The sequence below is a fragment of the Ewingella americana ATCC 33852 genome (genome assembly GCF_000735345.1).
In the GTDB taxonomy this organism is placed as follows: Bacteria; Pseudomonadota; Gammaproteobacteria; order Enterobacterales; family Enterobacteriaceae; genus Ewingella; species Ewingella americana.
Genome location: NZ_JMPJ01000017.1, coordinates 1 through 115,343, shown reverse-complemented (window position 1 = coordinate 115,343; position 115,343 = coordinate 1). Strand labels below are relative to the sequence as shown.

The window sequence follows — 115,343 nt, the reverse complement described above, 5'->3', positions numbered from 1 at the left end:
ATTTTATTCGCCTTGGCACCATGCTGGAACGCGCCGACAGCACGGCTCGGCTGCTGGACGCCAAAAACCAGCTGCTCGACGCCGATGAAGACCCGGTGCGCGAATATTACCGAATGGACACCTTGCTGCGCGCAGTCAGCGCCCGCGAGGCTTTCCACACGCTTTATAAGCAGCAAATCAGCCGCGAGACCATTGCCGACCTGCTGATCCTGCGCCGCGAACTGCCGCGCTCGCTGCTGGCCTGCGTGGAGATCATGGCCGAACAGCTGGAGCTGATTGGCGGGCGCACCGGCAACTTGCCGCGCCGCTTGGTTCACACTCTGCACGCCGAACTGCGTTTCAGCACCCTCGACGACATTCTTGCGGTGGGCCTGCGCGAATGGCTGGCGCAATTCCTGAGCCAAACCAATGCCATTGCCGAAAGCATTCACCACACTTATCTGGAGGCACAATAATGAAGCTTAATGTCAGTCATCAGACGCATTACACCTATGCCCAGCAGGTGAAACGCAGCACCCAGTATCTGCGCCTCACCCCACAGGACTCCAGCCATCAGAAGATTTTGTCGTGGGATTTAACCCTGCCGGAGTTCGCCACCCGCACGCTGGACGCCTATGGCAACGTGCTGCACGTGCTGACGCTGGACCAGCCGCATCAGGCGATCACCATTGAAGCCAACGGCGTGGTGGAAATCGAAGATAACGTCGAGGATGACAACTGCGGGCATTTATCGCCGCTGGTCTTCCTGCGCACCAGCCCGCTGACGCAGGCCGACGGCGCGATCCGCGACTTTGCCAGCCGCTATTATCGCCCGCAGGCCCAGCATGAGAGCCTGCGCGCCTTGATGGGCGAACTGTTGATGAAAATGCCTTACAGCCCCGGCACCACCACGGTGAAAGACAGCGCCTCGCAGGCGTTTTCCGCCCAACAGGGAGTGTGTCAGGACCACACCCACGTGTTCCTCGCCTGCTGCCGCAGTTTGGGCATCCCGGCGCGCTACGTCAGTGGCTATCTCTACACCGAGGATTCCACCCACGTGGCCATGCACGCTTGGGCCGAGGCATGGCTCGACGGCCACTGGCAGAGCTTCGACGTGACCAACAACACCTGCCAGCCTAATCAGCATTTGAAACTCGCCATTGGTATCGATTATCTTGATGCGTGCCCGGTGCGTGGCGTCCGGTTAGGCGGAGGGTGCGAAGATATGCATACCGTCGCGGCGGTTCAAATGCTCGATATTCCCCAATGACCCTGACTTACTGAAAAGGTAGATTTCGATGACTTACTGTGTGGCCATGCGCTTGTCCTCTGGTCTGGTTTTTGTCTCAGATTCGCGCACCAATGCCGGGGTGGACCACATCTCCACCTTCCGCAAACTGCATGTTTTTCATCAAAGCGATGAGAGGATGCTGGTTATCCAAAGTGCCGGAAATTTGGCGACCACACAGAGCATCATCAGCCTGCTGCACCGCCGCTGTCTGGACCCCGACCGCGAGAATATGCTCAACGTGGAGTCGATGTACGACGCCGCCAGCCTGCTGGGGGAAACGGTGAGAGAAGTGATTGCCCGCGACAGCGGCGCCAATCAGGGCGGTATGACCGATTTCAGCTGTAACTTGCTGTTAGGCGGGCAGATTAAGGGCGAAGGGCTGCGGCTGTTCCACGTTTATCCGCAGGGCAATTTCATCGAAGCGACCCACGACACGCCCTATTTCCAAGTGGGAGAAAGCAAGTACGGCAAGCCGATTATCGACCGCGTGCTGACCTACACCACGCCGCTGGAGCAGGCAATGCAGTGCGCGCTGATTTCGATGGACTCGACCCTGCGCAGTAATCTTTCCGTGGGCCTGCCGCTGGACGTGATGATTTATCAAACCGATAGCTACAGTGCGGCACAACAGCATCGCATCACTGAAGAACATCCGTATTTCGACATGATCCGTAAAGGCTGGGGGGAAGGTCTACTGAGCATCTTCGCTCAGTTGCCGCCGCTGAAGCTGGATTAATAAAAAAAAGGATCGGCACTCGCCGATCCTTCTCTCACTGCCTCGCCGACGTTTACAGCGTCACGCCGCTTTTAAAAATCGCCAACTCGCGAAAATCATTCAGCTCGTTCTTGGTCTGCTGGCCGCTGGCAATCTTCACAATGAGATCCACAAAGCTGTCCAATAGCTGATCCATGCTTACGCCGTGGATCAACTGCCCGGCGTCGAAGTCGATCCAGTGCGGTTTTTTGGCCGCCAGTTCGCTATTGGTGGCCAGTTTTATCGTCGGCACAAAGCCGCCATAAGGCGTGCCGCGCCCGGTGCTAAACAACACCATGTGGCAGCCTGCCCCGGCCAGCGCGCTGGTGGCGACGGCGTCGTTGCCCGGCGCACTCAGCAGGTTCAAGCCGTGCGCGGTCAGACGTTCGCCATACTTCAACACGTCGACAATCGGGCTATGCCCGGCTTTCTGCGTACAGCCCAGCGACTTCTCCTCAAGGGTAGTGATACCCCCCGCCTTGTTGCCCGGCGACGGGTTTTCATAAATCGGCTGGTTGTGGGAAATGAAATATTGTTTGAAGTCATTCACCATGCTGACGGTTTTGTCGAAGGTGGCCTCGTCACGGCAGCGGCTCATCAGAATGCGCTCCGCGCCGAACATTTCCGGCACTTCGGTCAGCACCGTGGTGCCGCCGTTGGCAATGGTGTAATCCGAAAAACGCCCGAGCAGCGGGTTGGCGGTGATGCCCGACAGCCCGTCAGACCCGCCGCACTCTAAGCCGAATTTCAGCTCGCTCAGTTTGCCCGGCTGGCGTTGATCACTGCGCATCGCGGCGTAAAGCTCGTGCAAACGTGCGACGCCCGCCTCAACTTCATCATCGAATTTCTGCAACGCCATAAAGCGCACGCGAGCTTCATCGACTTCACCTAAGGTGTCGCGGAACACGTCCACCTGATTGTTTTCACAGCCTAAACCAATCACCAGCACCGCGCCCGCGTTGGGATGGCGCACCATGTTCTGCAACATGGTGCGGGTGTTGATATGGTCATCGCCGAGCTGCGAACAGCCCAGTTGATGTGTGAACAGGTAAACCCCGTCTATGCCTTCAGCCTGCTGGGTTTCTTTGAGGAAACGCTGCTGGATCTGCTTGGCGATGCCATTCACGCAGCCGACGGTTGGTATCAGCCACAGCTCGTTGCGAATGCCGACCTGACCGTTTTTGCGGCGGTAAATCTGCACCTCGCGATCGCCCTTTTGCTCAGGCACGGCGGCGAATTCCGGCTGGTACTGATACGCGTCGAGATCGCTGAGGTTGGTTTTGGCATTCTGCGAATGAATGTGTTCTCCGGCAGCGATGTCCACCAGCGCATGACCAATCGGCAAGCCGTATTTGATGATGTGCTCTCCGGCGGCAATCGGGCGCAACGCGAACTTATGGCCGCGCACCACCTCTTGCAGCAAGGCTGTGCCGGTTTCGGTGATTTCTCCGCAGGTGAGATCGCGCAGTGCCACGGCGACATTATCAGCAGGGTGAATAGTAATGGTGCTTTGCATAGTCGCCGTGTCAGTCATGCTGTGCGTCACTCTCAGTTAAGCTCAATCGCGAAGTAGCTTTTGGCGTTGTCGAAACAGATGTTTTTCACCATGTTACCGAGCAGCGCGATGTCGTTCGGCGCTTCGCCCTCTTCCACCCAGCGACCTATCATCTGGCACAGGATGCGGCGGAAGTATTCATGGCGCGTATAGGACAGGAAGCTGCGGCTGTCAGTCAGCATGCCGACGAAGCGGCTGAGCAGCCCCATGTTGGCGAGCTGGATCATCTGGCGCTGCATGCCGTCTTTTTGGTCGTTAAACCACCACGCGGAGCCAAATTGCACTTTGCCCGGAATGCCGTCGCCTTGGAAATTCACCGCCATGGTTGCCAGCACTTCGTTATCACGCGGGTTCAGGCAGTAAAGAATGGTTTTCGGCAAGCCGCCGTTCATCCCCTGCGCGCCCAGCAATTTCGACAGCGGCTCGGCCAGTGGCTGGTCATTAATAGAGTCAAAGCCGACATCGGCACCCAGTAGCTCAAACATGCGGGTGTTGTTATTGCGCAACGCGCCGATGTGGTACTGCTGCACCCAGTTGCGGCGCTGGTATTCAGAAGCGAGGAACAACAACACGCCGGTTTTGAACTGCGCGCTCTCTTCTTTGCTCGGCAGGCTGCCGCTCAGACGACGAGACAAAATGCCGTCCAGCGTGGCCGGGTCAGCTTCGGCATAGACCACCACGTCCAGCGCGTGGTCTGACACTTTGCAGCCGTGCGCCGCGAAGTGATCCATGCGTTTTTTCAGCGCGTCGCAGACATCGCTAAAACGCGAAATGGCGGTATCTGAAGTCTGCTCAAGGCGCTTGATGTAATCGTTGAAGCCAGCGGCATCAATGTTGAACGCCTTGTCCGGACGCCAGCTTGGCAGCACTTTGATGTCGAAATTGCCATCTTCGGCGACGGTTTTATGGTGCTCCAGTGAGTCAATCGGGTCATCGGTGGTGCCGACCATCTTCACATTCATCTGCTTCATGATGCCGCGCGCGCTGAAGCTCTTCTGTGCCAGCAGCTCATTGCCGCGCTCCCAAATTTCATCGGCAGTTTTCGGCGACAGCAGTTTGCCAATAATGCCGAACGGGCGGCGCAGCTCGAGGTGAGTCCAGATATAGAGCGGGTTGCCGAGGGTGTGAGGCACGGTGGCGGCCCAAGCATCAAACTTCTCGCGGTCGCTGGCGTCGCCGGTACACAGGCGCTCGGCCATGCCGTTGGTGCGCATGGCGCGCCACTTGTAGTGATCCCCCTTCAGCCAGATGTCGTAGAGGTTTTTAAACTGATAGTCCTGCGCAATCTGTTCCGGCGGCAGGTGACAGTGATAGTCAAAAATCGGCTGATCTTTCGCATAGTCGTGGTACAGGCGACGTGCGACTTCGGTATCGAGCAGGAAATCTTCAGTTAAAAACTGCGCCATCTTGGGGTTCCTCGCCTTGATGTGAATTTGAGTTATCTCTCTTTGATGCAAAGTTATCACACCAATTTAACTTATCGTCCAGCGCTATTTGTCGCGGCGCTCGCCTCTCTAATAAGCTGAGAAATAATAAAAAAATTCAAATATGATTGATATTTAAGGTTTTTATCAATTTATGTAGCCAGCGCACATTATCCACACTATTCAAATGTGGTTTTGTGATGTCATTCAAATTTTAAATCTGTATGACAAGTTATCGTAATTTTGCCCGAACAAATGTGCCGCCGAGATCCTGCCACCTCGACGGCACCGTTGTTTGGGCATTTTTTAGCGAACCGTTCGCTGGGCAAAGGAAAAAACTAAGAAAGCAATAAAGCCGAGGCCCGCCGTCAGGCGGAGCTATTCGCGCAGTGGCCGTATCGAGCCATCGCCGACTACATGGGTTGGAGAGAACGAAATGGGTAAGATTAAAGGGTTACGCTGGTACATGATCGCACTGGTGACCGTCGGTACTGTTCTGGGGTATTTAACACGTAATGCCATCGCCGTGGCGGCACCGACATTACAAGATCAACTGCATATCACCACTCAACAATATTCTTATATTATTGCTGCTTATTCAGCATGTTACACCATCATGCAACCCGTGGCGGGCTACGTGCTGGACGTGATGGGCACCAAAGTGGGCTACGCCATGTTTGCCATCATGTGGGCGCTGTTTTGTATGGCGACGGCGCTGGCCAGCAGCTGGGGCGGCTTGGCTATCGCCCGTGGCGCGGTAGGTATGGCTGAAGCGGCGATGATCCCGGCAGGCCTGAAAGCCAGCAGCGAGTGGTTCCCCGCCAAAGAGCGCTCCATCGCGGTGGGCTACTTCAACGTCGGCTCGTCCATCGGCGGCATGATTGCGCCACCACTGGTGGTGTGGGCAATTGTGATGCACAGCTGGCAGATGGCGTTTGTCATTACCGGCGTGCTGAGTCTGGTGTGGGCGGTGTGCTGGCTGGTGTTTTATAAGCACCCGAAAGACCAGAAGAAGCTGAGCGAGCCTGAGCGCGAATACATTTTGGGTGGTCAAGAAGCGCAGCATCAAACCTCAAACAGTAAGAAGATGTCGGCGTGGCAAATCCTTCGTAATCGCCAGTTCTGGGGCATCGCGCTGCCGCGTTTTCTGGCAGAACCGGCGTGGGGGACCTTCAACGCGTGGATCCCACTGTTTATGTTTAAAGCCTATGGCTTCGACCTCAAGCATATTGCGATGTTTGCCTGGATGCCAATGCTGTTCGCCGATTTGGGCTGCATCGTGGGGGGCTATCTGCCGCCGTTATTCCAGAAATACTTCAAGGTGAACCTAATTGTCTCGCGCAAACTGGTGGTGACCATGGGCGCGCTGCTGATGATTGGTCCGGGGATGATTGGCCTGTTCGCCAGCCCTTACGCGGCCATCGCCCTACTGTGCGTTGGCGGCTTTGCCCACCAGTCGCTGTCTGGCGCGCTGATCACCCTCTCCTCTGACGTGTTTGGCCGTAACGAAGTGGCGACCGCCAATGGTTTAACCGGCATGGCCGCGTGGACCGCCAGCACGCTGTTCGCCTTAGTGGTCGGCGCACTGGCTGACACCTTGGGCTTCAGCCCGCTGTTTGCCGCGCTGTCGGTATTTGACCTGCTTGGCGCGATTGTTATCTGGACCGTATTGCAAAATCGCTCGGCGGTTGAGCCTGTTGCCCAGCCGTTGCAGCCCGCGAAAGTCTAAAACTCGTCTCCGCCGGTATGTCTTGTGCAAGGCATACCGGTTTTCACTTGAGTTGCACGGTGCATCGCCCTGCACTTCCTCGTATACTGGTATAACAAGTTTGGAACGCTAGTCCCGCGCAATTCAATTTATCAAAGTGATGAAGAGTAAAATCATGGAACCCACTGAAACCAGACGTCTTTATCAACAACTGGCCGCGACGCTCAAAGAGAGAATTGAGGGTGGCGTTTATCCGGTCGGCGAGAAGTTGCCCGCCGAACGTCTGATTTCGGAAGAGATGAATGTCAGCCGCACCGTGGTGCGCGAAGCCATCATCATGCTGGAAGTAGAAGGCTACGTGGAGGTGCGCAAAGGCTCGGGCATTCACGTGATGTCCAACCAGCAGAAGCATCTGGTGGTAGCAGGCAGCGGCGGCACCGGCCTTGATTTCGGCGCGGCGGGCCCCTTTGAGCTGCTACAGGCGCGGCAGCTGATTGAGAGTAATATTGCCGAGTTCGCCGCCACGCAGGTGACCAAGCAGGACATCATCCGCTTGATGGAGATCCAAGAACAGGCGCGGCTCGAAGACCGTTTCCGCGATTCAGAGTGGGATTTGAAATTTCACATTCAGGTGGCGCAATCTACCCAAAACAGCGCCATGGCGATCATCGTCGAGAAGATGTGGAGCCAGCGTCGGCAGAACCCTTACTGGCGCAAGCTGCACGAGCATATTGATGAGAAGTCGATCGAAGGCTGGTGTGAAGATCACGACAAAATTTTGAAGGCGCTGATCCGCCGCGATCCGCACGCGGCCAAGCTGGCGATGTGGCAGCATCTGGAAAACACCAAGCAGATGCTGTTCCGCGCCACCAGCGATGACTTTGAATTCAACGTTGATCGCTATATGTACTCAGAAAACCCGGTGGTGCATCTCGATTCGCCGCCGCTGAATGTCCACACTCCCCTCGACAGCAAATAATCCCGCTTTTCTGGCAGGTCGATTTCTTGACCTGCTTTCATCACTTCTCCATGCAAAATCCTACCTATTTGTCAGAAAAATAAGCCTCTAGCTGTCAGCCATTGTCGAGTTGTGTCAGCGAGTGTAAAAGCGCGCCCCGTATGGCGTTGCGAACTTAAACCAATGCGCTCAAGCAGGTATATTTACCTGTCTCAACGGTGGTTGTTTTGTTACAGTTAGACGACTTTTATTACCTCTGCGCCGAGCGACAAAATGCGTTCACGGCGAGGAAACCCTCAAAACATCCACATAAAGATTAGGGAAAATAAAGGTTAGAAGGTTTTTTTTGCACTAAAGATGCGTTTGATTGCCTGTGATCAACCGGCCTTTTGTATCAATTCCTATACTGCATGTATCAATACTCACGGCGTTTTGGGCAAGAGTGGCCCCGGACGCAGCGCCAGGGAAAGGCGTACTTCTCGGTCTGAAAGTCTCGCGTAGAGCATGCTTGCTCCGCAGTCGATTCAGGCGGGTTAACTGAAAACGATGGAGTTTCGCAAAAGTACATGGAAATCATTAGTTCGCTTATCGATGCCTTATGGCAACAAGATTATGAAACCCTGGCCAATCCTTCGCTGGTCTGGACGCTTTATACCGTTCTATTTTTGATTATCTTCCTTGAAAACGGTTTGCTGCCCGCCGCCTTCCTGCCTGGCGACAGCTTGTTGATTTTAGTCGGCGTGTTGATTGCCAAAGACGCCATGAATTTCCCGCTCACCATTGTGCTGCTGACCACCGCCGCCAGCCTCGGCTGCTGGCTGAGTTATATTCAGGGCAAGTGGCTAGGCAACACGCGAATAGTACAAGGCTGGCTGGCGCATCTTCCGGTGCAGTACCACGAGCGGGCGCACAACCTGTTCCACCGCCACGGGCTTTCCGCACTGCTGGTGGGCCGCTTTCTGGCCTTCGTCAGAACCTTATTGCCAACCATCGCGGGCCTGTCAGGGCTGAGCAACGCGCGTTTCCAATTCTTCAATTGGATGAGCGGCCTGCTGTGGATCCTGATTTTGACCACCCTCGGCTACTTCTTAGGCAAGACGCCGCTGTTCTTGAAGTATGAAGATCAGCTGATGAACTGCCTGATGTTGCTGCCGGTGGTGCTGTTGGTCGGCGGCCTCGGCGGCTCACTGCTGCTGTTGTGGCGTAAAAAACAGGCCGATCGTTTGAAAAAGGGCAACAAGGCACCGTGAAAATCAAACCGATTAAACGCTCAATCCTGTGGCCTATCACCTTGCTTTCGCTGGTGTTGGTAGCAATTGTGATTGGATTTGCCGTCGCCCGCATGCCGCACAACACCAACGCGTTACAGATTCGCCCTGTGCGGGCTGGCGTATCGCTGCCGGACGGCTTTTATGTCTATCAAAGCCTCAACCAGCGCGGGATCCGCATTCAGAGCATTACCCCAGTGGATGATGGATTGATTGTCGAGCTGGATTCATTAGAACAGCGCGAACTGGCGGAACACGCCCTGATGGATATTTTGCCGCTGGGCTTCTCGATTCAACGCTGCGATCCACCGCAGCCGCAGCTTTGGGTGCATAAACTCACCCGCGATCAGCTTAAGCTCGGCTAATCCTTTGGCGCTTTCGGAATCCTCCCCTAAGCGCATCCATCATCTGCTGTTATACTTCATCTCACTGTATTGAAAAATTATCTGTGCCAAGACGGCGCATTTTTTCTGTCGACCCATTTCGATAAGACGTTTTTCAGTGCTTTACCAACGGAAGAAATGCTCCAGCGTTTCACAATGACTAAGGAAGACACCCTCATGAATCTGCGTTTATCCGCGCTGTTCGCTATACCGCTTTTTGCTTTTTCTGCCGCATCTTTCGCTGCTTCGCAGCCGCAGACTTGCGCCACTAAACAACAGCAAATCAAAACCCAACTTGATTACGCACATCAGCACAACAATAAAGACCAGATCGCTGGCCTGCAAAAAGCCTTGAGCGAGAACCAAGCGCACTGTACTGACGCCGGTCTCAAAGCTGAATACGAAAAGCATGTTGCTGAAAAACAGAAGAAAGTTGAAGAGCGTGCGCAAGAGCTGAAAGAAGCTCAGGCCACGGGCGACAGCAAAAAAATTGAGAAGAAACAGCACAAGCTGGATGAAGCTCAATCTGAACTGAAAGAAGCACAGGGCCAATAATTAGCCCATGCCAGACCGTTTTTCCCCGTTCATAGCGGAGAAACGGCGTTGTCTGACTTAGGCTTTTCCTTAAATACGGGGCTTTTTCCCTTAAATCAGGTGCCTAAGTTGCGATAACCCAGATATCCGCTATGTTAAAAGTTCGCATCAGTTAACGTATGGAGTGATATAAACATGGCTAAGAACACCACCTCAGAAAATCTGCGCGCGGAACTTAAATCGTTGGCTGATACCTTGGAAGAAGTTCTTCAATCTTCCACCGATAAGCCAAAAGCAGAGTTAGACAAGCTGCGCGGCAAGGCTGAAAGCCTGCTGAAAGACACCCGCTCTCGCCTGAGTGACACTGGCGACAAGCTGGCCCATCATTCGAAAGAAATCGCGGGTCGCGCTGACGACTACGTGCATGACAAACCTTGGACTGGCGTTGGTATTGGTGCTGCCGTCGGCGTAGTTATTGGCGTTCTGCTAGCCCGCCGTTAATTATGGCTGAACCGATAAAGACTCCGCCACAAGGACCGGGCAAAGGGATACTTGATACGGCGCAACGCATTGTCACCGTTTTGGTGGGCATGGTTGAAACGCGTGTCAGACTGGCCGTCATTGAGCTGGAAGAGGAAAAGGCCAATATTTTCCAACTCTTGCTGATGGCGGGCATCACCCTAATCTTTACCGCTTTCGGTTTAATGAGCCTGTTGGTTGTGCTGTTCTGGGCAATCGACCCGGCTTATCGACTTGTTGCAATGGGCACCACCACGGGCGTTTTACTGTTCTTGGCGGTGGTATTAGGTCTCTGGACGCTGTCGAAAGCTAAACGTTCAACTTTGTTGAGCATGACGCGCAAACAGCTGGATATTGACCGTTCATTGCTGGAAAAGGATGACCAATGAGCACACCTGACCGCGTTATCGAGAAAGTAAAACTGCTGCGTAAAATCGAGCGCCAACGCGCTGAGTTGTCTGCGGGCCGCCTCGAATGGCTCGAAGCAACCGCAAAAGTAGATCGCGGCTGGGTGAAGTTTATTGATATGCGTAAGTATCTGGTGCTGGGTTCCAGCGTTCTGGCAATTTACGGCATCCGACATCCAAGTAAAGTGGTTCGCTGGTCGCGTCGCGCCTTTGGTATTTGGGGCACCGTGCAGCTTTTCCGCCGTAACTTTATAAAGTCGTAGCGCTAACTTGTTGATTAAAATCGACTAACTCGTTTTTGAACAACCCACAATGCGCTCCCCCACGGGCCAGTCTGGAGTTTCTCCGACTGGCCCGTTTCTTTAAGTTCCCGTCTCGAAGTTCAATTTATTTGATAATAATAGACAGTTTTACTTGCTAACAACTGTTCAACTTTCCACTTACTATCCCAGCATCAACCAGACGCGGTAACGGATGGGGATAGTACCTGAACGTGCCGTTAATATTATTGTCGCCCAATTTGGGCAACATTTTTCGGAGTCGAAAATGACCAAAGTTAACAATACCGTCCTGCTTATCGCTCGTATCTTAATGCCGATTCTGTTCATCACTGCGGGCTGGGGCAAGATCACCAACTACGCAGGAACCGGTGCTTACATGAGCTCAATGGGTGTGCCATCTTTCCTGCTGCCACTGACCATTTTGCTTGAATTCGGCGGCGGCTTGGCCATTCTGTTCGGCTTCCTGACCCGCACCACGGCGTTCATCACTGCAATCTTCACCATCCTGACTGCACTGATTTTCCACACTGATTTCGCTGTTGCCGTAAACCAAATGATGTTCATGAAAAACCTGTCTATCGCCGGTGGCTTCTTCGCCCTGTTCGTAGCGGGTCCGGGCGCAATCAGCATCGACCGCCTGATCAAGAAAAACTGGTAACAGTTCGCACATGAGAATGTGCCGCTATACTCAATAGACGAATGGGCGATGTGATTATTCACCTCGCCCTTTTCATTTTTATCAGCACATCTCCCCTGCATCATTCGCGTTGTATCAATGCAGCAAACCAAGATTCAGCTCGAAATATCACGGGGAAGGAGGGATCATGGGACAACTCGTTGAAGGCAAATGGCATGACGTTTGGTATGACACTAAATCCACCGGCGGCCATTTTAAACGCATGGAATCACAGTTTCGCAATTGGGTAACCCCCAACGGCGAGGCCGGTCCGCACGGCAAAGGCGGATTCGCCGCCGAGCCGAATCGCTATCATCTTTATGTTTCACTCGCCTGTCCTTGGGCGCACCGCACCCTGCTGATGCGCGCGCTGAAAGGTCTGGATCAGCTGATCCCGGTCTCCGTGGTGCATCCGCTGATGCTGGAGAATGGCTGGACCTTCGCCACTGACTTCCCCGCTGCGACCGGCGATGACCTGTACCACCTGAATTTCGCCTATGAAATCTATCTGCGGGCGCAGAAGGACTATACCGGCCGCGTCACCGTGCCTATTCTGTGGGACAAAAAGCTGCAAACCATCGTCAGCAATGAATCGGCGGATATCATCCGCATGTTCAACAGCGCTTTTGATGCCCAAGGCGCGCGCGCCGGAGATTACTACCCGGAGAACCTGCGCACGGCCATTGATGAAGTGAATGAGTGGGTCTATCCGCTGATTAACAACGGCGTCTATAAAGCGGGCTTTGCCACCTCGCAGGAAGCTTATGACGAAGCGGTTAAAGGCGTGTTTGAAGGGTTGGACCGCGCCGAGGCGCTGCTGGAGAAACATCGCTATCTGACCGGCAACCAGCTGACCGAGGCCGATCTGCGCCTGTGGACCACGCTGGTGCGCTTCGATCCGGTCTACGTCACGCACTTCAAATGCGACCGTTATCGCATTAGTGATTACCCGAACCTCTACGGTTTCCTGCGCGACATCTACCAGATGCCGGGCATTGCTGAAACCGTGGACTTCGCGCACATCCGTAATCACTACTATCGCAGCCACGCGACCATCAATCCGCACGGGGTGATCTCCACCGGCCCGGCGCAGGATTTAGATGCCGAGCACGGCCGCGACCTGCGTTTTAGCTAAGCAGCATGCTCCCCTTCTGGCGAGGGGGAGCAAGCTTAGTTGGCGTCGCGGGTGCCGAGCAGCTTGGCTATTTCTCGCAGGAACCACGCCTTGGCTTCGCCCATGCTGTCACGACGCCACGCCATAATAATTTCCGCCTCGCGGTTGTACTCCGCGCTTACTACCCGCAGACGCCCCTCTTCGATATCTTTTTCCACCATCGGATAAGGCATAGTGGCGACACCCAAACCGGCCAGCAGCGCCTGACGCTTCTCTTCAATGGTGCTGACGGTTAAACGCTGCTGTTTATCCAGCAACTGCACGGTCAGGGTTGGGCGCTCGCGGGCGGTATCAGCCACCGCAATGCCGCGATACTTCACGCGGCTGACTTCCGACAGCGGCTCGGCTTCAAGATGAATCGGATGATCCGGCGCGGCGACATAGACACTCATCAGCTTGTAGAGCTTGCGGCTGTTGATTTCAGACGATGAACGGAAGTGCATATCCGGCGCGATAACAATGTCGGCGCGGCCCTGCTCAAGGCGCTCCCAGGCTCCGGCTAACACTTCGGTTATCAGCGACACCTCCGTGTTGGCTTTCAGCGCCAGCTTTTCAATTAACGGGAACAGCTGGGTGGCGGGAACCAGCGCTTCACAAACGATAGTGATTTGAGTTTCCCAACCGCGCGCCAGCGCTTCGGCGTCTACCGTAAGTTTATCAGCGGCTTCGAGCAAAACGCGGCCGCGTTCGAGCAGCATACGGCCAACGTTGGTGAATTTTGTCCGATGACCTGAACGGTCGAATAGCACCACGTCCAGTTCTTCCTCCAGCTTCTGCATGGTGTAGCTCAATGCAGAAGGCACGCGGCCTAGCTCATCAGCCGCTGCCGCAAAGCTGCCGCGACGGTCGATAGCATCCATGACCCTTAGTGCTTCCAGTGTGAGTGCGCGATCCTTAGCCATGTGGTTCTCTGTCAGGAAATTTGAATATACCGACCAGATTAACTGGCTAACAATCAGTCGTCCAGACGCTTACCATTTAAGTATGGAAATTTTTTAACTGAGCCAGACCGCAATGATTAAGAGCAGAACTGCAAAAGAGTGCGGCACAGCTGACTTTGGTTGGCTTCAGGCGCGCTATACCTTCTCATTTGGGCACTATTTTGACCCAAAACTTATGGGCTACGCCTCACTGCGCGTACTCAACCAGGAAGTGCTGGCGCCGGGTGCCAGCTTCCAGCCACGCACCTACCCGCAGGTGGACATCCTGAATTTAGTGCTGCAAGGCAGCGCGGAGTACCGCGACGCCGAGGGCAACAGCGTTCGCGTCAACGAGGGCGAAGCCGTGCTGCTCTCCACCCAGACCAACGTGGCCTACAGCGAGCTGAACCTGAGTTCAACCCAGCCGCTGACTCGCATGCAGCTGTGGCTGGACGCCTGCCCGCAGCATGAGAATCCGCTGATCCAGCAGATTAAGGTCGGCCAACAGCCGCACCTGCTGTTGGCATCGCCAGACGGCGAGCAAGGCAGCTTACAGCTGCGCCAGCAGGTGTGGATCCATCATATTGAACTGGGCGAAGGCGAGAGCATTAGCCTGCCGATACGCGGCACGCGGGCCTATCTGCAATCGATCCACGGTCGCATCGACGCCTTGGGCGGTGAGAGTCAGGAGAAGCAGAAGCTGGTGTGTGGCGACGGCGCGTTTATCCAAGGTGAGTCAGAAATCAGCCTGACCGCCAGCACCCCGCTGCGCGCTCTGCTCATTGACCTGCCGGTGTGACGCGATAAGCTTCACCTAGAAACACTATAAATGAAGAAGGCCCGTGCAACTTGCGTTACACGGGCCTTTTCGTATTGGAGGAGTTGACCGTTAAGCCGGGTTCTGTCGTGGACAGTCATTCATCTAGGCCAGCAATCGCTCACTGGCTCAAGCAGCCTACCCGGGTTCAGTACGGGCCGTACCATGTGAACCCCTATTTGGCCTTGCTCCGGGTGGAGTTTACCATGCCACGAACTGTTGCCAGCCGCGCGGTGCGCTCTTACCGCACCCTTTCACCCTTACCTGATCCCACTTGCGTGGGCCATCGGCGGTTTGCTCTCTGTTGCACTTGTCGTAAGCTCGCGCTTCCCAGGCGTTACCTGGCACCCTGCCCTATGGAGCCCGGACTTTCCTCCCCTTCATCTGTCTCCCCCGAAAGGGACGGCAACGAAGCGGCGACTGTCTGGTCAACTCCGGCGCGGATGATAGGCCATAATGGCCTACTTGTCACCCTCTTGCTGGTCGAGTGCGTATTTATACAACGCATTCTTCTTCACGCCGTGGATCTCGGCGGCCAGCGAGGCGGCCTTTTTCAGCGGTAACTCTTTTTGCAGCAGCGCAAGCGTGCGCAGCGCCTCAGCCGGTAGGGCTTCGGTATCCACTTTATGGCCTTCGACAATCAGTACCATTTCGCCACGCTTGCGGGTTTCATCTTCTTTTACCCAGTAGAGCAGCGCGCCGACGGCGTCGCCACGGATATTTTCCCAGGTTTTAGTGATTTCGCGCGCCAGCACGACGTAGCGATCTGGCCCCCAAACTTCCACCATATCTTGCAGGCTGTCGAGCAGGCGGTGAGTGGATTCATAGAAAATCAGGGTGCGAGGCTCTTCAATCAGTGCCTGAAGAGCATCTTTGCGTGATTTTGTTTTGGCGGGCAGAAAACCCTCGTAACAGAATTTATCCGAAGGCAAACCGGCGGCGCTCAGCGCTGCAATCGCGGCACAGGCACCCGGCAGTGGAACCACGCGAATACCGGCTTCGCGACAGCGGCGCACCAGATGGTAGCCGGGGTCGTTAATCAGCGGGGTTCCGGCATCGGAAACTAACGCAATGCTTTGACCATCCTGCAATTTTGCCAATAAATGCTCGGCTTTTTGCTGCTCATTATGGTCATGCAAAGGGTACATTTTGGCGCTAATGGCGAAGTGTTGCAGCAGTAATCCGGTATGGCGGGTATCCTCCGCCGCAATCAAATCTACGCTGCTGAGCACCGCCAATGCACGCTGGGTAATGTCCCCTAAATTGCCGATTGGTGTCGGTACGATGTACAGCGTTGATGCAGAAATATCTGCTTGATCGTGTTGATTCATTGTTTCATCCGGATTGCCGATTTAATATTGAGCATCTTGAAAAAAACATCACTGGAAACTGAATGCCTTCCTCAACTACTTTTCGTACCCGCACGGGACGTTTGATCCCTGCCGTTATCGTGGCGATGCTTCTCGCCAGTTGTTCGAGCCAGGCACCGCAAGCTCCGACTGAAACAGTTCAGGCGAAAGCGACGGGCAGCTCAGACTATTATCTACAGCAAGCCCAGCAAAGCGGTGATGATACCAAGGCTGACTGGCAATTACTTGCAGTTCGTGCCCTGTTGCGCGAAGGCAAAGTGCCTCAGGCAGCCGATCAACTGGCCAAATTGCCGCAAAACCTGACCGCCGTGCAGGCGCAGGAGCAGCAATTGGTTAGCGCCGAAGTGCAGGTCGCCCAGCAGAATTTCCAAGCTGCGGCCACCACGCTGAGCAAAATTGATCCTGCAAACCTGAACAGCGACCAGCAGGCGCGTTTCTATCAGGCGCAAATCGACGCCAGCCAAGGCCGCACCAGCCTCGGCCTGCTGCGTGCTTATATCGCGCAGGAGCCGCTGTTGCAGGGCAAACCGCACCTGAACAACATTGACGCCACGTGGGCCGCGCTGATTCAGATGACGCCGCAGGATGTTAGCAACATCACCATCAATGCGAATGAAAACACCCTGCAAGGCTGGCTGGACCTGCTCAGCGTTTGGCAGAGCAACAAGCAAGACCCAGACCTGCTGAAAGCCGGTATCAAGGACTGGCAGCGCCGTTACCCAGTGAACCCGGCGGCCAAGACTCTGCCGACTCAGCTCAACAGCGTGTTGAACTTCCAACCTTCTTCTACTGAGAAGATTGCCCTGTTCCTGCCGATGAGCGGCGCGGCGCAGGTGTATGGCAATGCCATTCAGCAAGGCTTCAACGCGGCAATGAACGGTTTGCCTTCTGCGCAGCCAGCGGCGCAGCAGCAGCCAGCAGCAGATCCAAACGCGGCACCGGCTCCAGCTCCGGCTGACCCGAATGCCGCCGTTAGCCCTTCTGCCCAGCAGGACGGCGCGGACCAAGAGCAGCAACCGGCAGTGACCCCGGCTGCAGCAGCTCCGGCGGCAGCTCCGGCGGCTCCGCAGCCAACCACGCCTGCTAACCCTAGTGCTCAGGTAAAAGTGTATGACACCAGCACCCAGCCAATCCCTGCCTTGCTGGCGCAGGCGCAGCAAGATGGCGCGACTATCGTCGTCGGCCCATTGCTGAAGGATCAGGTGAGCGGCTTGGCGGGAGATCAGACTCCGCTGAACGTTTTAGCGCTGAATCAGCCAGAAACTGAGAAAAGCAGCCCGAATATCTGTTACTTTGCGCTCTCTCCGGAAGACGAAGCTCAGGACGCCGCGCGCCACATGTGGCAGCAGCACCGTCAGGCACCGCTGTTGTTGGTGCCGCGTGGTAACTTCGGCGACCGCATCGCTCAGGCTTTTGCCGACGAGTGGCAGAAACAGGGTGGCCAGACCGTGCTGAAGCAGAGCCTCGGCTCGTATGCTGAACTGAAATCCACCATTCGTAGCGGTATTCGCCTGACCGGCACGCCGGTGTCGAGCAGCGCGCAAGCTGCGGCGGCCGCGCCTCAGGGCGTGACCATTGGCGGCATCACCATCCCTGCGCCACCAACCGATGACCAGATCACTCAGGCCACCGGCGGCGGCGCATCAGGTAATGTGGATTCGGTGTATATCGTGGCGACGCAGGATGAGTTAACCCTGATTAAGCCGATGATTGATTTGGCGGTCAGCGGACGCAACAAGCCAGCCGTCTATGCCAGCTCGCGCAGCTATCAGGCAGGCGCAGGCCCGGATTACCGTCTGGAGATGGAAGGCGTGCAGTTCAGCGACATCCCTCTGCTGGCGGGCACCAACCCAGCGTTGATGCAGCAGGCTACGGGTCAGTTTAAAAATGACTACTCGCTGGTGCGCCTCTACGCGATGGGTATTGATGCATGGGACTTGGCAAACCACTTCTCACAAATGCGTCAGATCCCTGGCTTCCAGATTAATGGTAACACCGGCCAGCTGAGTGCTAACCAAAACTGCGTTATCCATCGCAAATTGCCGTGGTTGCAGTACAGCCAAGGCGCGCTGGTGCCGGTTTCTTCTTAAATCAAAGATTTAAGACAAAGCTGAAATCGCTGAAGGGGTATCGGATTTACCCCGATTTTTAAGTACAAGGATGTACAGATGTTAGAAAAAAACGCGACAACGCGCGAACGTGGCGCAGACTATGAAGTCTTCGCCCGGCGTTATCTCGAAAAAGCTGGGTTAATTTTCGTCGAGGCCAACGCGGCTTGCCGACAAGGTGAAATTGACCTGATCATGCGCGACCAGCAGACCATCGTGTTTGTTGAGGTGCGCTACCGTCGCAACGCCCTGTTTGGCGGAGCCGCGGCCAGCGTGACGCATCAAAAACAGCGGCGTTTATTACAAGCCGCCTCTTTTTGGCTTGCACGAAGAAATGCGAGCTTTGACACATCATCTTGCCGTTTTGATGTTTTAGCCATCACGGGTAGCCAGATAGAATGGCTGCGTGATGCATTCAATGCGGATTAAGATTGTTTTGAGACTGACGCCTGCCATAGCGCAGCCGACATTTTACTGACTGGACTAAATCACGTGCTGGATAGAATCAAAGCCTGCTTTACTGAAAGTATTCAAACCCAGATTGCCGCCGCAGAAGCTCTGCCCGATGCGATTTCCCGCGCAGCCATGACGCTGGTGCAATCACTGCTTAACGGTAACAAGATACTGTGCTGCGGTAATGGTACTTCTGCTGCGAATGCCCAGCATTTTTCAGCCAGCTTAATTAATCGCTTTGAAACTGAACGTCCAAGCTTACCCGCAATCTCACTATGTGCGGATAACATTGTGCTGACGGCTATCGCTAACGATCGCCTGCATGAAGAAATCTACGCCAAACAGGTCCGCGCGCTGGGGCAAGCTGGAGACGTTTTACTGGCTATTTCCACCCGCGGTAACAGCCGTGATATTGTCAAAGCGGTTGAAGCAGCAGTGACCCGCGACATGACTATCGTCGCACTGACAGGGTATGACGGCGGTGAGTTGGCCGGTCTATTAGGGCCTCACGATGTTGAGATCCGTATTCCGTCCCATCGCAGCGCACGTATTCAGGAAATGCATATGCTCACAGTGAACTGCCTCTGTGACCTGATTGATAACACGCTGTTCCCTCACCAGGACGATTAAGGAGATCCAATGAAGGCGAGTCCTCTCTTTGCAGTATTGTTAAGCGCCCTACTATTACAAGGCTGCGTAGCGGCCGCCGTTGTCGGCGTCGCGGGCGTGGCAACAAAAACAACAACCGATCCACGTACTGTGGGCACTCAGGTGGATGACGGCACGCTGGAAGCTCGCGTGTCTAACGCCATTAGCAAAGATAAACAGCTTAAAGATGAAGCTCGCATTGTGGCAACCGCCTATCAGGGCAAAGTATTGCTAACCGGCCAGACGCCAACGCCAGACATGGCCGCGCGCGCGAAGCAAATCACCATGGGTGTTGACGGCGCGAGCGAAGTTTACAACGAAATTCGTACCGGCAAGCCAGTCTCTATGGGCACTGCATCAATGGACACTTGGATCACCACCAAAGTCCGTTCGCAGATCCTGACCAGCGACTCAGTGAAATCTTCCAATGTGAAAGTGACCACTGAAAACGGTGAAGTCTTCTTGTTGGGTCTGGTGACTCAGGAGGAAGGGAAATCGGCGGCAAGCATCGCGGCCGGTGTGAGCGGCGTGAAACACGTCACCACTGCCTTTACCTACGTTAAATAAAACACGCTTTAGCGCATAACATTCAGGCCCTTAACGGGCCTGAATTCTTTCTAGCTTTCAATAACTTGCCTTACAACTCGCCTTAAAGCACTTCGCCATTGCTACTAATCACTTTCTTGTACCAGTCAAAGCTCTGCTTACGCGAACGCGCCATGGTTCCGCTACCGTCATCGTTTTTATCGACATGGATAAAGCCGTAGCGCTTGCTGTATTCGCCGGTGGTGAAGGACACGCAGTCGATGCAGCCCCAAGGGGTGTAGCCCATCAGGTCAACGCCGTCTTCGAACACCGCCTTCTTCATCTGCTCGATATGCGCCTTCAGATAAGCGATACGGTAGTCGTCGTGGATCATGCCGTCTGCTGAAGCCTTGTCGATGGCACCAAAGCCGTTTTCGACAATAAATAGCGGCTTCTGGTAACGCTCGTAGAGCACACTCAACGAGTAGCGCAGGCCCACGGGGTCAATCTGCCAGCCCCAGTCGGACGCCTTGACGTGCGGGTTCGGCACGCTGCCGGCAAAGCCTGACAGGCCGTTGTCGTCGCTCGGGTTGTGCGCCGACACCGCGTTACTCATGTAATAGCTCAGGCCCATGTAATCCGCGCAGCCTTCGCGCAGGGCTTGTTCGTCGCCCTCTTCCATCTGGATGTTAAAGCCGCGACGCTCCCACTCTTTAAGAATGTAGGACGGGTAGTATCCGCGCATGTGTACATCGCCAAACAGGAAACGCTCGCGCATCGACTCCACCGAGTACATCACGTCGTCCGGGTGGCAAGAGAATGGATAGAGCGGCACCATGGCCACCATGCAGCCAATCTGCAAGTCAGGGTTGATGGCGTGACCCAGCTTGACCACTTTGGCACTGGCCACGAACTGGTGGTGCAGCACCTGATACATGGTCTCTTCTGGGTTTTCGTGCTCGGTGAACACTACGCCGGAGCAGCAATAACCGAACAGCGGATACTTCCAGTTGCGCTGGTTGTTGATCTCGTTGAAGGTCATCCAGTACTTCACTTTGTGCTTATAACGCTCAAGCACCACTTCACTGAACTTCACAAAGAAATCGACCACTTTGCGGTTTTTCCAGCCGCCGTACTCTTTTACCAGATGCCACGGCATCTCGAAGTGAGACAGGGTGATCACCGGCTCGATACCGTGCTTGAGCAGCTCGTCAAACATGTCGTCGTAGAATTGCAGGCCAGCTTCGTTTGGCTGCGCCTCATCGCCATTGGGGAAGATGCGGGTCCAGGCAATCGAGGTGCGGAAGCATTTGAAGCCCATCTCAGCAAATAGCGCGATGTCTTCTTTATAGTGCGAGTAAAAATCGACGGCTTCGTGATTCGGGTAACGATACCCTTCCAGCACGCCGTCGGTTCTCACGCGATCAACGCCGTGTGAGCCACCGGAAAGCACATCGGCGATGCTGACGCCTTTGCCGCCTTTGTTCCAGCCACCTTCAACCTGATGCGCGGCTACGGCACCGCCCCATAAAAAATCTTTCGGTAATTGCTGGCTGCTACTCATACAAATTCTCCCTTATTCAGGGCGGGAAGCTCCCGCCCAATCTACAAAATACTGATTAAGCCTGATTCAACTGGGCCTGTGGCGCCGTCGCGTCAGTTGCTTTAGCACTGCTTTTCGGTTTGCTTTCCACTTCATCTTTAAAGCCGACCAGATAGGTGAACAGCGCGCCAAGCACAAACGCCACGGTGATAGAAAGCAGGAAGCCGAGGAACTGCGGCATGTGGCCTTCTTTGAAGAACACCGGCAGAACCGCGATGCCCGGCAGGCAGTAACTCCACGAAACGGCATTGAATGACCCGGCAATCGCGCCGCCAATCCCGCCTGCAGCACAGCTGCACAGGAAAGGTTTTTTCAGACGCAATGCCACACCGTAGATAGCCGGTTCGGTGATACCAAACAGCCCGGTCACGCCCGCTGACAGCGAGATGCCTTTCATTTCGCGGCTACGGGTTTTCAGATAAACGCCGAACATGGTGCCGGTCATGGCGAATACCGCAGAAGCCTGAAGACCGGTGAAGGTGTCATAACCCAGCGTCGCGTAGTTGCCGACGGTAACCGGCGTGATGCCCCAGTGAACGCCCAGAGTCACTAATGGCTGCCAGAAAGCACCTACCACGAAGCCTGCCACGGTCGGGCTCAGGTGATAGAGGTAGTTATAAACGCCGCCGATCGCGCCGCCAATCAGGTTACCAATCGGGCCGAACACCAGCAGGGTCATTGGCACCATAATCGCGATGCAGAACATCGGGGTGAACAGGTTACGGATAACCACTGGCAGAACTTTATTGAAGAAGCGCTCGATGTAGGACATCGCCCAAACCATCAAAATGATTGGGATAACCGACGCGGTGTAGCTGAGGTATTTCACCGGAATGCCGAGGAAGTCCAGCGTCGGTGCCGACAGCGGGATGCCCACCAGATTGGTCAAGGCATTGGCGATTTCCGGGTTGCTTACGGCTTCACGCATCAATTGCTGCATCGCAGGGTCCGCAGAGTTGATGGTGGTGATTTTGAACGCCGTCACCATGTTCATGTAGTCAGGGCTTATCAGCGCACAGGCGGTGATAACGGCAGTGAATGGATGAACGTTGAATTTTTTGGCCGCCGTGAAGGCGATCATTACTGGCAAGAAGGTAAATGCCGTCCACGACACAAAGTTCAGAATGCGGTAGGTGCCGCTGCTGGAGTCCATGATGCCGACTGCAGCAAGGAAGGAGATGATCCCCTGCAAAATACCGCAGGCTGCGAGTTGGTAAAGGAATGGCGTAAAAATGCTCGAGATGACGTCCATCACGCGGCTGACAATGCCGACATTCGGTGCAGAGACCGGGGCATTTTCATCAACGGTGATCAGTCGCAGAACCTGTTTATAAGCATCGCTGACGTGGTTGCCGATAACCACCTGCATCTGCCCGCCCGCTTCGATAACGGTAATTACGCCTTTAACGCGTTTTAATTCCTCTTTATCGACGATGCTATTATCTTTCAAAATAAAACGTAATCGAGTTGCGCAATGTGTGACGCTAATCACATTATTATCGCCACCAATATATTTAACAACTTCCTGAGCAGTTTGAGCGTAATCAATCGCCATTATTATTCTCCTAATACCCGTGGTATTTGGCGCTTTGGCTGCCTAGCTGAAACGTCAATCACTGCGGGTATAATTTTTGGCACGAGAGGTGAGATTATTATTTTTATACTTCGGACGGGAGTTTAGCAAAAAAGAATTTGAAGTCACGATATAACAACGTGGGTTATTTGGTAGATGTTACATGTCTAAAACACCCTGTTTTATTTAGGGTGCTTAATAATATTTTCATTAATTAGCGGCGGCAGTTTTTTGCCGATAGTTTCGATAATATACAAAACTGGGATCTGCGTCGTAATATTGTAGTGGCCTTCGAGCAGAATTGGTGGCATGTGGTAAGAGATGTTGAGGTCCGCCATGCGGGCCAGCGTGGAGCTTTCGCTGTTGGTCAGGCTGATAATTTTACAATTTTGCAAACTGAACTGGCTGGCAATGCGAATGATCTCTTCTGTCTCGCCAGAAACCGAGAAAATAATAGCGATGGCATCCTGATACATGTCGCTATTAATTGGGTAATAAGGGTCATCAATATAAGTGCTGAACTTACCAATATTAGAAAAGAAACGTGCGCTGTATTTACCCAAAGCACCCGAAGTGCCAATGCCCACAAATATAATTCTGCGGGTGGAAGCAATTTGCGCAGCGGCTTTATCTAATAACTCATCAAACTCGCTATTATTAATACTTTTGAAGTAACTAATAATCTCGCTAATACCGAAAGAGACCGGCGGCTTTTCGTCACGTTCAAGATATAATTTAAAGCGAATGCGGAATTCTGAATATCCGTCGCAATTCATTTTCTTGCAAAAACGCAGCACGGTGGTGGTGGAAACGCCCGCAGCATCAGCGAGTTCACGGATCGTCATATACATGACTTTATCCGTATTTTTAATGATGGTGTTATACACCATCAACTCTAATTCGTTCAGCGTCGAAATTTCTTTATAAGTGAACATACTGATGCCTGTGCCAAAGTTAGCCGATCCAAACTTAATCGTGCCTGATTATAGCAGTTTAAGCATGGTAACTTCACAATCAGTATGGCCTGTATTGCCTAATGGCCCGTCAATATGCACAAAACCTAAGTGTTCATATAAAGCCACGGCTTGCGTCAGGCTGCCAGTGGTTTCTAAATAGCAGCGTGCGAAGCCTTGGGTACGGGCAAAATCTAATGCCTGTAAGGCTAATTTCTTGGCTAAACCTTTGCCGCGTAATGCAGAGTGGAAATACATTTTCTGCAATTCACACAAATCATCTTCTGCGCCTTGAAGAGGTGCCAACCCGCCGCCGCCCGCGATCTGCCCATCCAGCTCCACCACCCAATATGCACAGCGCGGTTGGCTGTAATTTTCATATAAATGGTCAAGGTTAGGGTCTGCAACCGTGTAGCCTTTATCAGCGGTCAGGCCGAATTCAGCAGACACTTGGCGGATAACATTCGCAATAGCGGCATTGTCTTCAGGACGTATCAGACGCACCTGCAAGTTGAGGGGTGTGGCGGTAGACATAAGACTCACTCAATATGATGTAAAAACACAATCAGTCCGAATTAATACCACCTAACCGCGCCGTGATGCAACGCTGGGGCGACGGATGGCGTTTTAAAATACGGAATAAAATGACCTCGCGCCGCTGTAACAAAAAAGGCCGCGTGAGCGGCCTTTTGCATAACAACACTCAGACGCTAGGCGTTACAGCGCAGCAATTGTCTCTTTCTGCTCGGCCAGCTTAACTTTGGCTTCGCCACAGGCAACCAGACGCTCACGCTCTTTGGCCACTACAGCTTCAGGAGCACGAGCCACGAAGCCTTCGTTGGAGAGCTTGCCTTCGATTGACGCGATTTCAGCATCAATCTTCGCCATCTCTTTATCCAAACGCGCCAGCTCGGCCGCTTTGTCGATAAGGCCAGCCATTGGGATCAGCAGCTCAGCGCCGTCCACCAGCTTGGTGACGGAAACTGGGCCTTTATCGCCCGCAGGCAGCACGGTGATGGATTCCAGACGTGCCAGCGAAGAGATGAAGTTCAGGTTCTGCTCAACGCGACGCTGTGCATCGGCACTTGCTCCGCGCAGCAACAGCTCCAGAGGTTTACCCGGAGAGAGGTTCATCTCGGCGCGTACGTTACGAATAGCGATGATAGCCTGCTTGATCCACTCAAGGTCGGCCAGCGCGCTTTCGTCAGCCTTAGCCGCGTCATACTCTGGGAAAGGCTGCAGCATAATAGTTTCAGCCGTGATGCCTTTCAGCGTTTTAACGCGCTGCCAGATGGTTTCTGTAATGAATGGAATGATCGGATGCGCAAGGCGCAGCAGGCCTTCCAGCACTTCCACCAGCGTATGACGAGTGCCGCGCAGTTGAGCTTCACTGCCACCATTCATCACCGGCTTGGTGAGTTCCAGATACCAGTCGCAGAACTGGTTCCAGGTGAATTCATACAGAATGCTGGCCGCTAAGTCGAAGCGGTAGCCGTCCATTGCGTCACGGTACGCTTTCACCGTGCGGTTGTATTCAGCCAAGATCCAACGGTCTGCCAGAGACAGCTCAAGCTCGCCGCCGTTCAGGCCGCAATCTTGATCTTCAGTGTTCATCAGCACGAAGCGGCTGGCGTTCCACAGCTTGTTACAGAAGTTGCGATAGCCTTCGAGACGCTTCATGTCCCAGTTGATATCGCGACCGGTAGAAGCCAGCGCGGCCAGCGTGAAGCGCAGGGCATCAGTGCCGTGCGGCTCGATGCCGTTCGGGAACTGCTTCTCGGTGCGCTTGCGGATTTTCTCCGCCAGCTGTGGCTGCATCATGTTGCCGGTACGTTTTTCCAGCAGGTCTTCCAGCGAAATACCGTCAATCATATCCAATGGATCGATTACGTTACCTTTCGACTTAGACATCTTCTGCCCTTCGTCGTCGCGGATAAGCCCGGTCATGTAGACCGTGTGGAACGGAACCTGCGGCTTGCCGTTTTCATCTTTCACGAAATGCATGGTCATCATGATCATGCGCGCGATCCAGAAGAAGATGATGTCGAAGCCGCTGACCACCACGCTCGACGGGTGGAAAGCTTTCAGATCGGCAGTCTGGTTCGGCCAGCCCAACGTGGAGAAGGTCCACAGGCCAGAAGAGAACCAAGTGTCGAGCACGTCTTCGTCTTGGGTCAGCACGACGTCTGCGCCCAAATTGTTTTCGCTGCGCACTTCCGCTTCGTCGCGGCCAACGTAAACGTTGCCTTCGGCGTCGTACCACGCAGGGATACGGTGGCCCCACCAGAGCTGACGGGAAATACACCAGTCCTGAATGTCACGCATCCAGCTGAAATACATGTTTTCGTACTGCTTAGGTACGAACTGGATCTCACCCTGCTCAACCGCTTCTACCGCCACTTTGGCCAGCGGCGCAGTGCGCACGTACCATTGGTCGGTCAGCATTGGCTCGATAACCACGCCACCGCGGTCGCCGTAAGGCACGGTCAGGTCGTGAGGTTTGATCTCTTCCAGCAGGCCAGCTTCGTCGAAAGCAGCAACCACGGCTTTACGCGCGGCAAAACGCTCAAGGCCACGGAAGGCTTCTGGGATCTCGTTGCTGCACGCATCGCTCTCTTCACCGTTGGTGTCGAAAACTTCCGCAGTCTGGCGAACATCGCCGTCGAAGGTCAGAATGTTGATCATCGGCAGGCCATGACGTTTACCGACTTCATAGTCGTTAAAGTCGTGGGCCGGAGTGATTTTCACGCAGCCAGTGCCTTTTTCCATATCGGCGTGTTCATCGCCCACGATAGGAATACGACGGCCAACCAGCGGCAGAATAATCTCTTTGCCAATCAAATCTTTGTAGCGCGGATCTTCCGGGTTAACCGCCACGCCGGTATCACCCAGCACGGTTTCCGGACGCGTCGTCGCCACCACCAGATAGTCTTTACCTTCGGCGGTTTTCGCGCCGTCAGCCAGCGGATAGCGCAGGTGCCACATGGAACCTTTGGATTCGCGGTTTTCAACTTCAAGGTCAGAAATCGCAGTGCGCAGTTTCGGATCCCAGTTCACCAGACGTTTGCCACGGTAAATCAGGTCCTCTTTGTACAGGCGTACAAACACTTCGCGCACGGCGTCAGACAGGCCTTCGTCCATGGTGAAGCGCTCACGCTCCCAGTCCACGGAGTCGCCCAGACGGCGCATCTGGCGAGTAATGGTGCCACCGGATTCGGCTTTCCATTCCCAGATTTTGTCGATGAAAGCTTCGCGACCGTAGTCGTGGCGAGTTTTGCCTTCTTCGGCAGCAATTTTACGCTCAACCACCATCTGCGTTGCGATACCCGCATGGTCAGTACCCGCCTGCCACAGGGTGTTTTTACCCTGCATGCGCTGATAGCGGATCATGGCATCCATGATGGTTTGCTGGAAAGCGTGACCCATGTGCAAGCTACCGGTGACGTTCGGCGGCGGGATCATGATGGCAAAGCTTTCTTTACTGGTGTCGCCATGCGGCTTGAAATAGCCCTGTTCTTCCCAGTGCTCGTAAAGCGGTTGCTCGATATCTTGCGGGTTATATGTCTTATCCATTTCGCTTCGTTTTTTTAGTCGGTCGATGTAGTGACAGACGGCGGCGTGGCCGTGGTCAAGGTAAAGCCAACGCTGCGATACGCTTTATAGCGATCGCGCGCCAACTGTTTAAGGGAATCTTCGTATGGTACGAAGTCTACCACTTCATGGAAAGCAGTAGCAAAATCTGCAAACTGAGGCAGCAGGCTTATCAACAGATCGCGCGGCGCGTTGCCGCGTTTCCCCGGCCAGCACAGCTCGACGGGCGCGCCAAACTTCGGCCCTTCACCAGCCAAATTGTGCGGCACGAACTGGCTTGGGTCGCGCTGCCATAAGGCTTCATCCAGACGTTCTGCCTGCTGTTGATCTTCACAGGCCAGCAAAACACGTTTCCCGGCGCGACAGCGTTCGGCGGCAATCTGACAGGCCAGCGCTTCGTGCGAGCTAAGGCCGGTGTCGCCATCGGGCGTATCGAGCAGGAAAAAAGTGGCTTGTTTCATCAGTTTTATCCAAAATAAATCAGGCCGGAGTTAACCGGCCCTAGGCGTTTCGATTGCTGATTAGGCCCATTAGCGCAGGCAGTTTGAGCACTGCTCTGGCTCAAAATGGATTAATCGTCGCCATCAAGCCCTGCGCGGTTCAACAAGAACTGAGAGAGCAGCGCGACAGGGCGGCCGGTGGCGCCTTTGTTCTTACCTGAACGCCACGCGGTACCGGCGATGTCCAGATGCGCCCAACTGTATTTGCGGGTAAAGCGCGACAGGAAGCAGCCAGCGGTGATAGCACCACCCGGACGGCCACCGATATTCGCCATATCAGCAAAGTTGGAATCCAGCTGCTCATAATACTCGTCAGCCAGCGGCAAGCGCCACGCGCGGTCGCCCGACTGCTCGGACGCGCCAATCAGCTCATGGGCCAGCGGATTGTGGTTCGACAGCAAACCGGTGATGTGGTGACCCAGTGCAATCACGCATGCGCCAGTTAAGGTCGCCACGTCAATCACCAGCTCAGGGTCGAAGCGCTCGACGTAAGTCAGGGCGTCGCACAGTACCAGACGGCCTTCGGCATCAGTATTCAGCACTTCTACCGTCTGCCCCGACATCGTGGTCAGAATGTCGCCCGGACGGAATGCCTGACCACCCGGCATGTTTTCACAGCCAGCCAGCACGCCAATCACGTTCAACGGCAGGTTGAGTTCAGCCACCACGCGCATCGCACCGTAAACCGCCGCGGCACCACACATGTCGTACTTCATCTCATCCATATCAGCCGCAGGCTTGATGGAGATACCGCCGGAGTCGAAGGTCAAACCTTTGCCGACGAGCACGATAGGCTTAGCGTCAGGATTCGGATTGCCTTTATATTCCATCACCGACATCAAGGATTCGTTCTTAGAACCCTGCCCAACCGCCAGATAGGCATTCATGCCCAGCTCTTTCATCTGCTGTTCGCCGATGACGCGGGTGGTGATGTTGGTGCTAAAGGCATCTGCCAGTTGGCGAGCTTGAGAAGCCAAGTAAGCCGCGTTACAGATGTTTGGTGGCATGTTGCTGAGGTCTTTCGCCGCTTTAATACCGGCAGAAACGGCCAGACCGTGCTGAATGGCACGCTCACCGCTGGTCAATTCGCGGCGCGTTGGCACGTTGAAGACCATTTTACGCAGCGGACGGCGCGGCTCGGTTTTGTTGCTTTTCAGCTGATCGAAGGTGTAAAGCGACTCTTTGGAGGTTTCGACCGCCTGACGCACTTTCCAATAGGTATTACGCCCTTTGACATGCAATTCGGTCAGGAAACAGACAGCTTCCATCGAACCCGTGTCGTTAAGGGTGTTGATGGTTTTCTGGATCACCTGTTTGTACTGGCGCTCATCAAGCTCACGCTCTTTCCCGCAACCGATCAAAAGGATACGCTCGGAAAGAATGTTCGGAACATGATGCAGCAGCAGAGTTTGGCCGACTTTACCTTCGAGTTCGCCACGGCGGAGCAAGGCACTGATGTAGCCATCACTGATTTTGTCGAGTTGTTCGGCAATAGGTGACAGGCGGCGAGGTTCAAAAACGCCGACTACAATACAGGCACTGCGCTGTTTTTCCGGGCTACCGCTTTTTACACTGAACTCCATGCACTCTCCTGAATCTTAAAGACAACGGCGGGGGCTGCGGCTAGAATGAATAGGCCGGAGACATCTCCCGTCACTGTGTTAACGACCTGTGTTAACCTGAACGGCGTTAGTTTTTATTTTGGCGGCTATAAGCATGTTCCTATAGGACACCCCAATTCTCGGTGTTGTAATACTATTTTAGCTGTGAAGGTTGCCATATGATGAGAATAAATGGCGGATTAGCGATGAAACTATCGATTTTCCTGCAAAAAGACAAGTTATCACAGGCGTATTAAGCGTGATCATCATTAGATATCTGGTTAGGGAAACCTTCAAGAGCCAAATCGCAATTCTCTTCATCCTGTTACTGATCTTCTTTTGTCAGAAGTTAGTCAGGGTTTTAGGGGCTGCGGTCGATGGCGATATCCCAACAAATTTAGTCCTTTCTCTGCTGGGCTTAGGCGTGCCGGAAATGGCACAGCTCATCTTGCCTTTAAGTCTGTTCCTCGGCTTATTGATGACATTGGGCAAACTTTATACTGACAGTGAAATCACTGTTATGCATGCCTGTGGCTTGGGGAAACGTTCATTAATCCTCGCTGCGCTAACTCTGGCTTTATTTACCTCTGTTTTTGCAGGTATCAACGCCTTCTGGGTCAGCCCTTGGTCGTCCAAGCATCAAGACGAAGTGTTAGCCGAAGCGAAAGCTAACCCAAGCATGGCTGCCATGGTCGAAGGCCAGTTCCAACAGGCACAGGATGGCAACGCCGTGCTGTTCGTTGGTAACGTGAAAGGCAAAGAATTCCACAACGTGTTCCTCGCGCAGCTGCGTCCGAACGGCAATCAGCGTCCGTCAGTGGTGGTCGCAGATAAAGGCCATATGGAACAGCGCCCGGATGGCTCCCAGTTGGTAACGCTGGACCAAGGCACGCGTTACGAAGGCACCGCCCTGCTGCGCGACTTCCGTATTACTGATTTCGTTAATTATCTGGCGGTCATTGGCCATCAGGCGGTAGCACTGGATACCAGCGATTCAGATCAGATGTCGATGCAACAGCTGTGGAGCTCAGATTTGCCTGAGGCGCGCTCAGAATTCCACTGGCGTCTGACACTGGTCGTCTCCGTGTTCATCATGGCGCTTCTGGTGGTGCCACTCAGCGTGGTTAACCCGCGTCAGGGCCGCGTGCTCAGTATGCTGCCGGCTATCATGCTGTATTTGATTTTCTTCCTGCTGCAAAGCTCACTGCGTTCTAACGGTGCGAAAGGCAAACTGGACCCACTGGTCTGGATGTGGGTGACTAACCTCGCCTACTTCGTATTAGCACTGGTGCTGAATATGTGGGACACGTTGCCGATGCGTAAGATCCGTGCGCGCTTGAGAGGGAGAGCCTGATGTTTGGAGTATTAGACCGCTATATCGGCCGCACGATCTTCAACACCATCATGATGACGTTATTCATGCTGGTGTCGCTGTCGGGCATTATCAAGTTTGTCGACCAGCTGCGTAAAGTCGGTCAGGGTGGCTATTCGGCCGCAGGCGCGGGCTTGTACACCCTGCTCAGCGTGCCGAAAGATATCGAGATCTTCTTCCCAATGGCGGCGCTGTTAGGCGCACTGTTGGGCTTAGGTACTTTGGCAACCCGCAGTGAACTGGTGGTGATGCAGGCTTCGGGTTTCACCCGCATGCAAATTGCTTCTTCCGTGATGAAGACGGCGATCCCGCTGGTATTGCTGACCATGGCAATCGGCGAATGGGTAGCTCCGCAGGGTGAGCAGATGGCGAGAAACTACCGCGCACAGCAAATGTACGGCGGTTCCTTGCTCTCCACCCAGAGTGGCTTGTGGGCGAAAGATGGCAAAGACTTTATCTTTATCGAACGTGTCGCGGGTGACAATGAAATCACCGGCGTAAACATTTACCACTTCGATAACAACAATAAGCTGCAATCCGTTCGCTACGCCTCTTCCGCGTCATTTGAAAATGGCACGTGGAAGCTGTCGCAGGTGGATGAATCTATCCTCACCGACGGCAAGCAGATCACCGGCTCGCAAACCCTGACCGGCGAATGGAAAACCAACCTGACGCCAGACAAGCTGGGTGTGGTTGCTCTTGATCCTGACGCGCTGTCGATTAGCGGCTTGCACAACTATGTGAAATATCTCCAGCAGAGTGGGCAAGAGGCCAAGCGCTATCAGCTCAATATGTGGAGTAAGATTTTCTCACCACTGTCAGTCGCGGTAATGATGTTGATGGCCCTGTCGTTCATCTTCGGGCCGCTGCGCAGCGTGCCGATGGGCGTGCGCGTGGTGACGGGGATCTGCTTCGGCTTCCTGTTCTACGTAATGGACCAGATTTTCGGCCCATTAAGCTTGGTGTACAGCATTCCGCCTATCTTAGGCGCGATACTGCCGAGCGCGCTGTTCCTGTTTATCAGTATCTATCTGCTACTCAAGAAACGCTAAGTGTTACCCGGCCCCTCCCCTCTTTTTTACGAGGGGATGGGGCCGGAAGAAGTCTCTTCTTTGCTAACTGCTGATTGCTAACTGCTGATTAATGCAAGTTATGCTCTTTCAAGAACGCATCCCCGCCCAGCTGTCCCATCTGCCGTAAAATCCACTGCTGTCTACGCAGCACATAAGCCGAAGGCGCGTTGACCTTAAACAGATGAGGGTTAGGCAGCACCGCGGCTAACAGCGCCGCCTGAGAGGCTGTGAGCTTGCTGGCGGGCTTATGGAAGAAGTGCTGAGCCGCCTGTTCCACGCCAAAGACGCCGTTGCCGAACTCCACGATATTCAGATACACCGTGAGAATACGGCGTTTGCTCCACACGGTTTCTATCCCCACCGTCAGCCCGGCTTCCAGCCCCTTGCGCACCCAGCTGCGCCCATCCCACAGAAACAGGTTTTTAGCCGTTTGCTGAGAAAGGGTCGATGCACCGCGGATCCGGGCATTTTCCTGATCGCTTTTAGAGAGAACGGATTGGATGGCATCGACATCAAAACCCCAATGCTCAGGAAATTTCTGATCTTCAGCGGCCATGACTGCTAGCGCCATTGGCGAGGATATTTCACTCATTGGCACCCAGTCAGAATGTGACACATAGCCAAAATCACCGGAGAGCCACGCCGAAATCTGCCTTTCGACCATCACAGCAGAAAAGGGAACGGGTAAAAAGGAAAACAGCACGATCCCTGCGATCCATACACCGATAACAAAAATTAGCAGTCGTTTTAACCATTTTAAGGGTGCTCGAAGTAGAGACTTTCCTGACGATTTGCTCATTCACTCCATTCCATTACACATCTGACCAGCTTATCAATCCCCAGAGCCGCTTGAGTGTCAGAATCGTCTGACAGACAACCCGGAGTGCTAACAATCCGCATTTCCATATTGACCACGATATCGTCCGCCGGACAGAAAACCGGCTCGGCACCAATTGCATCAAGGAGTTCCGCCCGATCGGCATCATTACCTAAGGTAACTCTAATTGATGTATCAAAGAGTTTCGGCGCTAACAAAGACGACTGACTGACAAATCCAATTGGTTTACGTTGCTTATGTATCTCACTCACCAATGTGAATAGTTGTTCATCGATCATGTAATCGTTTCCATCTTTCTCGAAGCTGGTCAACTGATTAATTACGCCAAATCCGCCACTAAAAATGAGCGAGCTGAGAAGTTCAGGAACCGATTCCTTGAGTGAAATTATTTCATAATCATCAAAATATGAGGATTTTTTTTCGTTAGCGGTAAAGCTAACGTTACACTTCTCAATTAAATCTTTAATAACAGCACGTTCCGAATCATCAGCAACGATAAACAACGCCTTAGCTGTGTGTTTTTTCACCGAACAAACGGTTAAAAAAGCGTCTGAAAACTCTGTTCCATTAGAAAAATCGCTACTACAGAGGAAAACACCCATAACCTGCATTTGTATTCTCCTAAAAATCCTGCGATAAAGACTTGTAGTTTTGTATAGACAAAGACTAATCTACATCACAGTTTTTAATGAATCTTGTAACAGTAACGCTTATATTTGTTATGTTGATTCATACGATATGTATTAGACTTTACGTCGAATTGACCAAAACCTGCGAAACCAGAACCCTAAGAATTATCGCGGGTTAACGATTTCCCTGGTGTTGGCGCAGTATTCGCGCACCCCGGCCTAGGCTGGGGTTATTTTTTTTCAGCGTTTGCCGTCCATTCACGTAAAATCTGCACATCCTTGCGCCATTCCAGCTTCAACTCATCAATCCATTCCTGAACGTTATCCCACCACGCTGGCAATGTAGGTGTTTGAATCTGTTGTGCTAGCACTTGTAGATGCTTAAGACCCACCGATCCGGCCGCGCCTTTAATCTTATGGCCCTCTTCCGCAATGCCTTTTTGGTCGCGGGCAATCATGTTGGAATCCAGCACTGCGAGATAATCCGGCATCATCTTCTCGAACATATCCGCGCTCTGGTAAATCAGCCCCGGCCCAACCAACTCCATGTACTGTTCCAGCATGGCGACATCGAGCACTGACTCGTTAGCTTTTGCGACCACGGTTTCTTCCTCTGTAGGCAACTCTTCGGGTTGATGATCCCAGAACTGCTGGATCATGGCGGTCAGCGCCGCGACGGACAGCGGCTTGCTCAGCACGTCATCCATACCGGCGTCGAGATACTCTTTCTTGTCTTTCAGCACGTTGGCGGTCAAGGCCACCAGCGGCGGGAGATGCTGCCCGGCGTAGTCTTGGCGAAGCTTGCGTGCGATATCCAGTCCGGTCATATCCGGTAGCTGGATGTCGAGCAGCACCAGATCGTATTCGTCCGGGTCGAACATTTGCAGCGCGTCGTGGCCGTTCATGGCCACGTCAACGCTGTTGCCGAGTTTCTCCAGCACCGAGCGCGCCACGATGACGTTCAGCTCGATATCTTCCACCAGCAGCACGTTCAGCGCTGGCAGTGGCAGGTCGTCCTCTTCTTCGCTCTGTTTGACCGGCTCATCAAGCGTAGGCGCGATAACGCTCAGGGTGAAGCAGGAACCCTGCCCCTTTTCGCTGCATACGGTGATATCGCCGCCCATGCTTTGCGCCAGACGTTTCGACACTGCCAGCCCAATCCCGGTGCCGGTAGCAGGCTTGCCGCCATTTTTATCTTTCACCTGGTAATACATGGCGAAGATCTTCTCTTGTTCATCTTTCGGGATGCCCATCCCCGAATCCTGCACTTCAAAGCGCAGATGCTCGCTGCCGTCATGATGGACGCGCACCACGATTTCGCCGTCGTGAGTGAACTTGACCGCGTTACCAATCAGGTTCCACAGGATTTGTCGCAAACGGGTGCCGTCGGTGACGATTTTGTCTGGCATTGGCAAATCAGGCTGCATCACGAACTTCAGCCCTTTCGGCTGAACCAGCAAGCCGGAGAGGTTTTCCAGATCGGACAAGAAACCGGTGAAGTCCACCGGCTGGTTATCCAGCTGCACTTTGCGGCGCTCGAGCTTATCCATCTCAATGATGTCATTGAAGATGTTGCCGAGGGTGATGGCGCTGACGTGAATGGTTTTCAGGTAGTTGTGCTGCTCGTCGTTAAGATGAGTGTCGAGCAGGATGCGGCTCAGCCCCACGATGCCGTTAAGCGGCGTACGCAGCTCGTGGCTGATGGTCGAGATAAACGTCGTCTTTTCCCTGCTGGCGTTCTCCAGCGCGTCCTGATAGCGCTTACGCTCGGTAATATCACGCCCGAAGCCCATCAGGCCGTGGCGCTTACCAATTCGGTCATAAAACGGCACTTTGCGCAGCTCGAAGCAGGCTTTGCGCCCGTCGGGATACACCAGCCACTGCTCGTAAGTTAATGAGACATTGTGGCGGAAGACTTTTTCGTCGGTTTCCACCACTTTCTCGGCAATGTCCGGGCTGTAAACATCATTGGGCGTCAGGCCGATAAGCTGCTTCTCGCTTTTGCCGGTCAGCAGCTCCATGGCGCGGTTACAGCCGGAGAACTCTTTGTCTTCGTTACGGTAATAGACCAAATCCGGCGAGGCATCGAGGAAGGAGCGGAGCAGAGCCGATTGCTGGCTCAGTTCAATCTGCGCCTGTTCGCGATGGTGCATCTCGAGCTTGAGCTTATCGACCACCGCCAGACGCGCTTCTTCAGCCTTGATACGGTCGGCGATCTCCTGATTCAGTTGGGTAATGTTGTCTTTCAGTTGCTGGTTCAGCGTGAGGTCGCGATGGCGCATCTCTTCCAGCTTATCGACCAAGCGCGACAGGCGCTGGCGAGACTCTTCCAGCTGTTCGACCACCACCGAGAGGAAATAGACCGCCCAAGGGGTTATCAGCAAACCAAAGAAGATTGAACGCACCACGTCGATGCTATCAACCTGCCCGCGCAGCAGCATGGTCACGGCCATTTGCACAATCATCGCCAGCACCACTAATGCGGACGCTAATAGCAAAGAAAAACGCACCAATCCCAGCTTGACCATCAGGTCGACGTAATACTGGGCTAACACTCGGATTTGCTTCATAACGATTCCCTAAAAACGAAGACGCTTAAATGATACCGCATATTGCTCAGAGATGAGGCGAAGATGAGTCAGAACCGCGAGTCCGCCATTGGCGCAGGCTTTGCACTCAGAAAGGGCTTGTGATGGTGCAAGGGAGATTAAATCCGTGCAGATATTGACTAATAAGCTGTGGGATATTATTAATGATCGCCTTAACTATTCAGGTTAGCCCCTAATATCCTCAGTATTTCCGCCCTTTCATCATTAATTCTCCTTAATGCGAATCACTCACATTAAGAATAACTATTCATTATTACTGCAAATAAAATCATTATTGGCTCTATGAATATTTCTTATTATTGGCCCCCTCTTAGTACATTATTACTGTCTGGTTAAAAACAGTCACAAAGCACAGGTGGCAGGGGTTTAGCAGTATAAAACACTGCGATTATCGTCACTTCCAGCATGGTACATAGTTAGTGTGGCTACCGGACAGTGAGACAGCTCACACTTCGGCCCCCTATCCGCAACGACTATGCGGGTTTAAAATCACCTTTAAATCCTTTTGTTTCAATGTGATAACCTCAGTTATGCACATTTTGATATAACTTAAATACCTATTTGACCTGTGTATGCTTTCTCGCTAAGTTGGGAGTCCGCTGGAAGCAATCTCGACGGGTGCATCACTCGTCATATTTATGCAGTAATTGAAGACTCCCTCATTAAAACAAGTCAACCACCACTTGTGAGAACCGTCACGAGGGGCCTTTGACCGAGAAACTCAGGCATTCAACGCACCGCAAGAGTGCGTGGAAATGTGAGCCCTCTCCGTCTAAAAGCCCCCTCGCAAAAGGTGTGAGAGTCTCGCAGAGCCTGGGGAGGTTCACTAATATGTTGTACGATAAATCCCTTGAGAGGGACAACTGTGGTTTCGGCCTGATCGCCCACATAGAAGGCGAACCTAGCCATAAGGTCGTGCGTACGGCAATCCACGCACTGGCCCGCATGCAACACCGTGGCGCAATCCTTGCCGATGGCAAGACTGGCGACGGCTGTGGCTTACTTTTACAGAAACCTGACCGTTTCTTCCGCATGGTTGCAGAAGAGCGCGGCTGGCGTTTGGCAAAAAACTACGCCGTTGGCATGTTATTCCTCAGCAAAGATGAAGAAGAAGCTGCTGCAAGCCGCCGCATTATTGAGGAAGAACTGCAAAACGAAACGCTGTCAGTCGTTGGCTGGCGCGACGTTCCGACCAACCCTGACGTTCTCGGTGAGATTGCCCTCTCCTCCCTGCCTCGCATCGAACAGATTTTCGTGAACGCCCCTGCGGGCTGGCGTCCGCGCGATATGGAACGCCGCCTGTACATGGCGCGTCGCCGTATGGAAAAACGTATTGAAGACAAAGACTTCTACGTTTGTAGCTTCTCCAACGTGGTGAACATCTATAAAGGCTTGTGTATGCCAGCCGATTTACCACGCTTCTACCTTGATTTAGCTGACCTGCGTCTGGAATCGGCCATTTGCCTATTCCACCAGCGCTTCTCAACCAACACCGTGCCGCGCTGGCCTCTGGCTCAGCCATTCCGCTATTTGGCGCACAACGGTGAGATCAACACCATTGCCGGTAACCGCCAGTGGGCGCGTGCCCGTGGTTATAAGTTCAAGACGCCACTAATCCCCGATCTGCAAGACGCTGCGCCGTTTGTTAACGAAACAGGTTCTGACTCCAGCTCGCTGGACAACATGCTGGAGCTGTTCTTAGCCGGTGGTATGGACCTGCTGCGCGCTATGCGCCTGCTGGTTCCGCCAGCTTGGCAGCAGAACCCGGACATGGACGACGACCTGCGCGCGTTCTTCGACTTCAACTCCATGCACATGGAGCCGTGGGATGGCCCAGCCGGTATCGTGATGTCAGACGGCCGCTACGCTGCCTGTAACCTCGACCGTAACGGCCTGCGCCCTGCGCGCTACGTCATCACCAAAGACAAGCTGATCACCTGCGCGTCTGAAGTGGGTATTTGGGATTACCAGCCGGACGAAGTGGTCGAAAAAGGCCGCGTCGGACCGGGCGAACTGATGGTTATCGACACCCGTACTGGCAAGATCCACCACTCGGCAGAAACCGATAACGACCTGAAAGGCCGCCACCCGTATAAAGAGTGGATGGAGAAAAACGTTCAGCGTCTGGTGCCGTTTGAAGATCTCTCCGACGCCGAAGTGGGCACTCGCGAACTTGACGATACCCAGCTGGAAACCTTCCAGAAGCAATTCGCTTATAGCAGCGAAGAGCTGGACCAGATCATCCGCGTGCTGGGCGAAAATGGCCAAGAGGCCGTCGGCTCAATGGGTGACGACACGCCATTCGCCGTGCTCTCTAGCCGTCCGCGCATTATTTATGATTACTTCCGCCAGCAGTTTGCGCAGGTCACCAACCCGCCAATCGATCCGCTGCGCGAAGCTCACGTGATGTCTCTGGCGACCAGCATTGGCCGCGAGATGAATGTGTTCTGTGAAGCCGAAGGTCAGGCGCACCGTCTGAGCTTCAAATCACCAATCCTGCTGTGGTCTGACTTTAAACAGCTGACCACGCTGGACAGCAAATACTATCGCGCCGACACGCTGGACCTGACTTACGACCCAGCCGAGCAAGATATGGAAGCCTTTGTCGCCAAGCTCTGTGACGAAGGTGAGCGCAAAGTGCGCGACGGTGCCGTGCTGCTGGTGCTGTCAGACCGCAACATCGCGCCAAACCGTTTACCTCTGCCTGCGCCAATGGCAGTAGGCGCGCTGCAACGCCGTCTGGTTGAGAAGAGCCTGCGCTGCGACGCTAACATCATTGTTGAAACAGCCAGTGCCCGTGACCCGCACCACTTCGCCGTGCTGCTTGGTTTCGGCGCGACGGCGGTCTACCCATACCTCGCCTATGAAACCTTGGCGAAGCTGGTCGACACTCAGGTTATCGACAAGAAATACCGTGAAGTCATGTTGAACTACCGTAACGGTATCAACAAAGGCTTGTACAAAATCATGTCCAAAATGGGCATTTCCACCATCGCCTCTTACCGTTGTTCACAACTGTTCGAAGCTGTGGGTCTGCACAAAGACTTGTCCAACACCTGCTTCCAAGGCGTGGTGAGCCGCATCGGTGGCGCAAGCTACAGCGACTTCGAGCAAGACCTGCAAAACCTGTCCAAGCGCGCATGGTTGAAGCGTAAGACGCTGGAACAGGGCGGCCTGCTGAAATTTGTCCACGGCGGCGAATATCACGCTTACAACCCAGACGTGGTGAACACGCTGCAAGCAGCAGTCAGAAGCGGCGAGTACAGCGACTATCAGCAATACGCCAAACTGGTCAATGAGCGCCCGGTTGCTGCCCTGCGCGATCTGTTGCAGATCACGCCAAAAGGCCAGCCGATCCCAGTCGATCAGGTAGAACCAGCCGAAGGCTTGTTCACTCGCTTCGATACCGCAGCCATGTCCATCGGCGCACTCAGCCCTGAGGCTCACGAGTCTCTGGCAGAAGCGATGAACAGCATCGGCGGTCGCTCCAACTCAGGCGAAGGCGGTGAAGATCCGGCTCGCTACGGCACCAATAAAGTGTCACGCATCAAGCAGGTGGCTTCGGGTCGTTTCGGCGTAACGCCGGCTTATCTGGTGAATGCTGACGTAATTCAGATCAAAGTCGCTCAGGGTGCAAAACCGGGCGAAGGCGGCCAGCTGCCGGGTGACAAAGTGACGCCGTACATCGCGAAACTGCGTTATTCCGTGCCGGGCGTGACTCTGATTTCTCCACCACCGCACCACGACATCTACTCCATCGAAGACTTGGCGCAGCTGATTTTCGACCTGAAACAGGTCAATCCAAAAGCCATGATTTCGGTGAAACTGGTTTCTGAGCCGGGCGTTGGCACTATCGCCACCGGCGTGGCGAAAGCCTATGCGGACCTCATCACCATCGCAGGTTACGACGGCGGTACTGGCGCAAGCCCACTGTCTTCTGTGAAATACGCGGGCTGCCCGTGGGAACTCGGTCTGGTGGAAACTCAGCAAGCGCTGGTTGCCAACGGCCTGCGCCACAAGATCCGCCTGCAAGTAGATGGCGGCCTGAAAACCGGTGCTGACATTATTAAAGCTGCCATCTTGGGTGCTGAAAGCTTCGGCTTCGGTACTGGCCCAATGGTCGCGCTGGGCTGTAAATACCTGCGTATTTGCCACCTGAACAACTGCGCAACCGGTGTTGCAACTCAGGATGACAAACTGCGCCGTAATCACTACCACGGCCTGCCAGAGCGCGTGACGAACTACTTCAAGTTCATCGCTCAGGAAACCCGTGAGATCATGGCCGAGCTGGGCGTGAGCCAGTTGGTTGACCTGATTGGTCGCACTGACTTGCTGCTGGAACTCGACGGTTTCACCGCCAAGCAGAACAAACTGGACCTGTCCGCATTGCTGAAGACAGCAACGCCGCATCCGGGCAAAGCGGTGTACTGCACCGAAAGCAACCCGCCGTTCGACAACGGCAAACTGAACAAAGACATTCTGGATCAGGCCGCGCCGCATATCGATACCAAACAGAGCAAGCCGCTGTTCTTCGATATCCGTAACACCGACCGTTCCGTGGGCGCGCTGCTGTCCGGTGCCATCGCTGAGAAGCATGGCGATCAGGGCATGGCGGCTGACCCAGTTCGCATCAACTTCAACGGTACTGCGGGTCAGAGCTTCGGCGTCTGGAACGCCGGTGGCGTAGACCTGATGTTAACCGGCGACGCTAACGACTATGTGGGTAAAGGTATGGCCGGCGGCCGTATCGCTATTCGCCCACCGATTGGTTCAGCGTTCCGCAGCCACGAAGCCAGCATCATCGGCAACACCTGTCTGTATGGGGCAACCGGCGGCAAGATGTTTGCTGCGGGCCGCGCGGGCGAGCGTTTCGCGGTGCGTAACTCCGGTGCTATCACCGTGGTTGAAGGCATTGGCGATAACGGCTGTGAATACATGACTGGCGGCATCGTCTGCGTGCTGGGCCGTACCGGCGTCAACTTTGGCGCGGGCATGACCGGTGGTTTCGCCTACGTGCTGGATGAAGATGGCGAGTTCCGCAAACGCGTTAACCCAGAATTGGTTGAAGTGCTTGATGTAGAAGAGCTGGCAATCCATGAAGAGCATCTGCGCGGTTTGATCACCGAACACGTACAGTTGACCGCATCGACACGCGGTGAAGAGATTTTGGCTAACTGGCCGGAATGGGCGCCGAAGTTTGCGCTGGTAAAACCTAAGTCCAGTGATGTCAAAGCATTGTTGGGTCACCGTAGTCGTTCCGCAGCTGAGCTGCGGGTACAAGCGCAGTAAGAGGTCAAGATGAGTCAAAACGTTTATCAATTTATCGACTTACAGCGCGTTGATCCGCCAAAGAAACCGCTGAAAATCCGTAAAATTGAATTTGTTGAAATTTACGAGCCGTTTTCAGCGACTCAGGCCGCGTCACAGGCTGACCGCTGTCTGTCTTGCGGTAACCCGTATTGCGAGTGGAAGTGCCCGGTTCACAACTACATTCCTAACTGGCTGAAGCTGGCGAACGAAGGCCGCATTATGGAAGCTGCGGATCTGGCTCACCAGACCAATAGCCTGCCGGAAGTGTGCGGACGCGTCTGCCCGCAAGACCGCCTGTGCGAAGGCTCTTGTACGCTGAATGACGAGTTTGGCGCGGTGACCATCGGCAACATCGAGCGTTATATCAATGACAAAGCCATCGAAATGGGCTGGCGTCCTGATATGTCTCACGTGCAGCCAACCGGCAAACGCGTCGCCATTATCGGTGCGGGCCCTGCTGGCCTTGCCTGTGCCGACGTGCTGACCCGCAACGGCGTGAAAGCCGTGGTGTATGACCGTCACCCTGAAATCGGCGGTCTGCTGACCTTCGGTATCCCGGCCTTCAAGCTGGAAAAATCAGTGATGACCAAGCGCCGCGAGATCTTCACCGAGATGGGTATCGAGTTCCAACTCAATACCGAAGTCGGCAAGGACATCACCGTTGATGCCCTGTTGGCCGAGTACGACGCGGTGTTCTTGGGCGTGGGGACTTACCAGTCAATGCGCGGTGGTTTAGAAAATGAAGATGCACCGGGCGTTTATGACGCGCTGCCATTCTTGATTGCTAACACCAAGCAGCTGATGGGCTATGACGACAGCGTCGACGAACCTTACACCACGATGGAGAAGAAACGCGTCGTGGTGCTGGGCGGTGGTGACACCGCGATGGACTGCGTGCGTACCTCGATTCGCCAAGGCGCAACTCACGTCACCTGTGCTTATCGCCGTGATGAAGAGAACATGCCGGGCTCACGCCGTGAAGTGAAGAATGCCCGCGAAGAAGGCGTTGAATTCAAATTCAACCTGCAACCGCTGAGCATCGAACTGAACAGCGCTGGCCGCGTCAGTGGTGTGCGAATGGCACGTACCGAGCTTGGTGCGCCAGACGCCCAAGGCCGTCGCCGTGCTGAGATTGTCGCCGGTTCCGAACATGTGATGGAAGCAGATGCCGTGGTCATGGCCTTTGGTTTCCGCCCACATAAAATGGAATGGCTGGCAGCGCACGACGTTGAGCTGGACCCTCAGGGCCGCGTCGTGGCACCTGAAGGCAGCGAAAACGCTTTCCAGACCAGCAACCCGAAAATCTTTGCTGGCGGCGATATCGTGCGCGGCTCTGACTTAGTGGTTACCGCTATTGCTGAAGGCCGCAAAGCGGCAGACGGCATCATGAACTATCTCGAAGTTTAAGTTTAAGCGTAACCAGCATGAAAAGCGGGGATGGCAACACCCCCGCTTTTTTTTGCTTTCAACTCTGGCTAGCTAGAACTGGGTATACAGCCCCTCAAATTCAAAGCCGTTGTTCTGGCTGAGTAATTTGTAGAACTCGCCGCTCTTCTTGATGGTTCGCTGCTGAGTTTTCAGGTCCAGCGCAATCAGCCCGTAACGGTTTTTATAGGTATTCAGCCACGACCAGCAATCGATGAAGGTCCACAGGTGGTAGCCTTTGACGTTACAGCCCTCGCTGATGGCCTGATGCAAGTAAGCCAGATGGTTTTGAATGAAGCCGATGCGATAGCTGTCCTGCACTTGCCCGTCTTGAATGAAACGCTCTTCATCCGCCACGCCCATGCCGTTTTCCGAGATATAAGCTTCGATATTGCCGTAGTTGTCGCGGATATCCACGCACAGGTCGTAAATCCCTTCCTCATAGATTTCCCAGCCACGGTAAGGGTTGAACTTACGCCCCGGCATCACATAGCTTTCGAAGAACCATTCCGGCATGAAAGGCGAGTTCGGATCCACCGCCGTCAGCCGCGCCTTGACCCGGCGAGGCTCATAATAGTTGATCCCAAGGATCTGCACGGTGTTTTCGGCGATGATCTGCAAATCGCCCTCTTCAATCACCGGCATCTGATCGTGCTTCTTCAGCACCTCGACCAATTCAGCGGGGAATGCGCCTTTGACTGATGGGTCGAGGAAGCTGCGGTTATAGAACAGGTCGGCGTATTTCGCCGCCTGCACGTCGGCCGGGTTTTCACTGCGTGGATAGCTCGGGCTGAGATTCAAAATCACGCCAATCTTGCTGTTCAGACCGTGGCTTTTGAAAGCGCGAACCGCCATGGCGCTGGCGAGAACCGTGGTGAAAGCCACCTGAGCGGCGCGTTTGAAGTCGACCACGTTCGGATAGTGGAAGTCTTCTAAATAGCCGCCCAGCACCGGCACCACCGGCTCATTGAAGGTGAACCAGCGATAGACTAAATCGCCAAACTCGCGGAAGCAGACATCGCAGTAGTTAACATAGGCCGCCAGCACCTCGCGATTCTCCCAGCCGCCTTTGAGCATCATGGCTTCTGGCATGTCGAAATGGAAAAGATTAACGAAAGGCTTGATGCCCTGCTGAGTTAACTCTCCCAGCACTTTGCGATAGAAAACGATGGCTTCGGCGCAGACTTCCCCGTCGCCCTGCGGGAACATGCGTGCCCACGAGATAGAGATACGGAAGGAGTTATGCCCGGTTTGCTTCATCAGCTGGATGTCTTCGGGGTAGCGATTAAAGAAGTCGGTGGTGACGTCGGTGTTTATGCCGTGGTGGAAGCGGTTAGGGTATTTATCCCAAGACATGTCCCACTGGGTGCGGCCTTTGCCGGTATTACCGCGACCTTCCGCCTGCTCTGCTGACCAGGCACTACCCCACCAGAAGTCCTGCGGGAAAGATAAAAACTGTGGTTTCAGCTTCATGCGAGCACCCCCGCAGCCATCTGATTCCCTTCATTAATTGCAGCAACGCCTTGGTGTTCAACATTCAATACGTCCATACCCATCCTCTCCATAAATGCACAGTCGTGATGAGCATTTAGCATGGTCGGGATGCTTTGCTGAGTAAACAAGTAACAGCGGCAGATGAAAGCTTTGTGATAACCATCACCAAGTGAGGGGGAATACGCGCCGCTTCCTCGAAAAACAGTCATAAAAAAACCCCGCATCAGATGCAGGGTTTCGAGAGTGGTTTTGCTACCGGAGCTTACTTCACCACGCGAAGTGCAGGACGCCCACCGCGAGGCGGCGTCGGTGGCTCATCGTCCGGATCCTCTTCTGAGACATCCGGCAAATCACCGTCGATCACCGACATGGTTGGCGCTGAATCTGACATTTCGCTTTCGTCGCTGTGGTCCTCGAAGGTGCCATCTGCGTCGTAAGCAGGTTCAGGTTCGAACATAGTCCCTGCGCCATTTTCACGGGCGTAGATCGCCAGCACGGCGGCAATTGGCACGAAAACGTTGCGAGGAACGCCGCCGAAGCGCGCGTTAAAGCGAACGTCATCGTTACCTAACTCGAGGTTACCGACGGCGCGCGGTGCCACATTGAGGACAATCTGACCATCGCGGGCAAATTCCATCGGCACCATAACGCCCGGCATTGTGACGTCGACTACCAAGTGCGGCGTCAGCTGGTTGTCGAGCAACCAGTCGTAGAACGCCCGCAGTAGGTAGGGACGGCGTGGAGACATGTCAGTCATCTCCATTGCTTAACCTCGGGTATGTAAACGCATTTCGCGCTCTGGTTCAGTCAAAGAGGCCAAGAAAGCATCACGCTCGAATACGCGAGTCATGTAACCTTTCAGCTCTTTAGAACCCGCGCCTGACAGCTCAATGCCCAACTCAGGCAAACGCCATAACAACGGAGCCAGATAGCAGTCAACCAGACTGAATTCTTCGCTCTTGAAGTAAGGCATGTAAGAGAAAATTGGCGCGATGGCGAGCAGTTCTTCACGCAGTTGCTTACGCGCAGCGTCAGCTTCTTGTGCAGAACCCTGTTCGATTTGGCGCAGCAGTGAGTACCAGTCGTTCTCGATGCGGTGCATCATCAGACGGCTTTCACCACGAGCAACCGGATAAACCGGCATTAATGGAGGATGCGGGAAACGCTCATCAAGGTATTCCATGATGATGCGTGATTCAAACAGAGTCAGCTCACGATCGACCAGCGTTGGAACGGTGCGATATGGGTTGAGGTCAATAAGATCCTGCGGCAAGTGATCCATATCCACCTGCTCGATCTCGACGCTAACACCTTTTTCCGCCAGTACGATACGTACTTGATGGCTAAAAATGTCGGTCGGGCCGGAAAACAGCGTCATTACCGAACGTTTGTTGGCAGCGACAGCCATGAAAACCTCCAAGTTTATCTAGAATAATCTGCGAATAGCCAACTGGTCAGGCTTATATCCTGAACAATCATCTTCACCACCAGCCCGCAGTCTCGCTCCGTAGTTTCGCTTCTAGTTTCTTCAATAAACGTTGGCAAGGTAAACCCTAGCCATAGAGTGCGGTAACGGGAACTGCTCGGCGAACAGGCACAAAAGTGTGTGATAGTTTACCAGATTTTGACCGGTCTGTGGGGACGGGATGGAGGATTTCGTGGGGAAATGTGTGTCAGAAGGCAATTTGTTGAGGCATTACGCAAATTTCAGGCATAAAAAAACCCGGTGAAGCACCGGGTTTTTGACGCTGTTCTTTGTGCCGAAGCAGAAAGAATTAACGCTTGGAGAACTGAGGACGACGACGTGCTTTACGCAGACCGACTTTCTTACGTTCAACCTGACGAGCATCACGAGTAACGAAGCCAGCTTTACGCAGTTCGCCACGAAGATTTTCGTCATATTCCATCAGTGCACGAGTGATACCGTGACGGATAGCACCAGCTTGACCAGAGATACCACCACCTTTAACAGTGATGTACAGGTCAAATTTCTCAACCATGTCGACCAGTTCCAGAGGTTGACGAACTACCATGCGGGCAGTTTCACGACCAAAGTACTGTTCCAGGCTACGCTGGTTAATTACGATGTTACCACTACCCGGTTTGATGAAAACGCGAGCGGCGGAGCTTTTGCGGCGACCAGTGCCGTAGTATTGATTTTCAGCCATTGCCTATAATCCCGAATTAAATGTCAAGAACTTGCGGTTGTTGCGCCGCATGAGTGTGCTCGTTACCCGCGTAAACTTTCATTTTACGGTACATTGCACGACCCAGCGGGCCCTTTGGCAACATGCCTTTAACCGCGAGCTCGATCACGCGTTCAGGACGGCGAGCGATCATCTCTTCAAAGGTCGCTTGCTTGATACCACCGATGTGGCCGGTGTGATGGTAATAAATCTTGTCGTTACGCTTGTTGCCGGTAACAGCAACTTTTTCTGCGTTCAGAACGATGATGTAATCACCAGTATCAACGTGCGGAGTGTATTCCGCTTTATGTTTGCCACGCAGACGGCGAGCCAGTTCAGTGGCCAGGCGACCTAAAGTCTTGCCGGTTGCGTCAACTACGAACCAGTCACGTTGTACGGTTTCCGGTTTAGCTGTAAAAGTTTTCATTAAAAGCTTACCCAATTAAAGTTACACGTTGGCGAACACCCTAACGCCTATATGTTTTTACAAACCGAAGTTCATAAAATAAGTATTGGAGGTTCACACGACCATCGTCCAGCAAACCTACCCCTTCGAATAGCCAATGCCGGCACTTATAAAGTTTCGGGAAAAAAACTTCGTAGTAACGTGGGGTCGCAAGATTATAGAGAAGTCGCCCACAAAGATCGAACCCTTTTTTGACTAAAATGCAGTTTTCGCAGCCGATTCTTTTTTCAGCCATCAAACCCTGCAACTTAGGGCAGATGCGGGCGCTTAAGGTACTCCTCGCTCTGCATTTCCTGCAATCGCGAGAGGCAGCGCTGGTATTCAAATTTCAGCCGCTCACCCTGATAAATCTCAAACATCGGCTTCTCGGCGGAAATCACCAGCTTGACGTGGCGCTCATAGAATTCGTCCACCAGCGCCAGAAAACGGCGGGCCGGGTTTTCATCTTTCACGCCCATCACCGGCACATTGTGCAGCAGCACGCTGTGGTAGATTTTCGACAGCGCAATGTAATCCAGCTGGCTTCTGGCCTCTTCGCACAGGGTGTGGAACTCCACCGCCAGCACGCCATCGCCGGAGGCAATCGCCTGTAGCGGGCGGTGATTCACCTGCAACACCGGGCCGGCTTCCCCCTCTTGGCCTGCAAGTTTGTCGAACATGTGCTGCATCGCGACCTGAGTATCTGGCTGTAGCGGCGTCAGCCACAAATTGGCCTGAGTCAGCGTCCGCAGGCGGTAGTCGATACCCGCGTCGACGTTCATCACGTCGCAATATTCTTTAATCAAATCAATCGCGGGCAGGAAACGCGCGCGCTGCAAGCCGTTACGATAAAGGTTGTCCGGCGGAATGTTCGAGGTGGCAATCAGCGTAATGCCACGGGCAAACAGTGCCTGAAGCAGGGTCGCCAGCAGCATCGCGTCGGTAATGTCAGAGACAAAAAACTCGTCGAAGCACAGCACGTCGGTTTCCGCTTTAAAACCGTCGGCGATGATTTCCAGCGGATCTTCCTTGCCCTGTAGCTCGGTTAATTGCTCGTGGACTCGCAACATAAAGCGATGGAAATGCAAACGCAGCTTGCGATCGCCGGGAAGTGTCTGAAAAAACAGATCCATCAGCCAAGTTTTCCCCCGCCCGACCCCGCCCCACATATATAATCCTTGGGCTGGTCTCTGCGGGCTCTTTTGAGCACTTTTGCCGAACAGTCTTCCCAGCAGGCCGGGACGGGCCGAAGGTGAAACCTGCGCAGCACCAGCTTGAGCATTTAACGCGTGGTAAATGGCATCTAGTCGCGTGACGGCGGCAAGCTGAACATCATCTGGCTGGAACTCACCGGCCGATAATGCGTTCTTATATAATGTCAGTGGTGTAATGGGTTGCATGTGGTTCAACGTCCCTGAGAAAATATTTTTCAGTATTTCGCGGAGGTTATGCGCAGATTTAATGCCTATTCGCCGCTTTTATCACCCGTCTGCTCGTGAAAAAACCGCTTTCCCTTGGCGATTGTTCGCCTAGGATTCCACTCAGACAAGGTAAACGGTTATAGTGGACTTATACGGGTCGAAACGTATGTTGAATTTACGTTAAAACCATTGCGTGAAAAAGCCCTACGGAACAACGAAGTCAAAATAGGAGTCATTATGACCTGGGAGTATGCGCTCATTGGATTAGTGGTCGGTATCGCCATCGGTGCGGTAGCGATGCGCTTTGGCAATCGTAAATTACGCGATCAGCAAGTGATGCAAAACGAGCTGGAGAGAAGCAAAGCAGAACTCGAAGAATATCGTCAGGAACTCACTGGCCACTTCGCCCGCAGCGCCGAGCTGCTGGACAACATGGCTACCGACTATCGCCAGCTTTACCAGCACATGGCGAAAAGCTCGAATAACTTACTGCCAGATATGCCGGCACATGATAATCCGTTCAACTACCGTTTGACGGGTTCTGAAGCAGACAACGATCAGGCACCGGTTGAGATGCCACGCGATTACTCAGACGGCGCATCTGGCCTGCTGCGCGGTGAGCGCACTGGTCGTAAATAAGGTTCTACCTTGCTCCGCGACGCTATTCATCGTTGCGGGCAACTCGCGGCGCGCCAATTTCGGCGTCGCCGCGCCAACTTCAAGCCCGTCTTCTTATATAAACAATCTCATTACCGTTTCGAGCCTTTAACAGACAGCGAGAGAGTTATCCTGATGAAGAAAAAGTCATTTTTACTCAGTGCATTAGCCATTAGTCTCGGATTAACCTTCGCTTCTGTTCCTGTTGCGAACGCCAGTATTCCCGTGGCGGTAGACGGTCAGGCATTGCCAAGTCTGGCGCCAATGCTGGAGAAAGTGCTGCCCGCCGTAGTCAGCGTACAGGTTACCGGCACCACGCCTGCCAGCAGCGACGTCCCGCCTGAATTCAAATTCTTCTTCGGGCCACAGGCGCCAACAGAAGATCAGGGCGGACAAGCTTTCGAAGGCCTCGGCTCTGGCGTCATTATTGATGCCGCCAAAGGCTACGTGCTGACCAACAACCACGTGGTCAACAACGCCGACAAGATTAAAGTGCAGATTAACGACGGCCGGGAGTACGACGCCAAGTTAATCGGCAAAGACGATCAGTCAGATATCGCCCTGATCCAGCTGATTGATGCCAAAAACCTGACCCAAATTGCCATGGCTGACTCCGACGCGTTGCGCGTGGGCGACTTCGCTGTGGCAGTGGGTAACCCGTTCGGCCTTGGGCAGACCGCCACGTCCGGCATTATCTCGGCGCTGGGGCGCAGTGGCTTGAACCTTGAAGGGCTGGAGAACTTTATCCAGACCGACGCCTCAATTAACCGCGGTAACTCCGGCGGCGCGCTGATTAACCTGAAAGGCGAGCTTATCGGCATCAACACCGCCATCCTCTCCTCGCAGGGCGGCAGCATCGGCATTGGTTTCGCCATCCCGGTGAACATGGCCAAAAACCTCAGCGCCCAGTTGATTAAGTTTGGCGAAGTAAAACGCGGCCTGCTGGGCATTCGCGGCAGCGAAATGACCCCAGAACTGGCGAAAGCCTTCAAGCTGGATAGCCAGCGCGGTGCCTTCGTCAATGAAGTCCTGCCTGACTCGGCAGCGGCCAAAGCGGGTATCAAGGCCGGTGACGTGCTGATCACCTTACAAGGCAAGCCGCTGAGCAGCTTTGCCGAGCTGCGTGCCAAAGTGGGTACCGCAGGTCCGGGCGTCACCATGCAGATTGGTTTGCTGCGCGAAGGCAAGCCGATGAATGTGGATGTCACGCTGGATAAGAGCCCGACGGTCGAAACCAGCATCGATAAGATTAACCCGGCGTTGCAGGGCGTGACCTTAAGCGACCTTGATCCTAAAACCGCCAAAGGTATTCGGGTCGATGACGTGAAGAAAGGCTCTCCGGCTGACCAAATTGGCTTGCAGAAGGATGATGTGATCATCGGCGTTAACCGCGAAGCGGTCGACAATCTGGCAGCATTGCGCAAAATCCTTGAAACCAAGCCTGCGTTGATTGCGCTTAGCGTGCAGCGCAAAGGTCAGAATATCTATTTGTTGATGCCATAAATCGTCATTGATGGCTGAAAACCGCCGTTAGTGCCGTAAACTGCTGAAAATCGGACGTAGCCAGTGCTGCGTCCGATTAACTCATGCTATCCTTCAGGCATATTTCAACCACCATTCCAGACACTCATGCTAGTTAAGTTATTGCGATCCGCCGTTATTGGACTGATTGTTGCCGGTATCCTGCTGGCAGCTGTGCCTATGCTGCGAAAAAATATCGCCAAGCCGTTGTTCGAACACAATTTCACTGAAAACAGCGAACAGCCGGTCAGCTATAACGAAGGCGTGCGTCATGCGGCCCCTGCGGTAGTTAACGTCTATAACCGTAATATGGGTGCCAACTCACAGAGCGAGTTACAGATCCGCACGTTGGGGTCTGGCGTCATCATGAATGACAAAGGCTACATCCTCACCAACAAGCACGTGATCAACAATGCTGACCAAATCATCGTGGCATTGCAGGACGGGCGGGTATTTGAAGCCCTGCTGGTTGGTTCGGATACCCTGACTGACCTTGCGGTGCTGAAAATCGACGCGGGCACTAACCTGCCGGTCATTCCAATCAACCCTAAGCGCGTCCCCCATGTTGGCGACATCGTGATGGCGATTGGCAACCCTTATAACCTCGGCCAGACCGTGACGCAGGGGATCATCAGCGCCACGGGTCGAATTGGTTTAAGCCCGTCAGGCCGCCAAAACTTCCTGCAAACCGATGCGTCTATCAACCAAGGTAACTCCGGCGGTGCGCTGGTGAACTCACTGGGCGAGCTGATGGGCATCAACACCCTCTCCTTCGACCAGAGCAATGATGGCGCGACGCCAGAAGGTATCGGCTTCGCCATTCCGACTGCCTTGGCGACCAAGGTGATGGGCAAGCTTATCCGCGATGGTCGGGTTATCCGTGGTTATATCGGCATTGGCGGGCGCGAGGCTTCTCCTCTGCACGGGCCGAATACCGGTTTGGATAGAATTCAGGGCATTATCGTTAATGAAGTGACGCCAAACGGTCCGGCGGCCAATGCGGGTATCGTGGTCAGCGACGTGATTGTCAGCGTTAACGGCAAACCGGCGGTGTCAGCCATTGAGACCATGGACCAAGTGGCGGAGATTCGCCCCGGCACGGTTATCCCGGTTGAGATCATGCGCGACGGTAAGAAGATTGCTCTACAGGTCACGATTCAGGAATACCCGACACACTAAGCGGGCGGGTTTAGCCTTCTCTGGCGATGAAATCGCGCAGATAAAAAAGCCGGAAGATTCACTCTTCCGGCTTTTTTATACGTGGCCCGCCAAGATGCAGCGGGCTTTTAGGCTGAATTACTCGCCTTTCACACGTTCGATTTTTGCACCCAGCTGGCGCAGTTTATCTTCGATACGCTCATAGCCGCGATCGATGTGATAAATACGGTCAACGATAGTCACGCCTTCCGCAATACAGCCCGCCAGTACCAGACTCGCCGAAGCGCGCAGGTCGGTCGCCATAACTTGCGCGCCGGACAGCTGCTCAACACCGTGACAAATCAGGGTGCTGCCTTCAATCTCAGCGTGCGCACCCATACGGATAAGCTCTGGGATGTGCATGAAGCGGTTTTCGAAGATGGTTTCGGTGATAACGCCGGTACCTTCAGCCACCAGATTCAGCAAACTGAACTGCGCCTGCATGTCAGTCGGGAAGCCCGGATGCGGCGCAGTGCGCAGGTTCACGGCTTTCGCGCGCTTACCGTGCATGTCGAGGCTGATCCAATCTTCGCCCACTTCGATATCAGCACCAGCTTCACGCAGTTTAGCCAGCACGGCGTCTAGCGTGTCCGGACGAGTATCGCGGCAAACCACTTTACCGCCAGAGATAGCAGCAGCAATCAGGAAAGTACCGGTTTCGATGCGATCTGGCACCACGCGGTAAACACCGCCGCCGAGACGCTTCACGCCTTCGATGGTGATTTTGTCAGTGCCTGCGCCGGTGATTTTCGCACCGATAGCATTCAGGAAGCCGGCGGTATCCGCGATTTCAGGCTCACGCGCCGCGTTCTCAATGATGGTGGTGCCTTCAGCCAAGGTAGCCGCACACATGATAGTCACGGTCGCGCCTACGCTCACCTTGTCCATCACGATGTGAGCGCCCTTCAGGCGACCATCGACAGAAGCTTTAACATAACCTTCTTCCAGCACGATTTTGGCACCCAGCTGCTCAAGGCCGCTAATGTGCAAATCAACCGGACGTGCGCCGATAGCACAGCCACCCGGCAGGGAAACCTGACCCTGACCAAAACGCGCCACCAGCGGACCAAGTGCCCAGATAGAGGCGCGCATGGTTTTCACTAAGTCGTATGGCGCGCAAAATTCATTTACGTCGCGTGCATCAACAAAAACCGAACCATTACGTTCGACTTTAGTCCCCAACTGACCAAGCAGCTTCATGGTGGTGTCGATGTCTTTTAAATGCGGGACATTCTGAAGTTCAACCGGCTCTTCGGCGAGAAGCGCGGCAAACAAGATAGGAAGTGCGGCATTTTTTGCACCGGAGATAGAGACTTCGCCACTGAGACGAGTTCCACCCTGTACACGAAATTTATCCATTATGACGGCTCTCTTAATTTCAAAAACTTCATTTCAAATATTGCGCAACTGTCAGCTTAAAAACCGTTCAGTTTGCGATCGCGCTGCCATTCTTCAGGGGTATAAGCCTTGATAGAAAGCGCGTGGATACGGTTATCAGCGATGTATTCCATCAGCGGGGCGTACACGGTTTGCTGCTTCTTGACGCGGCTCATGCCGTCAAACATTGCGCCGACCACGATGGCCTGAAAATGGCTACCGTCGCCAGTGATGTGAGCTTCATCCAATGCCAATGCGTTCATCAGCACGTCTTTAATTTCGTTAGTGTCCATAGGAATCGATTCTTCTGAAGAGATCATAACAGCCGAACATCTTATAGAGATCCGGCCAACTCTTAAACCATGAAAAAGCCCCTGTTCGAGAGTTTCGCGCAGGGGCTTGTCGGTCTGGATGCCGCTTTTGCCATGACTTCAGGCTAACTCACGGTATCTATTGCCTTATTTTATCCGGCATAGAAAGCACATTTAGTTAACAGGAATAATGTCCTGCAAATTGTAGAGTGCGATCAAAGTGCTCAAACGATCGGTCATGCCGGTGACGCTGAGCGAGCCTCCGCCCTGCTCCGCCAGTTCACGCAGGTGAACCAGCATCGCCAATCCGGCAGAATCCACGCGCTCAAGGCCAGCAACATCCACGGTGTTAACGCCGGTCATCAAAGTCAGGCGTTGGTTCCATAAGGGCAGCAGGGTTTCGCGATCCAACTCACCGCGCAAAATCAGGCGCGGCGGTTGATGTTCCCAGCTCAGTTGGCCTTTCATTTTTGATCCAGAGTGATTGGCTGCGCAGCGGCTTGTTTCAGACGCTCAGTCAGGCCATCAATGCCTTTCTGGCGCAAGATGTCTGCCCACTCGTTCTGCTTGGTAGAGATCATGCTGACGCCTTCGGCAATCATGTCATACGCCTGCCAGTTGCCACTCTGGCTGTTTTTACGCCATTGGAAATCGAGGCGAACCGGCGGGCGACCGTGCTGGTCGATGATGGTTACGCGGATGGCGATAATGTCCTGACCGGCATAGGACTGCTCAGGTTGCACCTGATAAGTCTGGTCGCGGTACAACGCCAGAGCCTGACCGTAAGCCTGTTGCAGGTAGTCGCCGAAAGCTTTGAAGTAAGCATCACGCTGAGCAGGGGTAGCGTCTTTGTAGTAACGGCCCAGCACCAGTGCGCCCGCGTATTTCACCTGCACGAAAGGCAGCAGTTCTTCACGCACGATGGTGCGCAGATAGTTGGGATCCTGCTTAATTTTCGGCTGATCGGTTTTGAGGCGGGTGAAGGTATTCTTCGCCGCTTCGTTCATCACGCTATAAGGGTTGGTCTGGTCAACTGCCGCATTGGCAAGGGGTGCCATTACCACCAGCAGAGTGGCTAAAATAATACGTTTAAACATGCCTTGCTCCTCTTAATAAAGCTTTGCGATGGAAACTACTTAATGACTTGGGGCCGCAGGTTGTGGGGCTGATACAGCATCTGGCGCGGCTTGCGCGTCACCAGATTTCGCATCTTTACCATCGTTACCGCTCTTGTACAGGAATTGGCCGATAAGGTCTTCCAGAACTAAAGCTGATTTGGTGTCCTGAATTGAACCGCCATCTTTAAGGATAGTCGTTCCCATCTCTGGGTCTTCAAAACCTATGTTCAGGGCCAAGAACTGCTCGCCCAACAGGCCAGATGTGCGAATCGCCAAGGTACTGGTGCTCGGGATCTGGTTGTATTTCTGCTCGATATCCATCTCAACTTTAGGCGAGTAGTTTTTATCGAGGGTAATGGCGCTCACGCGGCCAATCACCACGCCGCCCACTTTGACCGGAGAGCCCGCTTTCAGGCCACCGATGTTGTCAAAGGTGGCAGAGATACGGTAAGTCGGTTCTGAACCGAGCGAACGAATATCAGCCACTTTGAGGCAAAGGAATAACACGGCGCACAGGGCGATTATCAAAAATGCGCCAACCCAAATTTCACTCTTTTTCGTTTGCATCGATTAATTCCCAAACATCAGTGCTGTCAGCACAAAATCTAATCCCAGCACCGCCAAAGACGAATGCACCACGGTACGAGTCGTTGCCCGGCTAATCCCTTCCGAAGTTGGGATAGCATCATAACCATTGAAAAGCGCAATCCAGGTCACGGTGATGGCGAAAACTACGCTTTTAATCAAGCAGTTGAGCAGGTCATGACGCCATTCTACTGCACTTTGCATCGCCGACCAGAAGAAGCCGCTGTCGATACCTTTCCAGTTCACGCCGACCAGAGAGCCGCCCCAAATCCCCACCGCGACAAAAATGGCGGTAAGCAGTGGCATGGAGATCATCCCGGCCCAGAAACGTGGCGCGACGACGCGACGCAGCGGGTCAATCGCCATCATCTCTAAGCTTGAGATCTGCTCTGTGGCTTTCATCAGGCCGATTTCAGCCGTCAAGGCTGAACCCGCGCGCCCGGCAAACAGCAGAGCCGTGACCACCGGACCCAATTCGCGAAGCAAAGAGAGCGCCACCATCATGCCCAGACTGGCTTCAGCACTGTAGGTGGTCAGAACGATGTAACCTTGCAGTCCCAGCACCATGCCGATAAACAGGCCTGAAACCAAAATGATCAGCAGTGACAGCACGCCCACGCTGTACAGCTGTTTGAGCAGCAACGGCCACTGCTTGGCAAACTGTGGCTTACCGACCAAGGCGCGGAACAGCATCAAACCGGCGCGACCAAAAGAGGCGCAAGTTTGAATGCCACGGCGGCCCGTTGAGGCTAATGCCTTAATTAACATTGATATACAACTCCATCATCCAAGCAGCTCGGTTTTATAATCACCCGCTGGGAACCGGAAAGGCACCGGACCATCCGCGATGCCGTCCAAGAACTGGCGGACGCGTGGGTCAGGATTGTTCTGCAATTCCTCTGTCGTTCCTTCCGCAATAACGTGCTGAGCCGCCACAATATAAGCATAGTCGGCGATGCTCAGGACTTCGGGAACGTCGTGCGATACGACGATACAGGTAACGCCAAGTGCATGATTAAGCTCATCAATAAGCTTCACCAAGACGCCCATGGTGATGGGGTCTTGGCCGACAAAAGGTTCGTCGAACATGATGAGTTCGGGATCAAGCGCAATGGCACGAGCCAAGGCGACGCGACGCGCCATACCGCCGGACAGCTCCGCGGGCATCAGTTCCCCGGCTCCGCGCAGGCCTACGGCCTCGAGCTTCATGGTCACAGTGCTACGCAGCAGCTCTTCAGGCAGCTTGCTGTGTTCACGCAGCGGGAAGGCGACATTTTCAAACACATTGAGGTCGGTGAACAATGCACCGGACTGAAACAGCATGCTCATTTTTTTACGTGATTCGTAGAGCTTACTGCGTGATAAGGCAGGGATATTTTCCCCATCGAACCAGATTTCACCACTGTCTGGTGCTAACTGGCCGCCAATGAGACGCAACAAGGTGGTTTTACCGATCCCTGATGGCCCCATGATGGCAGTGACTTTGCCGCGTGGCACCGTCATGTTTATCTCTTCGAAAATGGGACGATCGCCGCGCATGAAGCTCATGCCTTTGATCTCGACCAGATTCGATTGGCTCTGACTCATTCAGTTTATCCCTTCGGACTGTTTCAGCTTACGATACCCCTGATGTTAGAGGGATCGGCGCATAACTCCGGTATTTTTACAAAAACTTACCGCGTTTGCGTCACCAAAGTTGCCATTGATTTACTTTTCTATGGCAGAGGGTCAAAATCTTCGAAAACCCGATTAAAACAAATCAACAATTCGTCTAACATATAGCAGCTTTGACTGGCTGTATTTAGGCCGTTAGTAGCATGTTGATCATTTTTGACTTCCATTTTGGTCGCCTGTTCGAGTTACGAACCTCGCATTATACCTAATTAAAGGACTTTTCATGCTTCTCGCTATCGTACTCATGGTTGTCGGCCTACTGCTTCTGGTTTATGCCGCCGATCGATTAGTGTACGGAGCCGCCGTTCTCGCCCGCTCAATTGGCATCCCGCCATTAATTATTGGTATGACCGTCGTAGGTATCGGCATCTCCCTGCCAGAGCTCGTGGTCTCTACCACTGCCGCGATTAATGACCAGATGGATTTAGCCGTGGGTAATGCCATTGGTTCAAATATCATTAATATTCTTCTGATTTTGGGCGGAGCGGCCCTAATTCATCCACTTTCCGTTCGTTCTGATATCTTGCGTCGCGAACTCCCTTTATTGTTACTGGTCACCGTGCTCTGTGGTTTTCTGCTTAGTGATGGTGAACTGAGCAGAACCGACGGCTTGCTATTACTAGCGAGTGCCGCGATTTTTGTCATCTTAATGATAAAAATCGCCCGCGCCGCAGAGAAGCAAGGGTTGGACACCTTGACTTATGAACAGATGGCGGAACTTCCGCAGGACAGCAGCAATACGGTGGCTTTCCTATGGCTGGCGCTGGGCTTCATTATTATGCCGCTGGCGTCGAGCATGATTGTTGATAACTCGACGGTGATCGCCCGCTACTTTGGCGTCAGCGAACTGATCATTGGTTTGACGGTGGTGGCTATCGGCACCAGCCTGCCTGAGCTGGCGACCTTTATTGCGGGCGCGGTGAAAGGCGAAGACGACATCGCGCTGGGTAATATTATTGGTGCCAACATCTTTAACACCTGCTTGGTGCTAGGCCTACCGGCGCTGGTTGCGCCCGGGTCGTTTAGCCCGGAGGCGTTCCACCGCGATTACTGGGTGATGTTAGCCGTCAGCGTGGTGCTAACCGGCCTGTGCCTGATGCGCAAACATCGCATCGGTCATCTGGCGGGAACCTTGTTATTATGTGGCTTTGTCGCCTACCTCGCGTTGCTCTACTTTGTGCCGGGCAGCGTTGATTTTTGACCCATCAGGAAGAAAAAATGGGAAATTTCGAGCCAGAACGCGGGTTTGATTATCAGTCCGCAGGAAAAGCAGTGCTGAAGACGGAACGCGAAGGACTGGAGCAACTCGACCAATACATCAATGACGATTTTACCCGCGCGTGTGAAAAGATGTTCGCCTGCGCCGGTAAAATAGTGGTGATGGGCATGGGCAAATCAGGCCACGTCGGGCGCAAAATGGCGGCAACCTTCGCCAGCACCGGCACGCCAGCATTCTTCGTCCATCCGGGCGAGGCCAGCCATGGCGATTTGGGCATGGTGTCGAAACAAGACATCGTTATCCTGATTTCCAACTCCGGCGAGTCGCACGAAATACTGGCGCTGATCCCAGTGCTGAAGCGCCTTTCTATCCCCCTGATTTGCATGACAGCCAACCCGGAAAGCTCGATGGGCAAAGCCGCCGATGTGCATATCTGCGTGCGCGTCCCTGAAGAAGCTTGCCCGCTCGGACTCGCGCCGACCTCCAGCACCACCGCGGTGATGGTAATGGGCGACGCGCTGGCCGTGGCGCTATTGCAGGCTCGCGGCTTCACGGAGGAAGACTTCGCCATGTCGCACCCCGGCGGAGCACTTGGCCGTAAGCTTCTGCTGCGCGTCAGCGATATCATGCACACTGGGAGCGAAATCCCCCATGTCAGCCGCGACGCTTCTCTGCGCGACGCCCTGCTGGAGATCACCCGCAAAAATCTCGGCATGACCATCATTTGCGATGACCTGATGAAAATCGAAGGCATCTTCACGGATGGCGACTTGCGACGCATCTTCGATATGGGCGTCAACATCAGTGAGGCGTCTATTGCTGATGTCATGACCCCGGGTGGAATTCGCGTTCGCCCGAATTTACTGGCCGTTGATGCCCTAAACTTGATGCAGGACCGACACATTACCTGCGTGATGGTTGCCGATGGCGACCATTTGTTGGGTGTGTTACATATGCACGACATGCTGCGCGCTGGCGTAGTTTAATTGAGGAATGCCCTGAATGAGTATTAAAGCAGCTACGGTGGATACTTGTTACGGCCCGGTCAGCGCTAATGTGCTGGAGCGAGCCAAGTCCATTCGCCTGCTGATTTGTGATGTGGACGGCGTGATGTCTGACGGCCTGATTTATATGGGCAACCAAGGCGAAGAGCTGAAAACCTTCAACGTACGCGACGGCTACGGCATTCGCTGCCTGCTGACGTCCGATATCGAAGTGGCGATCATTACCGGCAGAAATGCAAAATTGCTGGAAGACCGCGCCAAGACGCTGGGAATTCGCCACCTTTATCAGGGGCAGTCAGATAAGCTTTTGGCCTTCCGCGAACTGTTAGATACACTGTCCCTACAGGCTGATGAAGTTGCCTATATTGGTGATGACCTGATTGACTGGCCGGTGATGGCTGAAGTAGGTCTGTCTGTTGCCGTAAAAGATGCGCACCCAATCCTGCTTCCTAAGGCGCATTATGTAACCCAAATCCCCGGTGGGCGTGGCGCAGTACGCGAAATATGTGACCTAATTCTGCTGGCACAGGGCAAGCTGGAGGACGCCAAAGGGCTGTCAATATGAACAAACCAAAGCTTTGGATAACTATCGTTCTGGCCATCGTGGTATTAGCCCTGATTGGCTGGAATTTGTCTGACTCAGACAATGCGGCGCCTGTCGCAGTAAACGATCAGGACCCGACTTATCAGAGCCAGCACACGGTGACCGTGGTTTATAACCCGCTGGGTGCCTTGAATTACAAGCTAGTCTCTGACGAAGTCAAATATTACACTACGACTCAATTAACATGGTTTACCAACCCGGTAATGACCATGTATGACAAAGACAAAATTCCTGTGTGGACGGTTCGTTCAGATCGCGCCAAGATGACCGATGACAAGATGCTCTATTTGTATGGTCATGTTCAGGTCGACAGTCTGACACCTGATACCTCGCAATTGCAGCGTATTAGAACCGACAACGCTTCAGTCAATTTGGTAACGCAAGATGTTGCCTCTGATGATGAAGTGACGCTTTATGGCACAGGCTTTACATCTAACGGCATGAAAATGCGTGGAAATCTGCGTAACAAAACCGCAGAGCTGATCGATAAGGTAAATACCTCTTATGAAATTCAAAACAAAAAACAGAATCCGTAATCTCCTGATCACCAGCTCTCTGTTAGCCGTCAGCATTCCGGCGTTTGCGCTGAAAGATGACACCACAAAGCCGATCACCATCGACTCTGCTAATCAGGCGCTGGACGTAAACACCAATACTGCGACCTTCACCGGCAACGTGGTAGTGAATCAAGGCTCTATTCAGGTTAAAGCTGATAAAGTCGTGGTTATCCGCCCTAACGGCGTTTCCGGCCAAGAAGTGGTGGAAGGCTATGGTAACCCTGTGACCTTCTATCAGATGCAGGATAACGGTAAGCCAATCAGCGGCCACGCCTTGAAAGTGCGCTATGAAGTGGCGAATGACTTGGTGACGCTGACCGGCAATGCTTATCTGGAACAACAAGATAGCAACGTGAAAGGCGACAAGATTACTTATCTGGTGCAAAAACAGCAGATGCAGGCCTTCAGTGACAACAAAGGCGGCCGTGTGACCACCGTGCTGGTACCTTCGCAATTGCAAGACAAAGGCCAGCAACCGGCGACAACTCCGACCAAAAAGAGTAAGTGATAATTTATGGCAACGTTAATCGCAGAAAATCTGGCTAAGGCTTACAAAGGCCGCAAAGTGGTCGAGGATGTCAGCCTGGCCGTCAACTCCGGCGAAATCGTTGGGTTGCTGGGGCCAAACGGTGCCGGTAAGACCACCACCTTCTATATGGTCGTGGGCATCGTTCAGCGCGACGCGGGCCGTATTGTGGTTGACGATGAAGACATCAGCCTGCTGCCGCTGCACACCCGCGCCCGTCGCGGGATTGGCTATCTGCCGCAGGAAGCTTCGATCTTCCGCCGCCTCAGCGTTTTCAACAACCTGATGGCCGTGCTGGAGATTCGCGACGACCTGACCAAAGAGCAGCGCAATGACCGCGCCAACGAGCTGATGGAGGAGTTCCATATCTCCCATCTGCGCGATAACTTGGGTCAATCGCTGTCTGGTGGTGAACGCCGCCGTGTGGAAATCGCCCGCGCGCTGGCCGCTAACCCGAAATTTATTCTGCTTGATGAACCTTTTGCCGGCGTTGACCCAATTTCAGTTATCGACATCAAAAAAATCATCGAACATCTGCGCGACAGCGGCCTCGGCGTATTAATCACCGACCACAACGTGCGTGAAACGCTGGATGTCTGTGAGCGCGCTTACATCGTAAGTCAGGGCAAGCTAATTGCTCACGGCACTCCGACAGATATTCTGGAAGATGAACAAGTGAAACGCGTTTATCTCGGCAATGAGTTCCGTCTGTAATCATCGATTTTGCCCGCTTTCATTCGCGTTGAGTGACGGCGGGTAATTCAGTTCAGGAAGTAAAGCCAAGATATGAAGCAAGGTTTGCAGCTCAGATTTAGCCAGCAATTGGCCATGACACCTCAGCTACAGCAGGCTATTCGCCTGTTGCAGCTATCGACGCTTGAGCTCCAACAGGAGATCCAACTGGCGCTGGAAAGCAACCCGCTGTTGGAGCAAACCGATCTGCATGATGAAATTGATTCCGTCGAAGCCACGGCCAGTGAAGGCCTAGATACGCGTGAAGCCCTTGAGCAGAAAGACATGCCCGAGGAGCTGCCGCTCGACGCCACGTGGGATGAGATTTACACCGCAGGAACGCCGTCAGGCACTGGTAATGACTACAGTGATGACGAGTTGCCAATCTATCAGGGCGAAACCACCCAAACGCTGCAAGATTACCTCATGTGGCAGGTCGAACTGACCCCGTTTACTGATACCGACGCCGCCATTGCCACTTCTATCGTCGACGCCGTTGACGAAACCGGCTACCTCACCGTCTCGCTGCAAGATATCCTTGAAAGCATGGGCGATGAAGAGGTCAGCATGGAAGAGGTTGAAGCCGTGCTCAAACGCGTTCAACGCTTTGATCCGGTAGGGGTTGCGGCGCGTGACCTGCGCGATTGTCTGCTGATCCAACTTTCGCAATATGTGGCGGAAACGCCATTTTTGGCCGAAGCTAAATTGATTGTCAGCGAACATCTGGATCTGCTCGCCAATCATGATTTTCGCGCACTGATGCGTTCGACCCGCTTAAAAGAAGATACACTTAAATGTGCGATGCAGCTGATTCAGTCGCTGGATCCGCGCCCCGGGCAGTCGATCAACACTGGCGAATCTGAGTATGTGATCCCCGATGTGCTGGTGCGTAAAGTGTCGAACGTCTGGACCGTCGAGTTGAACTCAGACAGCATTCCACGCCTGAAGATTAACCAGCAGTATGCCGCGATGGGCAACTCAACGCGTAGTGACAGCGACGGGCAGTTTATTCGCAGTAATTTGCAGGAAGCCAAGTGGCTGATTAAGAGCCTTGAGAGTCGTAACGACACGCTGCTGAAAGTGACGCGCTGCATTGTCGAGCAGCAGCAGGCGTTCTTTGAGTCAGGCGAAGAATTTATGAAACCTATGGTGTTGGCCGACATCGCCAGCGCCGTGGATATGCACGAATCGACCATATCGCGCGTGACCACGCAGAAGTTCCTGCACAGCCCGCGCGGCATCTTCGAACTAAAATATTTCTTCTCCAGCCATGTCAGTACTGACAGCGGAGGCGAGGCATCATCTACCGCCATTAGGGCGCTGGTGAAGAAATTAATCGCGGCGGAAAACCCTGTCAAACCGTTAAGTGACAGCAAGTTAGCCACCATGCTCTCTGATCAAGGGATCATGGTCGCACGCCGCACAGTAGCGAAATACCGAGAGTCTTTGTCCATCCCGCCTTCAAACCAACGTAAACAGTTAGTTTGACCTCAACAGAGAAGGAAGACATTATGCAGCTCAACATTACCGGACACCACATCGAGATCACGGAACCTATCAGAGAATTTGTTACGACAAAATTTGCCAAACTTGAGCAATATTTTGATCGAATAAATCAGGTATACGTGGTGTTGAGCGTTGAAAAAGTGCAGAAAAAGGCGGAAGCCACGCTGCATGTGAATGGAGGCGAGTTGCACGCCACCTCGGATCATCAGGATATGTATGCAGCCGTCGATCTCCTGATTGATAAGCTGGCTCGCCAGCTAAACAAGCACAAAGATAAACTGAAACAGCACTAGCACCCACATAGTCTCTGTGCACTACGGACCTTGAGTATCGGCTCGCGACCTTCTGGCAGCGAGCCGAACTGTCATTTAGGGTAAAAGAGCCTGTCCGGTGTCAGAGCGAAAAAGTGAATGATGAAATGATTAACGATATAGCCATGCAGTTAACGTCGGTCCTTAATGCCGAGTGCACCAAAAGCGGCGTTCACTGCGCCAGTAAGAAACGCGCGCTGGAAATCATCAGCGAACTCGCCGCCAAACAGCTCAATCTGGCGCCACAGGTCATTTTTGACGCTATTTTGACTCGCGAGAGAATGGGCAGCACCGGCATCGGTGCAGGTATCGCCATTCCTCACGGCAAATTGGAAGAGGATACGCTGCGCGCCGTAGGGGTGTTCATTCAACTGGAACAACCTATCGCTTTCGACGCTATCGATAATCAACCTGTCGACCTGCTTTTTGCCTTGCTGGTCCCTGCTGATCAATGTAAAACCCATCTACACACCTTGTCTTTAGTGGCGAAAAAGCTCGCTGACAAGGCCGTGTGCCGTCGCCTGCGCGGCGCGCAAAGTGACGAAGAACTGTTCCAAATCATGACCGAAAGTGAATAATAAGAACAATAGGGTCTAAGACCCATTTGATTGATGTTCAGCCGGATCTTATTTTCCGGCACGATTTTGCCAATGACGGTTCCCGGATAGTGTTCCGGGAAAGTGAATTCTGAACACTGATTGCAGGGGAGTGACAACATGGTGCTGATGATTGTCAGCGGCCGTTCCGGTTCAGGGAAGTCGGTTGCTTTGCGGGCACTGGAAGATATGGGGTTTTACTGTGTCGATAACCTGCCGGTGGTGTTACTGCCGCAGCTCGCGCAGACCCTTGCTGAACGTAATACCTCCGCCGCGGTCAGTATCGACGTGCGCAACATGCCGGAAACTCCGGAAGTTTACGAACATGCAATGAAACAGCTGCCTGCGAGCTTCTCGCCACAGCTGCTGTTTCTCGACGCCGATCGCAACACGCTGATCCGCCGTTATAGCGACACCCGTCGCCTACACCCGCTTTCCAGCAAAAACCTGTCGCTCGAAAGTGCGATTGATGAAGAAGCTGACCTGCTGGAGCCGCTGCGCTCCTCGGCAGACCTGATCATCGACACCTCAGAGATGTCAGTTCACGAACTGGCTGAAATGCTGCGTACCCGCCTACTGGGCAAGCGCGAGCGCGAACTGACCATGGTGTTTGAGTCCTTTGGCTTCAAGCACGGTATTCCTATCGATGCCGACTACGTGTTTGACGTGCGCTTCTTGCCGAACCCGCACTGGGACCCGAAACTGCGCCCGATGACCGGCCTGGATAAACCCGTCGCCGCGTTCCTCGACCGCCATACCGATGTGCATAACTTCATTTACCAGACTCGCAGCTACCTTGAACAGTGGCTACCGATGCTGGAAACCAACAATCGCAGTTATCTGACCGTCGCCATTGGCTGTACCGGCGGGAAACATCGCTCGGTTTACATCGCTGAACAACTGGCTGACTACTTCCGTTCTCGCGGGAAGAATGTGCAATCCCGCCATCGCACGCTGGAAAAACGCAAATCATGACGGTTAAACAAACGGTAGAAATCAAAAACCGGCTGGGCATGCACGCCCGCCCGGCAATGAAGTTGTTTGAACTGGTGCAGAGCTTTGAGTCAGAAGTGATGCTGCGTAACGACGCAGGCATTGAAGCCGAGGCCAGCAGCGTGATCGCGCTGCTGATGCTGGACTCGCCGAAGGGCCAGCAGATTGAAATCGAAGCCACTGGCTCCGATGAGGTTCAAGCTTTGGAAGCCGTGATTAATCTTATTAATTCCGGCTTCGACGAAGATTAATTTACCCGTCATAAGGATTTAAACGCGCCAATGCGCGTTTAAATCCTACTCAAGCAATCTATCGCTATCGCTTTAAAAGAATCAAAACTCTCACTGCTCAGCAAACGGCTCATCGACCTTTCCCGCACAAAGGTCACGAATAAGTCGTAAATCGCCATCGCCTCTTCATAGTCCGCTTTGCTGATCGCCAGCAGGAAGATCACGTGCGCGGTTTCGCCATCGCCCCACTCGATGCCTTGTGGAGAGAGCAGCGTGATCACCACGGTTTTCTTTGCCAGCAGCCCCAGCGAGTGCGGGAGCGCAATGCCTTCGCCCAGCATGGTCGAGACAATCTCTTCGCGCTCGACCACTGACGGATAGAACTCCGCGTCAACATAGCCCTCTTCTTCCAGCTGGCTGCACACTTTGTGGAACAGCTCGGCCTGGGTCATCGGCTCATTAATTATCATGAAATGGCGCTCGTCGAAGAACTTCTCCAGCATGTAGGGCCGCGTGCGGTCGACCAGCACCAGCTTGCCGAGCTGCTCCATCTGGTATTCGGTCGGGAATGGCGACAGCACCACCACCGGCTTGTTCTTCTCATTGATACGCGCGTTGGAGATGATGAAGTCTTCGTCGATGTGCTCCAGCTTCTCGTAATCGCGCAGCGACACCACCTGCGTCACCACCAGCTGCGGGTATTTGCGGCTGATCTGCGCCTGAATCATGCGAATGGTCGAGTTGCCGGTATCGCACACCAGCATCACCTGCGGATGGCGCTGGTAGCCGATGTTGTAGTGGCGCTCCAGCCCGACGCCGATATGCAGCACCAGAAAGCCGATTTCGTTCTCACTGAGCGAATACGGCGTGTATTTACCCCAGCTGGAGACTGCGGCCAGCGTGACGTCATAGGCCATCGGGTAGTGCTGCTTGATGTTGCTCAGCAGCGGGTTGGGGATATTAATCTGATACTTCACCCGGGTGATCATGGTCTTGATATGGGTGAGAAGGTCAGCGCGCAGCTGCTTATCCCCTTGCAAATCATAGTTATAGTGCGCGTTGATATAGGACAGAATGTAATCCACCAGCGACTCATCGTCGTCAGCGTTAATGTCCGTCGGCAAAATGTTCTGTACCCGCCGCGCTGCGATGTTCACCCGCAAATAAGCTTCTTCCGCCGCCGGGATCTCCTTACCCACCAGTGCTTTAAGCTCGGCCGCCAGACGCGTGGAGACCTGCTTCACTGCCGGGTCGCCCTCTTCGGCATCAAAATCTGTCAACGGATAGCCGCCGCTAATGCGCTTAATCGCCACCGCGCAGTACAAAATCAGGTACTGCTCGCCTTCATCGGTCAGCTGAATGGAAGACTGCGCCAGCGACTGGTGCATAAAATCGGTTAACGGCCCCAGCGCCTCAAGCGCCAGACTCTCGGTTTTCAGCAGCGGATGGCTCTGTTCGTCGCTTTCCAGCTGGAACAACAAATCTGTCAGGCAGGAGCGGATCGCCAACTCCGCGCCAAACAGCTTCATACCGTAGCGCGGCTTGGTTTCAATGCTCAGGTGGTAACGTGCCAGATGTTCTCTGACCTCAGCCATATCATTTTGCAGGGTTCCCCGGCTGACAAACCATTCATCGGCCAGATCTTCCAGCTTGAGCGAGAAAGCTGAGGTCAAAAAGCGTATAAGCAGATAATTCACCCGCTCCGGCGCGGTGCGCGGCGTTGGGCTGACCCGGCGATTGTTGGTTTCCTGCAACGCAGAGAACAGCGTCTGGTCGTCGATTTTTAGCTGATAACCACTGCCGCGGTTATGCACAAAGGAGGCGCCGTACTGGGCCATGATTTCATTTAGCGCGGTAATGTCAGCGCGCACGGTGCGAGTGGAGACGTCAAGGCGCTTCGCCAGCTCGTCCTGAGGCAGCGTTTCGGCCTGTAATGCATCAAACAGATGGGCCAGTCGTTGATAGGGAAATCTCACCATAATCCTTCCAGTTGGTTGTTGCTGTGAAACATCAATTCTACTGCCACTTGAAATGACAAGGCGGGATGACCCACTGCGTCACCCCGCACCCGTTTTTTCCGCCTACCTCGCGAGGTAACGCGCTTAAGGAACAATCACCATCTGCGATGGGCTGCCCACTGGCGTGTAATCATCCACAAAAGTCAGTTTACCGCTCTCGACAGCAATCTTGAATCGAGTGATGTTATCGCTTCGTTGATTCATCGCGTAAATGTATTTTCCATCCGGCGACAAGGTCAGCGTGCGCGGGTAGTCCCCACGGGTCCAAGCTTCCTCAGCGAAGGTCATTGCACCCTCGCCCGTCACGTTGATTTGCGCGATGCTGTTGTGCAGGCGGTTCGCCACGTACAGGTGATGCCCATCCTTGCTCAGCACGATACCGGCGGCAAAGTTAGTGCCTTTAAAGTTAGCCGGTAACGAAGAGAGCACGTGCAGTTGGGTCAGCGTGCCTTTGGCGCTGTCGAAGCGGTAGCTGGTCAGGGTCGAAGCTTCTTCGTTGATCAGGAATACCACTTTACCGTTCGGGTGGAACACGAAATGGCGCGGTCCGGCCCCGGCGGAAGAAGCGTTGATAAACGGCGGATCGTTGGCTTCCAGCTTGCCGCTGGCGCTGTCCAGCTTCCACTGGTAGATCCGGTCCAGACCAAGATCGGTTGAGAAGACAAACTTGCCGCTCGGATCGGTGGCGATCATATGCGCGTGCGGGCCATTGTGGTCGCTGGCGGCAAAGCTGCCCGGCGCCGCACCTTCAGGTTTGGCGGCACCGGCCGGGCCTGAGTCTTGCTGATGATCGCTGGCTTCACCCAGTTTGCCACTGGCATCAACCGGGAAGGTCGCCACCACGCCGCTGATGTAGTTAGCCACCAGCAGATGGTCGCCTTTTGGCGTCAGCGACAGGTAAACCGGGCCTGCGCCCTGTGAATCTACCTGATTAATCAGCGTTAAGCTGCCGTCCTGCGGGTTGATTTTATAAGCCGCAATCGCGCCATTTTTGCCGCCATTGTAGTTATCGATTTCACTGCCGATGAACAGGGTTTTGCCGTCGTGGCTCACCACCATCTGTGCCTGATTCGGCAACTGGCTGGCCAACACGCGGTCAGTCAGCGCGCCGGTTTTGCTATCAAATTTGAAACGATAGACGCCTTCGCCATTGGGATTGTAAGTCCCGACATAGGCATAGTGTGAAGTTTGGGCCATAGCTTTTTCTGCTGCGTAGAGCGGTGTGGCAGACATCGCCACCATCGCGGATGTTAAACCTGCAATCAGTAACCAGTTTCTCATACATTTCCTCAAATCAAAGGGATTGCCAGACAAACGCGGGATCCCTGCGCCATAAAACGGCGACGCAGGGTGTTTAACAGTGCAGCGAACTGACGGCGCGGATTGGAATACGAGAAGAAACCTCAGCTTACGAGCTTTTTGACGCTCGCCAGCAGGGTTCTGACATCGGCCGGACGGGTGTCGCCGCTGGCGCTGTCGATAATAGAGCTGTAGATGTGCGGGATGACTTTGCTCACCCCGGCTTCGAGGGCGATCTCCATGATCGGCTCGAAGTTTTCCAGATCGATACCGCCGGTCGGCTCCAGCCAGAAGTCGTGCTCGGCGCAGGCGCGCGCCACGGCGGCGAACTCATCACGGGTCTTCAGGCCGCCCATTGGGAAGTATTTCACCGAGCTGCCGCCCATGTCTTTGAGCAGCGCAATCGCGGTTTCGACCGGCACGATGGCGTCGGGCTGCGAGGCGCTCAGTGGCCCGGTATTGATTTTAACCCAGCCCACTTTGCCGGTTGGGGAGATAAGGCCGTTAACCACGCTGTCATTCTGGCCCAGCAACGCGCGGCTGGTGCCGACGCCGGTGAACACCTGATTGACGTGCTGAGGCTGAACCTGCTGTGAAATCAGGCTGACCATCAGCGACTGGCGCGGGTCGCCTGCGCCAAGCCCGACGGACAGGGCGTTTTCAATCAGCGACGCGTACTCTTTCATATCCGCTACGGCAGAAGGCACATCGGCATAGTTCTTGGACAGCACGCCAACCAGCACGTGGCCCTGCGCCGCGTCGTAGATGTCGCGGGCATTGTCTTTGGAGCCAGCCAGCACGTTCAGACACACGCGATCGCGATAGAAGTTCGGGGTCAGGTTCATGCTTTTGCTCCATCAAAAATTTGTTTGAAACGTTCGGCGACGATGGCTAACTGCGGCGGGGTCACGCTGCGCACGTCGACTTCAATCTTGCCTTCGTTGGCGCGGTAACCACGGAAGTACACCGCGATATCGCCCTCTTTCATCGCTTCCACAATGGCTTTGGTTTTCCAGCCCAGCACGGCTTCGTCGAAGGTGATTTCGGTGCGCGCAATGTCGCGCCCGGCGCTGTCCCACACCACGCGGCCACTCACGCCGTTGATTTGGTTCAAGCTTTCGATGAATGGCGTCATCTTGTCCACCATCTCCTGCCCAGTGGTTTTCGGCTGGGTGATGTAGCTTTCAATCGCCTGCGTTAAGCCAAGAATGCCCTCTTTGCCGACTTTCATCGCGCGGCCAATACCGCCGGACTGCTGCTTCACCCACTCGACGTACTGGTGTTTGCCCAGCACCAAGCCGCTGGTTGGCCCTTCGATGGCCTTCGCGCCGCTGTAAATCACCAGCGTTGCGCCCATGTTGTAGTAGCAGGTCAGGTCCTCTTCGGCGGCGGCATCGACTATCAGCGGCAGGTTGTGCTGCTGCGCCACGGCGGCGGCTTCTTCCACCGAGAGAATGCTTTTTTGTACCGAGTGGTGCGATTTGATGTACAGAATGGCGGCGGTGCGCGGTGTAATGCAGGCAGCCAGCTGGGCAGCGGAGCATTCGTTGGCATAACCGGCTTCAACAATTTTGCCGCCCCCCATGGTGACCATGGTGCCGACCGGCGCGCCGAAGTTCACGTTGTGGCCTTTCGGCAGCACGATGTCGTGCGGCACTTCCAGCGGCGCGGCGTGCAGGTTTTCCAGCAGCCAGGCGTTGTCTTTGATGATCACGGCGGCGACTGACTGAGCAATCCCCGCCGAGGCGCAGGAAACCACCACGGCGTTTTCGACATTCAGCAGCTTGGCGATGTAAGCCCCGGTTTTATTGACCAAATCCTTCATTTCGAAGTAGTGATTCAGGCCCGTATTCACCACGTCAGCCACTTCCGGGCGCGGGGTAGACACGCCCAGTGCGGTCATACGGCCTGAAGCGTTAATAACTTGTTTTAATTTATATTTTTCGTAGAGATCGGCATTAGAAGACATGATTTGATTTCCCTTCATCAGTTAATAGGGTGACGCCAGCGACCACGGCGGCCAGTGGGATCAGATGGTGTTCGCCGGTCACTGACTGGCCTTCGGAGTCGAGGAAGACTTTCGGCGCGTGTTGGATCTCAAACAGCGTCAGGTCAGCGTCGGCACCGACTTCGAGGCGTCCTTTTGACGGCAGGCGAAGCGCGTCGGCGGCGTTAGCGGTGACGCAATCAATCACCTGTTCTAACGTCATGCCGACGGTAAAGAATTTAGACATCACCGCCGCCAGACTGTGGACCGGGCCGTTGACGCGGTTGCGGCAGTAAATATCGGAGCTGATGGTGTGCGGCAAAATGCCTTGCTGAATGGCCAACTGGGCCACTTCAAAGCTAAAGCTGGCGCTGCCGTGGCCGACGTCGAGGCGCACGCCGCGGCTCAGAGCGCGTTTAATCGAATCACGCAGCACGCCCTCAGGCGATAAAATGCGGTTGGGTTTGCCGTTGTAGCAGTGGGTGATGATGTCGCCGGAAGTCAGTAGATCGGCGATTTCATCCAGATTTGGCGGGTTATTGCCAATGTGCACCATCAGCGGCAGGTCGTCGTTTTCCTGCTGGATCTCTTTGGCGCGGTTCAGCGGCTTAATGCCATTTTTGCCCACCACGCTGCTGCTCATGCGAGCTTTGATACCGATGATAAAGCCGGGGTTGCGGGCGATAGATTCGCGCACGCCCACTTTGTCGATTTGCTCCATGTCCGCCAGCTCGTTTTGGGTCACGATGCCGGTGCGGGCGATATTGAGGAAAGCAAAGACGTTGGTTTTGGCCTGACGGGTCAACTGGTAGAAGTCATCGACGTCGTTCGCGCCGGTGCTGCCTGCATCAATAACCGTGGTGACGCCGCTGGCGACGCCGACTAAGTCCGGCTCGTCGTGATAAATCGGCGATTTGCTATAACAGTGAACATGAGAGTCGATCCACCCGGCGCTGGCGAAAACCTTGCCCTGTAGCTCGAGGATCTGTTTGGCGCTGACGCTGGGATCCAGCTGGCCGATGGCGGCGATTTTACCGTCGTGAATTGCAATATCCGTCAAGCTGCCGTCTGAGCTTTTTGCCTGTCGGATTATCAGGTCATACAACATACGCCATTCTCCGTTAACGCAGGGCAGTTACAGTGGCCACCCGACCCGTTCTGTCCTGCTTTTAGGCGTCAGCGGCGAGCCGCCGACGCCTGATTTAACTCGTTTTATTGCTTTCTACTACAGCGATACTCTTTACAGTGATACCGGGAAAATTGCCCCGAGGATCATCGCGCCCAAAATAGCGCCGCCGGTGATCGGTTTCTGCCAGATGTAGAACACCAGCGCGCCGAGCAATGAACCCAGACCGATTGGAATTGAAGCCGCCATTGCGGAGAGGATAATCAACGGGCCGAGGAAGCGGCCTGAGGCGTTACCCGCGCCCATCATGACGTCTGCGCCGTAGGTCGAGTTACTCTGGTTGATGGTAAATTTACGCGCCAGAATGATGATGTAACCCACCGCCAGCCCCAGAATCAGGCCAGTCACCAGAGACGCCGCGAAGTTGGCCACCGGGAACACGATGCCAGCGCCCAGCAGAATCGCCGGAACCCCTAACCCGATACCCGTCTGGATAGCGCCGCCGATATCAAGAATACCGACCAGCGAGCCTTCGATAATACGGGCGAACAAGAAGCTCGCGCCGAAGGCGGCTACTGCGCCATACACCCCGGTATCCATGCCGGAACGCAGCATTGACACGAAGGCGACTTCGTTAAAGGCACCGATGCCGTACAGGTAGTACATGTGCGTACCGGCAAATACCCCGGAGGAGAGTAATCCGACGAAGATCGGGAACGACCACTCGGCGTACCAAAAACCACTTTTGGCTTGTTCTTCCATTGTCATAATCCCCTGTTACTTGCCGCTAAGAGAGTTGTGAATGCCGTTCAACCATGCCGGAACATCCAACATGAAGGACTGAAGCAATTTCACATCGAAACCGCGGAAGAACCCGCTGAGCACGAACAGCGCAATAATTGCCGCCATCATCACCTTGGTCACATGGTTCCAGCCGCCCTCTTCGACGCCTTTACCAATCAAGATACCCAGTACCAGACCCGGCACGGCGTTACCCATGATCATCTGTGCCAAACCACCGAAGATGGTGGCCCAGAAGCCGGAGCGGCGGCCTGCGTCAATCGCTGCCAGCCAGAAAATCACCGGCATGACGGTGTTAACCAACAGGTTAGCGGCAGGCACCAGCACTTTGACCGCGGTAACCTGCAAGGCTGCCGGTACGGCGGAGGCGGTGGTGTTGAGGAACGCGACGACAATCATGCCGATAACAGCACCGGCGATGGCCATCTTGCGCGGATCGTGCAGGGTTTCAGACACGTTGCGGTTTTTCACCATCAACGAGGCTGCGGCCCAGTGAGGAATAATGCGGTGGTCGACGTCTTGTGTGAAGGAACCTGCTGCGACAGAAGACGCCCAGGCGTTGAAGAAGAAGCCTAAACCGAAAGAGAAATGCGAAGCTGGATCGCCTTCACAGGAATTTAATTCCCCAAGAGTACGAAAAGCCCCCATCCCTTGCACGCTTGGCGCGTGAAACATACGTGCAGCACCTGCACCTACGCCCACGCCGACCAATCCGCCGATAATAAGCGACTTAAATAAGATAATTAAAAACATCAGTATATCCTTGTCATTTATAGCTAACGTTTTTAGAGCCTTTTATCAGGAATATTAATTCCTGACTCAGCGGCTCCTTATTTAGTGACAAAAACTACCTTGTCAGTCTCAATTACAGTCATATTGACGGTAATATCGAGCACTAAGTAATAACTCTTCCTTTCTCTGGCCAGAAAAAAGAACAGGAACTTTTCCTTTCTTACCGTCTCTTCTGCGGTGATCACCTTGACGTCCTGCGGTTCAATTCGCAGCAAGATATTATTCGTAGATTTAAGAACGGTTCTTTGCACCTGACTCAGCGCGGCAGAAAAGGCGGCGGCCTTATTTTCGCCTTTTCCTTCAACCCGAACGGTGGTGGTTAATTGTTGTTTCATTACGGCTGGCCGAATTTCTTGATATAAGCTTCAACCAGACGTTGACCCAGCTCTTCTTTATCCATAAATCCGAAACCTAATACATTACAACCTTCGTTAATTGCAGTTACGCCTTCATCCACAGAGCGCATTCCATATTTTGCTTTATATCCGTATTTGGTTTGCGCAGTAATTGCGCCCGCGCCGCCACTGCCGCAGAAAGAGATGCCGAAGGTGGCATTTTCTGCTTTCATCACGTCGCCTAATTTCATGTCAGCGGCCACACCCGGCACAACGATAGCCTTGCCACCTGCGGCTTCTACGCCTGCTGCAACTTTCTGGCCTTTCCCTAAACGGTCGCCGATAACAACGGTAATTTGTCCCATGAGTTCTTTCTCCAGATAAATTGTGTGAAATATAAATCGTTAAGAATTGTTGTCTTTTGCGACTTCAAAATGTACCGAGAGTAAATAAGCCTCTTCGATAGGTAAATTGCCGAACAGGTCGACAACTCGCTCCGCCATTCGCATTGACTCCGCAGAGATTTCGTCAAACAGCTCTTTTTCAACCTCGGGTAATGGTTCGCCAGTAATTGAGCGTAATACCATTGCCTTAACGTGCGAGGCTAACATCTGCTGCTGGACATCATTGGTATAGATATTTTCGGCATTCAACATCACCTGAATATCTTTTAACACTTTCTCTGTGGTTGCTTCTGCGTCTTCCAAACCAATTTGCCCTGCCGTATTAACAGATGCGGTTCCGTTATTCACTCGCGGTTACCCCTCTCCTTGCCGTGCAATGCTAAAAAAGCGCGTTTATTTCATCTGTCTTTACCCTAACCCCGTGGGCATTTCCTGTGTAGACGGTTTTTTTCCAGTTCAAAGTGGAAATGCAGTGACCTAAGCGGATCACATTCTCAAAACTGGGATTAATCTGGGGATACCGCTATCAGACGGCGAGGGTTCAGGGTATTTCACTGCCTTTAGGCGTTTTAGTAGTGACGAATGAAAGGTTAGCCCTTCCATTTTGCGCTATCTCTGCCTAGTATCAGATGAGAAATTTAAAAAACGCCAACACCCCTGCGCTTTTGCGCGGGGGTGTTGCTTTTTGACAATCGGCAACCATGCCACCCTACACCATCGCTTGCGATGGCGACTCAGAAGGAAATAGGAAAAATGCTATGAGCAAACCGACCCTGACCATCAACGAGCTTGATGCAGAACGTTTAGATACCTTACTGGCGCAGGCGGCTTACGCCAGCGGCCCGGTGGCTGAGGCATTGAACGATGAACTGGATCGCGCTGAAATCCTGCCGCCGCAGGAGATACCTGCCGACGTCGTGACGATGAACAGTAAGGTACGCTTCACGGAAGGCAACGAAGGCGAAGAACATGTGCGCACGCTGGTTTACCCGGCGGCGTTGAAAGATACCGATGAGCAGCTGTCAGTGATGGCTCCGCTAGGTGCCGCTCTGCTGGGCCTGCGCGTGGGTAGCAGCATCACCTGGACCATGCCGAATGGCAAAGAGAGTCTGGTTAAGGTGTTAGAGTTATTGTATCAGCCGGAAGCGGCCGGAGAGTACCGCCTGTAGCAGTCACGCCCTCCCGATGGCCGGGAGGGCGTATAAATCTTATCTGAACTTCTTGTGGTTCTCGTCACGAATCGCTTTGAAGCCTTGAGCTTCTTTCTTCGCATCATCCAGTTTGCCAGCTTTCGCCAACGCAGATGCTTTGTCGATACCTGCTACCAGCTCATCCATGCCTTTTTTGTAATCCTGAATCTCTGGGCTGTTAGCCGCTTTCCCTTCCAGTTTTGGCGGGGTTGCGTTTTTAGCGTCCAGCGCGGCGGCTTTCATGTTCGCCAGGCTCGCTTCGAAATCTTGGGCATTGCCCGCTTTCAGCGCTTTGCCATAGTTGTCGGCGATGGTGTCCATGTTAGTACCGACGTCAGCCGCCAAAGCGACCATAGAACTGCTTCCAAGTAGGGCAACGGCAACCATTGCTATCAAATGTTTACGCATTTTCGTGTCATCCATCTAGGTTAATAGAGATTTATAATTTTGTTAAAAAACGACATTACTTATTCAGCAATAACAAAATAAATGGGCGCAGGAAAAAGTGGCAGAGCTTTTTTGTAAATAAGTAATGTCTGAGTGGAATTGGGGTGGAATTAGAGCTGAAGAGGATAAAAAAAACGCAGCGATCGGGCGATCGCTGCGCAGAGAACACGAAAGTAGGGATTATTCGCCAGCGATTTTCATCTCTGGCAGCAGCACGGAGCCACACTGAATATTGCTGCGAGTTTCGATGTCGCTGCCAATACTCACCATGTTGCGCCACATGTCTTTCAGGTTGCCAGCGATGGTTATCTCACTGACCGGATACTGAATTTCGCCGTTTTCCACCCAGAAGCCTGCCGCACCGCGTGAATAGTCGCCGGTGACGCCGCTGACGCCCTGCCCCATCAGCTCGGTTACCACCAAGCCTTTGCCCATTTTGCGCAGCATAGCGGCGAAGTCATCGCCCTGACCAGCAATGCGCCAGTTGTGGATGCCGCCCGCGTGGCCGGTGGTTTGCAGGCCCAGCTTGCGCGCCGAGTAGCAGGTCATCAGCCAGCTTTGCAGCACGCCGTCTTTGACGATGTCACGGCGCTGAGTGCGCACACCTTCGCTGTCGAATGGCGTAGAAGCCAAACCTTGCAGCAGGTGCGGATGCTCTTCAATAGTCAGCCACTCGGGAAGGATCTGCTTGCCAAGGCTGTCGAGCAAGAAAGAGGACTTACGGTAGATGCTGCCGCCGCTGATAGCGCCAACCAAGTGGCCGAACAGGCCGGTCGCCACTTCAGAGGCGAACAGCACCGGCGCTTTCATGGTTGGCAATTTACGCGGAGAGAGGCGAGACAGCGTGCGGCGTGCGCACTCGGCACCCACCCACTCAGGATTCGCCAAGTCACTCATTTTACGGGCGATGGTGTAGGCGTAGTCGCGCTCCATATCGCCGTCGTGCTCGGCAATCACCGAGGCGGAAATCGAATGGCGCGTCGAGCAGTAGCTCTGCAACATGCCGTGGCTGTTGCCGAAGACGCGAATGCCGTAATGGCTGTTGAAGCTGCCACCTTCGCTATTGGTGATGCGCTTATCGGCGGCTAACGCGGCCTGCTCGGCGCGGGCTGCCAGCTCGATGCCGCGATCGGCGTCTAACTCAGTTGGGTGGAATAGGTCCAAATCCGGGGCATCAAAAGCCAGCATCTCTGGGTCCGCGACGCCCGCGAAGGGGTCAGGAGAGGTGAAGCGGGCGATGTCCAGCGCGGCCTGTACGGTGCGAGAAATGGCATCTGAGCTAAGATCGGTAGATGACGCGCTGCCTTTACGGTTCTGATAATAGACGGTAATGCCTAACGCGCCGTCGCTGTTGAATTCGACGTTCTCAACATCACCAAAGCGGGTGCTTACCCCAATGCCGGTGGTCTTGCTGACCGCGACTTCAGCACCGTCTGAACCGGCTTTCGCTAATTCGAGGGCCTGAGCTACGGCCTGTTCCAGTGTCTTACGCTGTTCTGCAACTTGATTGACTACGTTCATCAGTCTGCCATCACTTATGAGAAAAAAGAGGTTACGTTGCCTTTGAGTCTAACAGAGACGCCCCATTATTTCGCACCCGACACGCTAGGAAGCGGCTTAATATGCAACAGAACGTGGAGGTAAACCCCATAACCATGCATAATGCCGCCACGCAATAAAGCACAATGAAAAATGATAGGAAAACCTCCCAAGGAGGAAGCACTCATGACAAAGAAAATTGACGACTGGCTGGATGACGTTCCCGAGAGCAACGAGAACGAAGAAGATGATGAAATCATCTGGGTCAGCAAAAGTGAAATCAAACGCGACGCCGAAGCCCTGAAAGATTTGGGTCAGGAGATGGTCGATTTAGGCAAGAACTCGCTGGATAAGCTGCCGCTGGATGATGATCTGCGCGCAGCCATCGATTTGGCGCAGAAGATCAAGAAGGAAGGCCGCCGCCGTCAGCTTCAGCTGATTGGTAAAATGCTGCGTTCTCGCGACGTCGAGCCTATCACCACCGCGTTGGATAAGCTGAAAAACCGCCACAACCAGCAGGTTTCCCTGTTCCACAAACTGGAGCAGCTGCGTGACCGTCTGGTGGAAGAAGGCGATGACGCGATCCCACCGGTACTGGAGCTGTATCCAGAAGCCGATCGCCAGCAGCTGCGCGCGCTTATCCGCAACGCGCAAAAAGAAAAGGCAGCCAATAAGCCGCCTAAATCTTACCGCCAGATTTTCCAATATCTGCGCGAGCTGGCCGAAGCCAAAGACCTGTAAGTCTCTTCAGCTATCAGCAGTAGCCACCGAGGATCTCTGGGTGGCTGCTACTCTAGCGACTCTCCCGCCTACTCTTTCGTTTACTCTTTAGCTTTACCCGTCGCCGCCGCCGCTTTCTCGTGGACGTTAAAACGCAGCTCGCCTTCCAGCTCTTCTTCCGCCTCTTCAAACAGCAGGATCAGCGCGCCGAAGCGCCGTTTGCGGCTGACATTCAAATGGGCAAAATCTATTTCAACGGGCAGCTTAATGCCTCCCGTCACCTCATCCCAGAGTGCGTCAAGATTGGCACCAAAGCTCTCGCTCAGACCAAACTGACGGGCAAACTCGCCATAAAACGCGGGCAAATCGGGGATATGATTAAAATCGAAGACCACTTTATTCATCGATGTCACTCCACCCGAACAAATTGTTTATAGTGATCGCGGCTGACGTAAATCAGGCCATCGCTGGCGAACAGCACGCGATCAGCGCCGCGCCGCCCACAGCGATAGTTGATATCAGCCTCGCGCCACACGCGTTTGTAGGCATTAGGCAAGCGCCCTTCGCGGTTTGAGAACCTGTCGCCGCCTATTGCCTTACCCGGTAAGACCTGACACAGATTGCCCGCGCGGGCGTCCCATCCCGCGTCGCGTGCCTGCCTTTTGGTCACGTAATAATCGGGCAACCGATGATTCTGCCGCAAATAGCTCACCACGGTTTGCTCCGAGGTCAGCCCAGCCAGCGTATCAGAAGATTGTTTCGCCAAAACGACAGACGAGAACTGCCCCGCCAACAGCCCGAGGCACAAACTTATCCAAACGCTGCGCTGACGCAGCCCTTTCAATCGATTCATCATTGCCCTGTTTTTACTCATTCAGATTACTGATTCAGAGTTTTAGTATGTCTCTACAGGTTACCTAAATGTAAGGTTTTCACCTGCAAATATTCTTCCAGACCTAACACCGAACCTTCGCGGCCCAGCCCAGACTCTTTCACCCCGCCAAACGGCGCGACTTCGGTAGAAAGTGCGGATTCGTTAATGCCAATCATGCCACTTTCAATCGCTTCGGCAACCCGGAATACGCGCTGCAAGTTTTGAGTATAGAAGTAAGCGGCCAGACCAAACGGCGTCGCGTTGGCGCGTTCGATAACTTCTTCTTCGGTTTTGAAGCGGAAACAGGCTGCCAGCGGACCGAAAGTCTCATCTGCCGCCACTTTCATGTCGTCGTTAGCGTCGGCAATTACCGTTGGCTGGTAGAAGTTTCCGCCCAACTCGTGGCGCTGACCACCGGCCACCAGACGACCGCCCTTCTCTAGCGCGTCTTTGACGTGGTCTTCCACTTTCTCTAACCCTTTGATATCAATCAGCGGGCCGACAATCACGCCGTCGTCCATGCCGTTACCGACTTTCAGCTTGCGCACTTCTTCTGCCAGCGCGGTGACGAACTTGTCGTAGACGCCGTCCTGCACGTAGATACGGTTGATGCACACGCAAACCTGCCCGCTGTTGCGGAATTTGCAGCTCACCGCGCCTTTCACCGCGACATCAAGGTCGGCGTCGTCAAACACGATATAAGGCGCGTTACCGCCCAGCTCCATCGACACTTTCTTCATGGTGTCGGCGCTGTTGCGCACCAGCGTTTTACCCACTTCGGTCGAGCCGGTAAAGGAGATTTTACGCACCTCGTTGCTGGCCATGATGGCGTCACTGATAGCATGAGTATCACCGGCCACGCCGTTGATAACGCCGTCAGGAACGCCCGCCAGATGAGCCAGTTCAAGCAGCGCAAAGGCAGAAAGAGGCGTGTTGTTGGCAGGCTTAATCAGGCCAGTACAGCCTGCGGCCAACGCCGGGCCGAGTTTGCGGGTCAGCATCGCCAGCGGGAAGTTCCACGGCGTAATGGCCGCAACCACGCCAATCGGTTCACGGGTTGCAAAGATGCGTGAACCTTCTTTCACCGGCGGGATGATTTCGCCATTGGCGCGTTTGGCCTCTTCGCTAAACCATTGCAGGTAGCTGGCGGCGTACTCGACTTCGCCCAGCGCCTCTTTCAGCGGCTTGCCCTGCTCGGCCACCATCAGCTCGCCGAGGAACTGTTTGTTTTCAATCATCAGTTCATACCAGCGGTGCAAAATCTCAGAGCGCGCCTTGCCGGTTTTTTTGCGCCAAGCCGGGAGGGCGTCGCTGGCTGCTTTGATCGCCGCGTTGGTTTCTGCTTTGCCAGCTTTGGCGACTTTCGCCACCACTTCGCCGGTGGCGGGGTTTAACACATCAAAAGTTTCTTTGGCTTCTTGCCATTTGCCGCCCACGTAAAACCCGGTTTTAAACAGTTGGTGAGAAGTGAGTTTCTGTTGATTGGCTGACATAAAGGTTGTCTCTCCTGCTGATAAACATCGTTTAAAAACAACGATGTAAGAATGTAAGTTTCAGTCTTCAATAGCTTAAGTATAGCGGCTAATACGGACTGCGGGCTTCAGACCGCACGTCATGTCCATGCGGCAGAAGGAAAAAAAAAGCCGGAGCAACTGTGGCCCCGGCATGATTTACGCGAGTTTGACCGTCAGGCCAAGAAGGCGTGTTGGTACTTGTGCAGCATATCGGCGAGTCGTTTGACCGGCTCCGTCACCTTGAGCGGCGCGTGATGCTCCACCAGCTTTTGCTGATACTCATTCAGCTCGGACAACAGGCGCTGATAGTAGTAAGTCCGCTTGCCTTCCCCCGACGACACCACGTGGTCGGCGGTATTACGGATTTTCTTGTGGAAGGCCGACAGCTCTTCGCTGACTGGGATCTCCGCCATTTTCATCCGCTGGTGCGCGATGATCAGCATCAGCGCCAGACGGTACTTATCAATATCATTCGGGAACATCACCAACAGCTGATTCAACTGATGATAGAGCGCCGGAAGGTGGTTCTCGCGACGGCGGTACGCTTTGGTGGTTAAGGCCGACACCGCGCTGCTCATAAAGCGGTTCAGCAAGGTGCGCCCGGTTTTGTCGCGCGACTTATCGCGGATAAGCAGCAGCACCACCAACGCAATAATGGTACCAATCGCCTGACCCGTTGCATTGTCGAGAAATGCGGTTACGTTAAATTTCATTGGGTTACTGAGCACCAGCACGTTAATCGTCCCGGCTAATAGCCCGAGCATCCCCAAGCGGCGCTTCTGCACTTCAATCCCAATGAAGAAGGTCAAAATCCCCAGACACAGGCAGAGCAGGAACAGGCTCTGCTGGGTGGCGGGCATGATCAGCATGAAGTAAATCGAGCCGACCGGGATTGCCAGCAGCATGCCGACCACGAAGTCTATCGCCATGCCTTTCGGGTTCGGGGTACGCATAGCCAGCGAGGTCACCACCGCAATGATCACCACGCAGCCGCTGGCCGAGGTCCAGCCGGTCCACAGCCACAGCAAGCAGCCCGCCGCACTTGCCACGAAGGTACGAATGCCGTTAATCAGCGCGTGGTGGCGCTCGGCGGAGGCCGGTCTGACCTGCACCTCGGTGTTGAGCAAATCCGCTTCCAAATAGCTGATGCTGCTGTTGGTGTGAACGCCCTTAATCAGCAGCAGCGCGCGGGTTCCCGCGCCAATCCAGCTGGTGACGGTGAGCAAGATGTCTTCGCTGTGCGAGGAGGAGACCGCCAGACGCAGCTGTTTCATCCGCCGCCGCACCTCGATCGCCGTCTCTGCCGGTTCGGCAAATAGCGCTTTGATCTCTGGCGTCACCCGCTCGGGGGAGTTTTGCAGAATAAGATAGGTTTCGCAGGCCTGGGTTATCATGCTCAGCGAAGTGCTGTGCAGCGCCTTCAACCGCCGGTTGCAACGCTGCCAGCGGGAAGACTCCATCATCAAGCTGTTACGCATGCCGTTAAGCGCGGTAGTGCTCTTGATGAGGTTGCTCCAAGACTTGTCGATATCCTCTTTCTCGGCGCGATTGATGCACAGCCGCATCAGCGCAAACTGGTCTAGCATCAGTTGGCTAACCGCGCGGTCAATGTCAGTTTTGATCGAACGCGGCGAAAACAGCAGGTCAGCCACGATAGCGCAGCAGATACCAATCACGATTTCGCTACAGCGCTCGACGGCAAACTGCGGCGTTTGCAAAGGCGTAGTCGCCGAGGTCACCACGATGATCAGCGCGGTGTAGCCCGCCAGCCCGAGCGCATAAGAGTTCTCGACGCGAACCAGCGACGACCACCAAGTGCAGACCCCGGCCCAGATGCAGCACAAAAGCAGCATCACTACCGGAGCACGCGCCGTGGCGATAACAATCACCAACGCCGCGATACAGCCGACAAAAGTACCGATAACGCGCAAGAACCCGCGGTGACGAATGGCACCGGCGAAGGGTTCACCACCCGCCGCCATTGCCGGGCCGGAGGTGACGATAGCCGCCGTCATCGCCGCCCAGCGCGGGGTTTCCAGCTGCATATAGAAGCCGAGAACCAGCGCGCCGAGAATGGCGAAAGTCAGCTTGCAGGCGAACCTGATGCGCGGTATCAGTATGCTATTCATCGCGGCTTAACCGAACTCACGCAGGCGGTGTAACAGCTTGGAGAATGGCGACTGGTGCTCATGTTTGATATCGTGATCGCCGGTGATCACCACCGTCGCGGTAGTCCCTGCCGGGTACGGGTGCTGCTGGTCAACGTCATCCAGCACGATTTTCACCGGCACGCGTTGCGCCAGACGTACCCATTCCAGATTACTGTCGACCGTCGCCAGCCCGTTGGCCGCCGCAGACGAAGAGCTGTTGGTCACCGCCGCAGCGACACTGTCCACCGAGCCATGCATAATGCGATTGCTGCCCAACGGGGTAATTTCAACCCGGTCGCCCTTTTTCAGGCCGGACAGCTTGGTTTCTTCCAGATACGCCAGAATATAGAAGGTGTTTTTCTTCACCAGCGCGACGGCGGTCGAACCGCGATTGATATAGTTGCCCGGATGCACATTGAGGTTGGTCACCCAGCCGTCAGCCGGGGCGGTCACCACGGTACGCTGTAAATCCAACACCGCGAGGTCGCGCGCGGCCTGTGATTTCGCCAACTGGTGTTGCGCCGTTTGCAGGACGTTATTGGCCTGATCGATCTCTTCTTGCGACATCGCCTGCACGCCCAGTTTCACACGGCGGCCTGCTTCGCGTTTTTTCTCTGCGACCAGCGCCTGATAGTAGGCAACGTCGGCATTGGCTTCGTCCAGCGCCTGTTGGTAACGCGGCTGGTCAATCTTGAACAGGGTTTGGCCCTTGAGGACTAACTGGTTATCCACGACAGGGACATCCGTCACCAAGCCGGTGACGTCCGGCGCGATAGAAACCACGTCGGCGGTAAATTTGGCGTCACGAGTCCAAGGCGATTCGGTATAGAACGCCCATGCCCGGAAAATTGCGATGGCAGCAAGAACCACAAGAATTAACGTTATTAAGTAACGTATTATTTTTATAGAGAAATTTTTCACGACACCCTCAGATGAAGAAGCAGGAAATCAGGTAGAACAGACAGCAGTACATCGCTGTGTTAAATAACGCCGGATGCCAGACAAAGTCATAAATTCCGGTGGGCTGTAATAGGCGTCGTAGCAGGAAAAACAGCACCAACGCCAGCAGTACTTCGAAGAACACCGGAGGAAACGACAATCCGAAAATCACCATTACCGGAAGCAAACTCATTCAAAAATCCTTAGTTTATAGTCACGGGCTTTAGTCTCGTGGCGTTACTCTCACCAGAAGGCCCCGTCGCAACACGCCCGAGCTTTTTCATTATTTTAGGCAATACAACCGCATTCCGAGAGCCAGAATGAGTTAAAAAGAGACAATGGGTTTGCCAGAAAAGTGTGCGAAGGTAAGCATTATGTTGCCAGCGAGCGCCGAACCCGAGGTATTCACCCGAGTAACTATATTAGCCTGCTTATTATCAAGTTATCAACGTTCTGTGATCACAATCACTTTTAAGCCAGAGTTAACAATGGAACGATTAAAAAGAATGTCGGTTTATGCTCAAGTGGTCGAAAGCGGTTCGTTTACCGCCGCCGCACGCCGCCTTGAGATGAGTGTTTCCGCGATCAGCCAGACGATCTCAAAACTAGAAAACGACTTACAAGTCAAACTGTTGAATAGAAGTACCCGCAGCCTTAGCTTAACCGAAGCCGGTAAAATTTACTATCAAGGCTGTATGAAAATGCTGCTGGATGTACGCGAAGTGCACGAGCAATTATATGCCTTTAACAACACGCCAACCGGCACATTGCGTATCGGCAGCTCGTCGACAATGGCACAAAACGTTCTTGCCGCCATGACCGCCGAGATGCTGATTGAGTACCCCGGCTTGAAGGTTAATCTGGTCACCGGCATTCCGGCCCCTGACTTGATTGCCGACGGCCTCGACGTGGTGATCCGCGTAGGGAAGTTGCAGGACTCCAGCCTGTTCTCCAAACGCCTCGGCTCCATGCCGATGATTGTCTGCGCCGCACGCAGCTATCTCAGTCAGCACGGTAAGCCCGAGAAACCGGCGGACATGGTGAATTTCTCATGGATTGAATACAGCGTGCGGCCCGACAGCGAGTTTGAGCTGATTGCGCCAGAAGGCATCACCACGCGTATCAACCCGCAGGGGCGCTTCGTCACCAATGACTCGCAAACCCTCACCCGCTGGCTGAAAGCCGGAGTGGGCATCGCCTATGTGCCGCTGATGTGGGTGATCAATGAGATCAACTCCGGCGAGCTGGAGATCCTCTTCGGCAATTATCAGTCAGACCCGCGCCCGGTCTACGCGCTGTACACTGAAAAGGACAAAATGCCGCTGAAAGTTCAGGTGTGTATCAACTACCTGACCGAGTACTTCAAAGAGGTGGGGAAAGTCTATCAGGGCTATCGGCAAGGCAAGCTGGGGCCGAAATAGCATGAAAAAAGGGAACCCTAGGGTTCCCTTTCTATTATTGAGTTGAAAACTTAAGCACTGCCGCCGACAGTGATGTTGTCGAGCTTCAGAGTCGGCTGGCCTACGCCGACTGGCAGACTCTGGCCCTCTTTGCCACAGACGCCGACGCCTTTATCCAGCGCCAGATCGTTGCCGACCATGGAGATCTGCTGCATCGCTTCAATACCTGAACCAATCAGCGTCGCGCCTTTCACCGGCTTGGTGATACGGCCTTTTTCAATCAGGTAAGCTTCGGTGGTGGAGAAGACGAATTTGCCCGAGGTGATATCCACCTGACCGCCGCCAAAGTTAGGTGCATACAGGCCGAACTCCACGCTGCTGATGATCTCTTCCGGCGTAGACTTGCCGCCGAGCAGGTAAGTGTTGGTCATGCGCGGCATCGGCAGGTGAGCATAAGACTCACGGCGGCCGTTGCCGGTTGGCGCAACGCCCATCAGGCGCGCATTCAGCTTGTCCTGCATGTAGCCTTTCAGCACGCCATTTTCGATCAATACGTTGTACTGGCCCGGCACGCCTTCGTCATCAATCGCCAGTGAACCACGGCGGCCCGGCATGGTGCCGTCATCCACCACGGTACAGAGTTCAGACGCCACCAGTTGGCCCATTTGCCCGCTGAACATAGAAGTGCCGCGACGGTTGAAGTCGCCCTCTAAGCCGTGGCCGACGGCTTCATGCAACAGCACGCCCGGCCAACCTGCGCCCAGCACCACCGGCATTCCGCCAGCAGGCGCAGCGACTGCATTAAGGTTCAGCAGCGCCATGCGCACCGCGTCGCGAGCGTAGGCTTCGGCGCGCACTTCGCCATCTACGGTTTCGAGGAAGTAGTCATAACCAAAACGACCGCCGCCGCCGCTAGAGCCGCGCTCACGACGCCCGTCATCTTCAACCAGTACACTGACCGACAAACGCACCAGCGGGCGAATGTCTGCCGCCAGAGTGCCATCAGTAGCAGCGACTAAGACGCTTTCGTAAACGCCGGTGATGCTGGCGCTGACTTCCTGCACGCGCTTATCGGTGGCGCGGGCAACGCGGTCAACACGATGTAATAACTCAATTTTCTCTTCGCGAGACAGGCTCTGTAATGGGTCGAGGATTGGGTACAGCGCCTGATAACCAATTTCACCCAGCGTGTGGGTTTTGCCGTTGCCCTGCTCACGCACGATGCTGCGCGCGGCGGTGGCGCTCTGCTGCAAGGCATTCAGGGTGATTTGGTCTGCGTAGGCAAAGCCGGTCTTCTCACCACTCACCGCGCGCACGCCAACACCCTGATCGATATTGTAAGAGCCATCTTTAATGATGCTGTCTTCAATCACCCACGCTTCGTGGAAGCTGGACTGGAAAAAGAGGTCGGCGTAGTCGAGACGGCGTTCAGACAGTTGACCTAATACAGCGAACAGGTCTTGATGACTCAGATTGTTAGCGGTTAGTAACCGCTCACTGACTAATGCCAGACTCATAGATTCTCACTCTCTTTGGGGATGAATTGTCGCGGCATGAACGGTGATTCATTAGCCGCCAAACAATTCTATCGTAACACGGGTTTTAACCAGCCTAACACAGCGCGTTCAGCACTCAAGGTGCGGCTGGCTCTTTTGCAGGCCGCGGCTGGCGCAGCACTTCATTAATTTTTGGATCCGCGATGGTGCCGTCGATGTGGTAACGGATTAACGAAATCTTATTCCACAGCGGCGCCAAGACCTTACTGGCAGCAAACACCGCCGCGCCGACGATTGGGTTGATCGCAAAGGCCGTCGCGACGCCTACCGTGGCGGAGATTTCAGGGGCGATCACCGCTTCCATATTCAGCCGCTGATTAACTAAATCGACGCTGCCGTTCATGGCGATATCCGCCGCCAGCCCGTCAACCAGCAGGTCGTCGGTGTGCAAGGTACCGTCTTTGATCCACGCCGTGGAGCGAATAGAGTCAAAGTAGAAGCCTTTGCCGAAGGTGTCGCTGAAGTCGAGTTGCAGCTTACGCAGCAAGGCGTCGAAGCTGACCAGACGCAGCAACTGCCCGGCGCGGCCGCCGCCCAAATCGACAATTTCACCCTTCCCAAGATCGGTTTTCAGCGTGCCGTTGAGGGTTTTCAAATCTGGCTTCCACGGGATAGATTTCCAGTGCAAATCGAAGTCGATGTTGAAAGGCGCGCCGCGCAGTGGTGTGGTCACGCCGAAGAACGAGGTCGCGGCTTCAACATCTTTGCCGGAAAGCTTGCCTTTCAGGCCGGTAGACTCGCCGGTTGAGTTCTGCTTCCAGTCGCCCTGCACGTCTAAACGCACCGCGCCGGTATCAATCATGCCGTTGCGCAGCGCCAGCTGATCGCCACTTGGCGTGATATCGGCATTGACCTTGCGGAAGCTCTGGCCGAGGAACCAACAGTCTTCGCAGCGCAGCTGCACCGCAGGCCAGTTGGCGAAGGAGATTTTGTCATTGGCGAAGGGATTCTGGCCCGACTTCCCGCCGGTAGCCGCGTCGGCTACGGTCCACTGCGGGTTGAAGTAGAGATAATGAATATTGGCCTGCCACGGGCCGCGCTCGTTCATCGCCAGGGTGCCGTTGATCTCTTTGCCTTTCGCCGTGATGTTCATGCCATTACTGCCCTGCGTGGAACTAATTGTCAGGTCATTCCACACCTGACCGCCGAGGTCGAGCTTCGGCGTGGTTAGCGTCACTTCATGTGGGAAGCCAAACGAGGCGGCGGCGTTGGCGGCTTTCTTCGCGCCTTTGGCACTCTTCTGCACTGGCGCTTTCGGGGCGTTATCCGGCGATAACAGCTCCAGCCAGCTCTCGCCATCCAGCTCCGGCAGATGCAGCGTCAGGCTGCTGGTCGCTGGCAGTGCCGGGGTTTTCTGCGCATTCATCTGCCACGAGGCGCGATCCAGCTGAAGCTGCTTGCCCAGCAGCCAGCGGCTATTGAAACGGTCTTTGCCACCCAGCACGCCGTTCATCTCAAAACTCTTCAGCCCGCCTTTGGCATTTACCGCCAGCGGCAGACTGCGACCCGGCTTCTTATCTAGCGGGCTAGGTAAGTGACTACTTACACTCTTCAGGTCGGTGGTTACGCCGATACTGTAATTTGGCTCGCCTTTGTGCGGCAGCGAGATATCTACCGTGCCTTTCCACGGCGCGCTGCCGCTGAGTTTGCTGGCGATAGCGTCCGGCATGCCGGTGATTTTGCCCAGCTCCCAATTGCCGTCCAGACCGACATTAATTGTATAATTATCAGTGAGTTCATGGGTGCTGAATTGGACATTTAACGGCTGACCGAACCAGTTGGCGGTGAGCAAGTTACTTTGCAAGTTGCCGTTGTCATAGGTGAACTGGCCGCTGAGGTGTTCAATGGTGCTCTCCAGCGGTTTGATAAACAGGCTGTTGTCATTGAGCGTCACGCCGCCGGTGGCGCGAACCAGTTCGCCATCCAGTGGAATATCCAGATGTAAGCGACCACTCACATTCCCGCCAATCTGCAACTCTTCTAGGGCCGCGCCGAGGGAATCCTTCAGCGGCGTGTCTTTGAAGTAGTCACCAATGTCTTTACCGGTCCCGGAAACGTCAGAGTCGATGAACAACTTCTCTTTCAGGTAATCAGGAATATTGGCGACCACGTTGTTGCCATCGGCATTGCCCAACTTGGTGTGAGCGGCTTTCATAAACAGCCCGTCATTAAGGAAATCGAGGTCGATATCCAAATTGGTCAAGGCTGGCCACTCAGGCTGGAACTGGAAAGTGGAGTTGCGCAGCGGCACCCACACTTCAAACTGCCCTTCGTGCTTCTTAAACGGGAAGTCGTGCGGATTGCCGTTGAAGGTCAGCGTGGCGTTATCCACCTGACCGGCCTGAATCGCCTCGCTGAGGTAATCCGTCAAATGTTTGCCCATCAGCGGCTCTGGGAAGTAGCGCCACGCCTGCCCTGCGTCATAAAGGCGGATGCCGCTGAGGATTTTGAGCCACGGTTCGCCGTGCTCTGGCTGGCTATAGTGGAAGTCGCCGTTGGCCCACAGGCCGTTGGCTTTCACATCCACGCCTTTCGACCACAGCGCCCAGCCCTCTGGGTTATAGCTCCAGTCGAAGGTGCCCTGCGCTGCGCTGATCTCCAGCGGCGCGCGGAACATTTCGCCATACGGCAGCAGGCTGTCTTGCAGGTTCACCGTCAGTTGGCCGCGCTGCACGCTGCCGCTCAACTGGCCGCTAAAGTGATTAACGCCCGGCAGCAACTCCCAGCGATCCCAACTGAGGTCGCGCCATTTGGCGGCAAAGCGCGTGTGGTCAGTCTGCTTAAGAGGAATATCTAACGCCAACTGGTCAATTAAGCCTTTTGGCTGGATGTCCTGCCAGCGCTCGAGCAGTTCCGGCGTCAGGAAGGAGAACGTCGGGATAATCGGCCCAAGGCGCTCTAACTGGAGCTTGGTGGCTCTCAGGCGAAGTTCATCCCCCTGCGATGCCCCTAAGAATTCGCTGTTTTCCGGCAGATACAGCGCGCTGATTTGGCCCTTCGGCCACGCCACGCCGTCGGTTTTCAAGTTGAGCTGCTGGGCATCGACCTGCCAGCCATTGCCCTGTCGGCTGCCATGCAGTGTCAGGTTTTCGACGTCTAACCGATGCTCCTGCCCCGCGCTGCTCCAAGTCGCCGCGCCGTTTTTCACCCAAGCGTCACCGGCGTAGATATCGCCGCTGCGCACGGTCAGCCAAGCCGCAAGGCTGAAGTCAGCGCTTTCCAGCCCGGTGTTGCTGCGCAGCCAGCGGCTAAACCAAGGCTTCATGTCGATATCATCGGCCTGAAGATAGATTTTGCCGTTGTTGAGCAGACCGTCGTTGTCGTTGAGGTCCATGCGCACCTGCACCACGCCATGCTGGCCGTTGAAGGTCGACAGGCTAATCAGCCCCTCGGCGCGGTGGCGGTTGCGGCTGTTCAACCAGCGCAGCTGCGGCACGGTGATTTCGGCGCGCTGCCCGGCTGGGGTCATGAAGGAGATATGGCTGTCGCGCAGATCGAAATGGTCGACCTGTTAGAGGAAGATGTCGCTGATGCGGTTGGCTTCGAAACCTTTGCCGTCGTTGGTTTTATTGCCAAAAGTGGCGTTGGTATCGAGGTCGAGATTATAGAAAGTCAGGTCGCGGAACTGCCAACGGAAATGCAGCAGTGATTGCCAGACATCCAGCGCCAAGGTCACGCGCTCAGCTTTCACCGTGGTGTCTGGCAGGGTTACGCTGAGGTCTTTTAACTCGAGCGTCGGGCCGAAGGTTTTCCAACTGCCGCTGATTTGGTCCAACTCGATAGGCACGCCGGTCAGGGATTCAATCTTGCTGACCAGTTGATCCTGAAAACGGTGAAGCTGAGGCAAAGCCAGACGCAAGCCACTGATTGCCAACGCAACAATTACGATAATTGTTGCGCAGGTAGTTAACAGTATCCCCGGCAGTCGCCTCAAACTTCTCTCCTTGTTTCCATTCCGCAGACTTGTTCGCTGCGGACCGCAATGGAAATTTAATAAATTTACCCGCAATCCATGATTGATGTTGCAGCCTACGCCGCCGCAACACTAGGCCGGACGGGTTATCACATCATGACGACGTCGAACTGCTCTTGGTTGTAGAGCGGCTCGATTTGCACTTTTACCTGTTTGCCAACGAAGATTTCCACCTCAGCCAGCGCGTGGGACTCTTCCCCTTTCAAAGCTTCGCCGACTGCCGCAGAAGCATAGACCAGGAAACGGTCGGCGTCATAGGCATGGTGAACGCGAACGATTTCACGCAGGATTTCATAGCAGACGGTTTCGACGGTTTTCACCGTGCCGCGCCCGTGACAGGTTGGGCAATCGCTGCACAACACGTGCTCGACGCTTTCGCGGGTCCGTTTGCGGGTCATTTCGACCAAACCCAAAGCCGAGAAGCCGTGAATGCCGGTTTTGACCCGATCCTTAGACAGCGCCTGCTCCAGAGAGTGCAGCACCCGCCGACGATGATCCTCATTCGCCATATCGATGAAGTCGATAATGATGATGCCGCCGAGGTTGCGCAGGCGCAGCTGGCGGGCGATCGCCTGAGTCGCCTCGGTATTAGTATTGAAAATCGTCTCTTCCAGATTGCGATGGCCGACGAAGGCACCGGTGTTGATATCCACGGTGGTCATGGCTTCGGTCTGGTCGATAATCAGGTAGCCCCCTGACTTGAGCTCGACTTTGCGTTCCAGCGCGCGCTGGATCTCATTCTCAACGTCAAAGAGATCGAAAATAGGCTGCTTGCCCGAGTAGTGCTCAAGCTTGGCGGTCATTTCGGGAATATATTCGCTGGTAAACTCCACCAGCAGCTCATAGGTCAGGCGCGAATCCACGCGAATTCGGTCCAAGGCTTCGCCCGCAAAGTCTCTTAACACGCGGTGCGCCAGCGCCAGCTCGCCGTAAAGCTTGCACTTGGTCTTGTTGCGACGTTTGCGCTCCATAACCTTGGTCCACAAACGCTTGAGGAAGGCGGCATCTTGTTTAAGTTCTTCTTCGCCAATGCCTTCTGCCGCGGTGCGGATAATGTAGCCGCCCTGCTCGTCACAATATTCCTGAACGATATTTTTCAGGCGATCGCGCTCGGCTTCGCTCTCAATGCGCTGTGACACACCCACGTGTGAAGCGCCGGGCATAAAGACCAGATAGCGGGAAGGCAGAGTAATGTCCGTGGTCAGGCGCGCGCCTTTGGTACCCAAAGGATCTTTCACCACCTGCACCATCAGATCCTGCCCCTGATGGACCAGCTCTACGATGTCACGAACGTTAAAATTCTTCTGCTCATCACGGGCCACACACTCGGTGTGCGGCATGATGTCTGAGGCGTGAAGAAAAGCCGCTTTCTCCAGACCAATATCAACAAAGGCTGCCTGCATGCCCGGCAGAACCCGGCTGACACGACCTTTGTAAATATTGCCTGCAATGCCGCGCTTGGCTTCACGCTCAACATGGATCTCTTGCAAAATGCCACCGTCAATGTAAGCCACGCGCGTCTCGGACGGCGTAACATTGACCAGTAATTCAGCTGTCATGCTTTCTCCTAAGCTCGCGTAATGCAGCAAACTCACTGTACAGTTCTTGAGTTTCCACTAAAGGAAGCCCGACCACTGCGTAGTAGCTGCCGCGAATTTCACGGACGAAACATCCGCCCTTTCCCTGAATACCGTATGCACCCGCTTTATCCATGGGTTCTCCGCTCAGAATATAGTGCTGAATATCATCCGCGGATAGAGAGCGGAAGGTGACATCAGTCACAACCAGCGTACTACGATGCGTCTGGCGGTCCGCCAGAGCAACGGCCGTCATCACTTGATGCTGGCGGCCAGACAATGCGGTTAACATTTGAGCTGCATGAGCTTCGTCGCGCGGCTTCTCCAACACCTGACCGTCGAGCACCACAATGGTGTCGGCACCCAACACCGGGAGGTCTTGTGGCGCAACGGCCACGCCCGCCAAGGCTTTGTCACAGGCGAGACGCACAACATAGTCTGCTGGTGCTTCATCTGGCTGCTTTTGCTCGGCAACGTCGGTCACCAGACGTTCGAAAGCCAACTCCAGCACCGTCAGCAATTCGCGGCGGCGCGGTGAACCAGAAGCCAGATAAAGTTCAGTCATCATTTCCTCATTGCACAGCGAACTGACGGCGAATTTTGCGCATCAGCAGGAATAACCATGGCCAGAGAATGCCGTCTACCACGCTGCTCCAGAACACTTCTGGACGGAACGAGACATTAACCACCAGAAACTCAGCCCAGAACACCACCACGTCGACAGCCAGTGACAGCAGCATGACGATCAGTGCTTGCTGCCACAGCGCCATGTTGCGGAACAGCTGAAACTTGAAGGCGACCAGATAAGCAATCAGTGCCAGAGCCAGCGCGCGCACGCCCAGCGTCGAGCCAAGAATCAAATCCATCACAAAACCGACGATAAATCCGGTACCTACGTTAACGCGGTGCGGCAGCGCCATGACCCAGTAAATCAGGATCAGCATCAACCAAGATGGCCGAAACATGTAGATCTCGTCCGGCCACGGCATCACTTGCAATAACATGGCTATCAGAAAGGATAGCCAAATTATCCAGCGGCCGTGGCTCCGGTAGCGATTCATTGACTGCCTCCGCTAGAAGGACGCGGCGAAACCGGCGTGGTAATGGTGCCAGTAGCAGGTTGAGGAATAGGAGCAGGAGGGCCCATTTCGCCCGGAGGCGGCAGGACCTGAGGCATCATTTGCATCAGGCGCTCATTGGCAACGCGATGCACTTCGTCCGGCGGCAGTGGCTTATCGCCATTGCGGTCAGAGCCCCACAGCAGCAGCAGGTAACGCAGGCGTTGCAGACCCGCCGTAGGGCGCGCCTGAATCACGGTGTAAGCACGCTGGTTGTCGACTTTCACCGAAGAGACCACGGCAACCGGATAGCCTTCAGGGAAGCGTCCGCCAAGGCCGGAGGTCACCAGCACGTCACCCACGCGGATGTCGGTGTTGCTCGGCAAGTGCTCCAATTGCAAGTCGTCCGCACAGCCGCTACCGGCGGCAATGACGCGAATGTCGTTACGCAGCACCTGAATCGGCAAGGCGTGGGAGGCGTCACAAATCAGCAATACGCGGCTGGTGACGGCGCCCACGGCGACCACCTGCCCAACCACGCCTTTGTCACTAATGACCGGCTGGCCGACGTAAACGCCATTGTTGCTGCCTTTGTCGACGACCACCTGATCGCTGTACGGGTCATTGCTGGTCGACAGAACCTGAGCCACCATCTTGTGCTCGTCCTGACGCAGCGGCGAGCCCAGCAGTTCACGCAGACGGGCGTTCTCCTGCTTGAATTGGCCAAGCAGCATCAAATCGCTGTTTTTGAGCAGCAATTCCTGACGCAGTGCGCGGTTTTCGAGTTCAAGAGACTGGCGGGTAGCAAACGTGGCGGAAACCTGATCGAGGAATTCACGTGGCGCATTCGACAAGAAATAGAAAGGACTGACGGCAGTGTCCATATAGGTGCGGATCTTAACGAACGTACCTACTTTACTGTCGGCAAAAATCAGGACAATGGCCGTGAGAATAGCCAAAAAAAGTCGCAGTTGCAGGGAAGGCCCCCTGCTAAAAATCGGCTTCATAAAATATGCGAGTTCCTCGGCAACAGAAGGTTTCAGCCAATCAAGTGAAAGATAGCCTAGGCAGGAAAAGTAGCAAGCGAAGCGGATCGGGCGAAAACTACCTGAATACGCAATGTTTCAGGCAGTTTGATGCACGACCCCAATTTGACACTGCATACTTTAACGCAGCAGGTTTCACCAGACGGACATTCACCTTCGCGGGCAAGACTTATTCTTTGCTATGCACGCCTTACGCAAAGGCGCGCGTCGCTAAAATTACTCTTCGCTGAACAGGTCGCCGCCGTGCATGTCGATCATTTCCAACGCTTTACCACCGCCGCGAGCAACGCAGGTCAGCGGATCTTCTGCCACAACCACCGGAATACCGGTCTCTTCCATCAGCAGGCGATCGAGGTTACGCAGCAATGCGCCACCACCGGTCAATACCATGCCGCGCTCGGAGATGTCAGAAGCCAGCTCTGGAGGACACTGTTCCAGCGCAACCATCACCGCGCTAACGATGCCAGTCAGCGGCTCTTGCAGCGCTTCAAGAATTTCATTGGAGTTCAGGGTAAAGCCGCGCGGAACGCCTTCAGCCAGATTACGACCACGAACTTCAATCTCGTGAACTTCATCACCTGGGTAAGCGGAACCGATACCGTGCTTAATACGCTCAGCGGTAGCTTCGCCAATCAGTGAACCGTAGTTACGACGCACGTAGTTGATGATAGCTTCGTCGAAGCGGTCACCACCGATACGTACAGAAGAAGAATAGACTACGCCGTTCAGGGAGATAACCGCGACTTCGGTAGTACCGCCGCCGATATCCACAACCATGGAACCGGTCGCTTCAGAGACAGGTAAACCTGCGCCGATCGCTGCTGCCATTGGCTCTTCAATCAAGAACACTTCACGCGCGCCCGCACCTTGTGCAGATTCACGGATAGCGCGGCGTTCAACCTGAGTTGCGCCAACAGGCACACACACCAGCACGCGCGGGCTCGGGCGCATGAAGCTGTTGCTGTGAACTTGTTTGATGAAGTGCTGCAGCATTTTTTCAGTCACGAAGAAGTCAGCGATAACACCGTCTTTCATCGGACGAATAGCAGCGATGTTGCCAGGAGTACGTCCCAACATCTGTTTGGCATCATGGCCGACGGCCGCAACGCTTTTCGGTGAACCAGCACGATCCTGACGAATAGCCACAACTGATGGCTCGTTCAGCACAATGCCTTGTCCTTTTACATAAATGAGGGTATTGGCGGTACCCAGGTCGATGGACAAGTCGTTGGAAAACATGCCACGAAATTTCTTAAACATAACGAAAGGATAATCCTGCTAGCTGGGGGCGGAAAATAAAATCCGCCTACTTTACCAACCACGCGAAGCAGCGACAAGGCGCAAAAACGTTCTGCTTCGGTGAAATTGTCCACGATGTCGGCCGCTTACAGTCGCGATGACTTTTGGTCGTCAAATTAGAGGTAAAAAATGACCGGTTCATTTAAGCCGAAACCAGCATTTACCTGTTTACAACCAGCAACTTACAAGCACCAACACCGCACATGAATTCTTGCTCTCGCTCCGAGAACTCCCGCCACAATTCGCCAAAAACTTTACAAACAGGCGTCATTGGACAGTAACCGGTTAAAGGCTGCGCCATTCTACGTTAAATCTTCACATTACGGTCAGTTTAAACATCACCGTTGTGTGAATATTTTTTGCTGACGGGCTCCACGGCCTGCGGGATAGCAAAAAAATCACCCTGCCCACCATGAATGCCCTTCTCTAACAATACTGCCCACTCTTCTTTAGAGCGTACGCCAGAAGCAAAAACTTTAGCTTGTGTTCCTTCACAGGCGCTAATCAGACTTTGTACAAACAGCTGATTTTCAATTCTTTTGTCGATATCTCGAATCAATCCCGGATGCAGTTTCACTCGTTCAACCGGGAAAGTTTTCAAATATGAGGTGCTGACTACGGTAAGCCCGGCTTGAGAAACCGCCAGACGGCAGCCCATTCCTTGTAGCAAACGGACCACGGGGCGTAATCGCTCGGTATGTTGACAGAGATCAGCCTCTGCAAGTTCAATCAGAATGCGATTACGCTGCTTTTTTTCGCATTGCAGCAAAGTATCGCGTAACCAGCGGACAAAAGAGCGCTGCAATAATGAATCAACCGTCAGGTGAAATGCCAACGTTTCGTCCGGCCAACGCGCCAGTAACGGAATTATCTGAGAAAGCATTTGCCGATCATAGCTTTGCGACATGCCGAATTGCACCACCAGCGGCATAAACTCGGCGGCCAGCAGCTCTTGCTCACCATCAAAGATGCGACGCTGGATTTCGCGGTGATCCAGCTTACGGTCTTTAGTAAAAGCGGCCTTATGATAGAGACGCGGCCCGCCGCGCGATAGGGTATTTTCCAGCAATGTGCGCCACTTAACGCTGCCGCGCCCTTTTTCCGGCACTTTGCTGTCATACACCAGCCAACTGTTGCTGCCTTGGAACGCCGCGTTGCGCGTCGCCTGTTCGGCGTGATCCATCACCTCTTCAGCTCGCTGACCAAAACGGTAAGCGCTGATACCTATATAAAGAAGAGCATCGCGATCAATGTTGTTAGAGGTTGGCAGAGCACCCAGCGCGTTGACCAACTGGGCGGCCATCACTTCGGCTTCTTTTAAGGTGCGATGAGGCAGCAAGACGGCGCAATCGCTGTGGAAGTAGCGCGCCAGCAAAGCGTCGGAATAACGCATGACGAAGGTCGAGAGCAGATTGACCATCGCGGAACGCAGCTCTTCAACGTGCCCCTGCCCGTGGATTTCGCGCAGGGTGTCGAAGTCAGGCAGGCGCAGCAGCATGACCACGCCGTGCGCGCCCTCTTCTTCAAGCTGGGTCGCCAATTGGTTGTCGAAAAATAGCCGATTACTCAGGCCGGTTTGAGCGTCTTGCTGGGCGAATGCGCGGATTAAGGTGTCCACGCGGCTGCGCTGCTCACGGGCTTCGGCCAAGTCAGACATCAGTAAATCAATGGCGCTGCTGGCAAAAGGCGGCCATTCGGACACGTCGCCTTGGCGGATATTCTCTCGCTCGCCGCGCAGAATACGCTGTGCGCGCTCCTCCAGCTTCTCCAGCCCGGCAGTCTCTTTGCGCAGCCAGCGGAAACTCATCAGCACCACCACAATCATCAAAATAATGGCGAAGCTAATGGTGATGGTCGAACGCAGCGAGTGGGTATAGGTGGTGATCGGGTCGACATACACCACGTGCAGCGCCATCGACGGGTGCTGCATCAGCGGCAGAGTTATCTCGGCATAATCAGGGTAGCCGCTGTCCCACGCCGCGTGTAAATCGGCGGACTCGCGGTATTGCAAAAAGGGCTTTTTATTTTCCAGCAGGGTGATGCTTGAAACATCCAGCATGCGCATTGCTGTCGGCATCCAGCGCTGGGCTTCGTCAGGAGTGTGTTGCAGAAGAGATTGGTCGAAAGTGGTCGCCAGCGCCCGTAAATGCTGCTCGGTATTCTGCTTGCTGAGATAGACAAAGCTAAACGTCACGCCGAGCAGCATCAGCAACATGGCTACTGCAACCAGCATGGAAATTAGCGCGGTGAGTCTGTTAGTAAATCGCATCCTTGTGCCTTACCTGAAACCTATAAATGAAGGAGGCAAGCCGGATAATAATCCTTCATTGTCAGGCCGCCGTTTGAACGCCGCTATCATAAAACAGATGCGCGTCAGATCCGGTAAAGATTTATGCAATTTTGTGCCTAAATTCGCACTCAGTGGCACCGTTTTTGTCTCATATCAGTCCCTATCCCCCCTATTGCGTTATATTCATAGCATAGCAACTGCATAAACAATCAATTCAGAAATCTTATGGAGCTCAGAATGCGCGCACTTTTATTACAGCAAGACGCAGGCCAGACCCTTTCCAGCGTGAGTGATATCAGCACAGATGACCTGCCGGAAGGCAACGTGGTGGTCGACGTTGACTGGTCGAGCCTCAACTATAAAGACGCGATGGCCATTACCGGCACCGGTAAGATTATCCGCCAATTCCCAATGGTGCCGGGCATTGATTTCGCCGGTCGCGTCAGCAGCAGTGAAGACTCGCGCTTCAGCGTCGGCCAGCAGGTGATCCTCACCGGCTGGGGCGTGGGCGAAAACCACTGGGGCGGGCTGGCGGAAAAGGCACGCGTTAAAGCGGACTGGCTGGTGCCGCTGCCGGAAGGGCTGGACTCACGCCACGCGATGATTATAGGCACCGCCGGGTTCACCGCCATGCTCTGCGTCATGGCTTTGGAGGAAGGCGGCGTGCTGCCCGACAGCGGCAAAGTGATTGTCAGCGGCGCCAGCGGCGGCGTGGGCAGCACGGCGATCACCCTGCTTTCGACCCTCGGTTACGACGTGGTGGCGATCAGCGGGCGCGCCAGCAATACCAAATATCTGGAGCAGCTCGGCGCAAAAACCGTGCTGTCGCGTGAAGAGTTCAGCAAAGAGGGGCGGGCTTTGGATAAACAGCTGTGGGCCGGAGCCATCGACACCGTGGGCGACCACACGCTGGCGACTTTGCTGTCGCAAACGGTCTACGGCGGCACGGTGGCGGCCTGCGGTCTGGCGGGCGGCTACCAGCTGCCAACCACGGTAATGCCATTTATTCTGCGCAACGTCCGCCTGCAAGGGGTGGATTCTGTGATGTGTCCGCTGCATCGCCGGATGGACGCGTGGGAGCGCCTGACGCAGACTCTTCCTGCTTCATTCTATGAACAAGCCGCCACGGAAATCAGCCTTGAACAAGCGCCAGCCGCGGCCGCCGCAATAATGGCCAACACCATTACAGGCCGAACTTTGGTTAAGGTGCGCTAACAGCGCCAAGCCAATTCTTAGCGCAGGGAAGCTCTTCCTGCGCTGCTTTGTTCCCATCTCCTCTGAAATTTCGTATTTTCCCCGTCCCTCTCGCCAAAAATCGATTTAACAGCCATTCTTAAACCAGAATCCTCAGTAACAATAATGATTAAGAAATTCTGGAGTACGCCATGAACAATTCCCGCAAATTGACTGAAGCAGACGTCACCCCCGAAAGCATCTTTCACGACCGTCGCAAAGTATTGCAGGCATTGGGCCTGAGCGCGGCGGCGCTGGCTCTGCCCCAGACCGCCAAGGCGGACATTTCATCTTGGTTCAAAGGCCACGACCGACCAAAAGCCCCGCCGGGGAAACCTTTGGATTTCACCAAGCCTGCCGCCTATCAAAATGACCTGACGCTGACGCCAGAAGACAAAGTCACCGGCTACAACAACTTTTATGAGTTTGGTCTGGATAAAGCCGACCCGGCCGCCAATGCGGGCCAGCTGGTGACGTCGCCGTGGAAAATCGTGATTGATGGCGAAGTCGGCAAGCCAATCACCCTCGACATGGACGACATCATGAAACGCTTCCCGCTGGAGCAGCGCATCTACCGTATGCGCTGCGTCGAGGCGTGGTCGATGGTGGTGCCGTGGATTGGCTTCCAACTGAGCAACATTATTAAGCTGGCCGAGCCGACCGGCAATGCGCGCTTTGTGGCGTTTAAAACCTTATATGACCCGGAACACATGCCGGGCCAGAAAGACCGCTTTATCGGCGGCGGGCTGGATTACCCTTATGTCGAAGGGTTGCGGATGGATGAAGCCATGCACCCGCTCACCATGCTCACCGTCGGCGTCTACGGCAAGGCGCTGCCACCGCAAAACGGCGCGCCAATTCGCCTGACCGTGCCGTGGAAATATGGCTTTAAAGGCATTAAGTCTATCGTCAATATCAGCCTGACCAAGAACCAGCCGCCGACCACGTGGAACCAAATCGCCACCAATGAATACGGTTTCTACGCCAACGTGAACCCGCACGTTGACCATCCTCGCTGGTCGCAGGCCACGGAGCGCTTTATCGGTTCCGGCGGGATTTTGGATGTGAAACGCCAGCCGACGCTGCTGTTTAACGGCTATGCGGATCAGGTTGCCTCGATGTATCGCGGCCTCGATCTGCGCGCGAACTATTGATGATTCAGAGGGAAATGCAATGCGGCGTTTGAGCCTGACACAAATTAAATGGCTGAAGGTGGTTATCCATCTGGCGGCGTTCTTACCCTTTATCTGGCTGATATTGTCGATTAATCAGGGTTGGTTCAGCGCCGATCCATCAAAAGATATTCAACATTTTACCGGTAGGATGACTCTGAAATTGCTGCTGGCGACGCTGCTTATCACCCCGGTTGCGCGTTATGGTAAACAGCCGCTGTTGATTCGCGTGCGCAGATTGGTGGGGTTATGGTGTTTTGCGTGGGGAACGCTGCACCTTCTCAGCTATTCGTTCTTAGAGTTGGGCATTAACAATTTGGCGCTGCTGGGCAGTGAACTGATTTCGCGACCTTACCTAACTTTGGGCATTATCAGCTGGATAATCCTGCTGGCGCTGACCTGCACCTCGACATTGTGGTCGCAGCGTAAGTTGGGGGCGAAATGGCAGACATTGCACAATTTAATTTATGTTGTCGCAATTTTGGCGCCAATTCACTACATGTGGTCAGTAAAAATTATCTCGCCGCAACCCATCATCTACGCGACAATTGCAGCGATCTTGTTAGCATTACGCTACAAAAAATTCCGCCAATGGCTGCGTTAACGGGCTTAACTTTTCTGTGTTCTACCCCGCATAATCCCACAGTCTAAACCCTCAGTAGCATTCTGAGGGTTGATTATCTTCGCTGATAAGACCAGTATTTAGCTGCGAATTGCCACGATATCATTATAATGCCCGACCTCATGCTGATGAGCAGGGTAGATTTGCCGCGAAATAGGTGACAAATCGGTGACATCAGGGTATTTTCTACAATCTTTGTCTAATTGCCGGAGATAGGCTCACAATGGCGCATAAGTTTGACATTTTGCTTCTGAACGGTCCTAACCTGAATTTGTTAGGGACTCGTGAGCCTGAAACCTACGGCAGCACTACGCTCAACGATATTGTTAAAGGTTTGGAGCAGCAGGCCGCCGCCGCAGACGTCGCGCTTAGCCATCTGCAATCGAACGCAGAGCACCTCCTGATTGAGAGAATCCATCAGGCACGCGGAAACACTGATTTTATTTTGATCAATCCCGCAGCCTTTACCCATACCAGCGTAGCGCTACGCGATGCGTTGCTGGCAGTGCAGATCCCGTTTATCGAGATCCACCTGTCGAACGTACACGCCCGCGAACCGTTCCGGCACCACTCCTATCTATCTGATATCGCAGTGGGCGTTATCTGCGGACTTGGCGCAGATGGCTACCATTTTGCTTTACAGGCAGCGGTTAACCGCTTGTCTAAAACCCATTAATTTTTTCGCAAAAAGAGTACGGAATCACACCCATGGATATTCGTAAAATCAAGAAACTGATCGAACTGGTTGAAGAGTCAGGCATTTCTGAACTGGAAATTTCTGAAGGTGAAGAATCAGTACGCATCAGCCGTGCAGCACCTGCGCAAGCTTACCCAATGATGCAACAGGCTTACGCAATGCCTGCGCCACAACAGCAACCGGGTCTGGCTGCTGCGGTTGCACCAGCGGCGGCTCCGGCTGAAGCTGCACCGGCTGCGATCAGCGGACACATCGTTCGTTCACCGATGGTGGGTACTTTCTACCGCACGCCAAGCCCGGACGCGAAAGCTTTCGTGGAAGTCGGCCAGAAAGTTAACGCAGGTGATACCCTGTGCATCGTTGAAGCAATGAAAATGATGAACCAAATCGAAGCAGACAAATCTGGCGTGGTTAAAGCCATTCTGGTGGAAAGCGGCCAACCGGTTGAATTCGACGAGCCGCTGGTCGTCATCGAATAACGAGGCGTACCATGGTAGATAAAATTGTTATCGCGAACCGCGGCGAGATCGCGCTACGTATTTTGCGTGCCTGTAAAGAGCTGGGCATCAAAACAGTAGCCGTTCACTCGACTGCCGACCGCGACCTGAAGCACGTACTGCTGGCAGATGAAACCGTCTGTATCGGTCCTGCGCCTTCAGTAAAAAGCTATCTGAACATCCCGGCAATTATCTCTGCGGCTGAAATCACTGGCGCGGTGGCTATCCACCCTGGCTACGGTTTCCTGTCCGAGAATGCCGACTTTGCTGAACAAGTTGAACGCTCTGGCTTCATCTTCATCGGCCCGAAAGCTGAAACTATTCGCCTGATGGGTGACAAAGTTTCTGCTATCGGCGCAATGAAAAAAGCCGGTGTTCCTTGCGTACCTGGTTCTGACGGCCCGCTGGGCGAAGATATGGACCAAAACCGCGCCTATGCAAAACGCATCGGTTACCCGGTCATCATCAAAGCCTCTGGCGGCGGCGGCGGTCGTGGTATGCGCGTAGTACGCAGCGACAAAGATCTGGAACAATCCATCAACATGACTCGTGCGGAAGCCAAAGCGGCTTTCAACAACGACATGGTTTACATGGAGAAGTACCTGGAAAACCCACGCCACATCGAAATTCAGATTTTGGCTGACGGTCAGGGCAACGCGATTTATCTGGCAGAACGTGACTGCTCCATGCAGCGTCGTCACCAGAAAGTTGTCGAAGAAGCGCCAGCACCGGGCATCACGCCTGAGCTGCGTCGTTACATCGGCGAGCGTTGTGCTAAAGCTTGCGTAGACATTAACTATCGCGGCGCGGGTACCTTCGAGTTCCTGTATGAAAACGGCGAGTTCTATTTCATCGAAATGAACACCCGTATTCAGGTTGAGCATCCGGTTACTGAAATGATCACCGGCGTTGACTTGATCAAAGAGCAGCTGCGCATCGCTGCCGGTCAGCCGCTGTCGATCAAACAGGATGAAGTACGCATTCAGGGCCACGCGGTCGAATGTCGTATCAATGCTGAAGATCCAAATACCTTCCTGCCAAGCCCGGGTAAAATTACCCGCTTCCACGCTCCTGGTGGCTTTGGCGTGCGCTGGGAATCGCACATCTACGCTGGCTATACCGTGCCTCCGTACTACGATTCCATGATCGGCAAACTGATCACTTACGGCGAAAACCGTGACGTGGCGATTGCTCGCATGAAAAACGCATTGGCTGAACTGATCATCGATGGCATCAAAACCAACGTTGATCTGCAAATGCGCATTATGAGCGACGAGAACTTCCAGCACGGTGGAACCAACATCCACTATCTGGAGAAGAAGCTCGGATTGCAGGAAAAATAAGACCGTACCTTGCGTACTTTCTTACCAAGGCCGGATATTCCGGCCTTTTTTCATTTGGGACTTTTATGATGAAGACTCAAGAGACTGATTCACGTTTTCTACAAGCCAATCGCGAAGCCCGCTGGGCCTTTGGGCTGACGCTGGCCTACTTACTGGCATGGAGTTTGGCGGCCTATTTGCCCGACGACAAACAGGGGATAACCGGCCTGCCGCACTGGTTCGAAATGGCCTGTTTGCTGGTTCCGCTGATTTTTGTGTTACTAAGCTGGCTGATGGTGCGGGTGATTTATCGCGACATTTCGCTTGAGGACACTCCCCATGCAGACTGAAGTTTTACTTCCCCTTATCGCCTATCTGCTGCTGGTTTTTGGCCTCTCGGTGTATGCCTATACCCGTCGTCAGGCCGGTAACTTCCTCACTGAATACTTCCTCGGCAACCGCTCTATGGGTGGCTTCGTCTTAGCCATGACCCTGACCGCGACCTATATCAGCGCCAGTTCGTTTATTGGCGGTCCGGGCGCGGCCTACAAGTTTGGGCTGGGCTGGGTACTGCTGGCGATGATTCAGCTACCCGCCGTGTGGCTTTCTCTGGGTATTTTAGGCAAGAAATTCGCTATTTTGGCGCGCCGTTATAACGCGGTGACGCTCAACGACATGCTGTATGGCCGCTACAAAAGCCGCCTGCTGGTCTGGTTGGCGAGCCTGAGCCTGTTGGTCGCCTTCCTCGGCGCCATGACCGTGCAGTTCATCGGCGGCGCGCGCCTGCTGGAAACCGCGGCGGGCATTCCTTACGACACCGGCCTGCTGATTTTCGGCATCAGTATCGCGCTCTACACGGCTTTCGGCGGCTTCCGCGCCAGCGTGCTCAATGACGCCATGCAGGGTCTGGTGATGCTGCTCGGCACTATTTTGCTGCTGTTCGCGGTGATCCACGCAGCGGGCGGGCTGCACAGCGCGGTCGATAAACTGCAACAGATTGACCCTAAGCTGGTGTCGGTCAGCGGCGCGGACGATGTGCTTTCGCTGCCGTTTATGGCCTCCTTCTGGATCCTGGTCTGCTTCGGCGTGATTGGTTTGCCGCACACCGCCGTGCGCTGCATCTCCTACAAAGACAGCAAGGCGGTGCATCGCGGTATCGTGCTCGGCACGCTGGTGGTGGCGATTTTGATGTTCGGCATGCATCTGTCTGGCGCACTGGGCCGCGCGGTCCTGCCTGACCTTAAAATTCCTGACCAAGTGATCCCAACCTTGATGATCACCGTGCTGCCGCCTTACGCCGCCGGGATCTTCCTTGCTGCGCCAATGGCCGCCATCATGTCGACCATCAATGCCCAGCTGCTTCAGTCATCGGCGACTATTGTTAAAGATCTCTATCTCGGGATTCGCCCGGCAGAAATCACCAATGAAAAACGTCTGAAACGCTTCTCGAGCTGGGCGACCTTCGTGCTGGGTTTACTGGTGCTGCTGGCCGCGTGGCGTCCGCCAGAAATGATTATCTGGCTGAACCTGCTTGCCTTCGGCGGCTTAGAAGCCGTGTTCCTGTGGCCGCTGGTGCTGGGGCTGTACTGGGAGCGAGCCAATGCCACCGGCGCGTTGAGCTCAATGATTGTTGGCGCGGTTTGTTATACCCTGCTTGCCAGTTTCGACCTGCATCTTGCCGGTCTGCACCCGATTGTGCCGTCGCTGACCCTGAGTCTGCTGGCGTTTTACATCGGCAATAAATTTGGCGACACGCGCGCAGAAGCCGCGCTCAAGCCGTCCTGAGGGGCGGCAAATTATTTACCGCAAGCTTAAAAGAGAATTGCTATGCCTTGGATCCAATTAAAAATTAACACCACCGGTAACGACGCGGAAACGCTGAGCGACGCGCTTATCGAAAGTGGTGCGGTATCCGTGACTTTCCAGGATACCCATGACAACCCAGTGTTCGAACCTCTGCCGGGCGAGACCCTGCTGTGGGGCGATACCGACGCTATCGGCCTGTATGACGCAGAAACCGACATGGCGGAAGTGGTAGCGATGCTGGAAAACGAGCCGCTGCTCGGCAAAGGCTTTGTGCATAAAATCGAGCAGTTGGAAGACAAAGACTGGGAGCGCGAGTGGATGGATAACTTCCACCCAATGCGTTTCGGCCAGCGTCTGTGGATCTGCCCGAGCTGGCGCGACGTGCCGGACCCAACCGCCGTCAACGTGATGCTCGACCCCGGTTTGGCCTTCGGCACCGGCACTCACCCAACCACCGCCATGTGCCTCGAGTGGCTCGACGGCTTGGATTTACAGGGCAAAACGGTGATCGACTTCGGCTGTGGCTCCGGCATTCTGGCGATTGCCGCCTTGAAGCTGGGTGCCGCGCAGGCTATCGGCATTGATATCGACCCGCAGGCGATTCAGGCCAGCCGCGATAACGCGCAGCGTAACGGCGTCTCTGAGCGTCTGTCGCTCTATCTGCCGAAAGACCAGCCGGACAACCTGTCAGCCGACGTGGTGGTCGCTAACATCCTTGCAGGCCCACTGCGCGAGCTGGCTCCGCTTATTAGCGTGTTGCCGGTAGCAGGCGGCCATCTGGGGCTGTCTGGCGTGCTGGCAAGTCAGGCTCAGGGCGTCGCCGAAGCCTATGAAGCCTTGTTCGAGCTAGACCCAGTAGCTGAAAAAGAAGAATGGTGCCGCATTACCGGCGTCAAGAAGGCCTAATACTCCGCCGCCCGCTGGCTTAATTGCTCACCGGGCGGCGCTTTTCTGTTTTCTTCCCCGCCCTGCTTTTTCGACTCTCCCGCCCTTGGCTTTTTATCTCAAACAAAGGGTTATGGATTCTTACTAAAAATGACTCATTTTTTGACCACGGCGAGAGGTGGGTCACAGAAATTTTGCGGTTATTGCTACTTAAAACAGCAAATTTAGCCTTAGATTCAACTGGCTTAACCTGCATATACAGCGAGTTTTAAGGAATTTTCATAAGCGCACAATTTAGCCGTTATTCATTAACCCTATGTTAACTATAAATAAAAACCAATAACGCTGACTTCTTAGGCCGGATGCAAGCATTTTCTTAGGTTATTGGTTAAAGTTTGGCCTTTCATCTGGATTCAAAAATGCGTAATATACGCGCCCTTGCGGACATCAGTATGGTCATTCCTAGTCTATGCGCATCGGACACCACCAACTTACAAATTGCCTGATTGCGGCCCCAATGGCCGGTATAACAGACCGACCGTTTCGTGCCTTATGTCATGCGATGGGTGCTGGGATGGCTGTTTCCGAAATGCTCTCTTCCAATCCGGAAGTGTGGCGTACGGATAAATCCCGTTTGCGTATGGTACATAGCGATGAACCGGGAATCCGAGCCGTGCAAATTGCCGGTTGCGATCCCGAAGATATGGCGGCAGCTGCCCGAATTAACGTGGACAGCGGTGCGCAAATCATTGACATCAATATGGGCTGCCCGGCCAAGAAAGTGAACCGCAAACTGGCAGGATCTGCCTTGTTGCAGTATCCGGATTTGGTCAAACAGATCCTCTCTGCCGTTGTGAATGCGGTAGATGTGCCAGTCACGTTGAAAATTCGTACTGGTTGGGCACCGGAACACCGTAACTGTGTACAAATTGCACAATTGGCTGAAGACTGTGGAATTCAGGCCCTGACGATTCATGGCCGAACCCGTGCTTGTCTCTTCAATGGAGAGGCAGAGTACGACAGCATTCGGACAGTTAAGCAGAGTGTTTCCATTCCGATTATCGCGAATGGCGACATAACTGACCCGCATAAAGCCAGGGCGGTACTCGACTACACCGGAGCTGATGCTCTGATGATTGGACGTGCCGCTCAGGGGAGACCCTGGATCTTCCGGGAAATCCAGCATTATCTGGACACAGGGGAACTGTTACCGCCGCCACCACTTGGGGAGGTTCAGCACTTGTTATTAGGGCACGTACGGGAATTGCACGACTTTTATGGTCAAGGCAAGGGATTCCGTATCGCTCGTAAGCATGTTTCCTGGTATCTCCAGGAGCATGCCCCGAATGACCAGTTTCGGCGCTCCTTCAACGCCATAGAGGATGCCAGCGAACAGCTGGAGGCGTTGGAAGCATATTTCGAAAATCTTGCGTAACAAAAAAGAGCTGACAGAACTATGTTCGAACAACGCGTGAATTCTGACGTACTGACCGTTTCTACCGTTAATTCTCAGGATCAGGTAACCCAAAAACCCCTGCGTGACTCGGTAAAACAAGCACTTAAGGGCTATTTTGCTCAATTGAATGGTCAGGACGTGAATGACCTGTATGAGTTGGTATTGGCTGAAGTTGAACAGCCACTGTTAGACATGGTGATGCAATATACCCGTGGCAACCAGACTCGTGCGGCCCTGATGATGGGTATCAACCGCGGTACGCTGCGTAAGAAATTGAAAAAATACGGCATGAACTGATACTAATCAGTTGGTGTTGATAAAAGGCGCTTTTCCGCAAGGAGAGCGCCTTTTTGTTTTAGCTCAGTCGGTAATGCTCGTCCGGCTTAATGTGCTCTGGCAGCGGATGCACATCATTCATTTCTAACAGATTGATCTCGATGTTCTGGCACATCGCCGTCAGCGGCAAATCGTTATCCGCCGTGCCAAACGGGTCTTCCAACTCTTCCGCCAAGGCATCAATCGAAATAAAGGTGTAGGAGATAAACACCGACACCAGAATCGTCATATACCCCAGCGCCGGGGCCAGCGCGAACGGCAGCAAGGTGCAGAACAGATAAACCGTGCGATGGACTATCAGGCTGTAGGCGAAAGGTATCGGCGTGTTGGCAATGCGCTCGCAGCCGCCCAGCACGTGGGAAAGCTCATTAAGGTTGCGGTCGATGCTGTGGAACAGCATATCGCTCAGACGCCCCTGCTCGCGCTGCTCGGCCAGCCATTTCCCCATCAACAGCAAAAGTCGGTTGGCCGGAGACGGGCTGCTCAACACTTCCTTCGCCACATCGGCGGGCAGCAGGCGCTGCATATCCTTGGCGGCATCTTCACCGCGCAGCTGGTGCTTTAACGCGTAGCTAAAGGCAATTTGCAACTGGCTGAAGGCGGCAACGGCCTGCGGCGAGTCAACCAGCAGGCTTTTAACCTGTCGAAACAGCGAACGGTGAGTAATGAGCAAACTTCCCCATAGCAGCCGAGCTTCGTTAAAGCGCGCATAGCTGGCGCTATTTCTGAAGCCTAAGAAGATGGCGATGGCGATACCCAATAAGCTGAAGGGAGCCAGCGTCAGGCGGATGCCCAATGCTTCGTAAATCTGCACGCTGAACACCGCGACAATCGACATGCCGAAGTTCAGGCTGAGGCGGAAAAGAATGTTTGAAAGCACGGCACCGTGCCAAACAAACAGGCGGCGGAACCAGTGTTGATGAGGACGAACGATCATAAAGAGTTAATGCGGTGGGAAAAGAATGTGAAATATATTACAGAGTTAGGTGTATTTTCCCAGTGATATCGCCTTCGGACTAATCCTATTGCAACTTTTACAAAGCTTACAATTCTCCAAGCCATTAATTCTAAGGCTGTTTTGAACCCAGACAAAACCAGACACGAATTAGTGCCTTTATCGGACGATTCCCCACTCAAGATTGATAACAGAGCGTGATATACTTCACAAGTAAAGTCGTATTCGCCCCGCTCATCGCCTACGGAAAGCCTTTTAGCCTGCGATCCCGTCTTTTAGTGTAAAGATTGCGTCAAGTTCGGCGTTGTTTAAAACATTTGCCCACTTTAGCTGTCCCAATCTTTGACACACACTCCGTATCGCGATCGAGCTACTTCCAACGCGGTACCTCAGATTTTTTATGCCGATGATTGAGCTTATATGACTTCACCATCTTGCTTTCGCAAATCGTTTCTACACCCGCGTTACTGGCTGACCTGGTTTGGCTTGGGCGTGTTATTCCTCCTCGTTCAACTGCCTTACCCTGTCCTTTACCGCCTAGGTAACTGGCTTGGCCGCACCTCGATGCGTTTCCTCAAACGCCGTGTGTCTATTACCCGCCGCAATTTAGAACTCTGCTTCCCGAACCTTGATGAAACCCAGATTGAACGCCGTATTCTCAGCAATTTCGAATCGCTGGGCATGGGCCTGCTGGAGACGGGAATGGCGTGGTTCTGGTCCGACGCCCGCGTAAAACGCTGGTTTGACGTCAGCGGCCTGAATCACCTGAAAATGGCGCAGCAGAACAAGCAAGGCGTACTGGTGATTGGCGTGCATTTCATGTCGCTGGAGCTGGGTGGCCGTGCCATGGGCCTGTGTCAGCCGATGATGGCGATGTACCGCCCGCACAACAATAAAGCGATGGAATTCGTGCAGACTTGGGGCCGCATGCGCTCCAATAAAGCGATGCTGGATCGCAAAGACCTGCGTGGGATGGTTCATGCGCTGAAGAAAGGCGAAGCCGTGTGGTTCGCTCCGGACCAAGACTACGGTCCGCGTGGCAGCGTATTTGCCCCGCTGTTCGCCGTCGATCAAGCAGCCACCACCAGCGGCACTTACATGCTGGCGCGTCTGGCGAAACCGGCTCTGGTCACCGTGGTTCTGGTGCGTAAAGATAAGGGCAAAGGCTACGACTTGGTTATCCAGCCTGCTCTGCAAGATTACCCAATCGATGATGAAATGGCGGCTGCGGCCTACATGAATCGCGTGGTGGAAAAAGAGATTATGCGCGCGCCGGACCAGTATCTTTGGCTGCATCGCCGCTTTAAAACCCGCCCAACGGGAGCGCCTTCACTCTATCTCTAAACAGTGAATCGCCGTGCATTAAGCCCGTCCAGCAATGGCCGGGCTTTTTTATTGATGAAAATAATTCTCATGACGACAAGTTAACTTTTCTATAACATTCTCTTTTACCTGCTCAGGAGAGAAGTGATGAGTCAGCAAGTCCGTTTGGCAATAATCGGCGACCACAACCCCGCCATTGTTGCCCACCAAGCTATCCCCCTCGCATTAAACCTCGCTGCACAAACTTTCGACCTCGACATCCACACCACTTGGCTAAACACCGACACCATTGACGCACAGCGCTCACTCGAAGAGTTCGATGCTTTCTGGTGCGTGCCCGGTAGCCCTTACCAGTCTACCGAAGGGGCATTGCACGCCATTCGCTATGCGCGCGAGCAGCAGAAGCCGTTTCTCGGCACCTGTGGCGGCTTCCAGCACGCGATCATCGAGTATGCTCGCAATGTGATGGGCTGGCAGGACGCAGGCCATGGCGAAACCGATACCGAAGGTCGGCTGGTGATTGCCGCGCTGGCCTGCGAAATGGTGGAGAAGAAGGGAGGCATCACTCTGGTTGCCGACAGCATCGCGGGCCGCGCCTACGGTGAGTTGGATATCGAAGAGGGCTATCACTGCCGCTACGGGATTAACACTGAGTTTCAGGCAGCGCTGGAGTCTCAGCCACTGCGCCTGACTGGCCACGACCAGCAGGGCGAAATTCGCGTTATCGAGCTGCCAAAGCATCCGTTCTTCGTCGCCACGCTCTTCCAGCCGGAACGCGCCGCGCTGAAAGGCCATCTCCCGCCGCTGGTTGGCGCATTGATTCAAGCAGCCCTTTAATCCTCTGGCTCTCAGGCGCCCGCTTGAGAGTTTTTTAATTCCACTTTCCTCTCTTTTTGACCTTCCATATAGCGCTTAAAGATTAGCCAGACTCCACTAAGCGGAACCAGAGTGAGATCCAGTTCCAAATAGTAAAATAAGCCGCACCACTTTGTTGCAGCAATATTGACCACGCACAGGATTGGGGCAATAAATCCTATAACGCAAATCAATGTTACTGGGCAAAACAATCACACAACCCAATAGATAAGCGTTTTTGCATGTTGGCATTGCCTTTGCAATGTCCCGTGCAGAGGGCAATGCCCCGCAACGGACAGGGTGCCTCGCGCATTCATACAATAATAATTTTGGTTATGTCTCACAGGACGACTTATGAAAAAAATACTGCTTTCTACCCTTATTGCTGCTGCCAGCATGATGACGCTGGCAGGTCAGGCTCACGCAGGCACAACTCTGGACGCTGTGAAGAAGAAAGGCTTTGTTCAATGTGGGATAAGTGACGGCTTACCGGGTTTCTCTTACGCTGATTCAAAAGGGAAATTCACCGGTATCGACGTTGACGTCTGTCGTGCCATCGCCGCCGCCGTTTTTGGTGATGCGGAAAAAGTAAAATACACCCCGCTGACTGCCAAAGAGCGCTTTACCGCCCTGCAATCTGGCGAAGTGGACATCCTCTCCCGTAACACCACTTGGACCTCATCACGTGACGCAGGCATGGGCATGATCTTCGCTGGCGTTAACTACTACGACGGCATTGGATTCCTCACCCACAAGAAAGCCGGTTTGAAGAGTGCTAAAGAGCTGGACGGCGCAACCGTTTGCATTCAGGCCGGTACTGACACCGAGTTGAACGTTGCCGACTACTTCAAAGCCAACAAAATGACCTACACCCCGGTGACCTTCGACCGTTCCGACGAGAGCGCCAAGGCGCTGGACTCCGGCCGCTGCGACACGCTGGCCTCTGACCAGTCCCAGCTCTACGCCCTGCGTATCAAACTCGGCAAGCCAGATGACTTCATCGTGCTGCCAGAAGTTATCTCCAAAGAGCCTTTAGGCCCGGTAGTTCGCCGTGGTGACGAAGACTGGCTGGAAGTGGTGCGCTGGTCGCTGTTCGCCATGCTGAACGCCGAAGAGATGGGCATCACTTCTAAAAACGTTGACCAGCTGGCCGCCAACCCGACCACGCCTGACATGAGCAACCTGTTAGGTAAAACCGGCAAATATGGCGAAGACCTAAAATTGCCTAACGACTGGGTGGTGAAAATCGTTAAGCAAGTCGGTAACTACGGCGAGAGCTTCGACCGCAACGTCGGCGAAGGCAGCGAGCTGAAAATCAAACGCGGGCAAAACGCATTGTGGAATCAGGGCGGGATCCAGTACGCACCACCAGTCAGATAATTCCCCTGATCCTTGGGAATCCAAGCAGTTGAATTAAATAAGTAATGACAAAAAACGGCGCGCTGGCCGTTCCCCAGCGCGCCGTTTTCAGGCTTCATCTTTGAGGTACTTTCTATGCCACAACGCCCAGCTAGAAAAGGTGCGTTATCGCTGACCAACCCAGCCGTGCGCGCGTGGATCTATCAGATCATCGCCGTCGTCCTGCTGGTTGCCTGTCTCGGCTATCTGCTGCACAACACCATCACCAACCTGACAACACGAGGCATCACCTCGGGCTTTGCTTTCCTCAATAGCGGCGCAGGTTTTGGTATCGTTCAACATCTTATCGACTATCAGGAAGGTGACACTTACGGCCGCGTGTTCGTGATTGGCCTGCTTAACACGCTGCTGGTTTCGGCACTCTGTATCGTTTTCGCTTCTATCCTCGGTTTTATTATTGGGCTGGGTCGCCTGTCGGAAAACTGGCTGATCCGCAAAGTTTCCACTATTTATATCGAGACCTTCCGCAACATCCCGCCCCTGCTGCAAATCTTCTTCTGGTACTTCGCCGTCTTGCGCAACTTGCCCGGCCCTCGTCAAAGCCTTGAAGCGTTTGGCGTGGCCTTTATCAGCAATCGCGGGCTGTATCTGCCCTCTCCCGAGCTGGCTCCGGGCAGTCTGGCGAGCGGTATCGCCCTGCTGCTGGCGCTGTTTGGCATCTGGGCGTTAAAGCGTTACAACCATTTCCGCCAGATCCACACTGGCCGGGTATGGCGTATTTGGCCTTGGGCGATAGCCATGCTGGTGATTTTCCCGGCGCTAGCGCACCTGTTCTTCGGGCCTGCGGTTCACTGGGACATCCCGGCTCTGCGCGGATTTAACTTCCGCGGCGGCATGGTGCTTATCCCTGAACTGGCCTCGCTGACGGTGGCGCTGTCGGTTTACACCTCGACCTTTATTGCGGAAGTGATTCGCTCGGGCATTCAGTCGGTTTCCCACGGCCAGCATGAAGCCGCGCGCTCCCTCGGCCTGCCGAATCCGGTGACCCTGCGTCAGGTGATTTTGCCGCAGGCGATGCGGGTGATCATTCCGCCGCTGACCAGCCAATACCTGAATATCGTCAAAAACTCCTCACTGGCGGCCGCCATCGGGTATCCCGACATGGTGTCGCTGTTTGCCGGAACGGTGCTCAACCAAACCGGTCAAGCCATTGAAACTATTGCTATTACCATGTCCGTCTACTTGATCATCAGTCTGGCGATTTCGTTCTTAATGAACATCTACAACCGGCGTATCGCGCTGGTCGAACGTTAAGGGAATCGAATGACGATGAGCATACTCCCCTCTGCCATGCCCACGAATAAGCGCGCGACTTCGGTCGGCGGTGCCTTGACGTGGATGCGTAAAAACCTGTTTTCCAGCTGGTTCAATAGTTTACTCACACTGTTCTGCCTGTGGCTGATGTGGCTGGTGATCCCTCCGCTGCTCAACTGGGTGATTTTTCAGGCCAACTGGGTCGGCACGGCTCGCTCGGACTGCACCAAAGAAGGCGCGTGCTGGGTGTTTATCCACGCCCGCTTCGGCCAGTTCATGTATGGCCTCTACCCGTTCGAAGAGCGCTGGCGCATCAATCTGACCTTGATCGTCGGCTTGATGACGCTGGTGCCGATGTTCATTCGCGCCATGCCGCGCCGTGGCCGATACATCGCCGTCTGGGTGGTGCTGTTCCCGATTTTCACCTGGTTCATGCTCTATGGCGGCTTCTTCGGCCTGCCGGTGGTCGAAACCCGCCAATGGGGCGGGCTGACGCTGACGCTGATCATCGCCGCAGTGGGTATCGCCGGAGCCTTGCCGCTCGGCATCCTGCTGGCGCTGGCTCGTCGCTCTCGCCTGCCGATTGTCCGCGTGCTGTCGGTGATTTTTATCGAGTTCTGGCGCGGCGTGCCGCTGATCACCGTGCTGTTTATGTCCTCGGTGATGCTGCCGCTGTTTATGCACGAAGGGACCAACATCGACAAACTGGTGCGCGCGCTGGTTGGGGTGATTTTGTTCCAGTCAGCCTATGTCGCGGAAGTGGTGCGCGGCGGCTTGCAGGCGCTGCCGAAAGGCCAGACCGAAGCCGCCGAGTCGCTGGCCTTGGGGTATTGGAAAACGCAGGGGCTGGTGATTTTGCCGCAGGCCCTAAAGATGGTGATCCCCGGCTTGGTCAACACCATTATCGCGCTGTTCAAAGACACCAGTCTGGTGATCATCATCGGCCTGTTTGACCTGTTCAGCAGCGTGCAGCAAGCCACCGTTGATCCCGAGTGGCTCGGCATGTCGACCGAAGGCTATGTCTTCGCCGCCGCCGTTTATTGGATTTTCTGTTTCAGCATGTCGCGTTATAGCCAACATTTGGAAAGACGCTTTCACACCGGACGTTCCGCACACTGAGGTAAAACATGAGCGACCATCACATTATTGATGCTAAAAAAATGATGATCACCCTGGAAGACGTTAACAAGTGGTACGGACAGTTCCACGTTTTGAAAAACATCAACCTGCGCGTGAAGCCGGGCGAGCGCATCGTGCTATGCGGCCCGTCGGGATCGGGGAAATCCACCACCATCCGCTGTATCAATCATCTGGAGGAACACCAACAGGGCCGGATCGTGGTTGACGGCACCGAGTTAAACGACGATCTGCGCAATATCGAACGCGTTCGCACCGAAGTTGGCATGGTTTTCCAGCATTTCAACCTGTTCCCACATCTGACGGTGTTGCAGAACTGCACATTGGCTCCATGCTGGGTACGCAAGATGCCGAAGAAGGAAGCCGAAGAGCTGGCCATGCACTACCTGAAACGCGTGCGCATCGCCGAGCACGCACACAAGTTCCCCGGCCAGCTTTCCGGCGGGCAGCAGCAGCGCGTCGCCATCGCACGCTCACTCTGCATGAAGCCGAAAATCATGCTGTTCGACGAACCGACTTCTGCACTGGATCCGGAAATGGTGAAAGAGGTGTTAGACACCATGATCGGACTCGCCGAGGAGGGCATGACCATGCTGTGCGTGACCCATGAGATGGGGTTTGCAAGAACCGTCGCGGACCGCGTTATTTTATGGATCGCGGGGAAATCGTCGAAGAAGCGCCACCGATGGAGTTCTTCGCCGCACCGAAATCAGCAAGGACCAGGGAGTTTTTATCTCAGGTGATTCATTGATTTAGGGTTTTAACTCCTTCTCCTCTCAGAGGAGAAGGAGTAAAGCAAAACCACCTGAAACGGCTCTGTGTAGAAGCCAGTAGGTCGCGTTCGATGCAGCTAACCCCACACCCCACCTAACCTCCCCTCCTGAAAGGGGAGGGATAAAACCTAAAACCATACTCAGTCGGGCTTTGGGTTTACTCCCTCCCCTATT

Annotated in this window: 109 protein-coding genes, 1 other RNA gene and 2 pseudogenes (1 of these 112 running past the window's edge); 56 read left to right on the top strand and 56 right to left on the bottom strand. The window is 54.2% G+C overall.

Features of this window, described 5'->3' with window-relative positions:
• The 3 genes in view from GEAM_RS00635 to GEAM_RS00625 are tightly spaced (at most 28 nt apart) and all read left to right on the top strand, a layout consistent with a single transcriptional unit that may run on beyond the window.
• Positions 1–455, top strand: partial view of an alpha-E domain-containing protein gene (locus GEAM_RS00635; RefSeq protein ID WP_034786811.1) — the final stretch only. Its footprint begins 490 nt before the window's first position; the window shows 455 of its 945 coding nt (coding positions 491–945); its start codon lies off the left edge, out of view; it ends in the stop codon at positions 453–455.
• Complete coding sequence (locus GEAM_RS00630; RefSeq protein WP_034786809.1) at positions 455–1,249, top strand: transglutaminase family protein; 795 nt, start codon at positions 455–457, stop codon at positions 1,247–1,249. The genes GEAM_RS00635 and GEAM_RS00630 overlap by 1 nt, the downstream gene beginning before the upstream one ends.
• Before the next feature lie 28 nt (positions 1,250–1,277).
• Positions 1,278–2,006 carry a proteasome-type protease gene (locus tag GEAM_RS00625; protein WP_034786806.1) on the top strand — a complete coding sequence of 243 codons (729 nt, stop codon included), beginning with the start codon at positions 1,278–1,280 and terminating at the stop codon, positions 2,004–2,006.
• 52 nt (positions 2,007–2,058) lie between these two features.
• On the opposite strand, the gene GEAM_RS00620 is transcribed toward GEAM_RS00625, so the two are convergent.
• Both GEAM_RS00620 and uxaC read right to left on the bottom strand, forming a co-directional pair.
• The gene (locus GEAM_RS00620; RefSeq protein ID WP_034787293.1) at positions 2,059–3,540 is read right to left on the bottom strand and encodes a UxaA family hydrolase; all 1,482 of its coding nucleotides are present in this window, start codon (positions 3,538–3,540) and stop codon (positions 2,059–2,061) included.
• A gap of 32 nt (positions 3,541–3,572) precedes the next feature.
• On the bottom strand, positions 3,573–4,985 hold the full coding sequence (gene uxaC / locus GEAM_RS00615; RefSeq protein WP_034786803.1) for a glucuronate isomerase: 1,413 nt from the start codon (positions 4,983–4,985) through the stop codon (positions 3,573–3,575).
• Between the two features lie 454 nt (positions 4,986–5,439).
• Here uxaC and GEAM_RS00610 point away from each other — a divergent pair, with 454 nt between their 5' ends.
• From GEAM_RS00610 to GEAM_RS00565, 10 genes are all read left to right on the top strand, one after another.
• Entirely contained in the window at positions 5,440–6,732 is a 1,293-nt protein-coding gene (locus tag GEAM_RS00610; protein WP_034786799.1) for an MFS transporter, read from the top strand.
• A gap of 154 nt (positions 6,733–6,886) precedes the next feature.
• Positions 6,887–7,690 (top strand): transcriptional regulator ExuR, encoded by an 804-nt coding sequence (gene exuR / locus GEAM_RS00605; protein ID WP_034786795.1) that lies wholly within the window; start codon positions 6,887–6,889, stop codon positions 7,688–7,690.
• Positions 7,691–8,235: 545 nt separating this feature from the next.
• Entirely contained in the window at positions 8,236–8,919 is a 684-nt protein-coding gene (locus GEAM_RS00600; RefSeq protein ID WP_034786792.1) for a DedA family protein, read from the top strand.
• Positions 8,916–9,302: an EnvZ/OmpR regulon moderator MzrA gene (gene mzrA / locus GEAM_RS00595; RefSeq protein WP_051899360.1), complete on the top strand. Its 387-nt coding sequence runs from the start codon at positions 8,916–8,918 to the stop codon at positions 9,300–9,302. Before GEAM_RS00600 ends, mzrA begins: the two co-directional genes overlap by 4 nt.
• 69 nt (positions 9,303–9,371) lie before the next feature.
• A complete protein-coding gene (locus GEAM_RS00590; protein WP_419471232.1) occupies positions 9,372–9,875 on the top strand; it encodes a DUF1090 domain-containing protein in 504 nt (167 codons plus the stop codon).
• 174 nt (positions 9,876–10,049) lie between these two features.
• A complete protein-coding gene (locus GEAM_RS00585; protein WP_034786784.1) occupies positions 10,050–10,355 on the top strand; it encodes an ElaB/YgaM/YqjD family protein in 306 nt (101 codons plus the stop codon).
• A 2-nt stretch (positions 10,356–10,357) separates the two neighbouring features.
• Positions 10,358–10,762, top strand: coding sequence for a phage holin family protein (locus tag GEAM_RS00580; RefSeq protein ID WP_034786781.1), 405 nt, complete (start codon positions 10,358–10,360; stop codon positions 10,760–10,762).
• Positions 10,759–11,043, top strand: a complete 285-nt coding sequence (locus tag GEAM_RS00575) for a YqjK-like family protein (protein ID WP_034786776.1) — start codon at positions 10,759–10,761, stop codon at positions 11,041–11,043. The genes GEAM_RS00580 and GEAM_RS00575 overlap by 4 nt, the downstream gene beginning before the upstream one ends.
• 283 nt (positions 11,044–11,326) lie before the next feature.
• Entirely contained in the window at positions 11,327–11,719 is a 393-nt protein-coding gene (locus tag GEAM_RS00570; protein WP_034786772.1) for a DoxX family protein, read from the top strand.
• Positions 11,720–11,885: 166 nt separating this feature from the next.
• Positions 11,886–12,872, top strand: coding sequence for a glutathione S-transferase family protein (locus GEAM_RS00565; RefSeq protein ID WP_034786770.1), 987 nt, complete (start codon positions 11,886–11,888; stop codon positions 12,870–12,872).
• A gap of 35 nt (positions 12,873–12,907) precedes the next feature.
• On the opposite strand, the gene GEAM_RS00560 is transcribed toward GEAM_RS00565, so the two are convergent.
• A complete protein-coding gene (locus tag GEAM_RS00560; RefSeq protein WP_034786767.1) occupies positions 12,908–13,813 on the bottom strand; it encodes a LysR family transcriptional regulator in 906 nt (301 codons plus the stop codon).
• Between the two features lie 112 nt (positions 13,814–13,925).
• Here GEAM_RS00560 and GEAM_RS00555 point away from each other — a divergent pair, with 112 nt between their 5' ends.
• Positions 13,926–14,630 carry a pirin family protein gene (locus GEAM_RS00555; RefSeq protein ID WP_034786764.1) on the top strand — a complete coding sequence of 235 codons (705 nt, stop codon included), beginning with the start codon at positions 13,926–13,928 and terminating at the stop codon, positions 14,628–14,630.
• Between the two features lie 75 nt (positions 14,631–14,705).
• Here GEAM_RS00555 and rnpB read toward each other — a convergent pair.
• Together rnpB and rsmI are read right to left on the bottom strand one after the other, a co-directional pair.
• Positions 14,706–15,084, bottom strand: an RNA gene (gene rnpB, locus GEAM_RS22330) — RNase P RNA component class A.
• A 25-nt stretch (positions 15,085–15,109) separates the two neighbouring features.
• Positions 15,110–15,979, bottom strand: a complete 870-nt coding sequence (rsmI, locus tag GEAM_RS00550) for a 16S rRNA (cytidine(1402)-2'-O)-methyltransferase (RefSeq protein ID WP_034786762.1) — start codon at positions 15,977–15,979, stop codon at positions 15,110–15,112.
• Positions 15,980–16,041: 62 nt separating this feature from the next.
• Here rsmI and GEAM_RS00545 point away from each other — a divergent pair, with 62 nt between their 5' ends.
• The 4 genes from GEAM_RS00545 (at position 16,042) to dolP (ending at position 19,794) form a co-directional block, all read left to right on the top strand.
• Positions 16,042–18,108, top strand: a complete 2,067-nt coding sequence (locus GEAM_RS00545) for a penicillin-binding protein activator (RefSeq protein WP_034786760.1) — start codon at positions 16,042–16,044, stop codon at positions 18,106–18,108.
• 78 nt (positions 18,109–18,186) lie between these two features.
• Positions 18,187–18,555 (top strand): YraN family protein, encoded by a 369-nt coding sequence (locus GEAM_RS00540; RefSeq protein WP_034786758.1) that lies wholly within the window; start codon positions 18,187–18,189, stop codon positions 18,553–18,555.
• A gap of 63 nt (positions 18,556–18,618) precedes the next feature.
• Positions 18,619–19,209, top strand: coding sequence for a DnaA initiator-associating protein DiaA (diaA, locus tag GEAM_RS00535; RefSeq protein WP_034786756.1), 591 nt, complete (start codon positions 18,619–18,621; stop codon positions 19,207–19,209).
• 9 nt (positions 19,210–19,218) lie between these two features.
• A complete protein-coding gene (gene dolP / locus GEAM_RS00530) occupies positions 19,219–19,794 on the top strand; it encodes a division/outer membrane stress-associated lipid-binding lipoprotein (protein WP_034786754.1) in 576 nt (191 codons plus the stop codon).
• Between the two features lie 82 nt (positions 19,795–19,876).
• Here dolP and GEAM_RS00525 read toward each other — a convergent pair whose 3' ends face one another.
• The 7 genes from GEAM_RS00525 to pepA all read right to left on the bottom strand — a co-directional run bounded on the left by GEAM_RS00525 (position 19,877) and on the right by pepA (position 29,555).
• Positions 19,877–21,316, bottom strand: coding sequence for a 6-phospho-beta-glucosidase (locus GEAM_RS00525; protein WP_034786753.1), 1,440 nt, complete (start codon positions 21,314–21,316; stop codon positions 19,877–19,879).
• Positions 21,317–21,371: 55 nt separating this feature from the next.
• Positions 21,372–22,910, bottom strand: a complete 1,539-nt coding sequence (locus tag GEAM_RS00520) for a PTS transporter subunit EIIC (RefSeq protein ID WP_034786752.1) — start codon at positions 22,908–22,910, stop codon at positions 21,372–21,374.
• A 200-nt stretch (positions 22,911–23,110) separates the two neighbouring features.
• The gene (locus GEAM_RS00515; RefSeq protein WP_034786749.1) at positions 23,111–23,863 is read right to left on the bottom strand and encodes a MurR/RpiR family transcriptional regulator; all 753 of its coding nucleotides are present in this window, start codon (positions 23,861–23,863) and stop codon (positions 23,111–23,113) included.
• Positions 23,864–23,911: 48 nt separating this feature from the next.
• Positions 23,912–24,415 (bottom strand): GNAT family N-acetyltransferase, encoded by a 504-nt coding sequence (locus tag GEAM_RS00510; RefSeq protein WP_034786747.1) that lies wholly within the window; start codon positions 24,413–24,415, stop codon positions 23,912–23,914.
• A 183-nt stretch (positions 24,416–24,598) separates the two neighbouring features.
• Positions 24,599–27,454, bottom strand: a complete 2,856-nt coding sequence (locus GEAM_RS00505; protein WP_034786744.1) for a valine--tRNA ligase — start codon at positions 27,452–27,454, stop codon at positions 24,599–24,601.
• Positions 27,455–27,468: 14 nt separating this feature from the next.
• The gene (locus GEAM_RS00500; protein ID WP_034786742.1) at positions 27,469–27,933 is read right to left on the bottom strand and encodes a DNA polymerase III subunit chi; all 465 of its coding nucleotides are present in this window, start codon (positions 27,931–27,933) and stop codon (positions 27,469–27,471) included.
• 110 nt (positions 27,934–28,043) lie between these two features.
• On the bottom strand, positions 28,044–29,555 hold the full coding sequence (gene pepA / locus GEAM_RS00495; protein WP_034786741.1) for a leucyl aminopeptidase: 1,512 nt from the start codon (positions 29,553–29,555) through the stop codon (positions 28,044–28,046).
• Positions 29,556–29,832: 277 nt separating this feature from the next.
• Between pepA and lptF the strand changes: the two genes are divergently transcribed.
• Entirely contained in the window at positions 29,833–30,927 is a 1,095-nt protein-coding gene (lptF, locus tag GEAM_RS00490; protein ID WP_034786739.1) for an LPS export ABC transporter permease LptF, read from the top strand.
• Entirely contained in the window at positions 30,927–31,997 is a 1,071-nt protein-coding gene (gene lptG / locus GEAM_RS00485) for an LPS export ABC transporter permease LptG (protein ID WP_034786737.1), read from the top strand. The genes lptF and lptG overlap by 1 nt, the downstream gene beginning before the upstream one ends.
• 88 nt (positions 31,998–32,085) lie before the next feature.
• Here the strand turns inward: lptG and mtgA are convergent, their stop codons facing one another.
• From mtgA to arcB, 3 genes are all read right to left on the bottom strand, one after another.
• Positions 32,086–32,817, bottom strand: a complete 732-nt coding sequence (mtgA, locus tag GEAM_RS00480; RefSeq protein ID WP_034786736.1) for a monofunctional biosynthetic peptidoglycan transglycosylase — start codon at positions 32,815–32,817, stop codon at positions 32,086–32,088.
• The gene (locus tag GEAM_RS00475; RefSeq protein WP_034786732.1) at positions 32,814–33,467 is read right to left on the bottom strand and encodes a type 1 glutamine amidotransferase family protein; all 654 of its coding nucleotides are present in this window, start codon (positions 33,465–33,467) and stop codon (positions 32,814–32,816) included. The genes mtgA and GEAM_RS00475 overlap by 4 nt, the downstream gene beginning before the upstream one ends.
• 248 nt (positions 33,468–33,715) lie before the next feature.
• The gene (gene arcB, locus GEAM_RS00470; RefSeq protein ID WP_034786731.1) at positions 33,716–36,055 is read right to left on the bottom strand and encodes an aerobic respiration two-component sensor histidine kinase ArcB; all 2,340 of its coding nucleotides are present in this window, start codon (positions 36,053–36,055) and stop codon (positions 33,716–33,718) included.
• A gap of 870 nt (positions 36,056–36,925) precedes the next feature.
• Between arcB and gltB the strand changes: the two genes are divergently transcribed.
• Both gltB and GEAM_RS00460 read left to right on the top strand, forming a co-directional pair.
• Entirely contained in the window at positions 36,926–41,383 is a 4,458-nt protein-coding gene (gene gltB, locus GEAM_RS00465; protein ID WP_034786730.1) for a glutamate synthase large subunit, read from the top strand.
• 9 nt (positions 41,384–41,392) lie between these two features.
• Positions 41,393–42,811: a glutamate synthase small subunit gene (locus tag GEAM_RS00460; RefSeq protein WP_034786729.1), complete on the top strand. Its 1,419-nt coding sequence runs from the start codon at positions 41,393–41,395 to the stop codon at positions 42,809–42,811.
• Positions 42,812–42,883: 72 nt separating this feature from the next.
• On the opposite strand, the gene GEAM_RS00455 is transcribed toward GEAM_RS00460, so the two are convergent.
• From GEAM_RS00455 to zapE, 7 genes are all read right to left on the bottom strand, one after another.
• On the bottom strand, positions 42,884–44,302 hold the full coding sequence (locus GEAM_RS00455; RefSeq protein ID WP_034786728.1) for a glycoside hydrolase family 1 protein: 1,419 nt from the start codon (positions 44,300–44,302) through the stop codon (positions 42,884–42,886).
• Positions 44,299–44,532, bottom strand: coding sequence for a hypothetical protein (locus GEAM_RS00450; RefSeq protein ID WP_034786727.1), 234 nt, complete (start codon positions 44,530–44,532; stop codon positions 44,299–44,301). Before GEAM_RS00450 ends, GEAM_RS00455 begins: the two co-directional genes overlap by 4 nt.
• 53 nt (positions 44,533–44,585) lie before the next feature.
• Positions 44,586–45,086, bottom strand: coding sequence for a ClpXP protease specificity-enhancing factor (gene sspB, locus GEAM_RS00445; RefSeq protein WP_034786726.1), 501 nt, complete (start codon positions 45,084–45,086; stop codon positions 44,586–44,588).
• Positions 45,087–45,089: 3 nt separating this feature from the next.
• Positions 45,090–45,731 carry a stringent starvation protein SspA gene (gene sspA / locus GEAM_RS00440; protein WP_034786725.1) on the bottom strand — a complete coding sequence of 214 codons (642 nt, stop codon included), beginning with the start codon at positions 45,729–45,731 and terminating at the stop codon, positions 45,090–45,092.
• Positions 45,732–46,098: 367 nt separating this feature from the next.
• Positions 46,099–46,491, bottom strand: coding sequence for a 30S ribosomal protein S9 (gene rpsI / locus GEAM_RS00435; protein WP_013577238.1), 393 nt, complete (start codon positions 46,489–46,491; stop codon positions 46,099–46,101).
• A gap of 16 nt (positions 46,492–46,507) precedes the next feature.
• On the bottom strand, positions 46,508–46,936 hold the full coding sequence (gene rplM / locus GEAM_RS00430; protein WP_013577239.1) for a 50S ribosomal protein L13: 429 nt from the start codon (positions 46,934–46,936) through the stop codon (positions 46,508–46,510).
• Between the two features lie 287 nt (positions 46,937–47,223).
• The gene (gene zapE / locus GEAM_RS00425) at positions 47,224–48,354 is read right to left on the bottom strand and encodes a cell division protein ZapE (RefSeq protein ID WP_034786724.1); all 1,131 of its coding nucleotides are present in this window, start codon (positions 48,352–48,354) and stop codon (positions 47,224–47,226) included.
• A gap of 258 nt (positions 48,355–48,612) precedes the next feature.
• Between zapE and zapG the strand changes: the two genes are divergently transcribed.
• From zapG to degS, 3 genes are all read left to right on the top strand, one after another.
• Complete coding sequence (gene zapG, locus GEAM_RS00420; protein WP_034786723.1) at positions 48,613–49,014, top strand: Z-ring associated protein ZapG; 402 nt, start codon at positions 48,613–48,615, stop codon at positions 49,012–49,014.
• Positions 49,015–49,167: 153 nt separating this feature from the next.
• Positions 49,168–50,535 carry a serine endoprotease DegQ gene (degQ, locus tag GEAM_RS00415; protein ID WP_034786722.1) on the top strand — a complete coding sequence of 456 codons (1,368 nt, stop codon included), beginning with the start codon at positions 49,168–49,170 and terminating at the stop codon, positions 50,533–50,535.
• Between the two features lie 126 nt (positions 50,536–50,661).
• A complete protein-coding gene (gene degS / locus GEAM_RS00410) occupies positions 50,662–51,732 on the top strand; it encodes an outer membrane-stress sensor serine endopeptidase DegS (RefSeq protein ID WP_034786721.1) in 1,071 nt (356 codons plus the stop codon).
• A gap of 117 nt (positions 51,733–51,849) precedes the next feature.
• Here the strand turns inward: degS and murA are convergent, their stop codons facing one another.
• From murA to mlaF, 7 genes are all read right to left on the bottom strand, one after another.
• The gene (murA, locus tag GEAM_RS00405) at positions 51,850–53,109 is read right to left on the bottom strand and encodes a UDP-N-acetylglucosamine 1-carboxyvinyltransferase (protein WP_034786720.1); all 1,260 of its coding nucleotides are present in this window, start codon (positions 53,107–53,109) and stop codon (positions 51,850–51,852) included.
• Between the two features lie 56 nt (positions 53,110–53,165).
• Entirely contained in the window at positions 53,166–53,420 is a 255-nt protein-coding gene (gene ibaG, locus GEAM_RS00400) for a BolA family iron metabolism protein IbaG (RefSeq protein ID WP_034786719.1), read from the bottom strand.
• A gap of 192 nt (positions 53,421–53,612) precedes the next feature.
• On the bottom strand, positions 53,613–53,906 hold the full coding sequence (mlaB, locus tag GEAM_RS00395; protein ID WP_034786718.1) for a lipid asymmetry maintenance protein MlaB: 294 nt from the start codon (positions 53,904–53,906) through the stop codon (positions 53,613–53,615).
• Positions 53,903–54,535, bottom strand: coding sequence for a phospholipid-binding protein MlaC (gene mlaC / locus GEAM_RS00390; RefSeq protein WP_034786717.1), 633 nt, complete (start codon positions 54,533–54,535; stop codon positions 53,903–53,905). The genes mlaB and mlaC overlap by 4 nt, the downstream gene beginning before the upstream one ends.
• A 39-nt stretch (positions 54,536–54,574) precedes the next feature.
• A complete protein-coding gene (mlaD, locus tag GEAM_RS00385) occupies positions 54,575–55,123 on the bottom strand; it encodes an outer membrane lipid asymmetry maintenance protein MlaD (protein ID WP_034786716.1) in 549 nt (182 codons plus the stop codon).
• A 3-nt stretch (positions 55,124–55,126) separates the two neighbouring features.
• Positions 55,127–55,909: a lipid asymmetry maintenance ABC transporter permease subunit MlaE gene (gene mlaE, locus GEAM_RS00380; protein WP_034786715.1), complete on the bottom strand. Its 783-nt coding sequence runs from the start codon at positions 55,907–55,909 to the stop codon at positions 55,127–55,129.
• Between the two features lie 15 nt (positions 55,910–55,924).
• On the bottom strand, positions 55,925–56,728 hold the full coding sequence (gene mlaF / locus GEAM_RS00375; RefSeq protein ID WP_034786714.1) for a phospholipid ABC transporter ATP-binding protein MlaF: 804 nt from the start codon (positions 56,726–56,728) through the stop codon (positions 55,925–55,927).
• 310 nt (positions 56,729–57,038) lie between these two features.
• Here mlaF and GEAM_RS00370 point away from each other — a divergent pair, with 310 nt between their 5' ends.
• The 11 genes from GEAM_RS00370 to npr all read left to right on the top strand — a co-directional run bounded on the left by GEAM_RS00370 (position 57,039) and on the right by npr (position 65,114).
• Positions 57,039–58,016 (top strand): calcium/sodium antiporter, encoded by a 978-nt coding sequence (locus tag GEAM_RS00370; protein ID WP_034786713.1) that lies wholly within the window; start codon positions 57,039–57,041, stop codon positions 58,014–58,016.
• A gap of 17 nt (positions 58,017–58,033) precedes the next feature.
• Entirely contained in the window at positions 58,034–59,020 is a 987-nt protein-coding gene (gene kdsD, locus GEAM_RS00365) for an arabinose-5-phosphate isomerase KdsD (RefSeq protein ID WP_034786712.1), read from the top strand.
• A gap of 16 nt (positions 59,021–59,036) precedes the next feature.
• Positions 59,037–59,603, top strand: a complete 567-nt coding sequence (gene kdsC, locus GEAM_RS00360; RefSeq protein ID WP_034786711.1) for a 3-deoxy-manno-octulosonate-8-phosphatase KdsC — start codon at positions 59,037–59,039, stop codon at positions 59,601–59,603.
• Positions 59,600–60,178, top strand: a complete 579-nt coding sequence (gene lptC / locus GEAM_RS00355; RefSeq protein WP_034786710.1) for an LPS export ABC transporter periplasmic protein LptC — start codon at positions 59,600–59,602, stop codon at positions 60,176–60,178. Before kdsC ends, lptC begins: the two co-directional genes overlap by 4 nt.
• Entirely contained in the window at positions 60,147–60,707 is a 561-nt protein-coding gene (gene lptA / locus GEAM_RS00350) for a lipopolysaccharide ABC transporter substrate-binding protein LptA (protein ID WP_034786708.1), read from the top strand. The genes lptC and lptA overlap by 32 nt, the downstream gene beginning before the upstream one ends.
• A 6-nt stretch (positions 60,708–60,713) precedes the next feature.
• Positions 60,714–61,439: an LPS export ABC transporter ATP-binding protein gene (gene lptB / locus GEAM_RS00345; RefSeq protein ID WP_034786706.1), complete on the top strand. Its 726-nt coding sequence runs from the start codon at positions 60,714–60,716 to the stop codon at positions 61,437–61,439.
• 72 nt (positions 61,440–61,511) lie between these two features.
• Positions 61,512–62,945: an RNA polymerase factor sigma-54 gene (gene rpoN, locus GEAM_RS00340; protein WP_034786705.1), complete on the top strand. Its 1,434-nt coding sequence runs from the start codon at positions 61,512–61,514 to the stop codon at positions 62,943–62,945.
• A gap of 23 nt (positions 62,946–62,968) precedes the next feature.
• A complete protein-coding gene (hpf, locus tag GEAM_RS00335; protein ID WP_034786702.1) occupies positions 62,969–63,256 on the top strand; it encodes a ribosome hibernation promoting factor in 288 nt (95 codons plus the stop codon).
• Positions 63,257–63,369: 113 nt separating this feature from the next.
• A complete protein-coding gene (gene ptsN, locus GEAM_RS00330) occupies positions 63,370–63,852 on the top strand; it encodes a PTS IIA-like nitrogen regulatory protein PtsN (protein ID WP_172468494.1) in 483 nt (160 codons plus the stop codon).
• A gap of 138 nt (positions 63,853–63,990) precedes the next feature.
• Positions 63,991–64,845, top strand: a complete 855-nt coding sequence (gene rapZ / locus GEAM_RS00325) for an RNase adapter RapZ (RefSeq protein WP_034786699.1) — start codon at positions 63,991–63,993, stop codon at positions 64,843–64,845.
• Positions 64,842–65,114, top strand: a complete 273-nt coding sequence (npr, locus tag GEAM_RS00320; protein WP_034786698.1) for a PTS phosphocarrier protein NPr — start codon at positions 64,842–64,844, stop codon at positions 65,112–65,114. Before rapZ ends, npr begins: the two co-directional genes overlap by 4 nt.
• A 38-nt stretch (positions 65,115–65,152) precedes the next feature.
• Here the strand turns inward: npr and GEAM_RS00315 are convergent, their stop codons facing one another.
• The 10 genes from GEAM_RS00315 to GEAM_RS00270 all read right to left on the bottom strand — a co-directional run bounded on the left by GEAM_RS00315 (position 65,153) and on the right by GEAM_RS00270 (position 74,203).
• Positions 65,153–67,072: a BglG family transcription antiterminator gene (locus GEAM_RS00315; RefSeq protein ID WP_034786697.1), complete on the bottom strand. Its 1,920-nt coding sequence runs from the start codon at positions 67,070–67,072 to the stop codon at positions 65,153–65,155.
• A gap of 123 nt (positions 67,073–67,195) precedes the next feature.
• Positions 67,196–68,392, bottom strand: coding sequence for a lactonase family protein (locus GEAM_RS00310; protein ID WP_034786696.1), 1,197 nt, complete (start codon positions 68,390–68,392; stop codon positions 67,196–67,198).
• 122 nt (positions 68,393–68,514) lie between these two features.
• The gene (gene dagF, locus GEAM_RS00305) at positions 68,515–69,255 is read right to left on the bottom strand and encodes a 2-dehydro-3-deoxy-phosphogluconate aldolase (protein ID WP_034786695.1); all 741 of its coding nucleotides are present in this window, start codon (positions 69,253–69,255) and stop codon (positions 68,515–68,517) included.
• Positions 69,252–70,379, bottom strand: coding sequence for a DgaE family pyridoxal phosphate-dependent ammonia lyase (locus tag GEAM_RS00300; RefSeq protein WP_034786693.1), 1,128 nt, complete (start codon positions 70,377–70,379; stop codon positions 69,252–69,254). The genes dagF and GEAM_RS00300 overlap by 4 nt, the downstream gene beginning before the upstream one ends.
• On the bottom strand, positions 70,369–71,502 hold the full coding sequence (locus GEAM_RS00295; protein WP_034787286.1) for an amidohydrolase/deacetylase family metallohydrolase: 1,134 nt from the start codon (positions 71,500–71,502) through the stop codon (positions 70,369–70,371). Before GEAM_RS00295 ends, GEAM_RS00300 begins: the two co-directional genes overlap by 11 nt.
• Before the next feature lie 135 nt (positions 71,503–71,637).
• Complete coding sequence (locus GEAM_RS00290) at positions 71,638–72,285, bottom strand: DUF4310 family protein (RefSeq protein ID WP_034786691.1); 648 nt, start codon at positions 72,283–72,285, stop codon at positions 71,638–71,640.
• 15 nt (positions 72,286–72,300) lie between these two features.
• A complete protein-coding gene (locus tag GEAM_RS00285; protein WP_034786690.1) occupies positions 72,301–73,077 on the bottom strand; it encodes a DUF4311 domain-containing protein in 777 nt (258 codons plus the stop codon).
• Between the two features lie 77 nt (positions 73,078–73,154).
• Positions 73,155–73,451, bottom strand: a complete 297-nt coding sequence (locus GEAM_RS00280) for a DUF4312 family protein (protein ID WP_034786689.1) — start codon at positions 73,449–73,451, stop codon at positions 73,155–73,157.
• Positions 73,451–73,816, bottom strand: a complete 366-nt coding sequence (locus GEAM_RS00275; RefSeq protein ID WP_034786688.1) for a glycine-rich SFCGS family protein — start codon at positions 73,814–73,816, stop codon at positions 73,451–73,453. Before GEAM_RS00275 ends, GEAM_RS00280 begins: the two co-directional genes overlap by 1 nt.
• Positions 73,817–73,855: 39 nt before the next feature.
• The gene (locus GEAM_RS00270; RefSeq protein WP_034786687.1) at positions 73,856–74,203 is read right to left on the bottom strand and encodes a PRD domain-containing protein; all 348 of its coding nucleotides are present in this window, start codon (positions 74,201–74,203) and stop codon (positions 73,856–73,858) included.
• Positions 74,204–74,613: 410 nt separating this feature from the next.
• Here GEAM_RS00270 and rnk point away from each other — a divergent pair, with 410 nt between their 5' ends.
• On the top strand, positions 74,614–75,024 hold the full coding sequence (gene rnk / locus GEAM_RS00265) for a nucleoside diphosphate kinase regulator (protein ID WP_034786686.1): 411 nt from the start codon (positions 74,614–74,616) through the stop codon (positions 75,022–75,024).
• 39 nt (positions 75,025–75,063) lie between these two features.
• Here rnk and cybC read toward each other — a convergent pair whose 3' ends face one another.
• Together cybC and pmbA are read right to left on the bottom strand one after the other, a co-directional pair.
• Positions 75,064–75,453, bottom strand: a complete 390-nt coding sequence (cybC, locus tag GEAM_RS00260; RefSeq protein WP_034786685.1) for a cytochrome b562 — start codon at positions 75,451–75,453, stop codon at positions 75,064–75,066.
• 219 nt (positions 75,454–75,672) lie between these two features.
• On the bottom strand, positions 75,673–77,013 hold the full coding sequence (gene pmbA, locus GEAM_RS00255) for a metalloprotease PmbA (RefSeq protein ID WP_034786683.1): 1,341 nt from the start codon (positions 77,011–77,013) through the stop codon (positions 75,673–75,675).
• 204 nt (positions 77,014–77,217) lie between these two features.
• Here pmbA and yjgA point away from each other — a divergent pair, with 204 nt between their 5' ends.
• Positions 77,218–77,772: a ribosome biogenesis factor YjgA gene (yjgA, locus tag GEAM_RS00250; protein WP_034786682.1), complete on the top strand. Its 555-nt coding sequence runs from the start codon at positions 77,218–77,220 to the stop codon at positions 77,770–77,772.
• 80 nt (positions 77,773–77,852) lie between these two features.
• On the opposite strand, the gene GEAM_RS00245 is transcribed toward yjgA, so the two are convergent.
• The 6 genes from GEAM_RS00245 to aaeX all read right to left on the bottom strand — a co-directional run bounded on the left by GEAM_RS00245 (position 77,853) and on the right by aaeX (position 83,421).
• Positions 77,853–78,155: a barstar family protein gene (locus GEAM_RS00245; protein WP_034786681.1), complete on the bottom strand. Its 303-nt coding sequence runs from the start codon at positions 78,153–78,155 to the stop codon at positions 77,853–77,855.
• A 5-nt stretch (positions 78,156–78,160) separates the two neighbouring features.
• On the bottom strand, positions 78,161–78,607 hold the full coding sequence (locus tag GEAM_RS00240; protein WP_084674007.1) for a ribonuclease domain-containing protein: 447 nt from the start codon (positions 78,605–78,607) through the stop codon (positions 78,161–78,163).
• A gap of 50 nt (positions 78,608–78,657) precedes the next feature.
• Positions 78,658–80,118 (bottom strand): NAD-dependent succinate-semialdehyde dehydrogenase, encoded by a 1,461-nt coding sequence (locus GEAM_RS00235; protein ID WP_034786677.1) that lies wholly within the window; start codon positions 80,116–80,118, stop codon positions 78,658–78,660.
• Positions 80,119–80,312: 194 nt separating this feature from the next.
• Positions 80,313–82,268: a p-hydroxybenzoic acid efflux pump subunit AaeB gene (gene aaeB / locus GEAM_RS00230; protein WP_034786675.1), complete on the bottom strand. Its 1,956-nt coding sequence runs from the start codon at positions 82,266–82,268 to the stop codon at positions 80,313–80,315.
• 6 nt (positions 82,269–82,274) lie between these two features.
• Positions 82,275–83,210: a p-hydroxybenzoic acid efflux pump subunit AaeA gene (gene aaeA, locus GEAM_RS00225; RefSeq protein WP_034786673.1), complete on the bottom strand. Its 936-nt coding sequence runs from the start codon at positions 83,208–83,210 to the stop codon at positions 82,275–82,277.
• Between the two features lie 7 nt (positions 83,211–83,217).
• Positions 83,218–83,421, bottom strand: coding sequence for a p-hydroxybenzoic acid efflux pump operon protein AaeX (aaeX, locus tag GEAM_RS00220; RefSeq protein WP_034786671.1), 204 nt, complete (start codon positions 83,419–83,421; stop codon positions 83,218–83,220).
• 295 nt (positions 83,422–83,716) lie between these two features.
• Between aaeX and aaeR the strand changes: the two genes are divergently transcribed.
• Positions 83,717–84,649, top strand: a complete 933-nt coding sequence (gene aaeR / locus GEAM_RS00215; protein WP_034786670.1) for an HTH-type transcriptional activator AaeR — start codon at positions 83,717–83,719, stop codon at positions 84,647–84,649.
• 50 nt (positions 84,650–84,699) lie between these two features.
• Here the strand turns inward: aaeR and tldD are convergent, their stop codons facing one another.
• The 8 genes and pseudogenes from tldD to csrD all read right to left on the bottom strand — a co-directional run bounded on the left by tldD (position 84,700) and on the right by csrD (position 97,406).
• Positions 84,700–86,145 (bottom strand): metalloprotease TldD, encoded by a 1,446-nt coding sequence (gene tldD / locus GEAM_RS00210; protein WP_034786668.1) that lies wholly within the window; start codon positions 86,143–86,145, stop codon positions 84,700–84,702.
• Positions 86,146–86,260: 115 nt separating this feature from the next.
• A pseudogene (yhdP, locus tag GEAM_RS00205) lies at positions 86,261–90,118 on the bottom strand (AsmA2 domain-containing protein YhdP).
• Between the two features lie 128 nt (positions 90,119–90,246).
• Positions 90,247–91,716, bottom strand: a complete 1,470-nt coding sequence (gene rng / locus GEAM_RS00200; RefSeq protein WP_034786666.1) for a ribonuclease G — start codon at positions 91,714–91,716, stop codon at positions 90,247–90,249.
• Positions 91,706–92,299 carry a Maf family protein gene (locus tag GEAM_RS00195; protein ID WP_034786665.1) on the bottom strand — a complete coding sequence of 198 codons (594 nt, stop codon included), beginning with the start codon at positions 92,297–92,299 and terminating at the stop codon, positions 91,706–91,708. The genes rng and GEAM_RS00195 overlap by 11 nt, the downstream gene beginning before the upstream one ends.
• Positions 92,300–92,306: 7 nt before the next feature.
• Complete coding sequence (gene mreD, locus GEAM_RS00190; protein WP_034786663.1) at positions 92,307–92,795, bottom strand: rod shape-determining protein MreD; 489 nt, start codon at positions 92,793–92,795, stop codon at positions 92,307–92,309.
• Positions 92,792–93,799: a rod shape-determining protein MreC gene (gene mreC / locus GEAM_RS00185; protein WP_034786661.1), complete on the bottom strand. Its 1,008-nt coding sequence runs from the start codon at positions 93,797–93,799 to the stop codon at positions 92,792–92,794. Before mreC ends, mreD begins: the two co-directional genes overlap by 4 nt.
• A gap of 255 nt (positions 93,800–94,054) precedes the next feature.
• A complete protein-coding gene (gene mreB / locus GEAM_RS00180) occupies positions 94,055–95,098 on the bottom strand; it encodes a rod shape-determining protein MreB (RefSeq protein ID WP_007891976.1) in 1,044 nt (347 codons plus the stop codon).
• Between the two features lie 370 nt (positions 95,099–95,468).
• Complete coding sequence (csrD, locus tag GEAM_RS00175; RefSeq protein WP_034786657.1) at positions 95,469–97,406, bottom strand: RNase E specificity factor CsrD; 1,938 nt, start codon at positions 97,404–97,406, stop codon at positions 95,469–95,471.
• A gap of 258 nt (positions 97,407–97,664) precedes the next feature.
• Between csrD and acuI the strand changes: the two genes are divergently transcribed.
• The 11 genes from acuI to fis all read left to right on the top strand — a co-directional run bounded on the left by acuI (position 97,665) and on the right by fis (position 107,414).
• Complete coding sequence (acuI, locus tag GEAM_RS00170; protein ID WP_034786654.1) at positions 97,665–98,642, top strand: acrylyl-CoA reductase (NADPH); 978 nt, start codon at positions 97,665–97,667, stop codon at positions 98,640–98,642.
• A 170-nt stretch (positions 98,643–98,812) separates the two neighbouring features.
• Entirely contained in the window at positions 98,813–99,814 is a 1,002-nt protein-coding gene (gene msrP / locus GEAM_RS00165) for a protein-methionine-sulfoxide reductase catalytic subunit MsrP (protein ID WP_034786653.1), read from the top strand.
• Between the two features lie 19 nt (positions 99,815–99,833).
• Positions 99,834–100,436, top strand: a complete 603-nt coding sequence (gene msrQ / locus GEAM_RS00160; protein ID WP_034786651.1) for a protein-methionine-sulfoxide reductase heme-binding subunit MsrQ — start codon at positions 99,834–99,836, stop codon at positions 100,434–100,436.
• 241 nt (positions 100,437–100,677) lie between these two features.
• Positions 100,678–101,130 carry a type II 3-dehydroquinate dehydratase gene (gene aroQ / locus GEAM_RS00155; RefSeq protein ID WP_034786649.1) on the top strand — a complete coding sequence of 151 codons (453 nt, stop codon included), beginning with the start codon at positions 100,678–100,680 and terminating at the stop codon, positions 101,128–101,130.
• Between the two features lie 32 nt (positions 101,131–101,162).
• Positions 101,163–101,630 carry an acetyl-CoA carboxylase biotin carboxyl carrier protein gene (accB, locus tag GEAM_RS00150; protein WP_034786647.1) on the top strand — a complete coding sequence of 156 codons (468 nt, stop codon included), beginning with the start codon at positions 101,163–101,165 and terminating at the stop codon, positions 101,628–101,630.
• Positions 101,631–101,641: 11 nt separating this feature from the next.
• Positions 101,642–102,991 carry an acetyl-CoA carboxylase biotin carboxylase subunit gene (accC, locus tag GEAM_RS00145; protein WP_034786645.1) on the top strand — a complete coding sequence of 450 codons (1,350 nt, stop codon included), beginning with the start codon at positions 101,642–101,644 and terminating at the stop codon, positions 102,989–102,991.
• A 65-nt stretch (positions 102,992–103,056) separates the two neighbouring features.
• A complete protein-coding gene (locus tag GEAM_RS00140; RefSeq protein ID WP_244956635.1) occupies positions 103,057–103,320 on the top strand; it encodes a YhdT family protein in 264 nt (87 codons plus the stop codon).
• Entirely contained in the window at positions 103,310–104,755 is a 1,446-nt protein-coding gene (gene panF / locus GEAM_RS00135) for a sodium/pantothenate symporter (RefSeq protein ID WP_034786643.1), read from the top strand. Before GEAM_RS00140 ends, panF begins: the two co-directional genes overlap by 11 nt.
• A gap of 42 nt (positions 104,756–104,797) precedes the next feature.
• Positions 104,798–105,682: a 50S ribosomal protein L11 methyltransferase gene (gene prmA, locus GEAM_RS00130; protein ID WP_034786641.1), complete on the top strand. Its 885-nt coding sequence runs from the start codon at positions 104,798–104,800 to the stop codon at positions 105,680–105,682.
• 448 nt (positions 105,683–106,130) lie between these two features.
• Positions 106,131–107,096 carry a tRNA dihydrouridine synthase DusB gene (dusB, locus tag GEAM_RS00125; RefSeq protein WP_034786639.1) on the top strand — a complete coding sequence of 322 codons (966 nt, stop codon included), beginning with the start codon at positions 106,131–106,133 and terminating at the stop codon, positions 107,094–107,096.
• Positions 107,097–107,117: 21 nt separating this feature from the next.
• Positions 107,118–107,414 (top strand): DNA-binding transcriptional regulator Fis, encoded by a 297-nt coding sequence (gene fis, locus GEAM_RS00120; RefSeq protein WP_004097144.1) that lies wholly within the window; start codon positions 107,118–107,120, stop codon positions 107,412–107,414.
• Positions 107,415–107,472: 58 nt separating this feature from the next.
• Here the strand turns inward: fis and GEAM_RS00115 are convergent, their stop codons facing one another.
• On the bottom strand, positions 107,473–108,390 hold the full coding sequence (locus GEAM_RS00115; RefSeq protein WP_034786637.1) for a bestrophin family protein: 918 nt from the start codon (positions 108,388–108,390) through the stop codon (positions 107,473–107,475).
• Positions 108,391–108,828: 438 nt separating this feature from the next.
• Here GEAM_RS00115 and lpxP point away from each other — a divergent pair, with 438 nt between their 5' ends.
• The 6 genes and pseudogenes from lpxP to GEAM_RS00085 all read left to right on the top strand — a co-directional run bounded on the left by lpxP (position 108,829) and on the right by GEAM_RS00085 (position 115,147).
• Positions 108,829–109,752, top strand: coding sequence for a kdo(2)-lipid IV(A) palmitoleoyltransferase (lpxP, locus tag GEAM_RS00110; RefSeq protein ID WP_034786636.1), 924 nt, complete (start codon positions 108,829–108,831; stop codon positions 109,750–109,752).
• A gap of 126 nt (positions 109,753–109,878) precedes the next feature.
• Positions 109,879–110,568: a CTP synthase C-terminal region-related (seleno)protein gene (locus GEAM_RS00105; RefSeq protein ID WP_034786635.1), complete on the top strand. Its 690-nt coding sequence runs from the start codon at positions 109,879–109,881 to the stop codon at positions 110,566–110,568.
• 372 nt (positions 110,569–110,940) lie between these two features.
• On the top strand, positions 110,941–111,966 hold the full coding sequence (locus GEAM_RS00100) for an amino acid ABC transporter substrate-binding protein (protein WP_034786634.1): 1,026 nt from the start codon (positions 110,941–110,943) through the stop codon (positions 111,964–111,966).
• A 114-nt stretch (positions 111,967–112,080) separates the two neighbouring features.
• Positions 112,081–113,259 carry an amino acid ABC transporter permease gene (locus tag GEAM_RS00095; protein ID WP_034786633.1) on the top strand — a complete coding sequence of 393 codons (1,179 nt, stop codon included), beginning with the start codon at positions 112,081–112,083 and terminating at the stop codon, positions 113,257–113,259.
• Between the two features lie 36 nt (positions 113,260–113,295).
• Entirely contained in the window at positions 113,296–114,378 is a 1,083-nt protein-coding gene (locus tag GEAM_RS00090) for an amino acid ABC transporter permease (protein ID WP_419471234.1), read from the top strand.
• Positions 114,379–114,386: 8 nt separating this feature from the next.
• Positions 114,387–115,147: pseudogene (locus tag GEAM_RS00085) on the top strand (amino acid ABC transporter ATP-binding protein).
• Positions 115,148–115,343 lie beyond the last annotated feature (196 nt).

Bases quoted from the DNA above. Each gene is read 5' to 3' on its own strand.
- pepA (WP_034786741.1), bottom strand. From the start codon at position 29,555: ATGGAGTTCAGTGTAAAAAGCGGTAGCCCGGAAAAACAGCGCAGTGCC.
- rpsI (WP_013577238.1), bottom strand. From the start codon at position 46,491: ATGGCTGAAAATCAATACTACGGCACTGGTCGCCGCAAAAGCTCCGCC.
- aaeR (WP_034786670.1), top strand. From the start codon at position 83,717: ATGGAACGATTAAAAAGAATGTCGGTTTATGCTCAAGTGGTCGAAAGC.
- GEAM_RS00630 (WP_034786809.1), top strand. From the start codon at position 455: ATGAAGCTTAATGTCAGTCATCAGACGCATTACACCTATGCCCAGCAG.
- prmA (WP_034786641.1), top strand. From the start codon at position 104,798: ATGCCTTGGATCCAATTAAAAATTAACACCACCGGTAACGACGCGGAA.
- GEAM_RS00570 (WP_034786772.1), top strand. From the start codon at position 11,327: ATGACCAAAGTTAACAATACCGTCCTGCTTATCGCTCGTATCTTAATG.
- aaeB (WP_034786675.1), bottom strand. From the start codon at position 82,268: ATGAATAGCATACTGATACCGCGCATCAGGTTCGCCTGCAAGCTGACT.
- GEAM_RS00100 (WP_034786634.1), top strand. From the start codon at position 110,941: ATGAAAAAAATACTGCTTTCTACCCTTATTGCTGCTGCCAGCATGATG.
- GEAM_RS00610 (WP_034786799.1), top strand. From the start codon at position 5,440: ATGGGTAAGATTAAAGGGTTACGCTGGTACATGATCGCACTGGTGACC.
- msrQ (WP_034786651.1), top strand. From the start codon at position 99,834: ATGCGGCGTTTGAGCCTGACACAAATTAAATGGCTGAAGGTGGTTATC.
- GEAM_RS00600 (WP_034786792.1), top strand. From the start codon at position 8,236: ATGGAAATCATTAGTTCGCTTATCGATGCCTTATGGCAACAAGATTAT.
- mlaB (WP_034786718.1), bottom strand. From the start codon at position 53,906: ATGAAAGGCCAACTGAGCTGGGAACATCAACCGCCGCGCCTGATTTTG.
- GEAM_RS00545 (WP_034786760.1), top strand. From the start codon at position 16,042: ATGCCTTCCTCAACTACTTTTCGTACCCGCACGGGACGTTTGATCCCT.
- dolP (WP_034786754.1), top strand. From the start codon at position 19,219: ATGAAGGCGAGTCCTCTCTTTGCAGTATTGTTAAGCGCCCTACTATTA.
- GEAM_RS00315 (WP_034786697.1), bottom strand. From the start codon at position 67,072: ATGGTGAGATTTCCCTATCAACGACTGGCCCATCTGTTTGATGCATTA.
- GEAM_RS00455 (WP_034786728.1), bottom strand. From the start codon at position 44,302: ATGAAGCTGAAACCACAGTTTTTATCTTTCCCGCAGGACTTCTGGTGG.
- panF (WP_034786643.1), top strand. From the start codon at position 103,310: ATGCAGACTGAAGTTTTACTTCCCCTTATCGCCTATCTGCTGCTGGTT.
- zapE (WP_034786724.1), bottom strand. From the start codon at position 48,354: ATGCAACCCATTACACCACTGACATTATATAAGAACGCATTATCGGCC.
- aroQ (WP_034786649.1), top strand. From the start codon at position 100,678: ATGGCGCATAAGTTTGACATTTTGCTTCTGAACGGTCCTAACCTGAAT.
- hpf (WP_034786702.1), top strand. From the start codon at position 62,969: ATGCAGCTCAACATTACCGGACACCACATCGAGATCACGGAACCTATC.
- lpxP (WP_034786636.1), top strand. From the start codon at position 108,829: ATGACTTCACCATCTTGCTTTCGCAAATCGTTTCTACACCCGCGTTAC.
- GEAM_RS00540 (WP_034786758.1), top strand. From the start codon at position 18,187: ATGTTAGAAAAAAACGCGACAACGCGCGAACGTGGCGCAGACTATGAA.
- GEAM_RS00140 (WP_244956635.1), top strand. From the start codon at position 103,057: ATGATGAAGACTCAAGAGACTGATTCACGTTTTCTACAAGCCAATCGC.
- GEAM_RS00105 (WP_034786635.1), top strand. From the start codon at position 109,879: ATGAGTCAGCAAGTCCGTTTGGCAATAATCGGCGACCACAACCCCGCC.
- GEAM_RS00510 (WP_034786747.1), bottom strand. From the start codon at position 24,415: ATGTCTACCGCCACACCCCTCAACTTGCAGGTGCGTCTGATACGTCCT.
- GEAM_RS00450 (WP_034786727.1), bottom strand. From the start codon at position 44,532: ATGACTGTTTTTCGAGGAAGCGGCGCGTATTCCCCCTCACTTGGTGAT.
- sspA (WP_034786725.1), bottom strand. From the start codon at position 45,731: ATGGCTGTCGCTGCCAACAAACGTTCGGTAATGACGCTGTTTTCCGGC.
- GEAM_RS00090 (WP_419471234.1), top strand. From the start codon at position 113,296: ATGCCCACGAATAAGCGCGCGACTTCGGTCGGCGGTGCCTTGACGTGG.
- sspB (WP_034786726.1), bottom strand. From the start codon at position 45,086: ATGGAGATGACTGACATGTCTCCACGCCGTCCCTACCTACTGCGGGCG.
- GEAM_RS00520 (WP_034786752.1), bottom strand. From the start codon at position 22,910: ATGGCGATTGATTACGCTCAAACTGCTCAGGAAGTTGTTAAATATATT.
- GEAM_RS00235 (WP_034786677.1), bottom strand. From the start codon at position 80,118: ATGTCAGCCAATCAACAGAAACTCACTTCTCACCAACTGTTTAAAACC.
- GEAM_RS00285 (WP_034786690.1), bottom strand. From the start codon at position 73,077: ATGTTTTTAATTATCTTATTTAAGTCGCTTATTATCGGCGGATTGGTC.
- rnk (WP_034786686.1), top strand. From the start codon at position 74,614: ATGAGCAAACCGACCCTGACCATCAACGAGCTTGATGCAGAACGTTTA.
- GEAM_RS00245 (WP_034786681.1), bottom strand. From the start codon at position 78,155: ATGAATAAAGTGGTCTTCGATTTTAATCATATCCCCGATTTGCCCGCG.
- pmbA (WP_034786683.1), bottom strand. From the start codon at position 77,013: ATGAACGTAGTCAATCAAGTTGCAGAACAGCGTAAGACACTGGAACAG.
- accC (WP_034786645.1), top strand. From the start codon at position 101,642: ATGGTAGATAAAATTGTTATCGCGAACCGCGGCGAGATCGCGCTACGT.
- kdsD (WP_034786712.1), top strand. From the start codon at position 58,034: ATGGGAAATTTCGAGCCAGAACGCGGGTTTGATTATCAGTCCGCAGGA.
- GEAM_RS00370 (WP_034786713.1), top strand. From the start codon at position 57,039: ATGCTTCTCGCTATCGTACTCATGGTTGTCGGCCTACTGCTTCTGGTT.
- rapZ (WP_034786699.1), top strand. From the start codon at position 63,991: ATGGTGCTGATGATTGTCAGCGGCCGTTCCGGTTCAGGGAAGTCGGTT.
- lptA (WP_034786708.1), top strand. From the start codon at position 60,147: ATGAAATTCAAAACAAAAAACAGAATCCGTAATCTCCTGATCACCAGC.
- lptB (WP_034786706.1), top strand. From the start codon at position 60,714: ATGGCAACGTTAATCGCAGAAAATCTGGCTAAGGCTTACAAAGGCCGC.
- mreB (WP_007891976.1), bottom strand. From the start codon at position 95,098: ATGTTTAAGAAATTTCGTGGCATGTTTTCCAACGACTTGTCCATCGAC.
- npr (WP_034786698.1), top strand. From the start codon at position 64,842: ATGACGGTTAAACAAACGGTAGAAATCAAAAACCGGCTGGGCATGCAC.
- GEAM_RS00500 (WP_034786742.1), bottom strand. From the start codon at position 27,933: ATGAAACAAGCCACTTTTTTCCTGCTCGATACGCCCGATGGCGACACC.
- GEAM_RS00560 (WP_034786767.1), bottom strand. From the start codon at position 13,813: ATGGCTAAGGATCGCGCACTCACACTGGAAGCACTAAGGGTCATGGAT.
- GEAM_RS00575 (WP_034786776.1), top strand. From the start codon at position 10,759: ATGAGCACACCTGACCGCGTTATCGAGAAAGTAAAACTGCTGCGTAAA.
- kdsC (WP_034786711.1), top strand. From the start codon at position 59,037: ATGAGTATTAAAGCAGCTACGGTGGATACTTGTTACGGCCCGGTCAGC.
- GEAM_RS00525 (WP_034786753.1), bottom strand. From the start codon at position 21,316: ATGAGTAGCAGCCAGCAATTACCGAAAGATTTTTTATGGGGCGGTGCC.
- mreD (WP_034786663.1), bottom strand. From the start codon at position 92,795: ATGAATCGCTACCGGAGCCACGGCCGCTGGATAATTTGGCTATCCTTT.
- accB (WP_034786647.1), top strand. From the start codon at position 101,163: ATGGATATTCGTAAAATCAAGAAACTGATCGAACTGGTTGAAGAGTCA.
- GEAM_RS00505 (WP_034786744.1), bottom strand. From the start codon at position 27,454: ATGGATAAGACATATAACCCGCAAGATATCGAGCAACCGCTTTACGAG.
- csrD (WP_034786657.1), bottom strand. From the start codon at position 97,406: ATGCGATTTACTAACAGACTCACCGCGCTAATTTCCATGCTGGTTGCA.
- rsmI (WP_034786762.1), bottom strand. From the start codon at position 15,979: ATGAATCAACACGATCAAGCAGATATTTCTGCATCAACGCTGTACATC.
- mlaC (WP_034786717.1), bottom strand. From the start codon at position 54,535: ATGTTTAAACGTATTATTTTAGCCACTCTGCTGGTGGTAATGGCACCC.
- GEAM_RS00625 (WP_034786806.1), top strand. From the start codon at position 1,278: ATGACTTACTGTGTGGCCATGCGCTTGTCCTCTGGTCTGGTTTTTGTC.
- GEAM_RS00580 (WP_034786781.1), top strand. From the start codon at position 10,358: ATGGCTGAACCGATAAAGACTCCGCCACAAGGACCGGGCAAAGGGATA.
- GEAM_RS00280 (WP_034786689.1), bottom strand. From the start codon at position 73,451: ATGAAACAACAATTAACCACCACCGTTCGGGTTGAAGGAAAAGGCGAA.
- GEAM_RS00115 (WP_034786637.1), bottom strand. From the start codon at position 108,390: ATGATCGTTCGTCCTCATCAACACTGGTTCCGCCGCCTGTTTGTTTGG.
- msrP (WP_034786653.1), top strand. From the start codon at position 98,813: ATGAACAATTCCCGCAAATTGACTGAAGCAGACGTCACCCCCGAAAGC.
- GEAM_RS00460 (WP_034786729.1), top strand. From the start codon at position 41,393: ATGAGTCAAAACGTTTATCAATTTATCGACTTACAGCGCGTTGATCCG.
- ibaG (WP_034786719.1), bottom strand. From the start codon at position 53,420: ATGGACACTAACGAAATTAAAGACGTGCTGATGAACGCATTGGCATTG.
- murA (WP_034786720.1), bottom strand. From the start codon at position 53,109: ATGGATAAATTTCGTGTACAGGGTGGAACTCGTCTCAGTGGCGAAGTC.
- GEAM_RS00620 (WP_034787293.1), bottom strand. From the start codon at position 3,540: ATGCAAAGCACCATTACTATTCACCCTGCTGATAATGTCGCCGTGGCA.
- dagF (WP_034786695.1), bottom strand. From the start codon at position 69,255: ATGAACCTGACCCCGAACTTCTATCGCGATCGCGTGTGTCTGAACGTG.
- exuR (WP_034786795.1), top strand. From the start codon at position 6,887: ATGGAACCCACTGAAACCAGACGTCTTTATCAACAACTGGCCGCGACG.
- mlaD (WP_034786716.1), bottom strand. From the start codon at position 55,123: ATGCAAACGAAAAAGAGTGAAATTTGGGTTGGCGCATTTTTGATAATC.
- cybC (WP_034786685.1), bottom strand. From the start codon at position 75,453: ATGCGTAAACATTTGATAGCAATGGTTGCCGTTGCCCTACTTGGAAGC.
- GEAM_RS00475 (WP_034786732.1), bottom strand. From the start codon at position 33,467: ATGCAGGTTATGGGTGTTTTCCTCTGTAGTAGCGATTTTTCTAATGGA.
- zapG (WP_034786723.1), top strand. From the start codon at position 48,613: ATGACCTGGGAGTATGCGCTCATTGGATTAGTGGTCGGTATCGCCATC.
- rplM (WP_013577239.1), bottom strand. From the start codon at position 46,936: ATGAAAACTTTTACAGCTAAACCGGAAACCGTACAACGTGACTGGTTC.
- GEAM_RS00275 (WP_034786688.1), bottom strand. From the start codon at position 73,816: ATGGGACAAATTACCGTTGTTATCGGCGACCGTTTAGGGAAAGGCCAG.
- GEAM_RS00310 (WP_034786696.1), bottom strand. From the start codon at position 68,392: ATGAGAAACTGGTTACTGATTGCAGGTTTAACATCCGCGATGGTGGCG.
- GEAM_RS00095 (WP_034786633.1), top strand. From the start codon at position 112,081: ATGCCACAACGCCCAGCTAGAAAAGGTGCGTTATCGCTGACCAACCCA.
- arcB (WP_034786731.1), bottom strand. From the start codon at position 36,055: ATGAAGCAAATCCGAGTGTTAGCCCAGTATTACGTCGACCTGATGGTC.
- mtgA (WP_034786736.1), bottom strand. From the start codon at position 32,817: ATGAGCAAATCGTCAGGAAAGTCTCTACTTCGAGCACCCTTAAAATGG.
- GEAM_RS00515 (WP_034786749.1), bottom strand. From the start codon at position 23,863: ATGTTCACTTATAAAGAAATTTCGACGCTGAACGAATTAGAGTTGATG.
- acuI (WP_034786654.1), top strand. From the start codon at position 97,665: ATGCGCGCACTTTTATTACAGCAAGACGCAGGCCAGACCCTTTCCAGC.
- mreC (WP_034786661.1), bottom strand. From the start codon at position 93,799: ATGAAGCCGATTTTTAGCAGGGGGCCTTCCCTGCAACTGCGACTTTTT.
- tldD (WP_034786668.1), bottom strand. From the start codon at position 86,145: ATGAGTCTGGCATTAGTCAGTGAGCGGTTACTAACCGCTAACAATCTG.
- GEAM_RS00195 (WP_034786665.1), bottom strand. From the start codon at position 92,299: ATGACTGAACTTTATCTGGCTTCTGGTTCACCGCGCCGCCGCGAATTG.
- rpoN (WP_034786705.1), top strand. From the start codon at position 61,512: ATGAAGCAAGGTTTGCAGCTCAGATTTAGCCAGCAATTGGCCATGACA.
- lptC (WP_034786710.1), top strand. From the start codon at position 59,600: ATGAACAAACCAAAGCTTTGGATAACTATCGTTCTGGCCATCGTGGTA.
- degS (WP_034786721.1), top strand. From the start codon at position 50,662: ATGCTAGTTAAGTTATTGCGATCCGCCGTTATTGGACTGATTGTTGCC.
- GEAM_RS00585 (WP_034786784.1), top strand. From the start codon at position 10,050: ATGGCTAAGAACACCACCTCAGAAAATCTGCGCGCGGAACTTAAATCG.
- GEAM_RS00565 (WP_034786770.1), top strand. From the start codon at position 11,886: ATGGGACAACTCGTTGAAGGCAAATGGCATGACGTTTGGTATGACACT.
- aaeX (WP_034786671.1), bottom strand. From the start codon at position 83,421: ATGAGTTTGCTTCCGGTAATGGTGATTTTCGGATTGTCGTTTCCTCCG.
- mlaF (WP_034786714.1), bottom strand. From the start codon at position 56,728: ATGAGTCAGAGCCAATCGAATCTGGTCGAGATCAAAGGCATGAGCTTC.
- lptG (WP_034786737.1), top strand. From the start codon at position 30,927: ATGTTTGGAGTATTAGACCGCTATATCGGCCGCACGATCTTCAACACC.
- rng (WP_034786666.1), bottom strand. From the start codon at position 91,716: ATGACAGCTGAATTACTGGTCAATGTTACGCCGTCCGAGACGCGCGTG.
- fis (WP_004097144.1), top strand. From the start codon at position 107,118: ATGTTCGAACAACGCGTGAATTCTGACGTACTGACCGTTTCTACCGTT.
- GEAM_RS00555 (WP_034786764.1), top strand. From the start codon at position 13,926: ATGATTAAGAGCAGAACTGCAAAAGAGTGCGGCACAGCTGACTTTGGT.
- GEAM_RS00240 (WP_084674007.1), bottom strand. From the start codon at position 78,607: ATGATGAATCGATTGAAAGGGCTGCGTCAGCGCAGCGTTTGGATAAGT.
- GEAM_RS00290 (WP_034786691.1), bottom strand. From the start codon at position 72,285: ATGGAAGAACAAGCCAAAAGTGGTTTTTGGTACGCCGAGTGGTCGTTC.
- gltB (WP_034786730.1), top strand. From the start codon at position 36,926: ATGTTGTACGATAAATCCCTTGAGAGGGACAACTGTGGTTTCGGCCTG.
- mlaE (WP_034786715.1), bottom strand. From the start codon at position 55,909: ATGTTAATTAAGGCATTAGCCTCAACGGGCCGCCGTGGCATTCAAACT.
- uxaC (WP_034786803.1), bottom strand. From the start codon at position 4,985: ATGGCGCAGTTTTTAACTGAAGATTTCCTGCTCGATACCGAAGTCGCA.
- GEAM_RS00300 (WP_034786693.1), bottom strand. From the start codon at position 70,379: ATGTCTTCTAATGCCGATCTCTACGAAAAATATAAATTAAAACAAGTT.
- yjgA (WP_034786682.1), top strand. From the start codon at position 77,218: ATGACAAAGAAAATTGACGACTGGCTGGATGACGTTCCCGAGAGCAAC.
- degQ (WP_034786722.1), top strand. From the start codon at position 49,168: ATGAAGAAAAAGTCATTTTTACTCAGTGCATTAGCCATTAGTCTCGGA.
- dusB (WP_034786639.1), top strand. From the start codon at position 106,131: ATGCGCATCGGACACCACCAACTTACAAATTGCCTGATTGCGGCCCCA.